Here is a 110790-nt window from a genome sequence, read left to right as displayed (position 1 = left end):
GCCGTGCGGGTCGCGCGCCGCGTACAGCGTGGACTCGTCGGAGAAGGTCAGGCAGAACGCGCCGCGCAGGGTGGGCAGCAGCTCCAGCGCGGCCTGCTCGATGCCCACGTCGGCGGCGGCGGCCGCGAGCAGGCCGCAGACCAGGTCGGAGTCCGTGGTGGCGCCCTGACCGGTGTCCACGCCCGCCTCGCGGGCCCTGGCCAGCAGCTCGGCGGTGTTGACCAGGTTGCCGTTGTGGCCCAGCGACAGGCCGGAGCCGGTGGCCGTGGTGCGGAACGTCGGCTGCGCGTTCTCCCAGGTCGTTGACCCGGTGGTGGAGTAGCGGCAGTGGCCGACGGCGACGTGGCCGCGCAGGGAGGACAGCACCTGCTCGTCGAAGACCTGCGAGACCAGGCCGAGGTCCTTGAAGACCACCACCTGGCTGCCGTCCCCGACGGAGATGCCCGCCGCCTCCTGACCGCGGTGCTGCAGCGCGTACAGCCCGTAGTAGGTCAGCTTGGCGACTTCCTCACCCGGCGCCCACACACCAAAAACCCCGCACTCTTCGCGGGGTTCGGGTTCGGGCTTTTCGGATTCGGTGCGGCCGGCGTCAGATTGGTCGGTGACCACCGAGTGCTCCCTAGCGACGAAGGCGGGCTGCCTCCCGAGTGTACGGTCCCCGCCGGGTGAACCACCCCCCTCAAGACCCCCCGGACGTGACCAAACGCACTGTTCAGTCCAGTCGGACCGCCCGCAGCAGGCCCTGGTCGCCCTCCGCGCGCAGCGGCAGCCGCCCCCACAGCCCGTAGTGGACGAGCTGGGCCTCGCCCCGGATGGTGAGGTCCACCTCCTCGCCCGGCCAGGCCGCCCGGACCTCGGGCACCTCGCCGGGGGTGAACCGGACCAGCCACGCCTCGGGCACGTCGGTGAGCTGGACCAGCGCGGTGCCCTTGGCGGTCGGCGGCACGTCGGTGGCGTACTTGGCGGCCAGCAGCGTGCCCAGCGCCTCGTCGACGCCGTCCACGGCGAAGTCGGTGTCACCGGCGACCAGCTCGCGCAGCGCCGCCTGCGCGTCCCACCGCCGCAGGTCCAGTTCGTGCGCGATACGCCGGTGCCACACCCACGCCAGGTCCGGCGCGGCGGGCGAGAACGTCCACGCGGCGCGGTTGCCGGGCACCTCGGGCAGCACCTCGGCCGCCGCCGCGAGCTGGGCGTCCAGGTACTCCAGCGGGACCGCGCCGACCGGCGCGGGCGGCAGCTTGAGCCGCACCGGGCTGCCGCTGCGCAGGTACTCCAGCGAGGTCTCCAGGAACCGCGCCACGTGCAGCGCCAGCTCGGTGAACGTCCAGCCGGGGCAGCTGGGCACCGGGGCCGCCGGGTCGGCCCGGCCGACCGCCGCGCGGAACATCCGCGCCTGCTCGGTGAACACCGCGGTCCACCGCTGGGTCGTCCATCCTCGTGACACGGCGTCCTCCTGTTTCCTCGTGGTCATCGTGCCCCACCGCATGTCCCCCGCAGCGGTTCCCCGCGACACCGGGAACCGCCGCTCCGCCGCGCGCGTCGCAGTCCTGCCCGGTCAGCGCGCGAAGGGTGGGAATCGTGTTCGGTGTTCAGCCAGAGACGTTGCGGACGGCCTCGCGGCAGTTCCACGACGGCGCGGACGCGGCAGGCGACGGGGCCGACCTGGTCTCCATGCTCAGCCTTGACGCGGAGGCGCTCGGCCGGGTTCCCGCCGCCGCCGAGTTCGCCGACGCGCTGGCCCGGTTCGCCGGTGAGCAGTCCGACGACCTGCGCCGGGGCTCGGCCTGGTACCGGGACGCGGGCGACGGCCTGGCCGAGAACGCCGACTCCTACGCACGGGCCGACGACGACTCCACGCGGGGCTTCACCGCCATCCACCGCGCGTTCGACGGGGGTGCCGCGTGATCGACCCCGAGGTCCTCTACGGGCAGCTCGCCGCCGGTGACGCGGGGCGGGTCGCCGCCGCGGCCGACCCCATCAGCGGCGCGATGAGCGCGATGAGCCGCGCGGGACAGGCGGTCTCGTCCGGCGGCTCCACCGCGACGGCGTCGTGGACCGGCGCCTCGGCGGAGCGGTTCGGCAAGCGCGCCGAGCTGTCGGCGCGCTCGGCGACCGTCGCGCAGGAGCGGCTGGGCGTCGGCGCGGAGGTGGTGCGGGCCGCCGCGCAGGCGTACGCGCGGATGCGCGGCAGCGCCGACCAGGTCATCGCGGTCTGGCGCAGCCGCTCGCCGATGCTGGACCAGGCGCAGACCGCCGAGCTCGCGGCGCGCGTCAACGAGTCGCTGACCAACGTCAAGGACGGCTACGAGCGGGTGCTGCGCTCCTACGCCGCCGCGCTGGGCAAGGTGAAACCCGGCTTCGCCGAGGTCGCCGCAGGCGACGCGGGCTGGGGCAGCGTGAACGCGCAGCTGCGCGCCACCCCCGCCGTGCCGGGGCCGGGCACGGACCCCCAGCGGGTCGCGGCGTGGTGGAAGTCGCTGAGCAAGGAGCAGCAGGACGAGCTGCTGCGCACCCGGTTCCAGGAGCTGGGGCAGCTGCGCGGGCTGCCGTCGGCGGTGCTGGACCAGGCCAACCGGGCCCGCATCGCGGACGACGCGCAGCGCTTCTCCGCCGAGCGCGACCGCCTGGACGCCCAGCTGGCCGCGCGGGCGCGCGAGCTGGGCCTGGACCCGAACTCGTCGGCGGGGCAGACCGCCCTGCTCAACGACCCCGAGTACGCCTCGCTGATGGAGCGGCGGCAGGAGGCCGCAACCAAGGCCGACAACGCCGCCGCCGTGCGCGAGAGCATCGAGGAGGCCGAGACCATCGCCCGCCGCGAGGGGTGGTTCAACGAGCGCGGCGAACCGGACGTGCGGATCATGGCGTGGGACCCGTACGGCCCTCGCGGCGACGGCGCGACCGCCATCGCCTACGGCAACCCGGACACCGCGCGGAACCTGGCCGTCTGCGTGCCCGGCACCGGGTCCACGCTGGACGGCTTCTCGGTCTCCCAGGCGGGCAACCTGCGCGCGCAGATGGGAGCTGAAGGCAGCGCCACCATCCAGTGGCTCGGCTACGACGCGCCCGGCTGGGCCGTCGGCGAGGTCGACGACCCCGCGCAGGCCAAGGAGGGCGGCGCGAACCTCGTCGCCGACGTGGACGGCTACCGCGCGGCGGGCGCGCCCGGCCAGCACCTGACCGTGATCGGGCACTCCTACGGCTCCACCACCGTCGGCTACGCCGGCATGAACGGCCTGGCCGCCGACGACATCGCGTTCGTCGGCTCGCCCGGCGTGGGCGCGTCCAGCGTCGACCAGCTCTCCGCCGGGCGCGGCCACGTCTACGTCGGTGCGACCGAGCACGACCCGGTCGTGCAGGGCACCAGCTCGGACTGGTTCACCGAGGACGGCTCCTCCACCGGCCCGTACGACCCGGCGTTCGGCGCGAAGACCTTCGGCACCGCCGACCGGTCCTCGATCGAGCACGCCCACTCGGCCTACTACGACCGGGGCACCGAGTCGCTGGAGAACCTGGCCAGGATCGCCAACGGCGACGGCGGCTCGGTCACCGGGCAGGAGTGGCACGACAGCCCGCTCGGCCCGGCGCTGCCCGGCTCGGGCGTCCCGGTGGTCGGCCCGGTGCTCGACGTGGTCAGCGGCACCGCGGCGGGCGCCGCCGACCTGGTCGGCGACCTCGGCGGCGGCCTGTGGGAGGCGGGCCGGGACGCCGTCGCGGGCCGGTGGTCGGAAGCGGGCGGAGGGCTGCTCAGCACCGGCAAGGAGGCGCTGAGCGACGTGGGCGACGTGGCCGTGGGCGCGGTCGGCGACGTGGTGGAGTTCGGCCGCGACGTGGTCGAGGGCGCGGGCGGCCTCTGGGACAGCACGGTCGGTTCTTGGTTCTAGGCCTCGCGGCAGGGGCCGACGGTCGTCGTGGGGTCCACGCCGTCCAGGCCGTTGTCGTCGCTCTGCCGCACCCGGCAGAGCACCCGGTCACCGACCGCGACGCCCTCCGGGAACTGGTCGATGTCGGCCCCGGTGGTCTGCAGGCCGCGCACCGAGTCGGGCACTTCCTGGTCCAGCGCCAGCACGACGTGCTCGGGCTTCCGCTCGCCCATGGACTCGTAGGGCGGGGCGATCCGGGTGACCTCGAACCGCACCTCGCCCTCCCACTCGCTGCCGCACCCGGCGAGCGCAAAGCCGAGCGCGAGCACCACGACGCACACCCTCTTCACCCGGTCGAGGGTAGCGCCCCACCTGCAAGTACTACCCGACGAACTCGCGAGGGCCGGTAACCACTACCCGGAGGTGCGATTCGCGCGGATCAGAAGCGCAGGACGGGGAGGAGGGGGGACAGGTCGGCCCGGCTGCCGGAGGCGGTGACGCGGGCGTCGTCCAGCGCGGCGGCCCAGTCCAGGCGGCCGGTGGCCAGCTCCAGCCACGTCCGGGGATCGGTCTCCACCACGTTCGGCGGGGTGCCACGGGTGTGCCGGGGGCCCGCGACGCACTGCACCGCGGCGAACGGCGGCACCCGGACCTCCACGCTGCGGCCCGGCGCCACCTGCTCCAGGGTGCGCAGGCTCAACCGCACCGCGGCGGCCAGCACCGGGCGCTCCGGCTGGTCGGCCTCACCCGCCAACCAGGGCAGCACGGCTTCGACGGCGGCGCGGGCCTCGCGGGGGTCGACGGGCTTGGACGGCACCCGACCACCCTAACCCCGGCCGCTTCAGCGCTCGGCTTCAGCGCTTGGCGTCGCGGACGGCCTCGGCCAGCAGCTCGTCGAGCTGGTGGCCGAGCCTGCGGGCGTCGGTGGGCGTGAAGGTGCTCCACGGCTCCGTGCCGCCGGAAGCCCGCCGCTGCTGGAGGTAGCGGCCCTCCTCGGTGTCGAAGAAGGCGACCACCCGGTCCGGGCGGCAGCGCTTGCCGTACCGGTCGCGGACCGCCGCGCCGAAGTTCCCGGTGTGCACCAGGCCGGTGAACATCTTCGCCAGCGTGGCCGCGTCCTCCTGCCGCACACCGCGCTCGCGCAGCGCCGACTCCAGGCCCTTGGGCGTGCCGTCGGAGCCCTTCACGGCGGCTTCCAGGTCGGCGCTGGGCATGGTCACCGAGTGGCCGGTGCCCGCCGGGTGGGCGGGCAGCGCGGACAGCACCGCCGTGGGCAGGCCGCTGCCCGCCGCCCGGCGGAACGTGATCTGCCCGTCGGTCAGCGTGGCCAGCGCGCCGTCGTCACCGTTGGCCACGGCCAGCACCCGGACGCTCTTGCCGACCCACAACCGGCCGTCGACCTCGCGCTCGGGCCGCACGAACAACCGCAGCAGGTGGTCCAGCTCCGGGTGCAGCCCGGTCGGGCCACCCAGGCCCCGGCTGCCCACCGCGTGCCACACCCGGCGCTCCAGCTCGGCCCGCTCCTGGTGCGTCTTGCCCGGTGAGGGCACCTTGATGACCAGCGGCATGGGCCCAGCGCCGAGGCGCTCCCAGAGCACGTCGAACTCCTCGGCGGAGAGAGTGATCGGCTCCCGCTCCACCGGTCCCCCGAAGTAGTTCACCTCTGCGGTCTTCCTCCGCTCCAACGAACTCGCGTCCGCGAGCACCGGGTGGTGCTCGCGGACGCGGTCAACTCGACAGGACTCAGACCTCGCCGATCACGGGCGGGGCCACCAGGCGGTCGTCACCGAAGACGTCCTCGGTCTCGACCAGGTAGTCGGCCGCCTTGTGCTCCAGGTCCTCCTCGCCGTTGCCGTGGGCGCCGGGGGCCGCGCCGCCCGCCATGCCCGCGCCGCCACGACCACCGGCCGCGCCACCGGGACCGCCCACGCCCGGCGCGCCGGGGCCGAAGGCGCCCACGCCGGTGGAGCCGCCGCGACCGGGCATCCCCGGCACGCCGGGACCGCCCGGAGCACCGGGCACGCCGCCCGGCATCCCCGGCATCGCGGGCATCCCCGGCCGGTTCATGCCACCGGGGCCGCCAGGACCGCCGGGCACACCGGGCATCCCCGGCATGCCGGGACGGCCCATGCCGGGGCCGCCGGGCACACCGGGACGAGGACCACCGGGGCCGCCGGGCACGCGGGTGTTCGGCGGCAGACCCGGCCGGGGACCGGTCGCCGGGGGCTTCGCGCCGCCGTTGGGCGGCGGGGCCCACGACGGCGGGAACACCGGCGGGTTCATCGGCGGCTTGACCGGGCCGGGCTGCGGGTTGGGCAGCACCGGCTGGTTGACCGGCGGGGCGGGCGTGGGCTGGGCCCACGTCGGCGTGGTGGTGCCGCCACCGCCGCCGGGCGGCGGGGTGTAGCCGGACGGGTTGACCGCCGGGCCGGTCGGCGTGGGCGTGGCCCACGAGGTGCTCGTGGTGCCGCTGCTGTCCGACGGCGCGGTCCAGGTGGGCTTGCTGGTGTAGCCCGCGCTGGTGTCGTTGAAGCTGCCGGGGCCGCCGGGGGCGGGCGTGTCGATCACGACCTGCGGCGGCGGCACGAACTGGCCCAGCGTGTTGCTGTTCCACTCGCTGTTGGACTGGTAGGTGTTCATGACCGCGATGGCCTTCTGCTCAGCGTTGTCCTGAGCGGCTTCCTGGGCCTCGTGGTCCTTCTGCTGCTGGATGACGTGCATCATGCCGAACGGTCCGGTGAGCGCGCCGAGCACCTTCTCGCCGGTGGACGGCGCCTCGGTGGTGACCGGGACGGGCTCGGGCATCTCCTTGCGCGCGTCGGCGATGTACTCCGCCTGCAGCTGCGCGGACGCCTTCATGGTGTCCGAGCCCTGCTGCGCGTCGGAAGCCCACTGGGCCAGCGGCGACAGCGCGGCCTGCGTGGTGTCGGCGGTGCTGCCCTGCCAGTTGGCGCCGATCTTCTCCAGACCTTCGTGGATGGAGGTGTCGATCTCGCCCAGGGCCTCGGACAGCGCCTTCCACTTGTCCTCGACAGGACGGGAGGCGGCCACGCCCGGACCGCTGTTGATCATCTTGTACAGCTCCGGGTGGGCGTACCCGCGCCAGCGGTGGTCCCCCATGGTCTACGGCCCCCTCTCAGTTGTTGTTGATGCGGCCCCAGACCGCGGAGTTGTCGCCTTCGACCCGGCGGTAGGTGTTCTCGATCTGGGTGAGCTGCTCCACCACGCCCTGCAACTGGTCGCGGTAGGCGAAGATCGCGGTCAGCGCGGCGCTGTCACCGGCCTCGAAGGTGTCCTGGTTGAACTTCTGGGCGGTCTCCTTGCTGACCGGGTCGCCCGCCCACTCGCGCGCCCGCAGCGCCGACCTGGCGTCGTACAGCTGCGCGTCCAACCGGTCCAGCGCGTCGGTGAACACCTTCCGGGCGGCGGGGATCGCCGAGGGGTCGACGCTCAGCTTCTGCTGCGACCCGCTGTACTCGGGGAGCGGAGCCCTCGTGGACCCCCCACCACCATCCGCGATGAACACGGCACACCCTCCTCGATACTGCACTTGCCCCAGCGTGTGCTTGTGGGATGACTGTAACTCCGATGCATGACGCGAACGGGTGGTTCCCGTCAGGAGAAATTCGGACTACCTGCTCATCAGGGTCTCGACCGCCGCGCCCGCGGACTGCTGCGCGACCTGGCAGAGCTGCGTCCGATCGGCCTCGCCTGCGCTGCCCGCCTGCACGTCGACCATCTGGCCGTCGGAGACGTCGACGGCGATGAAGCAGACGTACGGGTCGTCCTTAGCGGTGCCGACCACTGCGGGGAAGCCGCCGACCTGGAGGTTCTGCACGTCACCGAGGAAGTTGCCATCGGTGTACCACTCGGTGCCCGCGGTGGTCACCGTGCTGAGGCCGACGTAGTACCGCCGGTCCTCGCGGCTGATGTTGCACGCGGGCGAGGAGTGGGCGCTGTTGGTGTTCTTCAGCGGAGGGCGGTCCAAGCCGAGCTGCGCCCGCTGCTGCTCGGTGAGCAGGGTGCACGGGTCCACGTCGCGCAGGTTGATCGTCTTGGGTCGGTCGGCGGGGGCCTTGGACGTGCTCGACGGCGCGTCCGACTCCGGCGTGCTCGTCTCCGTCCGCCCGGTGCTCGACCCGGCGGAGGCGTTGCCACCGGTGGTCTCGGAGCAGCCCGCGAGCACGGCGGCGGGGACGGTCACGGCGGCCAGCACGGCCGCGGCACGGTGCCAGGAACTCCGCATGGGGGTAAACGTATCGGATCAGCGCCCGCCGGACGCCCCATTCCGCCCAGCGCCTGCAAGTACCACCGGCCCCTCCGCACAGGGCCGGTATCTACTACCCGGCCCACGGGGTCGGGTAGTAGATACCGGCCCCGATGAGGACGCCGGGTGGTACTTGCCGACGCGGGTCAGCAGGAAGTGGGGGTGTAGCGGCAGGCGACGACGGCGGGGCGTTCCACCGGGGCACCCGCCTCGATCGACCAGGCCAGGCGGACGTACTGGGCGTGGGTCCACGCCAGCGGGGTCGCCGAGCCGGTGCCCGTGCCGTAGCGCCGGTGCGGCGCGCGGTCGTCCCAGACCTGCTCGGGCAGCATCCGCCCGCTGTTGGCGGTGGAGGCGATGTCGGCCAACCGCTGCCGGGCCGCCCGCCGGTCGCCCAGCAGCAGCTCGTACTCCCCGCGCTCACCGGAGAAGATCGGCCACAACCGGCCGTAGGTGCGTCCCTGGCCGAGGTTCCACGGGCCGCCGTCGGCGCGCTCGCCGAAGCCGTCACCGGTGAACCGGTGCCAGAACGGGCCGTTGCGCAGCTGCCGGTCGACCACGGCCACGGTGTTGCGCACCACCGGGTCGTCCGGGGCGCGCAGGCCCAGCCGCACCAGTTCCAGGAAGCTGGGGTCCACCACGGCCCGCTGGTCGATCTCGCCGGGGTTGTTGTCGCCGAGGTTGTAGGCGGTGCCCGCGTCCGGCTGCCCGTCCTTGGTCAGCCGCAGGTAGTACGGCTTCGGTCCGTACGGGCCGGTGTTCGTCGCGGTCCACGACTCGATCCGGGCCTCCCACTGGTCGGCGACGGCGAGGTACCGGTCGGCGGCGGTGGTGTCGCCCGCCGCGCGCAGCAGGTCGGCCAGGCACACCAGGCCCGCGACCTCGGCGGCGATGGTCGCGGGCGAGTAGCCGCTCTGGTTCTCCCAGCGCTCCTGCTCGGTGAAGGGGGCGTTCGGGTAGTTCACCATGAACTCCGCCGCCCGCCGCAGACCGTCCAGTGTGGACGGATCGGTGCGACCGAGCAGCCAGGCCAGCAGCATGGGCGCGGCCTGCTCGTCCTGCTGGACGTTGGTCCAGTACGGGGTTCCGTCGACCCTGGTGTTCTGCGGCAGGTGGCCGTCCGGCTGCTGCTGCACGCGCAGCATGTAGTCCAGCGCGCGGTCGGCGGCGGCGCGGTCACCGGCGGCGATCAGCGCGGTCGCGACCTGGTACTGGTCGCGCGGCCAGACCAGGGCGTAGGAGCCGAACTCCGGGGCGATGGTCCGGTCGAAGCCGAACGCCCACGGGAAGCTCGGCGAGGCCACGAACGCGCCGGGGTGGCGCTTGTCCTCCGTCGCCGCCAGAACCATCAGCGACGTGTCGTACAACGCCCGGTCGGCGACCTCCGGGCGCTTGAGGGTCCTGAGGTAGTCGGTCCAGCCCCGGTCGTAGGCGCGGGCGGCGCGGGAGAAGCCCGACTCCAGCGAGACGCGGGCGGTGCGCGCGGCTTCGGCGCCGGTGGCGCCGAATCCCAGTGCCAGCGTGGTGTCGCGGTGTCGCACGCCGTCCACGCGGAGTTCGCCGGTCTGCACCACGTTGCCCGGTCCCGCCTCCGGGTAGGTCCAGTCCAGCCGCTTGTCGGCCAGGTCGGTCCAGCCGTCGCTGGTGTCGCGGAAACCGTTGGAGGTGGCGGCGAAACCACCTCGGGCGACCAGCGCGCTCGCGCCTGCGGCGTCGGTGGCGACGAGCGCGCCGCCCTCGGTGCGCGCCGAGTCGTCCGCGCCCTCCCGCGACAGCGCCGGGTCGTGCACCGCGTACACCTTCACCGGCCGCTCCGCCTCGACCGCCACGTCCGCCAGCACGGCGGCCCCGGCCGGGTCGGTGGTGTACTCCACCCGCGCCCGCCACCCGGTGCCGCGGAAGTCCTGGCGGTACCTCAGGTTCCCGACGGGCGTGGTGCGCGCGTCACCCGTGCGCTCGACGAACGTGCGCCCGTCGGTGACGACTAACTGGAGCTCCCGCGTGGCCGGGGTGCTCAGGTCGGGGTAGAAGACCTCGTTCAGGCCCGTGCGCCCGATGGTGAACCACACCGGGCTGTCCGCGCTCCTCGCGGTGCCGAAGCCCTGCTTGTCGGCGGGTGTGTAGACCGCGGGGGCGCCGGGTGCTCCGGGGGCCGCCGCCAGGGTGCTCGCCAGCATCACCGCGACCAACGACAGTGGGGTCATGCCCACTGGGTGCTCAGCGGCGGGGGCGGCCAAACCGTAGGCTCGACCGGGTGACCGTGGAGTCCGATGTGGACGGGGGTGGCCGGGTGAAGGCGGCGCGGGTGGTGCCCGGCGAGCCCGACGAGTCGGCCGTGGTGGAGCTTGCCGTCCCGGAGCGCCCGGACGAGGTGCTGGTGGAGGGTCTGCTGGTCGGGGTCTGCGGCACCGACGTGGAGATCGTCGAGGACGGCTTCGGCTCCCCGCCGCCCGGCAGGGACGGGCTGGTGCTGTTCCACGAGTCGCTGGGCCGGGTGCTGTCCGCCCCGGAGGGCTCCGGGTTCGCGCCGGGCGACCTGGTGGCCGGGGTGGTGCGGCGGCCCGACCCGGAGCCGTGCCCCGCGTGCGCGGCCGACGCCTGGGACTTCTGCCGCAACGGCCGGTACCGGGAGCGCGGCATCAAGGAGTTGGACGGGTACGGGATGCAGCGGTGGAGCGTGCCGCCGGAGTTCGCGGTGCCGCTGGACGCCTCGCTGGGTGACGCGGGCGTGCTGCTGGAGCCCGCTTCCGTGGTGGCCAAGGCGTGGGCGCAGGTGGAGCTGCTGTGCTCCCGCGCGTTCGTGCCCGCCCGCTCGGCGCTGGTGGTCGGGGCGGGGCCGATCGGCCTGCTGGCGGCCATGCTGGGCGTGCAGCGCGGGCTGGACGTGCACGTGGTCGACCGGGTCACCGACGGGGTGAAGCCGGACCTGGTGCGGGCGCTGGGCGCTTCCTACCACCCGTCGCTGGACCGGGTCGCCGCCGAGGTGGACGTGGCGATCGAGTGCACCGGGGTGGCCGAACTGGCCTGGGAGTGCGTGTCCCGCGCGTCGGTGGCGGTGCTGGCGGGCATCTCCGGCGACGAGGACGCGGCGGCGCTGTCGCGGCGGGTGTTCGACGGCATCGTCATGGGCAACAAGGCCGTCGTGGGCACGGTCAACGCCGGGCCGCGCGACTACCGCACCGCCGCCGCCGCGCTGGCCCGCGCGGACCACTCCTGGCTGTCCGGGCTGATCACCCGGCGGGTGCCGCTGGACCGCTTCACCGAGGCGTTCGAGAAGCACGAGGACGACGTGAAGGTGGTCGTGGACCTGCGGTGATCCACGGGCGGTGATCTCCGCCACGCTGCCTGGCGACCTCCTTGCCGAACGCCTGATCATCTTGTTAGCACTCTCCTTGCAAGAGTGCCAAACGTTCGAGGTGCAGAGCTGCTGGAGGTTCCGGTGGGTCGCGACTCGTCCCACTCCCCGCGCACCGCCGATCCGCTGCGGATCGCGCTGGTCGCTCCCCCCTACTTCGACGTCCCGCCCAGCGCCTACGGCGGCGTCGAGGCCGTGGTGGCCGACCTGGCCGACGCGCTGGTGGCGCGCGGTCACCGGGTCACCCTCGTCGGCGCGGGCCGTGACGGCACCGCCGCCCGGTTCGTCCCCGTGTGGGACCGCACCGTCCCCGAACGGCTGGGTGAGCCGTTCCCCGAGGTGATGCACGCGCTGGCCACCCGCCGCGCGGTCGAGGACCTGATCCGCACCGAGGGTCTGGACGTGGTGCACGACCACACCCTGTCCGGCCCGCTCAACGCCGCCGGCTACGCCGCGGCGGGCGTGCCCACCGTGGTCACCGTGCACGGCCCGGTCGACGACGACCTGGGCAGGCTCTACCGGGGCCTCGGCCAGGACGTGCACCTGGTCGCGATCAGCGACCGGCAGCGCGAGCTGGCCCCGGACCTGAACTGGACCGCCACCGTGCACAACGCGCTGCGCCTGGCCGACTGGCCCTTCCAGCGGCAGAAGGAGGACTACGCGCTGTTCCTGGGCCGGTTCCACCCGCAGAAGGCGCCGCACCTGGCGCTGGAGGCCGCGCACGCCGCCGGCCTGCCGCTGGTGCTGGCGGGCAAGTGCGCCGAGCCGATCGAGAAGGAGTACTTCGAGCGCGAGGTGCGCCCCCGGCTCACCGAGCGCGACCACGTCTTCGGCGTCGCCGACGCCACCGCCAAGCGCGAGCTGCTGCGCAAGGCGCGCTGCCTGCTGTTCCCGATCCGCTGGGAGGAGCCGTTCGGCATGGTCATGATCGAGGCCATGGCGTGCGGCACCCCGGTGGTGGCGCTGCGGGCGGGCGCGGTGCCCGAGGTCGTCGCGCACGGGGTCACCGGCCTGGTCTGCGACGACCCCGGCGAGCTGCCCCGGGCGCTGGCGGACGTGCGCGACCTGGACCCGGACGCCTGCCGGGCGCACGTGGCCGCGCACTTCGACGTGGACAACCTGGCGGCGGGCTACGAGGCCGCGTTCCGCAAGGCCGTGCAGGCGCACCGGATGTCCCCGGCGGGCAGCCTGGACCTGCTGCGCCGCGACTACGCCGCGCTGGACTCGGCGCTGGACGACACGGCACTGGACCACACCGGGCTGGACCACACCGGGCTGGAGGCCGCGTCTGGAGACCGGGCATGAGCGCGCCGGAGCCGTTCAACGCGGGCGAGCCCGCGCTGGCCGCGGACGCGGGCGGCACGGTCACCCTGGTCGAGGGCAGCACGTTCTGCCTGTCCGCGAGCACCGGCGACATCCAGCCGGGCAGCACCCACGGGTTCTACTTCCGCGACGCCCGGCTGCTCTCGCGCTGGGAGCTGCGGGTGGACGGGCACGCCCCGCACCCGCTGTCGGTGACCGGGCCGGAGGCGTTCGCCGCCCGGTTCGTGCTGCGCAGGCCGCCCAAGGGCGGCCTGGCCGACAGCACCCTGCTGGTGGTGCGGGAGCGCCTGGTCGGCGACGGCCTGCGGGAGACCATCACGCTGGACAACCTCGGCCGCGAGGCCACCGCGGTGACCCTGGTGCTGCACGTGGACGGCGATTTCGCCGACCTGTTCGCGGTCAAGGAGGGCCGGGTGGGCGGCTCGTCGGCGGAGGCCACCGCGGCGGGCTCGGACCTGCTGCTGCGCGACCGGGGCGACGCCGCGCGCGGCCTGGTGGTCTCCGCCACCGGCGACCCGCTGGTGGCGCCGGGCGCGCTGAGCTGGCGGGTGGTGGTGCCCGCGCGCGGGCGCTGGTCGACCGAGATCATCGCCTCGCCGAGGGTGGCCGACCGCCGGGTGGAGCCGCAGTTCCGCCGGGGCGAGCGGGTGGAGAGCAGCGGCCCGGCGCGCAAGATCAAGGCGTGGCGGCGGGCCAGCACCACCGTCGCGGCCGACGACCCGGCGCTGACCGCGGTGCTCCGGCGCACCGAGAGCGACCTGGGGGCGTTGCAGATCCACGACCCCAGCCGGGGCGGGCGCCCGTTCGTCGCGGCGGGCGCGCCGTGGTTCATGACCCTGTTCGGCCGGGACAGCCTGCTCACCGCGTGGATGACGCTGCCGCTGGACGTGGGCCTGGCGCTGGGCACGCTGCAGACGCTGGCCGAGGCGCAGGGCCGCACCACCGACCCGCTGACCGAGGAGGAGCCCGGCCGCATCCTGCACGAGCTGCGGCTGGGCCCGGACAGCGGCCGGGTGCTGGGCGGCAACCACTACTACGGCACCGCCGACGCCACCCCGCTGTTCGTCGCGCTGCTGGCCGAGTGCCTGCGGTGGGGCGCGGACGCCGACGCCGTGCGGGCGCTGCTGCCCGCCGCCGACGCCGCGCTGGCCTGGGTGGACCGGCACGGCGACCGGGACGGCGACGGGTTCGTGGAGTACCAGCGCGCCACCGACCGGGGCCTGCTCAACCAGGGCTGGAAGGACAGCTTCGACGGCATCAACCATGCCGACGGGCGGCTGGCCACCGGACCCATCGCGCTGTGCGAGGTGCAGGGCTACGTCTACGCCGCGCGGCTGGCCCGCGCCGAGCTGGCCGAGACCTTCGACGACCCGGCGACCGCGGCCCGCCAGCGCGAGCTGGCCGCGCGGCTGCGCGAGCGGTTCGCCGAGGCGTTCTGGCTGCCCGAGCGCGGCTGGTACGCCGTGGCCCTGGACGGCGGCAAGGCCAAGGTGGACGCGCTGACCAGCAACGCCGCCCACGCGCTGTGGTCGGGCATCGCGCTGGACGAGCACGCCGCGGTGCTGGTGGAGCGGCTGGCCGACGCGAGCATGGACAGCGGCTACGGGCTGCGCACGCTGAGCGCGGAGATGGGCGCGTACAACCCGATGAGCTACCACAACGGCTCGATCTGGCCGCACGACACGGCCATCGCCGTGGCGGGCCTGCTGCGCTACGCCCACCTGCCCGGCGCGGTGGAGCTGGCCGAGCGGCTGGCGGGCGGTCTGCTCGACGCGGCGGGCGCGTTCGGCGGGCGGCTGCCGGAGCTGTTCTGCGGGTTCGCCCGCGACCGGTTCTCCCCGCCGGTGCCCTACCCCACCTCGTGCTCGCCGCAGGCGTGGGCCAGCGCCGCGCCGCTGCTGCTGGTGCGCGCGTTCCTGGGGCTGGAGCCGGACGTGCCCCGGCGGGAGGTGGCGCTGCGCCCGCACGTGCCCGCGCGCTGGGGTTCGCTGCGGCTGTCCGAGCTGCGGCTGGGGCAGGTGGTGGTGGACGTCTCGGCGCGGGGGACCGACGCGGAGCTGCGCGGCCTGCCCGACTCGTGGCGGGCGCGGGTGGGCTGAGCCGCGCCCGGCGGCGTCGGGTGGTAGTTACCGGCCCGCGCGAGCGGGCCGGGTGGTACTCGCCCGCGTCAGGAGCGGAGGAGCTCGTCGATCTCGTGGGGCTTCATGGGCTTGGCGAAGAACCAGCCCTGACCGGTGTCGCAGCCGATCCGGTGCAGGCGCTTGGCCTGCGCCGGGGTCTCCACGCCCTCGGCGGTGACGCCCAGCCGCAGCGCGTGGGCGAGCTGGACCAGGGTGGACACGATCTGCGCGTCCACCGGGTCCTCCTCGTCCGCCGCGCGCAGGCCCTCCATGAACGAGCCCGCGATCTTCAGCTCGTGCACCGGCAGGTGCTTGAGGTAGGCCAGGTTCGAGTAGCCGGTGCCGAAGTCGTCGATGGCGATGCGCACGCCCATCTCCGACAGCGCCCGCAGCGCCTCCAGCGGCTCGTCGGCGGTGCCCATGATGGCGCTCTCGGTCAGCTCCAGCTGCAGGTGGTGCGGGGGCAGGCCGGACTCGTCGAGGATGCGCTTGACGTCGCGCACCAGCTCCGGGTCGCGGGACTGCCGCACGGCCAGGTTCACGCTGACGAACGGCGCGGCGTCGCCGAACTCGTCCAGCCAGCGCCGCCCCTGCTCGCAGGCCCGGCGCAGCACCCACCGGCCCAGCGGCACGATCAGCCCGGTCTCCTCGGCCAGCTCGATGAACCGGTCCGGGGCGAGCCTGCCGAACTCCGGGTGCTGCCAGCGCACCAGCGCCTCGACGCCGACCACGGTGGCGTCCTCCAGCCGCACCAGCGGCTGGTAGTCCACGTAGAACTCGTCGCGCTCCAGCGCCGCGGGCATGGTCGCGGACAGCGTGAAGCGGGCGACCTCCTTGGCGTTGCGCTCCGGGTTGTACAGCGCCCAGCGGGACTTGCCGTCCGCCTTGGCCCAGTACAGCGTGATGTCCGCGTCGCGCATCAGGTCCGCCGCCGTGGTGCCGGACAGCTCCCGCTCCACGATGCCGATCGACGCCGACACGGTCAGCTCGTGCCCGCCGATGCGGATCGGCGACTCCAGCTCGCGCAGCACCCGGTCGGCGACCTCCACGATGTCGCGGGTGCCCGACGAGCCCTCCACCAGGATCACGAACTCGTCGCCGCCCATGCGCGCGACCAGCTTGCCCTCGCCGGAGACCGAGTGGTCCAGCCTGCGGCCCACCTCCACCAGCAGCTGGTCGCCGGTGTCGTGGCCGAGGCTGTCGTTGATCACCTTGAACCCGTCCAGGTCCAGGTAGCACAGGCCCGCCCGGCGGCGCTGCTTGTTGTTGAACACCCGGCCGAGCCGCTCCAGGAACAGCGCCCGGTTGGGCAGGCCGGTCAGCGGGTCGTGCAGCGCCTGGTAGCGCAGCCGGTTCTGCAGCAGGTGCCGGTCGGTGACGTCCTCGATCATCGCCACCTGGTACTGCGGCTCGCCGTGGTCGTCGCGCACCAGCGACAGCGTCAGGTGCGTCCACACCTGCTCGCCGTCGGCCCGGCGGAACCGCTTCTCCGCCCGGTAGTGGTCGCACTCGCCTGCGGTGAGCTGGTCGTAGAGCCGCCAGGCCGCGCCGCCGTCCTCCGGGTGCATCAGGTCGCGGATGTTGTACTGGCGCATCTCCTCGACGCTGAACCCGAGCATGTCCTGCAACGCCTGGTTCACGTCCAGGATGCGGCCCTCGATGTCGGCGATGCCGATGCCGATCGCGGCCTCGGTGAACATCGCCCGGAACCGCGCCTCGCTGGCCCGCAGCGCCGCCTCGGCCTGGTCGCGGGCGTCCAGCACGGCCGCCCGGATGGCCTCCTGCTCGGCCAGCGTGCGCTCGCGCAGCGCCCGCGCGTAGCCGGCGGACAGCGCGCCCTGCAACGCGGCCAGCCGGGAGCGCATCAGCTCGTCGGCGGGGATGCCCAGCGCGGCCAGCAGGTCGTCGCCCAGCAGCTGCACGGTGCGGCCCAGCGTGTCGGTGCCGGTGAAGTGCGCCTCCACCAGGCGGGCGCCGATCTCGTAGCCGGGGGCGGTGCGGAACGGGTTGGCGTGCAGCGCCCGCACCAGCACCTCGGTCAGCGCCCGCAGGTGCTCGGCGACTTCCGCCCTGGTCATCGGGACGTAGCTGCTGCCGATGACGGCCGTGGCCCACGTGCGCGCGAAGGACTCCGCCCCGGCCAGCAGGGTCGGGTCGAAGTTCGATCGTCCTGCCGCCACCCGGTGGTCAACCTGTTCCGTCATGTCCGCCGGCCTACCGCCACGAACCGAGAGGATACGACCGGTCGCCGCGCGCAGTCGACCATCAGGACTTCCGCCCCACGCCGCCGAAGCCCAGGAAGTGGGCGGCGTTGTCGTCGAGGTCGTCGGGCGAGTCCGGCCGCCACAGCGGCAGCCGGGCCACCCCCGGCTCGACCAGCTCGAAGCCGTCGAACAGCGCCTCCACCTCGTGCCGCGTGCGGTAGGCCAGCCGGGTGACGCCGCGGTCGTACTCGCCGCGGGCCTCGTCCCAGGCCGGGTCCCACTCGCCCTCCTCGTAGCCCGCGTGCGACATGGCCAGGTAGCTGCCCGGTGGCACGGCGTCGCGGTAGGCGGCGACCATGCCGTGCGGGTCCTGATCGTCGGGCATGAAGTGCAGCAGGGCGACCATCAGCACGCCCACCGGCCGGTCGAAGTCGAGCAGCTCGGCCACCTCGGGCGACTTGAGCACCGACGGCACGTCGCGCACGTCCGTCTGCAGCACGTTGACCAGCGGGTTCCCGGCGAGGATGGCGCGGCTGTGGGCGACCGCCACGGCGTCGACGTCGACGTAGACCACGCGCGCGGCCGGGTCCACCGACTGGGCGATCTCGTGCACGTTGCCCACGGTCGGGATGCCCGAGCCCAGGTCGAGGAACTGCCGCACGCCCTGGCCGAGCAGGTAGCGCACCGCGCGGCGCAGGAAAGCGCGGTGGTTGAGCACCACGTCGCGCACGATCGGCGCGTCCGCGAGGACCTTGTTGGCTACCGCGCGGTCGGCCGCGAAGTTGTGCGCCCCGCCGAGCCAGTAGTCGTAGACCCGCGCGATGCTCGGACGCTCCAGGTCGATGTCGCCCGGTGCCCAGTTCGGCCGCTCGTCCACTTGGCTCTCCCGACTCGCGCGGTCGCGTGACCCACACATCATGGGCCAACCCGGTGAGTTAGCACACCGCTGTGTTGCTACCAGGTGCGTTTCGGTGACCGCCGCGTCGTGCACCCGGAAGAATGCCGCCCTTGTGGACTACCTGTGGATCGTGGGCGCGGTGGTGGTAGCGGCGGCGTTCGCGCTGCTGGTGGTGCAACAGCGGCGCGGGCAGAGCCTACTGCTGCCCGCCCTGGTGGGGTCGGTGGGGGCGTTCGTGCTGGTGGCGGGCTGGTTGTTCGTCCTGGACCCCGGCACCACGAAGAACGAGGCCATCAAGACCGGCGGTCTGGCGGGCGGCTCGGTGGTGGCGCTGTACGCGCTGTGGCTCAACGACCGGCGGCGGCGCACCGACGAGGCGCGGCAGGACATCGAGGTCAAGCGGCAGCAGTTGGAGGACGCGCGGGCGGAGCACGACCGGTCGCGGGTGGCCCACGAGAGATTCGCCCGTTCGGTGGAACTGCTGGGGCACGAGGCGGAACAGGTCCGGGTGGGCGCGATGCACGCGCTGGCGGGCCTGGCGCGGTCGCGCGAGGAGTACGCGCAGACCGTGCTCGACGTGCTGTGCGCCTACCTGCGGCGGCCGTTCGGGCCGTCCGGCGAGGACGGCCCGGCCCCGGTGGACGAGCGGGTGGACGAGCGGGAGCTGGAGGTCCGGCTGACCGCCCAGCGGCTGGTCGCCGACCTGCTGCCGCGCGCCGACCAGGCCGACGCCCCCGTCTACAACCTGGACCTGACCAGGGCTTACCTGAGCTTCTTCGACCTGTCCCACCGGCAGGTCGGCAACCTGGTGCTGCGCGCGGCGCGGCTGCACGAGTCGAACTCGTTCCACCACGTCGTGGTGCGCGGCGGCGCGTGGTTCACCGACGCCTACAGCCACGGCAAGATCCACCTGCACGACGCGGTGTTCCACGGCAAGGCGTGGTTCAGCCGGTTCCGCTGCCGCAGGCGCGCGGACTTCTCCCGGACCCGCTTCCTCGGCCCGCACAAGTTCGCGGGCGTGGAGTTCCGGGAGGCCACCACGTTCGAGAACTGCGTTTTCACCCAGCCGATCGATTTCAGCGAGGCCCGCTTCCTCGGGGGTGTCGACCTGCGGCCCGCCACGCCCACCATCGCCCGCACCCACGCCATGTACGTGGCGACCGACGAGGAGAACCTGCTGCCCGAGGGCTGGGTGGTCGACCGGCGCGACGACGGCACCGGCCTGGTGAGGAGCTGACGTGCGGGGACGGTGGCTGCTGGCGGTCAGCGTGCTCGCCGCGGTGCTGGTGACCGCGGCGACCACGGCGGTGCTGCTGCTGGTGGAGCCGAAGCTGTCCAAGGCCGAGGCGGTCAAGACCGGCGGGCTGGCCGGGGGCTCGGTGGTGGCGCTGTACGCGCTGTGGCTCAACGACCGCCGCCGCCGCACCGAGGAGGCCCGGCACGAGCTGGAGAGCGACAAGGTCGCCGACGAGCGGTTCGCGCGCGCCGTGGAGCTGCTGGGCGACGAGGCCGACCAGGTTCGGGTCGGCGCGCTGCACGCGCTGGCCAGCCTGGCCCGCACCACCCCGCGCTACAAGCAGACCGTGCTCGACGTGCTGTGCGCCTACCTGCGCCGACCGTTCTCGCACCCGAGCTACGCGAAGGAGGCCGCCGACCCCGCGCGGTCGGACGGGGAGCACGTCGGGGAGGAGGACCGCGAGCGCCAGGTGCGGCTGACCGCGCAGCGGCTGATCTCCGACCTGCTGCCGTGGGGCCGCGACCCCGACCCCAACCGCTACCACCTGGACCTGACCGGCGCGAGCGTGGAGTACCTGCGCCTGGAGGGCCGCCGGGTGGGCAGGCTGGTCGCCCGGCGCACCCGGTTCTACGGCATCACCGCGTTCGCCGAGGTCGACCTGTCCAAGCCCGCGCTGTTCACCGGCGCGCGGTTCCACGGCCGGGTGGCCCTGCGCGAGGGGAGGTTCACCGGCGGGATCTCCTTCGAGAGCGCGGAGTTCCACCACGAGGTCGACTTCAGCGGGGCCGAGGTGGGCGCGTTCCTCGACCTCAACACCACCCCGCCGGAGCGCCGGGTCGGGGAGCTGGCGGTGCTGCCGGAGACGAACGTGAAGGGGCCGAGGACGGGGTGGGCGCTGATCACACGCTGAGCGTTGGACAGCGCGGTGGGGCGAGCGGAGGCTGGAGCCCACGGCACTACCAACGGAGGTAACCACACATGCGGACTCGCCGAATCGGAGGAGTCGAGGTCAGCGCCATCGGCCTGGGCGCGATGCCGATGTCGCTGGACGGACGCCCCGACCGCGAGCAGTCGATCGGCACCATCCGGGCGGCGGTGGAGGCGGGCGTCACCCTGATCGACACCGCCGACGCCTACTCGGCCGACGACCGGGACTTCGGGCACAACGAGGAGCTGGTCGCCGAGGCGCTGCGCGGGCTGGACGCGCGGGTCATGGTCGCCACCAAGGGCGGCCACACCCGCACCCCCGGCGGCGGCTGGGGCCTCAACGGCCGCCCCGACTACCTGAAGTCGGCGTGCGAGGCGTCGCTGCGCAGGCTGGGGGTGGAGGCCATCGACCTCTACCAGTTCCACCGGCCCGACCCGGACGTGCCGATCGCCGAGTCCGTCGGCGCGCTGGCCGAGCTGCTGGACGAGGGCAAGATCAAGCTGGCGGGCGTGTCCAACTTCGACCCCGCGCAGATCAGGGAGGCCAACGAGGTGCTCGGCGGGCGCCTGGCCTCGGTGCAGAACCAGTTCTCCCCGGCCTTCCGCTCCAGCGAGCCGGAGCTGGAGCTGTGCGCCGAGCTGGACATCGCGTTCCTGCCGTGGAGCCCGCTGGGCGGCATGGGCGCGGCGGGCGAGCTGGGCTCGCGGTTCACCGCGTTCGCCGAGGTGGGCCGGGAGCGCGGGATCAGCCCGCAGCGGGTCTGCCTGGCGTGGATGCTCGCCAAGGCCCCGCAGGTCGTGCCGATCCCCGGCGCTTCGCGGGCCGCGAGCATCACCGACTCCGCCTCGGCGGCCGAGGTGGAGTTGACCAAGGAAGAGCTGGACCGCCTGGACGGGTGACGCCCCCCGGATGCGGCGGCGGCGGAAAGACCGGACGCTCTAGACCGGGAGTACCAGCGCCGCCGACCGAACGGGGAGTCGATGACCTCGCACACCCGTCCGCGTTCGCGGTCCGCCCGCACGGGCGGGCCGCTGCGCGAGGTCCGGCACTCCCGACCACGAGGGGGTGGGCCGTGTCGCGGCCCACCCCCTCGTCGCGTGCGCGGCCACCAAGGGGGACTTCACCTGCTCGATGGCCACCCGTGCCCGGTCGCCATTGCTCCGTCCTCGTGACCAATTAACACGAACCCTGGCCATCTCGTTAGGAATGCAGCACACTGCTGCCTCGAGTCACCCCCCTGCACTGGCTCGACCCGAGGAGTCGCACGATGAGAACGCTCTTTCGCTGCGCCGCCCTGGTGGTCGCGACCACCACCACCGCCCTGCTCACCGCGGTCGTCCCGGCCCACGCGGGCCTCGAAGAGGACCACCCGATGGGCTCGCAGATCGCCAAGCACGAGGGGCACGGCGACCAGCGCATCGCCATCGACACCGACCCCGACGCCCAGGCCGCGGTCTACGGCATCGACGTCAGCGGCCACCAGGGCAACGTCGACTGGGCCGCCCAGTGGCACGCGGGCAAGCGGTTCGCCTACGTCAAGGCCACCGAGGGCACCGGCTACACCAACCCGTACTTCGCCCAGCAGTACAACGGGTCCTACAACATCGGCATGATCCGCGGCGCCTACCACTTCGCGCTGCCCGACCGCTCCGGGGGCGCGGCCCAGGCCAACTACTTCGTCGACAACGGCGGCGGCTGGTCCGGCGACGGCAAGACGCTGCCCGGCGCGCTGGACGTGGAGTACAACCCGTACGGCAGCACCTGCTACGGCCTGTCCGCGTCGGCGATGACCGGATGGATACTCGCGTTCAGCGACACCTACCACGCGCGCACCGGGCGCTGGCCGGTCATCTACACCTCCACCACCTGGTGGAACCAGTGCGTCAACGGCGACTTCAGCAGCACCAACCCGCTGTGGGTCGCCCGCTACGCCTCCACCGTCGGCACGCTGCCCCGAGGGTGGAGCGTCTACACGATCTGGCAGTACTCGTCCACGCCCATCGACCAGAACGAGTTCAACGGGGCCTACGACCGGCTCCAGGCACTGGCCAACGGCTGATCCGACGGCGAAGGGGCTCCCCGGCGCATCCGCGCCGAGGAGCCCCTTTGCCGTCAGTCGGACGGCGTCAGTCGAACAGCGTCAGTCGAACAGGGCCGGGAGGGTGCCCTCCCAGGCGGCGCGCAGCTCGTCCAGGCCCAGCTCGCCCAGCCCCTGGATCTCCAGGGCCTTCGACTCCGGGTCCACCACGCCCACCTTGCGCCACGGCAGGCCGCGCGCGGTGCACATGTCGGTGAACCGCAGCTCCTCGGTGCGCGGCACGGCCACCAGCACCCGGCCCGCGGACTCGCTGAACAGCTCGGTGAACAGGTCGCCCTCCAGGAAGACCCGCGCCCCGGTCTCGCCGATCAGGCAGGCCTCCACCAGCGCCTGCGCCAGACCGCCCTCGGACAGGTCGTGCGCGGCGGACAGCATCCCGTCCCGCGAACCCGCCACCAGGATCTCGCCCAGCAGCTTCTCCCGCGCCAGGTCCACCTTCGGCGGCAGCCCGCCCAGGTGGCCGTGCACGTGGTGGGCCCACTCCGAGCCGCCGAACTCCTCGCGCGTCTCGCCCAGCAGCAGCAGCGTCTCGCCCGCCTCGGCGCCGATCCCGGTCGGGATGCGCCGCCGCACGTCGTCGATCACGCCCAGCACGCCCACCACCGGCGTCGGCAGGATCGCCGTCGAGCCGGTCTGGTTGTAGAAGCTGACGTTGCCGCCGGTGACCGGGATGCCCAGCTCCGCGCAGCCGTCCGCGAGGCCCTTCACGGCCTGCTCGAACTGCCACATCACCGCCGGGTCCTCGGGCGAGCCGAAGTTCAGGCAGTTGGTCACCGCGACCGGCGTCGCGCCCGAGGTGGCCACGTTCCGGTACGCCTCGGCCAGCGCCAGCTGCGCGCCCGCGTACGGGTCCAGCCTGGTGTAGCGGCCGTTGCAGTCGGTGGCCAGCGCCACGCCGCGCTGGGTCGACTCGTCGATCCGGATCATGCCCGAGTCCGACGGCTGCGCCAGCACCGTGCCGCCGCGCACGTACCGGTCGTACTGCTGGGTGACCCAGCGGCGCGAGGCCAGGTTCGGCGACGCGGCCATGGTCTTGACCAGCTCCAGCAGCTCTTCCCTGGCGGGCCGGGGCAGCGCGTCCGGGGTGTTGGCCTGCAGCTGGTCCTGGTCGGCGGGCCGCTGGACGGGCCGCTGGTAGACCGGACCCTCGTGCGCCACGGTGCGCGGCGGCACGTCCACCACGACCTCGTCGTGCCAGGTGATGACCAGCCGGTCGCCCTCGGTCACCTCGCCGATCTCGGTGGCGATGACGTCCCACTTGGCGCAGACCGCCATGAAGGCGTCCACGTCCTCCGGCCGCACCACCGCGCACATGCGCTCCTGCGACTCGCTGGAGAGCACCTCGGCGGGCGTCATGCCGGTGGCGCGCAGCGGCACCCGGTCCAGCCACACCCGCATGCCGCCGTCACCGGCGCTGGCCAGCTCGCTGGTCGCGCAGGACAGGCCCGCGCCGCCCAGGTCCTGGATGCCCACCACGAGGCCGGACCCGAACAGCTCCAGCGAGCACTCGATCAGCACCTTCTCGGTGAACGGGTCGCCCACCTGCACGCTGGGCAGCTTCTTGCGCTTGCCCGCGCTGTCGTCGAAGGTCTCGCTGGCCAGCACCGACACGCCGCCGATGCCGTCCAAGCCGGTGCGCGCGCCGTAGAGGATGACCTTGTTGCCCGCGCCCGAGGCGTGCGCCAGGTGCAGGTCCTCCACCCGCATCGCGCCCACGCACAGGGCGTTGACCAGCGGGTTGCCCGCGTAGGACGGGTCGAAGACGACCTCGCCGCCGATGTTGGGCAGGCCGAGGCAGTTGCCGTAGCCGCCGACGCCGGCCACGATGCCCGGCAGCACCCGGCGGGTGTCCGGCGCGTCGGCCGGGCCGAACCGCAGCGGGTCCATCACGGCCAGCGGACGCGCGCCCATCGCCAGGATGTCGCGCACGATGCCGCCGACACCGGTCGCCGCGCCCTGGTAGGGCTCGACGTAGGACGGGTGGTTGTGGCTCTCCACCTTGAAGGTGACCGCCCAGCCGTCGCCGATGTCCACCACGCCCGCGTTCTCACCGATGCCCGCGAGCATCTTCTCGCGCATCTCGTCGGTGGTGGTCTCGCCGAAGTACTTCAGGTGCACCTTGGACGACTTGTAGGAGCAGTGCTCGCTCCACATCACCGAGTACATGGCCAGCTCGGCGTCCGTGGGCCTGCGGCCCAGGATCTCCCGGATGCGGGCGTACTCGTCGTCCTTCAGGCCCAGCTCGCGGTAGGGCTGCTCGACCTCGGGCGTGGCCTCGGCGTTCTTGACGGTGTCGACCTGGTTCACGCGCTCACCACCGCGTCCAGCAGGGACAGGAAGATGCCGAGGCCGTCGTCGCTGGGCCCGGTCAGGGCGTCGATGGCGTGCTCGGGGTGCGGCATGAGCCCGACCACCCGGCCGTTGGCGCTGGTGATGCCCGCGATGTCGTTGCGCGAGCCGTTGGGGTTGCCGCCCGCGTAGCGGAACACCACCCGGCCCTCGCCCTCCAGCTCGTCCAGGGTGGCCTGGTCGGCCTGGTAGCCGCCCTCACCGGACTTGAGCGGCACCAGGATCTCCGCGCCCTCGTCGTAGCGCGTGGTCCACGCGGTCTCGTTGTTCTCGACCTTGAGCCACTGGTCGCGGCACACGAAGTGCAGCTTGTCGTTGCGGGTCAGCGCGCCGGGCAGCAGGTGCGCCTCGCACAGGATCTGGAAGCCGTTGCAGATGCCCAGCACCGGCATCCCCCGCTTGGCCGCCTCCACGACCTCGCCCATGACCGGCGCGAACCGGGCGATGGCGCCCGCGCGCAGGTAGTCGCCGTAGGAGAAGCCGCCGGGCACGACGACCGCGTCCACGCCCTTGAGGTCGGCGTCGGCGTGCCAGAGGGCGACCGCCTCACCGCCCGCGTAGGCCACCGCGCGCGACGCGTCGACGTCGTCGAGCGTGCCGGGGAAGGTGATGACCCCGACCCTCATGCCTCCACCCGCCGAACCACCCAGTCCTCGATGACCGGGTTGGCGAGGAAGTTCTCCGCGATCTTGGCGAGCGTGGCGTCGTCGACGTCGTCGGCGACCTCCAGCTCGAAGTGCTTGCCCTGGCGGACGCTGGTGACACCGGCAAAGCCGAGGCGGGGCAGCGCGTTGGCCACCGCCTGTCCTTGCGGGTCGAGGATCTCGGGCTTCGGCATGACGTCGACGACGACTCGGGCCACGACAGGCTGCTCCAAGGTAGGAGGGCTGGCGGTACTGCCGAAGCCTACCTGAGCTGGGTGTTCATCAACTTCACAGGTGTGGGGCGGCCCACGTTCACCGGAAATCACCCGATCGTGAGGAGGTGGTCCGGGGAGGGGTTTTGTTAGAGTAAGTCTTGCCAAGGCCCCGTAGGCCGAGGAAGTGGACCCAGCCAACGTCCGGACGGTCGACGGCTGGGTTTCGCGCTTTCTAGGACCAGTCGTCCAGGTCGACCACATCGGCGATCACCCGCTGAGCACGCCGCAGCCAGTCCCCTCCGGCTCCGTAGGACCACGCGACCGCGTCGGCGATCCACAGCAGTCGCTCCTGCGTGCTGACCATGTGCTCGTAGGTCATCTGCGATTCCTTCGGCAGCTTGCCCAGCGCCGTGCGAATGGTGTGCACGTCGTTGATGTCACGGTCCTCCCTGGTGTCGAGCACCAATCGCACGGCACCCGAGTCGAGCAGGTCACGGGTCAACGCCGCCAGGCACTCCTGCCGAGCGACTTCGCTGTGCTTGCCGCAGGTTCGCCGGTAGATGCGCACGCGCGCACCCTCGGCGCACAACCTCGCCATGATCAACCGCCTGCGGGCGGGCGTTTCCTTCTTGAAGTGCAGTTCGGCTTGTCCCGGCAGCAGCAGCGTGCGCAGTGCGCCGCGAAGGAGTGCCAGATCCTTCGGGTCGACGATCGCCGCGGCCAGCAAGTAGGTGCCGTTGCGGATCGACTCGTCGACAAACGCGTGGGTACTCACACGTGGTCAATCGGCACCACGCCGTTCCCCCCGAACTTGATACCCACGATCGGGCGGTGTTCACCATCGGCTGACGTGGTGGCGGGACCTCGCGACGGCCCGCAGGGCGGGGTCATGCGGACCCCGGTGCTGGGCGGGACGGTCTTCCTCGGCAAGGCGGTGGCGGTCGAGGTGCTGGCGCGCCACGGCGTCAGCCCGTGGTCGGGGCCGTAGTCGCTGCCGCTGTGGCTGCCGCTGTGGCTGCCGCGCGGCCACGCCGCGATGGGCTGAGCCCGTGTTGCGGCTCGCCCGCACGGGCGTAGAACTCCGACCATGCGGATAACGCACTTCGGGCACTCGTGCCTCCTGGTGGACACCGGCTCGGCACGCCTGCTGTTCGACCCCGGCGGGTACTCCTCCGGCTTCGAGGTGGTGGAGGAGCTGGACGCGGTGCTGGTCACCCACCAGCACCCGGACCACCTCGACCCCGAGCGCCTGCCCGCGCTGCTGGCGGCCAACCCCGGCGCGCGGCTGGTGCTCGACCACGGCTCGGCGGAGCCGCACGAGGACCTGGGCCCGCTGGTGGCGCGGCCGGGCGACGTGCTGGAGCTGGCGGGCGCGACCGTGCACGTGCTCGCCGCCGACCACGCGCCCATCCACCCGGCCGTTCCGGTGCCGCCCAACGTCGGCTACCTGGTCGACCACGGCGCGTTCTACCACCCCGGCGACTCGCTGGCCGTGCCCGAGCAGCGAATCAACGTGCTGGGCCTGCCCGCCGCCGGGCCGTGGATGAAGGTGTCGGAGGGCGCGGACTTCCTCGCGGCGGTCGGCCCGCGCGTGGCCATCCCCATCCACGAGGCCGTGCTGGCGGTGCCGGAGCTGCACTACCGCGTGCTGGCGGGCACCGCGCCGGAGGGCGTGGAGTTCAGGGTGCTGCCGCGCGGTGAGTCGATCGAGCTGTGACCGCAAGCAGCAGGCGGTAGGTGGTGGGCTCGGCGGCGTGCGCCAGCGCCAGGTCGACCGCGTCCAGGACCGCCTGCCGGGGGCCGAGGCGGTCCAGGTCGGCGGCGTCGACCGCGACCCGGACCAGCGCGCCCCGGCGCAGCGCCCGCCGCACGCCCAGCAGGTACCGCCAGTGGTCGCCGCCGACCCGGCGCACCCGCCCCGGCAGCACCCCGCCGGTGCGCAGGTCGCGCACGCCCGCCGCGTCCGCGCACAGCGCGAACCGGTGCCGGGCCAGCGCCACCAGCGCGCCCGCCGAGACCGCCCAGCCGGGCGGCGCGAACAGGTCGGTCGCCAGGCCGAGCCGGGCGAACGCCGCCCGCGCCGCGATCAGCCGCAACCCGGCCTCGTGCGCGGGCAGCGCGGCGAACTCGGCCCGCCTGCGCGGTGAGAACGGGTCGGCCCGCAGGTCGCTGCCGTGCTGGACCAGCGCGTCGCCTGCGCGCAGCCGCAGCCGCACCCAGTCCAGCGCCTCCCCCTCCACCGCCCGGCGCGGCGCCAGCAGCAGCGACAGCGGCACCGACCGGCGGTCCAGGTCGGCGGCCAGCTCGACGCACCGGGCGAGCGTGCTCGGCCCGATGCCGGACAGCGAGACCACGAGGCGCGCAGCCATGCCACCAGTGCGCCGCACCGCGGTGTCGTCGAGCTGACGGCCAGGTGGCTCCCCGGTGCGGACCTGGCGAATTCCCTAGGCGATCCAGTCCGCGAACGACAGGCCGGTGATCCGCTCGTACGCCTCGACGTAGCGCGCCCTGGTCGCGGCCACCACGTCGTCGGGCAGCGGCGGGGGCGGGGTGTCGCCCGCGCGGTCCCAGCCGGAGGCGGGCGAGGTCAGCCAGTCGCGCACGAACTGCTTGTCGAACGACGGCTGCACGTGCCCGGCCCGGTAGCCCTCGGCGGGCCAGTAGCGGGACGAGTCCGGCGTGAGCACCTCGTCGCCCAGCACCAGCTCGCCGTCCGGGCCAAGGCCGAACTCGAACTTGGTGTCGGCCAGGATCACCCCGCGCGACCGGGCGAACTCGCGCCCCGCCGAGTACACCCGCAGCGTGGCCTCGCGCAGCGCGGCGGCCAGCTCCTCGCCGACCTGCGCCTGGACGTGCTCGAAGCTGACGTTCTCGTCGTGCGCGCCGATCTCCGCCTTGGTGGCGGGGGTGAAGATCGGGGACTCCAGCTCGGACGCCTCCACCAGGCCCTCGGGCAGCCGGACCCCGCACACCGCCCCGGTCTCCCGGTACTCGGCCATGCCCGACCCGGTCAGGTAGCCGCGCGCGACGCACTCCACCGGCAGCATCTCCAGCCGCCGCACCAGCAGCGCCCGCCCCCGCACCGACGCCGGGATGCGCGGGTCGTCCCAGGCCACCAGGTGGTTGGGCACCAGGTCGGCGAACCGCTCGAACCAGAACACGCTCATCGCGGTGAGCACCCGCCCCTTGTCCGGGATGGGCGTGCTCAGCACGTGGTCGTAGGCGGAGATCCGGTCCGACGCCACGAACAGCAGCAGGTCGTCGTCGACCGCGTGGACCGAGCGGACCTTGCCGGTGGCGACCACGGGGTAATCAGCGAGCTCAGGCACGCGCGCAGCCTACTTGTCCCAGCTCATGGGCACGGCTCGCCGCCCGGGGCAAGATTGCGCCATGCGTTCCGCCGCTCTGATCCTCACCGCCACCGCGTTCGCCGCCAGCGCCTGCGCGCCCGCGGACCAGCCCCAGCAGCCCGCGCCGAACCAGGTCGACGGCGCCGCGTGCACCAAGGCGGAGCTGAAGACCCTGCAGCCGGGCAAGCTCACCTTCGGCACCGACCAGCCCGTGTACGAGCCGTGGTTCGTGGACGACGACCCGTCCAACGGCAAGGGCTTCGAGTCCGCCGTGGCCTACGCGGTGGCCGGGGAACTGGGCTACGCCAAGGAAGACGTGACGTGGACGCGCGTGCCGTTCAACGCCGCCATCCAGCCCGGCCGGAAGTCCTACGACCTCGACCTCAACGAGTTCTCCATCACCGAGGAGCGCAAGCAGGCGGTCGACTTCTCCGCGCCCTACTACGACGTGGGCCAGGCGGTGGTCACCCTGGCCTCGTCCAAGGCGGCGACCGCGACCACGCTGGCCGACCTGCGCAAGGTCAAGGTCGGCGCCCAGGTGGGCACCACCAGCTACAACGCCGCGCAGCGGCTGCAGCCCGAGCAGCCCGTGGCGGTCTACAACACCAACGACGACGCCAAGGCCGCGCTGCGGGCGGGCCAGGTCGACGCGCTGGTGGTGGACCTGCCGACGGCGTTCTTCATCACCTCCGCCGAGCTGGAGGGCGGCAAGATCGTCGGCCAGATCCCGCCCGGCGACGGCAAGCCCGAGCAGTTCGGCATCGTGCTGGACAAGGGCAGCCCGCTCACCGGCTGCGTGTCGCTGGCGGTCACCCGGCTCAAGGAGAACGGCAAGCTCGCCGAGCTGGAGCGGGAGTGGCTGGCGGGCGCGGGCACCGCGCCCGAGCTGAAGTGACCGGGGTGGTCCGCGCCGGAGTGGTCAGCGAGCTGCACCGGGAACGGCTGGCCTACCGGCGTTCCCGATCCCGGCGGTCCACCGCGATCGCCCTGGTCTCCACGGTCGTCTTCGCCGCGCTGGTGTGGGTGGCGGTCACCGGCTCACCCGGCTGGCCGCGCGTGCGCCAGTCGTTCTTCGACCCCGCGACGGCGTGGCGCGCGCTGCCCGCCGTGCTGGACGGGCTGTGGCTCAACCTGCGCGTGCTGGTGGTGTGCGAAGTCCTGATCCTGGTGCTCGCGGTGGGCGTGGCGGCGCTGCGCACGCTGCGCGGACCGGTGTGGTTCCCGGTGCGGGCGCTGGCCACCGGCTACGTCGACCTGTTCCGCGGCCTGCCGCTGATCATCCTGCTGTACCTGGTCGGCTTCGGCCTGCCCGGCCTGCGGCTGACCGGCGTGCCCAACGACCCGGTGGTGCTCGGCGGCATCGCGCTGGTGCTGACCTACACCGCGTACGTGGCCGAGGTGTTCCGCGCGGGCATCGAGTCGGTGCACCCCTCCCAGGTGGCCGCGGCGCGGTCGCTGGGCCTGGGCTACCGCAAGACCATGCGGCTGGTGGTGCTGCCGCAGGCGGTGCGGCGCGTGCTGCCCGCGCTGCTCAACGACTTCGTGGCGCTGCAGAAGGACTGCGGGCTGATCTCGGTGCTGGGCGCGGTGGACGCGGTGCGGGCGGCGCAGATCCAGCAGGCGCAGTCGTTCAACTTCACCCCGTACGTGGTCGCCGCGCTGCTGTTCGTGCTGCTGGCGATCCCGTCGGGCAGGCTCGCCGACGCGCTGTCGCGGCGGGTCGCCGACCGGCAGGGGGCGCGATGAGCGAGCCGGTGCTCAGCGTGCGCGGACTGGTCAAGCGCTACGGCGAGCGGACCGTGCTGGACGGCGTGGACCTGGACGTGCGCGAGCACGAGGTGGTCGTGCTGATCGGGTCGTCGGGCTCGGGCAAGTCGACCCTGCTGCGCTGCGTGGACCTGCTGGAGGAGCTGGACGACGGGCAGGTGCTGCTCGACGGCCGGGACGTGTCCGACCCGCGCGTGGACGCCGACGTGGCGCGGCGCGCGATGGGCGTGGTGTTCCAGGCGTTCAACCTGTTCCCGCACATGAGCGTGCTGGACAACGTGACGCTCGCCTCGCGCGTGGTGCACGGCGTGCCGCGCGAGCAGGCCGAGCGGCGGGCGCGCGAACTGCTGACCAGGGTGGGGCTGGCCGAGCACGCGACGGCCTACCCGGACCGGCTCTCCGGCGGGCAGCAGCAGCGGGTGGCCATCGCGCGGGCGCTGGCGCACGAACCGAGGCTGCTGCTGCTCGACGAGATCACCAGCGCGCTCGACCCCGAACTGGTCGGCGAGGTGCTGGCGCTGGTCAGGGAGCTGGCCGGGCAGGGGCGGACCATCCTGATGGCCACCCACGAGATGGGCTTCGCCCGGCAGGTGGCCGACCGGGTGTGCTTCCTGGACGGCGGCAAGCTGGTGGAGTCCGGGCCGCCGGAGCAGGTGCTGGGCGACCCGGTGCACGAGCGGACGCGGCAGTTCCTGCGGCGGGTCATCGACGCCGGGAGGCTGTAGGGGCGGGAGCTGCGGGTGGCGGTCGGGCGCTTGGGTATCCGGGGTGCGGCGCTTACTCTGCACCCCGTGGTCGAACGGAAGGCGCTCTGGACCCCCGCCGCCAGCGGCGGGCTGCTCGTGCTGCTCCTGGCCACCGCGTGCGGCGGCCCCGAGGCGTCGCCCGCACCGCCCCCCGCGCCCAGCACCACGACCGTCACGACGACGGTCAGCGCGCCCGTTCCCCCGGTGGAGAACATCTCGGTGCGGCCCGCTCCGACCACGCCGCCACCCACCGTCGCGGGCACCACCGCGCCCCCGCCCCCGGCGGCGACCAACCAACCGCCGCCCGTCCAGCCCGCGCCCGCGCAGCCGACCGCCGTCGAGCCGCCGCCCCCGTCGACCCAGCCCACGCGGGGGCAGGTCGCCATCGAGGGCTTCCCGTGCAAGCAGCAGGGGGACACCGCGACCGACCCGGCCGGTCGGCCGCTGGTGTGCCAGGAGTCCCGCCTCGGCCGCCTCCGCTGGGCCCGCGCCTGACCCCACCCCCGCGAGTCGAACGCTCAGGACCCCTGAGTTCGTCACTCAGGACCTCTGACTTCGTCGTCGAGAGCTGAAAAGCGCGCTCGCCGCGCGGCAGGTCGCCAAGGATGGCGACTCACGGCGGCTCCCGGCGGCTCCCGGCGGGTCCGCTCCGCGCCCCTGGTGCGTCGGCAAGTACTACCCGAGGGGCGCGCGGGGGCCGGTAACTACTACCCGAGGGGCGGCGGAAGCGCGGCGCGGGACGCGGAAGTGCGACTTGGGTGCGCGAATGTTGAGTTCGTGGTGTCTGGAGGTTCGACTCGCGGGGGCGACACGCCCAACACGCCCGCAACCAGGTGACACCGGAGGCGGGCGTGGTGGGGGTCAGAGGATGGGGGCGGGGGTGTAGGTGGCGGCGGTGGGGTGGTGGGTGAGGAGGTCCTCGACCTCGGCGATGACGGCGGCGACCTGGTCGGCGGCGACGCCGGTGAAGGACAGGCGGTCGGCGAGGAGGGCGTCCAGGGCGGCGCGGTCCAGCGGGATGCGCGGGTCGGCGGCCAGGCGGTCCAGCAGGTCGTTCTCGGCCAGGCCCTGCTCGCGCATGGCCAGCGCCACGGCCACCGCGTGCTCCTTGATCGCCTCGTGCGCGGTCTCCCGCCCCACCCCGGCCCGCACGGCCGCCATCAGCACCTTCGTGGTGGCCAGGAACGGCAGGTACCGGTCCAGCTCGCGGGCCACCACGGCCGGGTAGGCGCCGAACTCGTCCAGCACCGTCAGGAACGTCTCCAGCAGCCCGTCCAGCGCGAAGAACGCGTCCGGCAGCGCGACCCGGCGCACCACCGAGCAGGACACGTCGCCCTCGTTCCACTGGTCGCCCGCCAGCTCGCCGACCATCGACAGGTAGCCGCGCAGGATCACCGCGAAGCCGTTGACCCGCTCGCAGGACCGGGTGTTCATCTTGTGCGGCATGGCGCTGGACCCCACCTGGCCGGGCTGGAAGCCCTCGGTGACCAGCTCGTGCCCGGCCATCAGCCGGATGGTCCTGGCCAGCGACGACGGCGCGGCGGCCAGCTGCACCAGGGCGGAGAGCACGTCGAAGTCCAGCGACCTGGGGTAGACCTGCCCGACGCTGGTGAGCACCTTCTCGAAGCCGAGGTGCCCGGCCACGCGGTGCTCCAGCTCGACCAGCTTGGCCCGGTCGCCGCCCAGCAGGTCCAGCATGTCCTGGGCGGTGCCCACCGGCCCCTTGACGCCGCGCAGCGGGTAGCGCGCGATCAGCTCGTCGACCCGGCGGAACGCCACCAGCAGCTCGTCGGCCGCGGTGGCGAAGCGCTTGCCCAGGGTGGTGGCCTGCGCGGCCACGTTGTGCGAGCGGCCCGCCATCACCAGGTCGGTGTGCTCGGCGGCCAGCCTGGCCAGCCGCGCCAGCACCGCCGCCGCCTTGCCGCGCACGTGCTCCAGCGAGCGCAGCACCTGCAGCTGCTCCACGTTCTCGGTCAGGTCGCGCGAGGTCATGCCCTTGTGCACGTGCTCGTGCCCGGCCAGCGCGTTGAACTCCTCGATGCGCGCCTTCACGTCGTGCCGGGTCACCCGCTCGCGCTCGGCGATCGAGGCCAGGTCGACCCGCTCCAGCACCCGCTCGTAGTCGGCGACGGCCCCCTCGGGCACGTCCACGCCCAGCTCGGCCTGCGCGCGCAGCACCGCCAGCCACAGCTGGCGCTCCAGCACGATCTTGTGCTCGGCCGACCACAGCGTGACCAGCTCGGTGGAGGCGTAGCGACCTGCGAGGACGTTGGCGATGCGGGGCTTGCTCACCGGGTCAGGATAGTCACCAGGTGGTCAGCGCCCGGTCGGTGGCCAGCAGCAGCAGCTGGTCGTAGTCCGCCGCGGGACCGGGGCGGGTCGCCTTGGCGGTGCCCTGGGCCGGGTCGAAGTTGTGGGCGTTGACCTGGACGAGCACGCCGTCCCGGCGGAAGTGCGCGGCCGTGACCGTGATGCGCCCGCTGGCTTCGTCGATGATCGTGCCGAAGGTCACCGTGCTGCCGTCCTGCTGGGGCAGCCTCTTCTCGCAGGCCGTGTCCGCGCAGAACTGGACCGGGTCGCGCATCGGGGTCTGCTCGCTGATGGCGATGTTCAGCTCGGCGCGACCGTAGTCGTCGATGAACACCACCGTGCCGAACGTCATGGGCATGGCCGCCCGCTGCCCGGCGGCGGGCTCCTCGACCTCCTTGACGTCGATCTCCACCACCTTCGTCCGTGGGAAGAACTTGGCGAACGTCACCCGCAGGCGGGAGGACAGCACCTCGGCGCGCGCGGTCTTGGCCGCGTCACCGGGGACGCCAGTCGGCGTGACCCCGGGCACCTCCACCGCGCTGGACGGGGCCGACTCGGCCGTGGTGATCAGCGGCGGCCCCGCCACCTGCGCCGAGCGCTGCCCGCCGAGGACGCCGGGCAGCGTCAGCACGGTGGCGGTCAGCGCGAGGGTGGCCACGCCGACCGCGACCAGCGCCCGCCTGCGCTTGCGCAGGTGCTCGCCCCGCTCGATCAGCGCGTCCGGGTCGAAGTCCAGCGGCGGCTCGTCGGCGACCGCGTCCCGCAGGCACTCCCGCAACTCCGCTTCGCTCACGACGCCACCACCGTCCCCGCCTCCAACCGCTCCACCGCGGCGCGCAGCGCGACCAGGCCGCGCGCCGTCTGACTCTTGACCGTGCCCTCCGTGCACCCCATCGCCAACGCCACCTCGTTGACCGGCAGGTCCTCGAAGTAGCGCAGCACCAGCACCGCCCGCTGCCTCGGCGGCACCTCCAGCAGCGCCGCGCGCACCAGCTCGCGCGCCCACAGCTGCCTGCTCGCCAGCTCCGGGTCGGCGGAGGCGTCCGCGACGTCGGGCAGCTCGCCGTCGCGCTGCTCCGCGCGCCGCCACGGTCTGCGCTTCTCGTCCAGCCACGTGCGCAGCAGGACCTTGCGGGCGTACGCGTTCGCGTTCTCCCGCCAGTGGACCCGGTGCCACGCCTGGTACAGCTTGAGCAGGCTGGCCTGCATCAGGTCCTCGGCCGTGTGCCAGTCACCGCAGAACAGGTAGGCGGTGCGCCGAAGCACTCCGGCCTGCCGCACGGCGAAGTCGCGGAACCCCTGTTCGTCCGCCTCGCGCATCCATGCCCCTTCCGGCCCCTCCCACTCCTCTCACGCGGTGGGGGTCACCGGGGTTGCATGGCCTTGCCGAGCATCTTCCGCGCCGCCCCGCGCGGGTCCGGGCTGACCTCGATCAGCGCGTTCACCACCGCCCCGTCGACCAGGGCGATCAGCTCCCGCACCCGCTCCAGGTCGACCGGCTGGCCCGCCTTGGCGAAGATCTCCAGCAGCAGGGCGTGCAGCTCACCCGCCATCCGGCGCATCAGCGGCCGCAGGTAGGGGCGCCTGCCGGTGGCCACCAGGCGCTCGTAGCGCAGCAGCACCGCCTCGGCGTCGCGCTCACCCGCGGGCGGCCCCAGCAGCAGGTCCAGCACCAGGTCGATGAACGCCTCGCCGCCGCACTCGTCCTGGTCCAGCTCGGCCAGCCGGGCCTTGCCGTAGGCCAGCTCCGCGTTGCCGTGGTGCTCCAGCGCGGCGGTGACCAGCTCGTCCAGCGAGGCGAAGTAGTAGGTGGTGGAGGCCAGCGGCAGGCCCGCGCGCTCGGCCACCGCGCGGTGCCGCAGCGCGTCGAAACCGCCGTCGGCCAGCAGGTCCGCGGCGGCTTCCACCAGCGCCTGCCGTCGGCGCTCGCCCTTCGGGGTAGCGGCTGTCACCGAGAAGAAATTACTAGGTGCGGCTAGAGCTCCCCGGCCAGCGCGGTGGCGGCGTCGTCCACCCGGTCGGCGAAGGGCGGGGTGGTGGCGCCGGTGGCGGGTTCGCTGATCACGTGCACGGTGCCGCCGCCGCGCGCGGGCTTGCGCGACTCGCGGGCCTGCGGCGATCCCAGCGTCGCCGCGGCCAGCACGTCCGGCGGGACCACGATCACCGAGACGGTGCCCACGGCGTTGCCGTCGCGCACCAGGTAGCTCGCGCCGCGCGCCCCGTCCGGGCAGGTCGCGGCGGCCGGGGACGGCTGCGTCCCCTGGGCGACCGGGAACTCGTCGGCGAGGGCGACGGCGAGTTCCCGGTCCACCTCTGCGCACCCGCCAGGGGTGCCGCCAGCCCGAGGGCTGGCACTCCCCGTCGGCTCGTCCCCCTGCGTAGACGAGTCCTCGGGGATGCTCTTGGGCGGCATTCCGCCGCTCAGCTCGGGCACCCGCCCGCCGTCGTCGATCCGGGGCTCGACAGGCGCTCCGAACGGGCTGAGGGTAGGGGACGGCGGGCGGTCAGCGGAACCCGCCACGGCGGGCCGCGCGCCCTCCTCCCGCGCCACGCCGCCCAGGCCCGCCACCACACCGCCCAGGCCCACCACCACGGCCAGGCCGGAGCCCAGCGCGACGGCCGCCCTCCGGCGGGCGGTCGCCCGGTGCGACGCCCCCCGCACGCCCGCCACGTCGAAGGACGCGGGCGGCGCGTCGGAGGCCGCCTCGCGGAACAGCTCAGCGAGCTTCTGCTCGTCCACCTACCTCCTCCTCCCGGTCACGAAGCGGGTCGCAGGTCGTCGATCGCATCGCCCAGCGCGGCGCGCAGCGCCTCCAGACCCCGTGAGGTCTGGCTCTTCACGGTCCCCTCCGAGCAGCCGAGCACCCGCGCCGCGGCCGCCACGTCGAGGCCCTCCAGGAACCTCAGCACGAGCACCGCCCGCTGCCGGGGCGGCACCCGCCGCAAGCCCGCGACCAGCGCCTGCCGCGTGGCCACCGCGTCGCCGACCTCGCCGTCGGGGACCGGGGTGTCGGGCACCTGGTCCACGAAGCGCTCCCGCCGCCACGGCCGCCGCGACTCGTCGATCACCGCGCGCACCACGCTGCGGCGCACGTAGGCGTCCAGGGCGCCCTTGTCCCGGATCTTGCGCCACTTGCGGTGCAGCGCGACGAACGCGGTCTGCGCGAGGTCGTCCGCCCGGTGCCAGTCACCGCACATCAGGAACGCCGTTCGGCGCACGGCCTCCCGGCGAGCTGCGAAGTACTCCGCGAACTCCTGCTCGTCGTGCTGGTCCACGCGGACTCTCTCCGCTCGTCGTGCTTGCACCTACCGGACGGGACTGCGGTGCCCCACGGTTGCACGGCGGGACACCGAGACTTGCGTCACCCCCATCGTGGTACCGCACCGCGGAGTAGGCCAGGGGCCGCTCGGTGTGGTGTCATCCGTTCGTGACCCAGCTGGCACCCATTGACTTCCGCTCGGACACCGTGACCCAGCCGGACGAGAAGATGCGTCTGGCCATGTCGGCCGCCGAGGTCGGCGACGACGTGCTGGACCACGACCCGACCATGAGACTGCTGGAGGAGCGGGTCGCCGAGCTGCTCGGCGTGGACGCCGCGCTGTGGGTGCCGTCGGGCTCCATGGGCAACCTGATCGCCCTGGTGCTGCACCTGCGCCGGGGCGACCAGTTCCTGGCCCCGCGCGGCGCGCACGTGCTCGACGCCGAGCTGGGCACCGCCGCGTGGCTGGCGGGCGGGATGCCCCGGCCGCTGGAGTGGGACGCCGGTCCCGGCCGCGTCTCGGCGGACGCGGTGCGCGCCATCGCGGGCACCGCCGGCCCGTACTACACGCTGACCTCGCGGCTGCTGTGCCTGGAGAACACGCACAACGCGGCGGGCGGCACGGTGACCCCGCCGGACGAGCACGCGCTGCTGGTCTCCGCCGCGCGCGAGACCGGGCTGCGGGTGCACCTGGACGGGGCGCGGCTGTGGAACGCGGCAGTGGCGCTGGGCCTGCCGCCCGCCGCGCTGACCGTGGGCGTGGACACCGTGCAGGTGTGCCTGAGCAAGGGCCTCGGCGCGCCGGTCGGGTCCGTGGTGGCGGGCACGCAGACCTTCGTCGAGGAGGCCCGGCGGGTGCGCAAGATGCTCGGCGGCGGCGTCCGGCAGGGCGGCGTGCTGGCCGCGGCGGGCCTGGTCGGCCTGGAGCGGATCGACGACCTGGCCGCCGACCACGCCAACGCCCGCGCGCTCGCCGCCGGGCTGGTCGAGCTGGGCTGGGAGGTGGTGGAGCCGCAGACCAACATCGTGCTGGCCGAGGTGCCCGACCTGGAGGTCACCCTGGCCGGCCTGCGCCACCTGGGCGTCCACGCCTCGTCGATGGCGGGCAAGGTGCGGTTCGTGACGCACCGGGACGTGGGCGCGGACGACGTCGCCGAGGCGTTGCGCAGGATCTCGTCGGCCAGCTGAAGGGGCTGCTCAGTGCGCTGGATCGTGTTCGACTACGGCGAGGTGATCAGCAAGCCCACCGAGGCGCTGCCCACCCTGGCCGGTCTGCTCGGCGTCACCGCCGAAGCCCTCTCGCCCGCCTACTGGGCGCACCGGCACTCCTACGACCTGGGCCTGCCCGACGCGGAGTACTGGCGGGTCGTCGCCGCCGACGCGGGCTCGGCGGTGCCCGTCGACGAAGAGCTGGCGGCCCGGCTCACCGAGGTGGACGTGGCCGGGTGGATGCACCCCGAGCCCGCGACGCTGGCGCTGCTGGCCGAGCTGGACGAGGCGGGCGTGCCGCTGGCGCTGCTGTCCAACGCGCCCTCGTCGTTCGGCCGGGTCGCCGAGCGGCAGGCGTGGACCAGGCACTTCCGGCACCTGGTGTTCTCCGGCGACCTGGGCGTGGGCAAGCCGGACGAGCGGATCTGGCGGGAGCTGGCGCGGCGGCTGGACGCGCGACCGGAGGACTGCGTGTTCCTCGACGACCGGCAGGTCAACGTCGACGGCGCGGTGGCGGCGGGCATGGCGGGCGTGCTGTGGCGCGGCAGCGCCCCGGCGCGGGACGAGCTGGTGCGGCTGAGCGTGCTCGGCGGCTAGGTCTTCGACCGCGACTTGAGCGCGCCGTAGGCGGCGGTGCCCAGGAACAGCGCGCCGCCCACGACCACCAGCCAGAACACGCCCTTGACCAGGGCGCCCAGCACGGTCAGCGCCAACCAGACGACCAGCAGCGCCGCGATGATCCGGAACATGCCCGGTCAACGACCGGCGCGGGCCGCCGGTTCCCCCGGCAGCCACTCGCCCAGCCGTCGCAGCGCCTCCTCCACCTCCGCCAGCGAGCCCGCGAACGACAGCCGCACGAACTCGTGCCCGCGCACCGGGTCGAAGTCGACGCCCGGCACGATCGCCACGCCCTTGGCGTCCAGCAGCGCGCGGCAGAACGCCATCGAGTCGCCGGTGAGGTGCGAGACGTCGGCGTAGGCGTAGAACGCGCCGTCCGCCGGGGCCACCCGGTCGATCCCCAGCTCGGCCAAGCCCTTGAGCAGCACCTCCCGGTTCACCCGGTAGCCGTCGACCAGCGCGGCCATCTCCGCGTAGGACTCCGGCTCGAACGCGGCCACCGCGGCGTGCTGCGGCAGCGCGGGCGGGCACAGGGTGAAGTTGCCGGTCAGCCGGTCGGCGGCGCGGCGAAGGTCCGGCGGCAGCAGCATCCAGCCCAGCCGCCACCCGGTCATCGCGAACGCCTTGGAGAAGGAGTTGACCACGATCGCCTCGCGCGAGGTCTCCCAGGCGCACGCCAGCGGCCTGCCGTAGCTGATGCCGTGGTAGATCTCGTCGCTGACCAGACGGGTTCCCCCGGCCGCGCACCACTCGGCGAGCGCGGCCAGCTCGCCGGGGTCGAGCACGGTGCCGGTCGGGTTGGCCGGGCTGGCCACCACCAGGCCGTCCAGCGGCCCCGCCTCCTCCAGCATCTCCACCGTGGGCTGGAACCGGGTGTCCGGGCCGCAGGGCAGCTCGACCACCTCGCAGCCCAGCGCCCGCAGGATGTTGCGGTAGGCGGGGTAGCCCGGCCGGGCCAGCGCCACCCGGTCGCCCGCGTCGAAGCTCGCCAGGAACGCCAGCAGGAACGCGCCGGACGACCCCGTGGTCACCACCACGTCCTCGGGCGAGACGTCCAGCCCGTACTGCCGCTCGTAGTGCCCGGCCAGCGCGGCCCGCAGCTCCGGGATGCCCAGCTGCTCGGTGTAGCCCAGCGGCTGCTCCCGCAACGCGCGCTCGGCCGCCTCCAGCACCAGCCGGGGCGCGCGGCTCGACGGCTGACCGGCGGCCAGCGACACCACGTCCCCGTGCGAGCGCTGCCGCGCCGCCGCCGCGGAGAGCACGTCCATCACGTGGAACGGCGGGACGTCCGCCCGAGCAGAAACCATGACACCAGGCTAAACACCCGAACGGGTCAGCCGGACAGCCCGTCCAGCAGAGCCGCCAGGCGGGCCCGCAGCACGTCCGCGCCGACCAGCCCGTGGAAGTCCACCACGTCCTGCGCCCGACGCCTGCGCCCGCTCGCGTCCAGCACCGCCGCGCCGAACCGGCCGCGCAGCTCGGCCGCCCCCACCCGGTCGCCCTCTCGCGGCAACAGCCCCACCAGTGCGGAGGGCACGTCCGCGCGGGGCAGCTCGCGGACCGTGACCGCGTCACCCCGCAACACCGCCAGCACCACCCCCGACCCCGCCGACGCGGCCAGCGCGCGCACCGCCGAACTGCCGATGCCCAGCCGCAGGTCCGCCGAGCGCGGCGGGGTGGCCAGCAGCTTGCACGCCCCCACCAGCCACGGGTCCACCTCACCGCCCCGCGCCAGACCGCCCCGCACCAGCTCGTCCCACGGCGCCGGAGCGTCCTCGACGTGCAGGACTAGCGGCATGGCCCCCAAGTCGAGGTGCTGCCACACGGCGCGGAAAGCGGCGGCGCGGAAAGTCGCGGTGGTCACCGGATGTCACTCCACGGGGACGGCGGGTGTTGCTCGGGCACCCAGTTGACGCCCGACCGCACCCGCCGGTTCCCCTCAGACTTCCTCCAGCAGCTCCCACACGCACCCCGCGAGGCGGGCGTTGTCGATCGGCGTGATGGTGCTCCAACTCCGCCCGTCCGAACTCGGGCGAACCTGGTGCAGGTAGCGCCCCGAAGGCGTGTCGTGCCAGGCGACCACCCGCCCCGCACGGGCAGGCGGCCCACCCGCGCGAGCCCGTTCGGCCCCGAACTGGCCGCGCGTGCCCATCCCGTCGCACATCGCCGCCAGCTCCTGCGCCTCGTGCAGCGGCAACCCACGCCGCTCCAGCGCCAGGACCAGCTTGTCCGCGTTGCGCCCCGCCTCGTCGGCGGCGGCCCGCAGCAAGTCGTTGGGCAGGCTGATGGACCGCCCGTAGCCAGCGGGCACCTCCCCCGCCACCGACACCGCCGCCTCGGCCAACGCGCTCGCACGGGCCTCGATCAGCCACACCTCGTCGCCGTCGACCACCCCGAGCACCGCGTCGTCCCCGGACGCCGCCGCCAGCCCCTTGATCTTGCGGCGGTCCACCCAGATCCAGATGTCCACCGAGACCTGCGGGTTGGCCAGCAGCGCGAACGCGTCGGCCAACTCCGGGTCGAGCCGCCGCCTCGCGGCCAGCCCGCGCGCCTGCAACGACTCCCAGGCCTGGTCCACCAGCCGGGCGCGCTCGGTGTGCGTGACACCGGGGCTGGGAACGTCGAGCGCGACGTTGCGCCTGGTCAGCCGCTCAGCCTCCCAGGCGACGTCGAACTCCAGCGTGGAAAGGACGACGGTCACTTGCGCTCGGACTCGTCACCGATGACCGACTGCACGACCATCCGCTCATCCCCGAAGACGTCGTCGGAGTCGACGCCGTACTTGCGGATGTGCTCCGCGTCCTCCTCGTCCTGACCGCCCCTGGCGGTAGCGGCGGGCTGCAACATCGAAGACGCCCCGATCTTGCCCGCGGCGCTCTTCACCGGCGCGGCGCGGTTCGCCGCCCGCTCCTCACCCTCCAGCGCGCCGATCGTGGCCGACACACCGGGCTTGCCCACCACGTTGCCCGGCTTGGCACCGGCCCCCTTGCCCTCCGCGGAACCGCCCGCCGGACCGCCGCCCGCCGGACCGCCGCCGCCCGGAAGACCACCGCCGCCGCGCACCACCCGCGCGCCACGCGCCGTCGTGGCCGCCAAGCCCAGCCCAGTGCCCGCCGCCAGGCCCAACCCCAGACCCAGCCCGAAGTTCGACCCCGGCGGCTTGGCCAGCCCCGGCCCGGTGAACGGGTTGGACTGCACCCCACCACCCAGCGGCGCGAGCCCCGTCGTCGAGCCACCCGGCAACTGCGGCCCGCCAACCGTGCCCCCACCGGGGAAACCACCCGGCAGACCGGGGAAACCCCCGACCGTGCCACCCGCCGTGCCGCCCGCCAGCGACCCCGGCACACCGCCCCCGACCCCACCGGGCACACCGCCGACCCCGATACCCGGCTGCTGCACCGACGGCACCGGCGTCTGCACGCTCGACACCGTGGTGACCTCGAAGTTCGGCGGCTTCTCCATGCCCTGGAACTGGTTGAGCGCGTCCCGACTGGCCTCGGTGTACTGGTTGAGGTTGCGGATCGTCTGCTCGCGCGCCGCCTGGGTCTCCTTCACCTCCTTGGCGTGGTCGGTCTCGTACCCGAAGAACCCGCCCACGTCGTCGATGAAGTTGGTGTCGGTGTCACCGCGCAACTTCTGCGGCTCCGGCATCGCGTTGCGCGACTGGCTGTAGTTGGCGCTCTGCTCGGACGTGGCCTTGGCGTTCTGCCGCGCCGCCTCGTCCGCCTCACCCGCGTAGTCGGCCTGGGCGGTGATCGTCTTCCCGGCGTTCTCACCCGCCGCGCCCTGCCACTCGATGCCGAGCTTGCCCAACTCCTGTCGCAGCACCTCGTCGGCTTCGGCGAGGCTGGCGGCCAGCTCACGCAGGGCGAACGAAGCCTCGGAGAACCTCTGCGCGGCGTCCCCCTGCTGGAACTTCTGGACGAGCGCCGCTAGAGCCTGGTTGTCGTAACCCTCGAAGCGGTGATCGCTGATCTGCTGGTACCCGGTCATCACTTCTTCCTCACGCCAAAGTCGGCAAGGTGACGAGCGCGAACTCAGCCGCCTTCTTCGCGTTCTGGCACATCTGCTCTTGCGAGGGCTTCTGCCCGATGGGCCGGTAATCGACGTAGAGCTGCTGTCCCTCGGCCACGTCGACCGACACGGCGCAACTGTTCTCGGTTCCGGACAGCGTCAGTTCGACGGCGTTGTAATCGCCCACGTCAGTCCGGCGCACGTCGACGTTACCGCTGCCGCGCCAATATTCGATACCCTTGGCGGTCACCAAACCCACGCCGTACGAAAAGCGGGGAGAGCCGTTCGTGGAGTAGTCGCACACCGGGACGTCACCGGTGTCGACCAGGTCACTGTCGTTGCGGTCGGCCTGGACGACCGACAACTGCTTCATCTGATCCGTGGTCAGAACCTTGCACGGATCGATTCCGTCAAGCTTGATCTCTTTCGGTCGCGTCGACTCGACTGGCGCTGTCGAGGACGTCTTCGAAGGTGCTGCCCCCGTATCGGCAGGACCGGGGTTACCCGGTTCTTGACTGGTGCACGCCAGGGACAAGGCTCCCACCAGCGCCACCAAGCCCAGAGAACGACTGATCGTCTTACGCACCCTTGGCTCCGAGCGACGCGGTGATCTCTTCTTCGGTGAACCCATATTGCTTGGCCACTTCACGCAGCTGGTTGCAGAGGTTGTCCAGACTGGTGATGTACTGCTCGATGCGCCCGGTGTAGGTGTGTTCGCCACCGATCAACCGGGAATTCCAAGCAGCGGCGATTTCCTGGTTGACGTCGTCGACACCAGGGGACAGCTCCACGTGGAGGTGCCGGCCAGCCCTGTTCAACTTCTTGCTGAGAATGCCCGCCTGATCTTGGATGATCTTGGCCGCCTGCAGAACGGTGTCCCTGGAGACCTCGAACTTCTGCCCGCCTCCGGGACCTGCGGACGTCGCCTCAGCGAGGCGCTTCTCCGCCGCGAACACCTCGCCGACCGCTCGTCCGATGGCTCCACCGGCGGCGGCGACGGCTCCTAGCAGGCCGTTCTCCTCTGCCACGACGTCCTACCCCCGTACGGTCGGTAACAGCTCGATCCCGGTTCGCAGGCTACCAACGACCACGTGAACCAGGTCTGTGGTTGGACGAAGATCGCCCCTCTGCGGTTCCGTCAAGCCCAGACGTCGTAGTCGGCGGCCATCGGGACCACCTGCTCCTCGTACGCCGACACGGTCGCGTCCACGTCCACACCCGAACAGTGGACACGGCCATCACCCATCCCGGTTCCAGGCCGTCGCACCCTGCCGCTCGACGCCAAGCATCCTCAGCCCGGCGCGCAACGCCTCACCCACACCGGCGGACAGTCGGTCAACCAGTGCCGCGTGTGCCGTCGAACCGGCAACCTTCATTACCGATCTCTCACTTCAAGGCCCGCAATGTCGCGAGTGACAACTCCGCTCCCCTGGCGGCGTTCCGACACAACTGGCCCCGGGTGAAATTCCTGCTGATCGGAAGGAATTGAACGAACAACTGCCGGGAATCCGCCACATCGACCGCCATCGAGCACTCCGCAGTGGACACCCCGGCCAACCTGACCTCAAGGGCGGGAAAACCGGAGACCTCCTTCGGCGAGACATCCAGGTTTCCCGGCGCTTTCCAGTAGTCGACTCCTTCACCGGAAATCAGCGTGACGCGGTACGAGTAGGAGGGCTCGACGCCGGACGCCGTCCGGTATGAGCAGGACGGCGAGGTAATGCCCTTGACGACTTCCGAGGGGTTGTTCTGAACCTTGACGGTCTTCAACTCCGCTTGCTGCTCTGCGGTCAGCAGCGCACAAGGATCGACGTCATCGATCTCGACGTCGCCCGGACGCACAGGGGCATCCGAACCAACCCCGGTCGTCGGCACATCACTCTGCGATCCACTCGCGGACCGCTCCGGAGTCGGCCGCCCCGACTCCTGGGACGAACAGCCCATCAAGACGACGGCCATTATGCAGACTGCGGACGAGGCTTTAGCGACCCGCACCAACCACTCCTATCAATTGCGCCATGATCCTCACTTCAAGGTCTGCAATGTCGCGAGCGCCAACTCCGCACCCCTGGCCGAGTTCTGGCACATCTGATCTTGACTGAAACCCTCACCGATCGGCAGGAACTGGACGACCAGTTGTTGATCATCTGCCACGTCGACAGCGTATGAGCAGTACGCCTGGAAGGTCCCGCTCAACTTGTACCGATAAGCGCTGAAACCACTGACGGACTCGGATTTGACTTCGAGGTTGCTGGAACCTTCCCAGTAGTCGACGCCTTCGCCCGACACGAGCGAGAGGTTGTAGTTGAAAAGCGTCTTACCGTTGGACCGGTACCGACAGGTCGGCGCGGGCTTGTCGTTGTTCAGCACATCGAGAGGCTGGTTCAGCGCTTCGTCGATCTTGAGTTCGAACTGCTGCGCGGAAGTCAGCGTGGCACACGGGTCCACACCGTCGACCTTGAGTTCCTCCGGGCGGGGAGCTCTTGTCGCCGACCCGGTGGAACCACTCGTGCTCGCGTTCGACGTGACAGGCCGAGGTGTGCCGTCCTCACCGATCGCGCAACTACCCAGTACGGTCATCAGGACCGTCGCATTAATCAAACGCACTCACAGCTCCTAAAGCAGTGGTTACTCTCACCCTCCGAAGATGCCGGTCACCCCTCCGGAGCATCGAGACGCCCGCGCTTCACCGCGTCGACCATCCGTGCGAACGCGCCGGATGTCACGATCACCACCGGACCACCGGGCACCTTGCTGTCCCGAACTCCCCAGATCCCCGGCGCGGCCGAGCACTCGACGCACTGGTTGCTCCCGCCGCTACGGCTGCTTTTTCGCCACTCCCCGAACATCACCGCTCCTTGAACTCTCTTCGTGTGTTGCGCAACAGGTCAGCGGTGCCTTCCGGGCTCAGCGCCAACTCGGCCAACGACGCGAAAACGACCCGGAACTTCTCGACATCCCCCGGATCGTCCATGATCGCTTCACCACCGGCGTATTCCAATCCGATGAACGGCGAATCCAGCGGGTCTTTGAACCGTAGAATGTTCACCGCACCACCCATGGTCGGGTACTCGCCCGCGCCGAACGGCAGCACCTGGATCGTGATGTTGTCACGTTCCATCAGCGCGAGCAGGTGGTCGATCTGCTCGACCATCACCCCCGCCCCACCGACCACCCGACGCACGACCGCCTCGTCCAGCACGGCGTGCACCACCAGTGGGTCCGGCGCGGTGACCCGCTTCTGCCGCTCCAGCCGGGACGCGACGAACTTGGCGGGTTCGACGACGCCGCCGATTGCGGCACCGTTCTCGGTGATCGCGAGCGCGTATTCGGGCGTTTGGAGCAGGCCGGGGACCAGCGTCGTGGTGATCAGGTCGATCGCGGCGGCCTCCGTCTCCATCCTCAGGTACGCCTGAAACTTTTTCGGCACAGCACCCGCCATCGGCAGCCGGGTGCTGTCCTGCTTGGCGTCCTCCCACTTCTGCAACGCCTGCTCGCGTTCCGCGTCGGAGGCGTTGTAGTAGGCCAGCAGAACTTCCATCTCAGCCATGCTCGGCAAGGTCTGTCCAGCCTCCACGCGGCTGACCGTCGACTGCGCCTTGCGGATACGGCGGGCGGCGTCCTCGGCCGAGAGTCCGGCTCGCTCGCGGAACTGTCGCAACAAGGACCCCACGCGCCGCTTGCGCGTCGTCTGATACGGCACGGTGATCCTCCTTGGCGGTCTGTGGGACACAGTAACCACGTCGATCATGACCACTCGATCGTGGCATAGCGCTCCTGGATATCCACTTAGTAGCTTCCAAATCAACCCAAAGGAGGCAAAGCATGGACGTGGTCCACGGCGGCATGTGGGCAGTACTGGGCGACGAAAGTCGAATCAAGATCAAGCCCGAGCCCGACGGCAACGGAGCGGAGGTCACGTTCTTCGGCTCGTTCGAGATCAGCCTCAGCATGAGCGAGAGCACGCTAACCCGATTCCGCGATCTTTGCGCCAAAGCCCTGCGGGACGCGCCCGCTTTCGAAGAGGATGCGGAGCCGTCGTGGACGCACCCGGCGGCACCGAGCGCCTGACCGCAGTAGGGATTCGATGAACACGCAGTACCAGCAGCCACGCCCGTCCGGCAGGAAGAAGACGGGGAAGGTCGTCATCGTCCTGGCGACCGTGCTGGTCGCGGCAGTCGCGGTCACCGCTGCCGCGCTCACCCGGTCCGACATCAGCGGTCGGGCCGTGAAGGCCACGACGCCGGAGGACACCGCTCCCCCTGCGAAGAACGTGCTGGTCCAGAAGATCGAGAGCGGACCGCTCAACTACGGGTCGACACCGGCCTTCGACGCCTGCGCGGTGCTCCCCCGCACCGGCCTCGCCCGGGTGGGGTTCCCGGAGGACACCATCAACTACCGCGAGCTGACCTACCTGCCGACGACCGTTCCCGCCACCGTCAGCAAGGTCAGCGAGCTCAACCCGATGACCACCTGCGGTTATTGGATCAACGCCAAAGACGCGGACGACGCCTACGTGGTGCTCGACATCGCGCAGCGGCCGTTCAACGAGCTGCGCGTTCGTCACCGGGGTGACGAGGAGCGGGTGAGTTCCGGTCTGAAGGTGTCGACTCGGAGAGAGGGGGACCAGTTCTTCTCCGAGATCGGCAACGAGGACTCGACCTTCTTCGCCAGGCTGGACATGGGCCGGATCACCAGCGACGTCAACGGCGTGCCCGCGCACCAGGTGTTCGCCAACCTGGTCGACCTGGCCGCCGCGAAGCTGGCCAAGGGGCCGGACTCCCACAGCTCCTACGCGTTCACCGGCCGCTACGAGGGCATCCCGTTCGCCTGCGACGTGCTCACCGCGGAGTTGTTCACCGAGCTGACCGGCAAGCAGGACTCGGGATTGGTCGTGACCACTGAGACGCGGGCGCACGAGGCCAGCCGGGACTACCCCGGCCTGGGCACGCTCCAGGCCGTGGAGCAGGAGTGCGGTCGCGGTTCCACCGACCGGTACGGGAACAGCGACCAGTCACGGACCCTGCGGGTGAAGTTCGAGACCTTCCGCACCGAACAGCAGGCCCGCGACGCCCACGCCTGGGGCTGCGATCCGCAGAACCCGGCGGGCGCGATCCTCGGGGAGCCGGTTCCGGTCGACAAGCCGATCGGCGACGGCAAGCCGTGCGTGCGGCCGGTCGGCTACCTCAACTACGTGTTCCTGGTGGGCCGCACTGAGGTCAGCATGATGCCCAACGAGGCTTGGGCGGGCGCGGACCCGGACAGCTTCGCCCGCGAGTTCGCCCCCACCGCCACAACCCTCGCCGACCACGTCCGCCGCGCCTTCTAACCCCCACCCGCGCGAGTCGAACGCTCAGGACCCCCGAATTCAACGCTCAGAACCACCACGCCCGCCCCCGGCGTCACCCACCTATGGGCGTGTCGGGCATGTCGCCCCCGGCATCACCCACCTGTGGGCCTGTCGCCCCGCGAGTCGCGCGCCCGGACACCACGAACCGAACGTTCGGACACCCCACCCGCCCTTTTGCGCTCCGGACCGCGCTTCCCACGCGCCGGGTAGTAGTTACCGGCCCCCACACACCCGTCCGGTAGTACTTGCCGACGCACCAGGGGGGCGCGCGGAGCGCGCGCAGCGGGGTGCCCGCGAGCGCCGTCCTTGGCGACCTGCCGCGCGGCGAGCGCACGCCCTTGACCCACCCTCAACGACGGGCGCAGAGGTCCTGAGTGACGAACTCAGGGGTCCTGAGCGTTCGACTCGCGGTACCTGAGCGTTCGACTCGCGGGGTCAGGGGAGGAGGATGCCGTGGTTGACGGCGCGGAGGGCGATGTCGGTGCGGTGGTGGGAGCCGGTCAGGTGGACCCGCGCCACCCGCTCGTAGGCGTCGTCGCGCGCGGCGGCCAGGGTTTCCCCGGTGCCGACCACGGACAGGACGCGCCCGCCGGTGGAGACCACCGCGCCGTCCTCGCGCCGCCGGGTGCCCGCGTGCAGCACGCCCTCCGCCTCGGAGCCCGCCACGACGTCGCCGGTGCGGGGGCGGCCGGGGTAGCCCTCGGCGGCGACGACCACGGTCACCGCGTAGCCGTCGGCCCACTCCAGCGGCCCGAACGAGGCCAGGGAGCCGGTGGCGGCGGCGTGGAACAGCTTGCCCAGCGGGCTGCGCAGCAGCGCCAGCACGGCCTGGGTCTCCGGGTCGCCGAACCGGCAGTTGAACTCGATCACCTGCGGGCCGGACGAGGTCAGCGCGAGTCCCGCGTAGAGCAGGCCGGTGAACGGGGTGCCGCGGCGCGCCAGCTCGTCGACCACGGGCTGCACGCAGCGGGTGACGATGTCGTCCACGAGCCCCTCGGGGGCCCAGGGCAGCGGGGAGTAGGCGCCCATGCCGCCGGTGTTGGGGCCCGCGTCGCCGTCGCCGACGCGCTTGAAGTCCTGGGCGGGCAGCAGCGGCACCACGGTCGCCCCGTCGACCAGGCAGAACAGGGACACCTCGGGGCCGTCGAGGAAGCTCTCCAGCAGCACCGGGTGGCCGCCGTCGAGCAGGGTCATGGCGTGGGCGCGGGCCACCGCGCGGTCGGCGGTGACCACGACGCCCTTGCCCGCGGCGAGGCCGTCGTCCTTGACCACCCAGGTGGGGCCGAAGCGGCCCAGCGCCGAGTCCAGGCGGGCCGGGTTGTCCACGACCTCGGAGGTGGCGGTGGGCACCTGCGCGGCGGCCATGACGTCCTTGGCGAACGCCTTGGAGCCCTCGATGCGGGCGGCCGCCGCCGAGGGGCCGAAGCAGGGGATGCCGAGGGCGCGGACGGCGTCCGCCGCGCCCACCACCAGCGGCTGCTCCGGCCCGATCACGACCAGGTCGGCGTTCCACTCCTTGGCCAGCGCGGCGACGGCGCCCGCGTCGTCGACGTTGACACCGTAGGTCTCCGCGACGCCGGCGATGCCCGCGTTGCCGGGGGCGCACGCCAGCGCGACCACGGAGGGGTCGCGGGACAACGCGAGGACGAGGGCATGTTCACGGGCTCCGGACCCGATGACCAGGACGCGCACGGTGGGCCAGCCTAGATGACCGGGGCGCTCATCCGCCCAGGGCGTCCTCCGATCCGGGGTGCACGGGCACCGGATCGGTCCTGTCGGCCTGCTCGCGCAGGATGTCGCGGGCGGCCGGGTGCACGCGCTCCAGGTCGGCCTTCTTGTCGTGGATCAGCTTGGTCACCGCGCAGGCGTCGCCTTCGGGGAAGTCGTCGCGCACCAGCAGCACGTTGGGCACCACGACGGTGGGGGTGTCGGCGGGCTGGCCGTAGGTGGCGGCGAGGATGGTGCCCTGGTCGTAGACGGGGTTGACCTCCTTCAGCGCGCCGAGCTGCGGGGTGATGTCGATGAACTTCACCTCGCCCTTGAGCGAGGTGGTGATGTCGGTGATCTGCGCGGTGGGCAGGCCGCCGGACCAGACCAGGCCGTCGAGGCTGCCGTCCTTCATGCCGTCGGCGGTCTTGGCCAGGTCGAGCCGCTGCGCCTGCACGTCCTTCTCCGGGTCGAGGCCGGCCGCTTGGAGCAGCCGGTGGGCGATGACCTCGGTGCCGGACTTGGGGGAGCCGGTGGAGATCCGCTTGCCCTTCATGTCCCGGATGGACTCGATGCCGCTGCCCGTCCGCACCAGCACCTGCGTGTAGTTGGGGTAGAGCCGGGTCAGCGCCTTGACCTTCTGCGGCTTGCCGTCGAAGGCGCCCTTGCCCGCGACGGCGTCGGCGGCGGTGTCGGCCAGCGAGAACGCCATGTCGTAGTCGCCCGCGACGAGCTGCTGGATGTTCTGCACCGACGCGCCGGTCTCCGCCGCGGTGGCCTTGAGCTTGGTGTTGTCGCTGATCAGCTTGGCCAGGCCGCCGCCCATGACGTAGTAGACGCCGCCGGAGTTGCCGGTGGCTATGGTGATCCGCCCGTCGCTCGCCTCGCACGCCGCGCTGCCGCCCCCGCCCGCTTCGGACGTGGTGCGCTTGCCGCCGCACCCGGTGGCGACCAGTCCGACCGCGAGCGCCGCCGCGGCGACCTTCTGCCAGTTACGCATGGTGATCCCTCCTCCTCAAGACCAGGTGCGCGGCCACCGCGAGGAGCAGGAAGCCCGCTCCCACGGCCACGGCGACCGGTTGCAGGTAGAGCAGCGCGAGCGCGGCGGGCACGCACAGGGCGCGCTCCACCCAGCCCGCGCGGCGGACGATCCAGCCGCCGGTGACCACGGCCAGCGCGGCCACGCCCAGCGCGGAGGCGGCGAACACCCACAGCACGTCCGTCAGGGGTGCCCGCAGCAGCAGTGCCGCGCCGTTGTCGGTGAGCACGAACGCCAGCGGCACGAGGAACGCGGGCAGCGTGTACTTCCACGTGCGCCACATCGTCTTGACCACGTCGCCGCCGGTGATGGCCGCCGCGGCGACGGCGGCCAGCGCGGTCGGCGGGGTCACCTCGGACAGCACCGCGTAGTAGAAGATGAACATGGCCGCTTCGGCGGGGGCCACGCCCAGCTCGACCAGCGCGGGTCCGATCACGACCCACGAGATGATGAACGACGCGGTGACCGGCACGGCCAGGCCCAGGACGCTCACCGCGAGCGCGGCCAGCACGGCGGTCACGCCCAGCACCACCACGGGGTTGGACGACACCGCCGAGGCCAGGTCGACCAGCGCCGAGGCCAGTTCCTGCCCCAGCCCGGTCTTGGTGATGGTGGAGGTGATCACGCCCGCCGCCGCGCACACCGCGATCACCGGCAGCGCCCCGCGCACGCCCGAGGACAGCGAGTCGGCGACCAGCTTGAGCCAGCCGCGCGGGTCGTCGCGGTGGGCGAGCAGGGCGAACAGGGCGGCGATGCCGGTGGCGTAGACGACGGCGGACTGCACCGGGATGTCCATCGCCAGGAAGGCGACGATCACCGCCAGGGACAGGAAGTGGTAGCCGCCGCGCTTGAGCACGGTCCACGCGCCGGGCGCGTCGACCTCCACCGGCTTGGCGCCGAACTTGCGCGCGTCGACCTCCACGGCCAGCGCGATGCCCAGGTAGTAGAGCAGGGTCGGCAGCAGCGCCCACAGCAGCACCTGGAAGTAGGAGGTCTCCAGGTACTCGGCGATGATGAACGCCGCCGCGCCCAGCGTGGGCGGGGACAGGATGGCGCCGATGCCGGACGCGGCGAGCAGGCCGCCCGCGCTCTCCCTGGGGTAGCCCGCCTTGCGCAGCACCGGCCAGGCCACCGCGCCGAGGCTGACCGCAGTGGCGGTGCCGGAGCCGGAGACCGTGCCGAGCAGGAACCCGGCGGTGGCGGCGGTGCGGCCGGGCGCGGTGCGTGAGCGGCGGAACGCGGCGAAGCTGAAGTCCACGAAGAACGCGCCCGCGCCGGAGGCGTTGAGCACCGCGCCGTAGATGGTGAACAGCACGATGTAGGTGGCGGCGACGTCCAGCGGGGTGCCGTAGAAGCCGGTGGCGTCGTTGAAGAAGCCGTTGATGATCTGGCTGAAGTCCACCCCCGCGTGCGCGATGGCCCAGCTCGGCGGCAGGTAGCCGCCGTAGTAGGCGAACGCCACGAACGCCAGGCACACGACGGGCAGCACCAGGCCGGTGGTGCGCCGGGCCGCTTCCAGCACCAGGACCAGCAGCACCGCCCCGGCGGTCACGTCGAGCGGGGTGAGCTGGCCCTGCCGGTCGAGGAAGGCGTCGAAGCCGCCGAGCAGCGGGTAGCAGGCGACCGCCAGGGCCAGCGCGGCCAGCGCCCAGTCCAGCGGGCCGGGGTCGTCGGCGGCGCCGCGGCGCGGCCGGTAGCACAGGAACACCAGCGGCAGCGTCGTGGCGAGGAAGACCACCAGGTAGAACTGGTTGCCCTGGGCGAACGGGAAGAACACCTGCTTGAGCACGAGGGCGGCGACCGCCAGGCAGGCCGCCCACACGCCCAGCTCCCAGCGGCGCGACAGCCGCCGCGACGGGCGTTCCTCGTCGTACTCGGCGATCAGCTCGGCGACGTCGGCCTCACGGCCCAGGACCGGCTCCGGTGGTCTGGTGGGACTGCTCACCCGCGCACCTCCTCGTGCGGCGTTGATCAGGTGAGCAGGACGCTAGTTGTGCCGCCGGTCACAGGGGTAGCCCGATTTTCTAAAGGGACTGTAAAGACCTCACACGATGCGGTCGTCCAGGTAGCACCAGCGCCACTGCTCGCCCGGCTCCACCGAGCGCATCACCGGGTGCTCGGTGGCCTGGAAGTGCGCGGTGGCGTGCCTGCGCGGGCTGGAGTCGCAGCAGGCCACGTGCCCGCAGGTCAGGCACTTGCGCAGGTGGGACCAGTTGTGCTCGCCGAGCGCCAGGCAGTCCGCGCACCCCTCGGCGCTGTCCGGGGCGACCTCGGTGGCGGGCAGGTCGGCGGTGTGGGGGCAGGTCATGGCGACCATCGTGGCGCAAGATTGCCCCATGCACGGACCGGAACTGCTGCTGTTGCTGCTCGGCGCCCTCCTGGTCACCGCCGTGGCCCGGCGGGTGAACTGGTCGGCCCCGCTGGTGCTGGTCGGCGTGGGCCTGGCGGTCTCCTTCCTGCCCGGCCTGCCCGAGTTCGCCCTGGAACCGGAGCTGATCCTGGTCCTGGTGCTGCCGCCGCTGCTGTACTCGGCCGCGCTGGACAGCTCCTACCACAACTTCAGGGCCAACCTGCGGCCCATCGGGCTGCTCGCGGTGGGGCTGGTGCTGGCCACCACGGTCGCCGTCGGCCTGGTCGCGCACGCGGTGCTGCCGGGTCTGTCGGTGCCCGCCGCGCTGGTGCTGGGCGCGGTGGTCGCGCCGCCGGACGCGGTGGCCGCGGTGGCCATCGGCCGCAGGCTGAACCTGCCGCGCCGCACCATGACGCTGCTGACCGGCGAGAGCCTGATCAACGACGCCACCGCGCTGACCGCCTACAAGGTCGCGGTGGCCGCCACGCTGGGCGCGACCGCGTCGTGGGGCGGCAGCGCCTGGACGTTCGCGGTGGCGGCGGGCGGCGGCGCGCTGGTCGGGCTGGTCGTGGGCGTGGCCGTGCAGGCGATCCGGCTGCGGCTGGGCGACGGCGTGCTGGAGAGCGCGCTGGGCCTGCTGGTGCCGTTCGGCGCGTACCTGCTGGCCGAGGAGTTCGGCGCGTCCGGCGTGCTGGCCGTGGTGGTCGCCGGCCTCTACATCGGGCACAACTCGCCGCGCACCTCGTACTACACGCGGTTGCAGGACACCGCCGTGTGGCGGGCGGTGGACGTGCTGCTGGAGTCGTTCGTGTTCGCGCTGATCGGCTTGCAGCTCAAGACCACCGCGCACGCCGTGCAGATCACCTCCGGGCTGGTGTGGGCGGCGCTGGCGGTGCTCGCGGCGACCATCGCGGTGCGGTTCCTGTGGATGTACCCGGCGGCCTACCTGCCCAGGCTGCTGTTCAAGCGCATCCGGGAGCGGGAGCCGTCGCCGGGGTGGCGCGCCACCACGGTGATCTCCTGGGCCGGGATGCGCGGGGTGGTGTCGCTGGCCGCGGCCTCCGCGCTGCCGCTGGACCTGCCCGGCCGGGACGTGATCGTGTTCTGCGCCTTCGTGGTCACCGTCGGCACGCTGCTGCTGCAAGGCCTGACGCTGCCGTGGGTGATCCGCAAGCTGGGCTTCCGCGGCGACGAGGAGCGCACCGACGCGCTGGCCGAGGCGCAGGTGCAGCACGCCGCCGCGCAGGCCGCCGTGCAGCGGCTGGACTCGCTGGTCGAGGAGGGGGACGGGACTCCCGAGCACATCGTGGAGCGGCTGCGGATCATCGCCGAGCACCGGGGCAACGCGGCGTGGGAGCGGTTGGGGCGGCAGGAGCGGGAGAGCCCGGCCGCCGCCTACCGGCGGTTGCGGCGCACCATGCTCGAAGCCGAGCGCGCGGTGTTCGTCGAGGCTCGGGACGAGGGCCGCATCGACGACGAGGTGCTGGTCCGCGTGCTGCGCGAGCTGGACCTGGAGGAGGCCGCGCTGTCCCGCGAGTAGCTCTCCAGCGCACCGTTCACTTCTCCGCAGTCCCCGGTTCGCCCTACGGTGGCCGGGACGTCGCGGTGCGCGACGAGGCTGCCGCGCGTCTGTTCGCTACTGAGGAGGCGACGATGGTGCGGACGAGGATCGTCGGGGCGGCGCTCGCGGCGCTGGCGGTGGCCGGGGCGGTGCTGCTGCCCTCGGCTTCGGCGGCCGGTGACGCCGGGGCCAAGGCCCACAAGCCGAAGGGGCCGCTGGTCATCGGGCACCGGGGCGCGTCGGGCTACCGGCCCGAGCACACGCTCGCGGCGTACGAGCTGGCCGCGCGGATGGGCGCGGACTACATCGAGCCCGACCTGGTGCCCACCAAGGACGGCGCGCTGGTCGCCCGGCACGAGAACGAGATCGGCGGCACCACCGACGTGGCCGCGCGCCCGGAGTTCGCCTCCCGCAGGACCACCAAGGTCGTGGACGGCGCCCCCATCACCGGCTGGTTCACCGAGGACTTCACCCTCGCCGAGCTGAAGACGTTGCGCGCCAAGGAGCGCATCCCGGAGATCCGGCCCCGCAACAGCCTCTACGACGGCCGCTACGAGGTGCCGACGCTGCAGGAGGTCATCGACCTCAGCCGCAGGCTGTCGCGCGAGCTGGGCCGCGACATCGGCGTCTACCCGGAGACCAAGCACCCCACCTACTTCCAGGACATCGGCCTGGCGCTGGAGCCCAAGCTGGTCGAGGTGCTCAACCGCAACGGCCTCAACCGGCGCGACGCCAACGTGTTCGTGCAGTCCTTCGAGGTCGCCAACCTGAAGTCGTTGAAGGACCGGCTGCGCGTGCCGCTGGTGCAGCTCGTCGACGCCTCCGGCGCGCCCTACGACTTCGTCAAGGCCGGTGACAAGCGCACCTACCGCGACCTGGTCACCCCGGCCGGGCTCAAGGAGATCGCGGGGTACGCGGCGGGCGTCGGGCTGGCCAAGAACGTGATCATCCCGCGCGACGAGGCGGGTCGCCTGCGGCAGCCGACCTCGGTGGTGCGCGACGCCCACGCGCGCGGCCTGGTCGTGCACGCGTGGACGTTCCGCAACGAGAACACCTTCCTGCCCGCGGACTTCCGCAGCTCGACCGACCCGGCCGCGTACGGCCGGGCCTTCGCCGAGTACGAGGTGTTCTTCGCGACCGGGCTGGACGGCGTGTTCGCCGACAACCCGGACACCGCGGTGGAGGCGCGCTCAGCGCGCTGAGACCAGCTCTTCCGGCGCGGCCTGCGGCTCCGCCAGCAGGCCGCGCCGGGCCAGCTCCGGCCGCACGCCCTCGCCGAACCAGTACGCCTCCTCCAGGTGCGGGTAGCCGGAGAGCACGAACTCCTCCACGCCCAGCGCGTGGTACTCCTCGACCAGGTCGGCGACCTCGGCGTGGCTGCCCACCAGCGCGGTGCCCGCGCCGCCGCGCACCAGACCGATCCCGGCCCACAGGCCGGGGTGCACCTCCAGCCCGCGCACGCCCCGGCTGAGGTCGCCGCCGTGCAGGGCCAGCATCCGCTGCTGGCCGGTGGACTGGCTCTGCCGCAGCTGCTCCTGCGCCTTGCGCACCTGCTCCGGGTGCAGCGCGTCGAGCAGCTTGGCCGCCTCCGCCCACGCCTCGGCCGAGGTGTCCCGGCTGATGGTGTGCAGCCGGATGCCGAACCGGATCGGGCGGTCGCCCGCCAGCTCGCGCACCCGCGCGATCTTCTCCGCCACCTGCGCCGGGGGTTCGCCCCAGGTCAGGTAGACGTCCGCGCGGCGGGCCGCGACCGGCAGGGCGGCCGGGGACGAGCCGCCGAAGTAGATCGGCGGCACCGGGTCGGGGGCGGCCAGCGCGGTCGCGCCCTCAACCCGGTAGTGCTCGCCCGTGAAGTCCACCGGCGTGCCGGACCAGACCGCGCGCACGACGTGCAGGAACTCGTCGGTGCGGGCGTAGCGCTGGTCGTGGTCGAGCCAGTCGCCGAACCGGCGCTGCTCGACCTCGTCGCCGCCGGTGACCACGTTGAGCAGCAGCCTGCCCCGCGAGATCCGCTGGTAGGTGGAGGCCATCTGGGCGGCCAGGGTCGGCGAGATGACGCCGGGCCGGAACGCCACCAGGAACTTCAGCCGCCGGGTGCGGGCGATCAGCGCGGCGGTGGTCAGCCAGGCGTCCTCGCACCACGTGCCGGTGGGGGTGAGCACGCCGTGGAAGCCGTTGCGCTCGGCGGCCTGGGCGATCTCGGCCAGGTAGTCGATGTCCGGGTCGCGCTGCGCGGGCGCGCCCTGGGACTTGTTGGCGTGGAACCGCTCCACGACGGTCCGGCCGTCGCCGGAGGTGGGCAGGAACCAGTGCGTCACGACGCTCATGAGAGGTCTCCCTGGAAGCGGGTGTCCACGAACTCGGCGAAGTCGACCCTGCCCGGCAGCGCCCCGTCCCGCGTGAACGCGTCGGCCAGCTCCTGCTCCGACGCGACCACCGCGTCGTCGAGCGCGGTGGGCAGGTCGGGGCCGCGCGCCACGGACGCGCGGGCCACGTCGAGCTTCAACCCGGTCTCGGCGGCCCAGGTCTGGGCCCACTCCTCGCGGTGGGTGTCGGCCCAGCGCTGCGCTTTGCTCACGCGGATCAGGAACTCCTTGATCGCCGCGCTCTTGCCCGCGTCGTCCAGGGCTGCCCGGCCCGCCACCTGGAAGGTGTAGCCGTTGGACTTGCCCCGGCCGTCGGTGAGCACGCGGGCGCCCGCCTCCTGCTCGGCCTGCGAGGTGTAGGGGTCCCACACCGCCCACGCGTCCACCCGCTTCTGGGTGAACGCCGAGTAGGCGTCGGCGGGCTGGAGGAAGTTCAGCGTGACGTCCTTCGTGGACAGACCGGCCGCGTGCAGCGTCAGCAGCACCTGGCCGTGCGCGGAGCTGCCCTTGGCCACGGCGATGCTCCTGCCCCTGAGGTCGGCCACCTCCTTCAGCGGCGAGTCGGGCGGCACCAGGATCGTGTCGCTCTCCACGTTGCCCTTGGCCACGTAGACCGCGGCGATCCGGGCGTTGGCGGCGGCGGCGAAGATCGGCGGCGTGTTGCCGACGCCGCCGACGTCGATCGCGCCCGCCGACGCCGCCTCCAGCAGCGGCGGCCCCGAGGTGAACGTCGACCACTCGATCTCGTAGGGGAAGTCCTCCAGCAGGCCGGCGGCGGTCAGCAGCGACTTGGAGCCGCCCTTCTGGTCGCCGACCTTCAGCACGACCGCGCCACCGGACTCCTGCGCCGCCGCGCCGCACCCGGTCAGCACCAGGGTCGCCGCGACCAGTGCGCTAAGCAGCTTCGGCATCGTCCACTCCCAGGTCCGACAGCACCCTGCCCCGCAGGTCCACCAAGGACTTCCGCCGCCGCGGGCGCGGCTGGTCCACGACGTGCTCGGCGACGATCCGCCCGGCGTCGAGCACCAGGACGCGATCGGCCAGCAGCAGGGCCTCGTCCACGTCGTGGGTCACGAACAGCACCGCCGGTCGGTGCTCCCGCCACAGCTGCTCCACCAGCCGGTGCATGGCCGCGCGGGTCAGCGCGTCCAGCGCGCCGAACGGCTCGTCCAGCAGCAGCAGGTCGGGTTCGCGCACCAGCGCCCGCGCCAGCGACACGCGCTGCGCCTCGCCGCCGGACAGGGTCAGCGGCCAGGCGTCGGCGTGGTCGGCCAGCCGCACCTCGGCCAGCGCCTTCTCGGCGACCGCGCGCTGCCAGTTCTTCGGGCGGTCGACTCCCTCGAGCCCCAGGGAGACGTTGCGCCACACCTTGCGCCACGGCAGCAGCCTGGGCTGCTGGAAGGCGACCGAGACCGTGCCGGGGACGGAGAACTCGCCGCCCACCTCGGTGTCCAGGCCCGCCAGGACGCGCAGCAGCGTGGACTTGCCGCAGCCGCTGCGACCCAGCAGCGCCACGAACTCGCCCGCCTGCACCTCCAGGTCCAGCCCGTCGAGCACCCGCCGCGAGCCGAACTCCTTGACCAGCCCCTTCGTGCTCACCGCGTTCTCCGCCGCGCTCCTCACCGGGTTCGCCACCGCAGCACCCTCCTCTCCAGGGCGCGGACCAGCGCGTCGGTGGTCAGCCCGAGCAGGGCGTAGACCAGCAGGCCGACCACGACGATGTCGGTGCGCAGGAACTCGCGCGCGTTGTTGATCAGGTAGCCGATGCCCGCGTCGGCGTTGACCTGCTCGCCGACGATCAGCGACAGCCACGCCGTGCCCAGCGCGATGCGCAGCCCGACCAGGGTCTGCGGCACCGCCGAGGGCAGCACCACGTGCACCACCCGCTCGACCCGGCTGAACCCCAGCACCCGCACGGCCTCCAGCAGCGCGGGGTCGGTCTGCCGGATGCCGGAGTGCAGGTTCAGGTACAGCGGGAACGCCACGCCCGCCGCCACCAGCGCGAGCTTGGGCTCCTCGCCGATGCCGAACCACAGGATGAACAGCGGGATCAGGCCCAGGTGCGGCAGCGTGCGCAGCATCTGCACCGGCGGGTCGAGCAGCCGCTCGCCCCACCGGGACAGGCCGGACACCAGGCCCAGCGCGCCGCCGACGGCGGCGCCGATCAGGAAGCCGACCGCCACCCGGCCCAGCGACACCAGGAAGGCGTCGGTCAACTGGCCGTCGGCGATCAGGTCGTAGGCGGTGGCGAAGACGGTCAGCGGCGAGGCGAGCTTGTCCTCGGGCAGCACGCCCGTGCTGCTCGCCGCCTGCCACAGCAGCACCAGCCCGATCGGGCTGATCCAGCGGCGGAGATCGGGGGCTCTTCGTTTCTTGGCTGCGGGTGCGCGCGTCGGCGTGAGCGATTCTGGGCGCGCGACAACACCCGCGGTGGAAATCGACACGATTTCTCCCAGCGGACACCGGAAACAGGGGGTGAGAGCGGTGGATCAGCGCGTGCGACAGATCGCGCTCGCCTGCCGCCGGAGGTCGACGTGCAGGCGAGCGACGAGGGTTTCGCGCTCACTCATGAGCCTGAGTTTTGGTGCCCCGCTGGGGGAAGTCAACGGTTCCCGAATGCTGACAATCTATCGGTCAGCGATATTTCAGCCGAGCATGTCGTGGCGCACGATGGTCTGGTCGCGGCCCGGACCGACGCCGATGGCGGACATCCGCGCCCCGGAGATCTCCTCCAGGTGCCGGACGTAGGCCTGGGCGTTGGCGGGCAGCTCCTCGAAGGTGCGGCACTCGCTGATGTCCTCGAACCAGCCCGGCAGCTCCTCGTACACCGGCACGGCGTGGTGCACGTCGGTCTGCGTCATCGGCATGTCGTCCACGCGCGTGCCGTCGATCTCGTAGCCCACGCACACCGGCACCTTCTCCAGGCCGGACAGCACGTCCAGCTTGGTCAGGAAGTAGTCGGTGATGCCGTTGACCCGCGCCGCGTAGCGGGCGATCACCGCGTCGAACCAGCCGGTGCGCCGCGAGCGGCCGGTGGTCACGCCGAACTCGCCGCCGGTCTTGCGCAGGTGCTCGCCCATGTCGTCGTGCAGCTCGGTCGGGAACGGGCCCGAGCCCACGCGGGTGGTGTACGCCTTGAGGATGCCGATCACCGTGGTGATCCGGGTGGGGCCGATGCCCGAGCCCGCGCTGGCGCCGCCCGAGGTGGGGTTCGACGAGGTGACGAACGGGTAGGTGCCGTGGTCGACGTCGAGCAGGGTGCCCTGCGAGCCCTCCAGCAGCACCGTCTCGCCGCGCTCCAGCGCCTGGTTGAGCAGCAGCCGGGTGTCGGCGATGCGCGAGGCGAACTTGGCGCCGTGCTCCAGCACGGTGTCCACCACCTGGTCGGGGTCCAGCGCCTTGCGGTTGTAGACCTTGACCAGCACCTGGTTCTTGAAGTCCAGCGCGGCCTCCACCTTCTGCCGCAGGATCTTCTCGTCCAGCAGGTCCTGGGCGCGCACCCCGACGCGGGCGATCTTGTCCTGGTAGCAGGGGCCGATGCCGCGGCCGGTGGTGCCGATCTTGGCCTTGCCCAGGTACCGCTCGGTGACCTTATCGATCGCCACGTGGTAGGGCATGATCAGGTGCGCGTCGGCGGAGACGAGCAGGCCGCTGGTGTCCACGCCCTGCCGCTCCAGGCCGTCCAGCTCCTCCAGCAGCACGCCGGGGTCCACCACGACGCCGTTGCCGATGACGCTGGTGACGCCGGGGGTGAGGATGCCCGAGGGGATCAGGTGCAGGGCGAACTTCTTGCCGTCGGGCAGCACCACGGTGTGCCCGGCGTTGTTGCCGCCCTGGTAGCGCACCACCCACTGGACGCGCTCACCGAGCAGGTCTGTGGCCTTGCCCTTGCCCTCATCGCCCCACTGGGCACCGATCAGCACTACGGCCGGCATGTGAAACTCCAAGCGGTTGGACGGGTAAGAGCGAATGCCGGTGCTTGAGGGTAGACCAGGAGATGAAGGTGCGCGGAATCGTGTTGGCCTGCGGAAACTCGCAGTCGCCATTGATCACCGAGGGTGACGGTTTTGCGGTGCGGACCGTGCCCCCACGTCCCGGAAAGGCCGAGGTCGACCCGGTTCTGACCGATGTGGGTGACGGACGTCTCGTCGTCGTGGGCACCGACGCGGACCTCAACGCGGTGGTGCTGCGCCTGCTGCGCACCGACCGGCTGGCCGACGTGCCGGTGGGCTACGTGCCGGTGGAGCCGCGCTCGGAGGTGGCCCGGCTCTGGGGGCTGCCCACCGATCCCGGCCGCGCCTTCGACCTCGCCCGCTCCGGCGAGGCCGACCGGGTGCCGCTGGTGCGCGACGACGTGGGCGGCGTGCTGGTCGGGCTGGGCTCGCTGGGGCCGGTGCGCGGGGTCGGCTACTGCGACGACACCGTGGTGCTGCGCGGCCAGGCGGGCCGCCTGGAGGTGACCCCGGACCCCGACGGCGGCCTCGGCCTGGTCGTGCGGGTGATCCAGAAGCGGCTGCTGCGCCGGAAGGTCGAGGTCACCGCGGGGCGGGCGTTCCAGCTGGGCTGCCTGCCGGTCGAGGTGACCTCCGACGGCCACGCGCACCCCCGGCCGATGGGCAAGTGGACCTGGTACCGGCACACCGAGGACCTGCGGCTGGTCCGCGGCCTGGCCTGAGCCGGGTTCGGCCCGAGTCGGGTCCGGCCCGAGGCGGGTTTGGCCGCACCCCTCGCGGAGAAGACCGTCGCACGACAGGGTGAGGAGGTGCTGATGGCCGAACACTCGTCGCCCTTCACGGCCGGACCGGGCGGCGTCATGACCGACGAGGTCGGCGTGGTCACCGGGGCGCTGGAGCTGCGCACCACCGTCGACGAGGAGTGCGTGCTCACCGCCTGGGTGCGCTACGAGGGCGCGGACGAGTGGTACCGGGTGACCGGCGGCGCGTGCGCGCTCGTGGCCCCTGAGGACCACGAGCCGGTGCACGCGCTGCTGCTCGGCGTGCTCAACCGCCCGGAGGGGTGATCAGGACGCCTTGCGGTTGATCGGGGGCAGCGCCTGCGCCGCCTCCGCGCGGGTCAGCCCGGTGGCCTGGAGCAGGTCCACCGCCACCGACCGGACCTGCGCCAGCACCACCCTGGTGGAGAACCCGTCGCCGCCCAGCCGCTGCGGGGTGGCGGCGGCCGCCGCGTCCCGGATCGCCGCCCGCGCCTGCCGGGGCTCCTGCCCCCGGCCCAGCTCGGCGCGCAGCACGTCCACCGCGTCGGCGTAGCTGCGCAGCAGCTCGGGCAGGGCGTCGGGCATCCGCTCGCCGTCGTGCAGCGCGGTCAACGCCCGCCGGGTCAACACGCGGGTGTTGCGCAGGGCGAAGTCCACCGGCACGGCGGTGGTCGCGTAGCGCTTGAGCTCGTCGCGCCGCCGCCACCGGATCGGCGCGATGGCGGCGATCTCCCCGCCGGTCTGCAGCGCGGAGCGGAACTCGTCGATCGCTTCCTGGCTGTCGCGCAGCCGGGCCAGCACGCCCGCCGCCTGCACGCTGTCGTTCTCGGCGATCGCGGTGGCCACCCCGCGCAGCGCGGTGGTCAGCTCGCCCAGCACCACCTTGGCCTGCCGCTGCGCCACGGTCAGCGGGTTGGCGGGCAGCAGCGCGGTGACCACCAGCCCCACCAGCCCGCCGACCAGCGCGTCGACCATGCGGTCCAGCTCGCCGCCCCCGCCGGGCGGCAGCAGCGTGGCCACCAGCACCGCCGAGGACGCGGACTGCAGCGCGATCACCGCGCCGCTGTCCAGCAGCACCGCCGCCGACATGGCCAGCGCCACCACCAGGGCGATCTGCCACGGCCCCGAGCCGATCCGGGAGATCAGCAGGTCGCCGACGCCGATGCCGACCACCACGCCGACCACCAGCTCCACCACGCGCCGCAGCCGCTGCCCCAGCGAGACGCCGAGGCAGACGACGGCGGCGATGGGGGCGAAGAACGGACGAGCGTGGCCGACCAGGTCGGTGGCCACCAGCCACGCCAGGCCCGCCCCCAGGGCGGCCTGGACGATGGGCAGCGCGGTGCTGCGCCACCGCTTCAGCCTGCGGGCCAGCTCGTCGCGGACCGCGCCCACCCGGTCAGACCAGGCCGAGCGCGGCGGGCGCGGCCGGGTCGCTGTCGGCCAGGAACTTCCTGCAGCGCTCGTGCTCGTCGGTCTCGCCGATCTCGTCGGCGGCGCGGGCCAGCGCGGCCAGCGCGCGCAGGAAGCCCTGGTTGGGGCGGTGCGACCAGGGCACCGGGCCGAAGCCCTTCCAGCCCGCCCTGCGCAGCTGGTCCAGCCCCCGGTGGTAGCCGGTGCGCGCGTAGGCGTAGCCCGCGACCGGGTCGCCCGACTGCAGCGCGCGTTCGGCCAGCAGCGCCCACGCCTCGCTGAAGTCCGGGTAGGCGCGGACGATCTTGGCCGGGTCGGTGCCCGCGTCGGAGGCGGCCTGCGCCTCGGGGCGGTCGGGCAGCAGCGTCGGGTCGGGGCCGAGCAGGTTGTCGTTCAAGCTCATGCGATCAGCTTAGGAACATCCGCGCGACCGCTGCGACCAGCGCCAGCACCATCGCCGTCACCACGATCCCGGCCACCAGCCTGCTGCCCACCACGCGACGACCTCCAGCCGTGTTCTCAGCGAACTCTCAGCGACGCACCCTGCCTTCTTGGACCACCCGGAGCAATGAACATCACCCGTTCGCCTGGGTGAATCTCGAAATAGCAGCTCAGGGCGTTCCCCTAGGGGACTTTCCGACGCATCCCAGGGTCGGGCACCCTTCCGGTTCCCCCAAACGGGACGCATCATGAGCGGGTGAAAACGGGGGCCATGCACATCAGGCGGTTCCGCGACCAGTACTGGGAGCGCGGCGAGGCGGGGCGGGAGACGCCGCCGCCGCTGGCCGCGGCGCTGTACCGGCTGTGGCTGCTCGGCCTGCTGCTGAAGCTGATCGGCTCGTCCTGGGACGTGGCCTGGCACTTCAAGTGGCTGCGCGACGAGCTGGCGCCACCGCACATGATCAACACGGTGGGCACGGTCCTGGTCGTGGCGCTGACCCTGTTCCACACCTACACCGGCTACGGCGCCGACCGCCGCGCGCTGCGGCTGATGCAGTGGGGCACCGGGATCTTCCTGGTCGCCCTGCCGATCGACCTGATCAACCACCGGGTCAACGGCCTGGACATCACCTCGTGGAGCGGCTCGCACGCGCTGCTCTACCTGGGCACCGCGATCATGCTGGCGGGCGCGATCCTCGGCTGGCGGCAGCACTACCCGGTCGCCGACCGGTGGCGGGTGCCCGGCCTGGCCGCGCTGTGGTTCTTCTTCCTGGAGAACACCTGGTTCCCCAACCAGCACCAGGAGTACGGGGTGCTGGAGATCGCCTCGTGGGACCGCGGCGACCCGTACGCCGAGCCGATCCTGCTCCAGTTCGCCGCCGACCAGATCGGCAGGCCGGTGGACCGCGAGGCGGTGGTGCGGTTCGCGCTGCCCATCCAGGACTGGGTCTACCCGGTGTGGGGGCTGGTCACCGCGGCGCTGGTGCTCGTCGCGGCCCGGCGGATGATCGGCAGGCGGTGGGCGGCCACCGCGATCGCCGGGGGCTACGTGGCCTACCGCTGCCTGATCTGGCCGCTGCTGGCGGGCGTGGACTTCCCGCTGTCCGCGGTGCCGCTGTTCCTGCTGCTGACCGGCGTGGCGGTGGACGTGGCGCTGCTGGGCCGGGTGCCCGCGCCGGTGGCCGCCGTGCTGGGCTCGGCCGCGGTGACCGGCCTTGGCTACGGCGGGATCTGGGCGCAGCAGGAGTGGCTGTCCGCCCCGCCGATCTCCTACGCCTCGGCGGGCGCCACCTTCCTGGCGCTGGCCGTGCTGTGGACGGCCGCCGATGTGGCCCTGCGCCGCCGCGGCACGGCGCTCCTCCCCGCTCTCGCGCCGTCGCCCGTCAGTGGCACCCGGTAGTAGAAACCTGCCCGCGAAACGCCACCGGGTGGTACTTGCCGACGCCCTGGAGCGTCGGCAAGTACCACCCGGTGGTCTTTTCGGTGCCTGTTCCTACTACCCGGCGATCATGCGGCCGGAGGACTTCAGGTGCTCGCACGCCTGGGCGACGCGGGCGGCCATGCCCTGCTCGGCGGCCTTGAGGTAGCTGCGCGGGTCGTAGGCCTTCTTGTTGCCGACCTCGCCGTCCACCTTCAGCACACCGTCGTAGTTGCTGAACATGTGGCCCACGACGGGGCGGGTGAAGGCGTACTGCGTGTCGGTGTCGATGTTCATCTTGATCACGCCGTACGACACCGCCTCGTGGATCTCCTCCAGCAGCGAGCCGGAGCCGCCGTGGAAGACCAGGTCGAACGGCTTGGAGCCTGCCGGGAGGCCCAGCTTCTCGGCCACCACGTCCTGGCCCTGCTTGAGGATCTCCGGGCGCAGCTTGACGTTGCCCGGCTTGTAGACGCCGTGCACGTTGCCGAAGGTGGCGGCCACCAGGTAGCGGCCCTTCTCCCCGGCGCCCAGCGCGTCCACCGTCTTCAGGTAGTCCTCGGGCGTGGTGTAGAGCTTGTCGTTGATCTCGTTGGCGACGCCGTCCTCCTCGCCGCCGACCACGCCGACCTCGATCTCCAGGATGATCCGCGCCTTGGCGGTGAGGTCGAGCAGCTCGGAGGCGATCTTGAGGTTCTCGTCCAGCGGCACCGCGGAGCCGTCCCACATGTGGGACTGGAACAGCGGGTTCTGGCCGCGGTCCACCCGCTCCTGGCTGATCGCCACCAGCGGCCGGACGTAGCCGTCGAGCTTGTCCTTGGGGCAGTGGTCGGTGTGCAGCGCGATGTTCACCGGGTACTTCTCGGCGACCACGTGCGCGAACTCGGCCAGCGCGACCGCGCCGGTCACCATGTCCTTGACCTTGGTGCCCGAGGCGAACTCGGCACCACCGGTCGAGACCTGGATGATCCCGTCGCTCTCGGCCTCCGCGAAACCGCGCAGCGCCGCGTTGAGCGTCTCGGACGAGGTGACGTTGATCGCGGGGTAGGCGAACTCGTTCGCCTTGGCCCGGTCAAGCATCTCGGCGTAGACCTCGGGGGTTGCGATGGGCATCGGTAGGTCCTCCTCAGGTGCCCGGAACGCCGTGTCCGCTGCATCCTACGACCAACCCCGGCACCGGAACTTGATCACCGGCATAGTGGGGTCATGGCGATCGCACGATGGAACGGCGAGATCATCGCCGAGAGCGACGAGACGGAGATCGTCGAGGGGAACCACTACTTCCCACTCGAATCGGTGAGGTCCCAATACCTGCGGCCCTCCGAAACCACGTCGGTGTGCCCGTGGAAGGGCACCGCGAACTACTACTCCCTGCACGTCAACGGCGAGGAGAACACCGACGCCGCGTGGTACTACGCGGAGCCCAAGGAAGCGGCCTCGAACATCAAGGGGCGCATAGCTTTCTGGAAGGGCGTGGAGGTCAGCGCCTGACCGGGTGGGGGCGTCGCCCACGGCCGTCGTGGGCGACGCCCCGCCCCGCTCAGGCCAGCGCCGCGGCCAGCTCCCGGTAGGCGCGCTCGCGGTCCGGCCCGATCACCTGGACGGCCACGTGGTCCGCGCCCGCGTCGTGGTGCTCGCGCAGCCGAGAAGCCACCCGTTCAGGGGTCCCCCAGGCGACCAGGGCGTCCACCAGCCGGTCGCTCCCGCCATCGGCCAGGTCGTCCTCGGTGAACCCGTTGCGCAGCCAGTTGTTGGTGTAGTTGGTCAGCCCCAGGTAGAACTCCAGGGCCTGCCTGGCCAGCGCGCGGGCCTCGCCCGGCGAGCTCTCCAGCACCACGTGCTGCTCGGGGGCCAGCAGCACGCCCGCGCCCACGGTCTCCCGCGCCAGCGCGGTGTGCTCGGGGGTGACCAGGTACGGGTGCGCGACGCTGGTGCGCGCGGCGGCCAGCTGGAGCACCCTGGGCCCGAGCGCGGCCAGCGCCAGCCGGTCCCTGGGCACGTCCAGCTCGTCGAGGTAGTGCACCAGCTTCTGGTACGGGCTCTGGTAGACCTCGCCGACGATCTCGCGGTGGCCCGCGCCGATGCCGACCAGGAACCGGTCGGTCCAGGCCAGGTCGCGGTAGCGCTCGTTGACCTCCTGGGCGGGCGTGGACCAGACGTTGAGGATGCCGGTGGCCACGGTGATCCGCTCGGTCGCGCCGAGCAGGGCTTCGACGGTGCCCAGCACGCTGCCGTCGGGCGAGCCGCCCAGCCACAGCGCGCCGAACCCCAGCGACTCCAGCTCGGCGGCCTCCGCCCCGGTCGGCCAGCTCCCCGCCATGGTCCACACGCCGAACCTGCCCAGCTCCACCGTCATTTCGACTCCTTACGAATCAGCTAGTTCTCCGGGACAACTTCTCCCACGGGGGTTTTAGTCCTCGTCGGTCCATCCGGCGCGGTTCACCCGAGTGGTACTACGTTCGATTTATGACGAAGTTGGGAACCAGCGATCTCGATGTCTCGCGACTCAGCCTGGGCGGCAACGTCTTCGGCTGGAACGCCAGTGAAGAGCAGTCCTTCGCCGTGCTCGACGCCTACACCGCGGCGGGCGGCAACTTCGTGGACACCGCCGACGTCTACTCCGCCTGGGCCCCCGGCCACTCCGGCGGCGAGTCGGAGACCGTGATCGGCCGCTGGCTGGCCAAGCGCGGACGGCGCGACGACGTGGTCGTCGCGACCAAGGTCGGCATGCTGACCGGCCTGGACAACCTCAAGGCCAAGACGATCCAGACCGCCGCCGAGGCGTCGCTGCGCAGGCTCGGCGTGGACCACATCGACCTGTACTACGCCCACAAGGACGACCCGAGCACCCCGGTCGAGGAGACCATGGCGGCCTTCGACGCCCTGGTGCGCGCGGGCAAGGTGCGCCACGTGGCCGCGTCGAACTACTCGGCGGCGCGCTTGCAGGAGGCGCTGGCCGCGTCCGAGCGCGAGGGACTGGTCAAGTTCGTCGCGCTCCAGCCGGAGTACAACCTCATGGAGCGCGCGGCCTACGAGGGCGAGCTGTCCGCCGCGGTGGCCGACGCGGGCCTGTCGGCGGTGCCGTACTGGGGACTGGCCAAGGGCTTCCTGACCGGCAAGTACCGGCCGGGCGTCGAGGTGGACAGCGTGCGCGCCGCCAGCGCCTCGCAGTACCTGGACGAGCGCGGCCTGGCCGTGCTGGAGGCGCTGGACGAGGTCGCCGAGGCGCGCGGCGTCGCCCCGGCGGCGGTCGCGCTGGCGTGGCTGGCCGACCAGCCGACGGTGGCCGCGCCGATCGCCAGCGCGCGCACCCCCGAGCAGCTGGCCGACCTGCTGCCCGCGCTGGAGCTGCGCCTGGAGGCGGCCGAGCTGGAGCTGCTCGGCAAGGCCAGCGAAGTTTAACCCGCCAGTAGCTTACTGTCGGTAGGTCGAGTTACGGTGACCTCCTCGCGAACCCGTTCGAGGAGGTCACCGTGGACGTCGCGGACAAGGTCGTGCTGATCACCGGCGCGGCCAGGGGCATCGGCGCGGAAGTGGCCCGCCAGCTCTCCGCCATGGGCGCGCGGGTGGCGCTGGTCGGCCTGGAGGGCGCCCAGCTGGCCGAGGTCGCCGCCCAGTGCGGCGGCAAGGCGTGGGAAGCCGACGTCACCGACTGGGCGCAGCTGCGCGCCGCGGTGGACGGGGCGGTCGAGCACTTCGGCCGCATCGACGTGGTGGTGGCCAACGCGGGCATCGCCACCACGGGGTTCGTCCGCTCGGTGGACCCGGCCGCGTTCGAGCGGGTGGTCGAGGTGAACCTGCTGGGCGTGTGGCGGACCGTGCGCGCCTGCCTGCCGCACCTGATCGCCAGTCGCGGCTACTGCCTGGTCGTCTCGTCGCTGGCGGCGATCGTGCAGATCCCCGGCAACGCGGCCTACTCCGCGGCCAAGGCGGGCTGCGAGGCGTTCGCCCACAGTCTGCGCGCCGAGGTGCGCCACCTGGGCGTGGACGTCGGCGTCGCCTACTTCTCGTGGATCGCCACGGACATGGTCGACAGCGTCGACCGGCACCCGGTGTTCGGCCCGCTGCGGCGGGGGCTGCCCGGACCGGCGGGCCGCAAGCACCCGGTGTCCGCCGTGGGCAAGGCCGTGGTCAAGGGCATCGCCGGGCGCAAGAGGGCCGTCCACGTGCCGGGCTGGGTGGGCGCGCTCAAGCTCTTCCGCGCGCTCACCCCCGTGGTGGTCGCCCGCCAGGCGCCCAAGGCCGTCGCCGCCGCCGACCGGGAAACGGCGGGCGGAGCCTGAGGCGGACGGGCGGGGTCAGACCCAGGTGCCCAGCAGCGCCTGCCACTCGTGCACGCGGGTCTCGGCGATCACCGCGGCGGGCGTGTACGGGTCGGCGTCGATCACCTTCCGCAGCTCGGCCTCGTCGGCGACCTCGTAGACCAGCAGCGCGCCGGTGCCGTCCGCCCACGGACCCGCCGCCAGCAGCACCCCGCGCTCGGTCAGCGAGGCCAGGTACTCGCGGTGCGCGGGCCGCACCGCGAGCCGCGCCTGCTCGTCGTCCCCATACACCAACTCCACCGCGAAGCGGGCCATCTGAACCTCCATGTCGCCGTACAGCCGCCGAAGCTACCCCCTGACGGGGTAACGTCACTCCCGTGGTCGGTCCGGATCAGAACAGCGGCGGCGTCGTACGCGTGCAGGACACCCTGACGAACCTGCGCATCCGGGATGGGGTGGCTCCCGCCCACACAGGCCCGCTGACATTGGAAGACCTGTACCGGCAGCACCGGATGCGGCTGATCCGCCTGGCGCTGCTGCTGGTCGACGAGCCCGCCACGGCCGAGGACGTGGTGCAGGAGGCGTTCACCGGTCTGCACCGCAACTGGTCGAACCTGCGCGACGCCCAGGCGGCCGTGGGCTACCTGCGCACCGCCGTGGTCAACGGCTCGCGCAGCGTCCTGCGCAGGCGCAAGACCGCCCGCGACTACACCCCGCCGCACGTGGCCAACGCCCGCTCGGCGGAGAGCCTGGCCATGCTGACCGCGGAGCACCAGGCCGTGGTCGCGGCGCTGTCGCAGCTGCCGCCCAGGCAGCGCGAGGTGCTGGTGCTGCGCTACTACGGCGACCTGTCGGAGGCGGAGATCTCCGAGGCCACCGGCATCTCCAAGGGCACGGTCAAGTCCACGGCGAGCCGGGCGCTGGACGCGCTGCAGAAGATCATGGCCTCGCGCTGACCCGCGTTCCCGCCGGGTGGTGGCCTGCGAGGCCGGGTGGTGCTCGCGGGCGCGGGTGGGACGAGGTGGGCGTCCCATTCCGTGGTTTGGTATAGACCAATAGCGGTGCCATGACGCACTATCGGTCCCCGTGGCGCGTACCGAGCACGTGATCGCCGTCGACGTCGGCGGCACCGACACCAAGGCCGCCCTGGTCGCGGGCACCCCCGGCGGGGTACGCGCGGTCGAGCGGCGGCGCCGCCCCACCGCGCGCCACGAGGACGGCGACGCGACCGCCGAAGCCGTGGTCGAGCAGGTCGCCGCCCTCGCCGACGAGCTGCGCGCCGCCACCGGCCGCGAGGCCGCCGCGCTCGGCGTGGTGGTGCCCGGCATCGTCGACGAGGCGGGCGGCACCGGCGTCTACTCCGCCAACCTGGGCTGGCGGGACTACCCGTTCGCCCGGCGGCTCGCCGAGCGCACCGGCCTGCCGACCGCCTTCGGCCACGACGTGCGCGCGGGCGGCCTGGCCGAGCTGCGCGCGGGCGCGGCCCGCGGCCTGCGCAGCGCGGTGATCATGCCCATCGGCACCGGCATCGCCGCCGCGCTGGTCCACGACGGCCGCGTGCTCGACGCCCCCGGCGAGATCGGGCACGTCGACGTCGGCCACGGCGAACCCTGCGGCTGCGGCCAGCGCGGCTGCGTCGAGGCCCGCGCCTCCTCCGCCGCCATCGCCCGCCGCTACGCCGCCCGCGCCGGGCACGAGGTCCGGGGAGCCGCCGAGGTGGCCGCGCTGGTGCGGGCGGGTGATCCGGACGCGCTGACCGTGTGGCACGAGGCGGTGGACGCGCTGGCACGGGGCATCCTGCAGGTGGCGGCACTGCTGGGGCCCGAGGCGGTGGTGCTGGGCGGCGGCCTGGCCATGGCCGGACCGCTGCTGACCGACCCGCTGCGCACCCGCCTGGACGAGCTGATCACGTTCCAGCGGCGACCGGAGCTGCGGCTGGCGGCGCTGGGCGACGAGGCCGGGTGCCTCGGCGCGGCGCTGCTGGCCATCGACACGCTGGAGGAGAGATGAGCACGTGGGGCGGACCCGTGGACGTGACGCTGACCGGTGGTCGGGTGGTCACGCCCGAGGGGGTGCTCGACCGGGGCTGGGTGGCGGTGCGCGACGGCCGCATCACGGCGGTGGGGCGCGACTCCCCGCCGGAGGGGCCGACCACCGACGTCGGCGGCGGCTGGGTGGTGCCCGGCTTCGTGGACATCCACTGCCACGGGGGCGGCGGTGAGGCGTTCACCAGCGCGGACCCGGAACGGGTGCGCAAGGCCGCGGCGGCGCACCTCCAGCACGGCACCACCACGATGCTGGCCAGCCTGGTCTCCCGCCCGGTGCCGGAGCTGGCCGACCAGGTCTCCGCGCTGGCCGAGCTGGTCGAGGACGGCGTGGTCGCGGGCATCCACCTGGAGGGCCCGTTCCTGTCCGCGGCCCGCTGCGGCGCGCACGACCCGGCCATCCTCCGCCCGCCCGAGCGCTCCGCGGTGGACGCCCTGCTCAAGGCCGGTCGCGGGACCGTGCGGATGGTGACCGTCGCGCCCGAGCTGGAGCACTCCGTCGACGCGATCGCGCGGCTGGTGGACAACGGCGTGCTGGCCGCGATCGGCCACACCGACGCCACCGCGGCCCAGATCCGCCCGGCCGTCGACGCGGGCGCGAGCGTGGCCACCCACCTGTTCAACGGGATGCGCCCGCTGCACCACCGCGAGCCCGGCCCGATCGGCGCGCTGCTCGACGACGACCGGGTCACCGTGGAGCTGATCTGCGACCTGGTCCACCTGCACCCGACCACGGTGCGGCTGGCCGCCCGGCACGCGGGCGCGGACCGGACCGTGCTGGTCACCGACGCGATCGCGGCGGCGGGCGCGGGTGACGGCGTGTACGACGTGGGCGGGCTGGAGGTGCGCGTGGTCGACGGCGTGCCGACGCTGGCGGGCGGCGCGGCGCTGGCGGGCAGCACGCTGACCATGGACGCCGCGTTCCGCAACGCGGTCGTGGCGTGCGGGCTGGACGTGGTCGAGGCGGTGCGCGCCACGGCGACCCGGCCCGCGCGGCTGCTGGGGCTGGCCGACCGGACCGGCGAGCTGCGCGCGGGCCTGGCCGCCGACCTCGTGGTGCTCGACGCCGACCTGCGTCCCCAAGAGGTCATGAGCAAGGGGTCCTGGGTGAAAGACTGACCGGGTGTCAACCGACCGGCTGCCCGACGAGCAGGAGCGGCTGGTGGCCGACGCCCTCCGCGCGCAGGCCACCAGCACCAGCGTGCCCAGGCCCGACCCGGTGCCCGACTCCGCACCCGATCTCGCGCCCGACCTCGGCGCGGACGCCCCCGCCGCTCCCGGCGACCACGCTCCGAAACCGGACGAACCTCGCATAGGGGCTGTCTGGGTGCTGCTGCTGGCCCTTCTGCTGGGGCTGGCCTCGGGGACGGTCGTCGCGGTCATCACGCTGCGTTGAGCCTGTACCGTGGGCCGCGTGACGGTCGCGCTCGCCTCCACCCTCGCCCTCGGCCCTGACTGGCTGGACCCCGTCAACCTGCTGCAGGGCCTGGGGCCCTACATGCTGTTCGGGCTCTGCTTCATCGTCTTCGCGGAGTGCGGTCTGCTGGTCGGGTTCTTCCTGCCCGGTGACTCGCTGCTGTTCACCGCGGGGCTGTTCGTCGCCAGCGGGGTCATGGACTACCCGCTGTGGCTGGTCTGCCTGCTGCTGACCGCCTGCGCCCTGCTGGGCAACGTGGTCGGCTACTGGATCGGGCACCGCGCCGGACCGGCGCTGTTCGCCAAGCCGGACTCGAAGATCTTCAAGAAGGAGTACGTCGACAAGACGGAGGAGTTCTTCGACAAGTACGGCGCGCGCGCCATCGTGATGGCCCGCTTCGTGCCGATCGTGCGCACGTTCATCACCGCGATGGCGGGCGTGGGCCGGATGGACCCGCGCAAGTACTTCACGTACTCCCTGATCGGCGGCGTCGCCTGGGCCGCGGGCCTGACCGTGCTGGGCTACTTCCTCGGCCAGATCCAGTTCGTCCGGGACAACATCGAGATGATGCTGCTCCTGATCGTGCTCATCTCCGTGGTGCCGATCATCATCGAGGTCATCAAGGCCCGCCGGGAGCGCAAGACGCTGCTGCAGCAGGAGGCCGACGACATCACCCAGCAGTTCGAGCAGATCTCCGACGACTCCGAGGCCACCCAGGTCATCCGGCGCGTCACCGACTAGCCCCCGGCCGGTCCGCGCGGCGGGATCGGGCCAGCACCAGGCCGCCGAGGACCGCGGCGACCAGCCCCGCCGCCAGTGCCGCGAAGCCCCCGACGATGCCGTAGCCGGTGCCCGGACCGCCCTCGGCGGCGGCCACCACGAGCCCGCCGACGACCGCGCTGACCAGCCCCGCCGCGAGGGCCGCCCGCCCCCTGCCCGCTCGACCGGCGGGGCGGGCCAGCGCGGAGCCCCCGATCACCACGCCCACCACCGCGAGCAGCAGTGCCGCGAAGGACCAGACGCGCCCGGCGGTCAGGGTCTGGACGTCGGCGGTGAACGGTTCCGCCAGCAGGTGGTGAGCGGACATGGGGTTCCCCTTCCAGGAGTCGATGTCGCCGATCCTGTCCGCCCGCCCCACCGCCGGTCGTCGTGCGGACGCGGTCAATCCGCACTGCCGCGCACGGTGCGGAAATCCGCGGGCTACCGCGTTCGCGGTAGTCGATCAGTGCTCTTCGCGTGGGATTCGCCCGACCGACCGCCTGGCTAGGGTGCACGCATGAGCGGGGGTCGGGGCGCTGTCGCGGACTGGGGGATCGCCGTCGGCGTGGCGGCGGCCCTGCTGATCGCGGGGCTGTCCGGGCAGCACCCCACGCCCTGGCCCGCCCCGTGGGGGCACGTGCTGCTGGCGGCGGGCGGCCTGGCGCTGGTCGCGCGCCGCCGGGCCCCGGTCGCCGTGCTGGTGGTGACCGGGCTGTGCGGGTGGGGGTACCAGGCCGCCGGGTTCGACGTGCCCGTCGTCGCGTACCTGTTCGCGGTGTACGCCGCGGTGCGGGCGGGCCACCGCCTGGTCGCGGTGGTGGGTTCGGTGGTCATGGTGGCCGTCCTCCCGCTGGCGCTGCTGGCCTCGCCCCACCACTGGCCCCTGGGCGAGGCGTTCACCCAGTCCAGGGACGTCCTGCAGGTGGCGTGGCTGGTCGCCGCCGGTGCGGCGGGCGAAGCGCTGCGGCAGGCCGAGCGCCGTGCCGACGAGGCCGAGCGCACCCGCGAGGAGACCGCGCGGCGGCGTGCCCAGGAGGAGCGGCTGCGCATCGCGCGGGAGCTGCACGACTCGCTCACCCACCAGATCTCGGTGATCAAGGTGCAGGCCGAGGTCGCCGTGCACCTGGCCCGCAAGCGGGGCGAGCGGGTGCCGGAGGCGCTGCTGGCGATCCTGGCGGCGGGCCGCGAGGCGACCAGGGAGCTGCGGGCCACCCTGGGGGCGCTGCGCGAGGGCGACGAGGACCCGTCGCACGGGCTCGACCAGCTCCCGGAGCTGGTGCGCCGGGTCAGGGCCACCGGCCTGGACGCGGAGCTGACCATCGGGGGACGGCCGGACGACGTGCCCGCCGCGGTGGGCCGGACCGCCTACCGGATCGTCCAGGAGTCGTTGACCAACATCGCCCGGCACGCCGCCGCCACCAGCGCGTCGATCCGGATCGACCACCGGCCCGACGCGCTGGTCGTGCGGGTCGACGACGACGGCCGGGCCACGCCGGACAGCCCGCCGGTGCCCGGTGTCGGGCTGCTCGGGATGCGCGAGCGGGTCACCGCCCTCGGCGGGCGGCTGCGGGCGGAACCGCGCGGCGGGGGCGGCTTCACCGTCCAGGCCGAGCTCCCCGTGGGCCGGCCGTCGTGATCCGCGTCCTGCTGGTCGACGACCAGCCGCTGATCCGCAGCGGGTTCCGCGCGCTCCTCGACGCCGAGGACGACATCGAGGTGGTGGCCGAGGCCGCGAACGGCGCCGAGGGCCTGGAGCTGGCCCGGCGGCACCTGCCCGACATCGCGCTCGTCGACATCCGGATGCCGCTGGTCGACGGCATCGAGGCGACCCGGCGGATCGCGGCGGACCCGGCGCTGGCCGCGGTGCACGTGGTCGTCCTGACCAACTACGGCCTGGACGAGCACGTCTTCCACGCGCTGCGCGCGGGCGCGGCGGGTTTCCTGGTCAAGGACGTCGAGCCGGAGGACTTCCTGCACGCCGTGCGCGTCGCCGCGCGCGGTGACGCGCTGCTGGCGCCGTCGATCACCCGCAGGCTGATCGACCGGTTCGTCGCGCAGCCGCTGGACACCGGCCGCCGCGCCGAGCTGGCGGAGCTGACCCACCGCGAGCGCGAGGCCGTCGCCCTGGTCGCGCGCGGCCTGTCCAACGACGAGGTCGCCGCGCGCATGGTGATCAGCCCGCTGACCGCGAAGACCCACGTCAACCGGGCCATGACCAAGCTGCGCGCCCGCGACCGGGCCCAGCTCGTGGTGCTGGCCTACGAGTCCGGCCTGGTGACCCCGCGCGGCGCGGACCCCGCCGGGTAGTGGTTGGCGGCTCGGAATGGTGGGGCGGGTAGTACTTGCCGGTGTCAGGCGGGGGTGAACATGGAGCCGGGGTTGAACAGGTTGTCCGGGTCCAGGGCCTGCTTGATCGCGCGGTGGACCCGCAGGCCCACCGGTCCGATCTCGCGGGCCAGCCACTCGCGCTTGATCCGGCCGACGCCGTGCTCGCCGGTGATCGTGCCGCCCAGCTCCAGCCCCAGCTCCAGGATCCGGTCGAACGCCCAGCGGGCGCGGGTGAACTCGTCGGCCGAGGTGGCGTCGTAGACGACGGTGGGGTGCATGTTGCCGTCGCCCGCGTGGCCGACCACGGCCAGGCGCAGGCGGGCTTCGGCGCTGATCCGCTCGCAGCCGGTGATCAGCTCGGCGATCTTGGTGCGCGGCACGCACACGTCGTCGGTCAGCCAGGCTCCGTACAGCTCCAGCGCGGGCAGCACCGCGCGCCGGGCGGCCAGCAGGTCGCGGCCCTCGGCCAGGTCCTCGGTGGCGTAGACCAGCTCGGCCCCGGCGTCCCGGCAGACCTGCTCGATCGCGGTCAGCTCGCGCCGCCCGGCCTCGCCGCCCGCGTCGGACTGGCACAGCAGCAGCGCCGCACCCGCCGCCAGGTCGGTCTTGAGGTACCGCTCGACCGCCGCGATGGCGGTGCGGTCCATGATCTCCATCAGCGACGGCACCACGCCCTCGCGCACCACCCGGCTGACCGCCGCGCCCGCCGCGCCGGTGGTGCCGAACGCGGCCACCAGCGTGGCCGGGGCCTGCGGCAGGGGGCGCAGCGCCAGGGTGGCCCTGGTGATCACGCCCAGGGTGCCCTCGCTGCCGACGAACAGCTTGGTCAGGTCGTAGCCCGCGACGCCCTTGACCGTGCGGCGGCCGGTGCGCAGCAGTTCGCCGTCGGCCAGCACCACCTCGAGGCCGAGCACGGAGTCGGTGGTCACGCCGTACTTCACGCAGCACAGCCCGCCCGCGTTGGTGGACAGGTTGCCGCCGATGGTGCACCAGTCGTAGCTGGACGGGTCGGGCGGGTAGAACAGCCCGTGCTTCTCCACCGCGGCGCGCAGGTCGAGGTTGACCACACCGGGCTCGACCACGGCCAGCCGGTTGTCCGGGTCGACCTCCACGATGGCGTTCATCTTGGTGGTGACCAGGACCACACAGCCGTCCACGGCGTTGGCCGCGCCGGACAGCCCGCTGCCCGCGCCGCGCGGCACGATCGGCACCCGCGCCGCCGCGCACGCCCGCACCACGGCCTGGACCTGCTCGGTGCTGCCGGGCAGCACCACGGCCAGCGGCGTGCCGTGAGGGGCCAGGGGCATCATGTCCCGCCGGTAGGCGGCCGTGACGTCGGTGTCGGTCAGCACGGCGGCGGCCCCGACGGCCGTGCGGAGTTCGGCGAGCAGGGACTCCATGTCCCCACGCTAACCGGGGTGACAAGAGGTCACCGGTCGCTCGCTCTCCGCACCGACACCGCGGTTTCGGGGAGGTGTTGCCCCGGAGTCGCCCTGTCGACCTCGCTTCCCCACGTACTCTGCCTGTGTGGTGTTGTCCGCTGCGTCCGGAGCCATGGGGTTCATCTCGTTCGAAGACGCTGGGCCGGTAGCCGTCTGGTTGATCACGCTCAGCTTCGTCTTCTTCGAGTGCGCCTTCATCTTCGGACTCTTCCTCCCAGGTGATTCGCTGCTGTTCGCGGCCGGTGTGGTGCTCGCGCAGCACGACGGCGAGCTGAGCGCGTGGCTGCTGTCCGGCGCGGCGATGGTGGTCGCCGTCGTCGGCAACCAGATCGGCTACTACATCGGCCGGTCCACCGGCACGCGGCTGCTGGCCAGACGCGGCGGCAAGGTGCTCAACAAGGAGAACCTGGAACGGGCGCGCGAGTTCCTCGACCGCCGCGGCTTCTGGGCGATCGTGCTGGCGCGCTGGATCCCGTGGGTGCGCACGCTCGCGCCGATGATCGCGGGCGCGGCCGGGATGGACCCGAGGCGGTTCATGCTGGCCACGGCCATCGGCGCGCTCGCGTGGGTGCCGACGCTGGTGCTCGCGGGCTACTACGCCGCGGGCCTGCTCACGGCCGTGCCGTGGCTGCAGACCGCGGCCGTGGTCGGGAGCATCGCGTTCTTCGTGGTCGGCACCCTCTACGGGCTGTACCGGTACCGGCAGGAGATGCACAAGCCGGTCGACGAGACCGCCGACGAGGTCGCGGACGTCACGCCAGGTCGGTGATGACCAGGTCGGGGACGGCCTGGGCGGCGTTGACCAGCGCGGCGTTGGCCGCGTCGGGGCCGTGCGCGGCCCGGTGCCTGGCCTGCTCGGCGGACCGCCCGTAGCGCATGTGCCGCTCGACCAGCCGGTCCAGCCGCACCCGCTCGTCGGGCAGCAGGAACCACGCCTCGTCCAGCAGCGGGCGCACCCGCGCCCACGGGCCCTCGGGCACGAGCAGGTAGTTGCCCTCGGTCACCACCAGCGGCACGGCCGGGTCCACCGGCACCGCGCAGGCGACCGGCTCCTCGATCTCGCGGCGGAACTCCGGCGCGTAGACCACCTCCTGCCCGGTGGTCTTCAGCCTGATCAGCAGGTGCAGGTAGCCCTCGACGTCGAAGGTGTCCGGCGCGCCCTTGCGCTCGGCGCGGCCCAACCGCTCCAGCTCGCGCTGCGCGAGGTGGAAGCCGTCCATGCCGACCAGCGCGGCGTCCGCGCCCAGCGCGTCGACCAGCCGCCGCGCCAGCGTCGACTTGCCCGACCCCGGCGCGCCCGCGATGCCCAGCAGCACGCGCTCGCCCCGGCCCGCCAGCGCCCGCGCCCGGTCCACCAATTCCTCGAAGCTCATCCGTCCGCCCACCGCGCCAACTCTTCCACCCACGTCCGCGCGGTGTTGCGCACCCGCACGGCCGCGACCCTGTTCGCCCAGTCAACCGCGTCCGCCACCCCGTTTCGCACCAGGTCGCCGCGGGCCACCGCCACGGCCAGCGCGCCGTGCCACACGTCGCCCGCGCCGTTGGTGTCGCGCACCGGCACCGGGGCCACCTCGCGCGAGCCGGTCCCGGTCGGGGCGGACCAGGTGACCGGGTCCGCGCCGTGCGTGCGGACGACCAGCGGCACGCCGCGGGCGTGCACCTCCTCCTCGGACAGCTCGAAGGACGCCGAGCAGGCGGCCACGTCCACCAGCGGCAGCAGCTCGTCCAGCACGGGTTTCCAGCTGCCCGCGTCGAGCACCACGGGCACACCTCGCTCCCGCGCGGCCCGCGCGGCGGCCACCGCCGTCGGCCCGAGGTGGCCGTCGAGCAGGACCACCTCGGCCGCCGCCACCAGCGGCGCCACGTCCACCGGTGGGGGCGTGAACGCCGCGGCGTTGCGGGAGACCACCGTGCGCTCCCCGTCCCGCTCGCGCACCACGACCATGCTCAGCGCGGGCCCGTGGTCGGGCGGGGCCACGTCGTGCACCTCGACCCCGCGCTCGGCCAGCCCCCGCCCCGCCAGCACCCCGAACGGGTCACCGCCGACGGCGGTCAGCAGCGCCGCGCGGTGCCCGAGCGCGGCCACGGCGGTCGCCGCGGTGGCCGCCGGACCGCCCGGCGCCAGGTGCGCGTCCAGCGATTGCATCTTCTGCCCCGGAACGGGGAACTCGATCACCTGCTGGACGACGTCGACGGTCGTCAGGCCGACACAGAGCACGGCTGCCACGGTCGGCGCCTCCCAGCGGGTAGTGTCCGACGCAATCGCTTGCGCAGTCCGGAACGGGGACGAGCCCAATGGTCACCATGCGAGAGGTAGCCGGTCTCGCCGGGGTCTCCATCACCACCGTCTCACACGTGCTCAACGAGACCCGCCCCGTCGCCGAGAGCACCAAGGAGCGGGTGCTCAAGGCCATCGAGGAGACCGGCTACACCGGTGACGCCATCGCGCGCTCCCTGGTGACCGGGGGCACCAAGTCGCTGGGCCTGGCCGTGTCGCTGGTCTCGCACCCCTACTTCGCCGAGCTGATCGCCGCGATCGAGAACGAGGCCACCTCGGCCGGGTACACGCTGGTGCTGATCGACACGCGGGACAGCGCCGACTCCGAGCAGGCCGCGGTGCGGATGCTGCGCTCGCGGCGGGTGGACGGGGTGCTGCTGACCCCGACCTCGGGCAGCGCGGCCCTGCCGGAGCTGCGGCGGCTGGGCATCCCGACCGCGCTGGTGGACCGGTTGACCCTGGGCCAGGACATCGACCAGGTGGGCCCGGAGAACGTGCAGGCCACCTCGGCGCTGGTGACGCACCTGGCGGAGCTGGGGCACCGGCGGATCGGCCTGGTCACCGGCACACCGGGGCTGGCGACCACGGACGAGCGGGTGCTGGGCTACCGGCTCGGCCTCGGCCGGGCTGGCCTGAAGTGGGACGAGTCGCTGGTGGGCACCTCGCTGGAGCCGATGCTCGGGTCGGTCACCGGGGTCGTGGTCAGCGACCACCAGGTGCTCATCGACGTGCTGCACCAGGCCCGCGCGCGCGGCGTGCGGATCGGCGCCGACCTGGCGCTGGTGACCTACGGCGAGGTGGAGTGGGCGGACCTGGTCGACCCGCCGCTGACCACCATGTCCCAGCCGGTGGAGGAGATCGGGCGCACCGCCGTGCGCCTGCTGCTGTCCCGGATCGCCGACCCCGAGCGTCCCCCGGAGACCATCCGACTGGCCCCCGAGCTCAAGCACCGCCACTCCTGCGGCTGCCACCCCACGCCTGCAAGTACTACCAGCCACCCCCCAGAGCGCCGTTAACCACTACCCGGCTTTCCCGAACGCTCGACCCGCGGTGCGCGAACGCTCGGTTCGCGGTGTCCGGGCGCTCGGTTCGGGGAGGCGGGCGTGGGACTTGCGGTAGGCGGTGGGGGTCGTGCCCACCGCCCGGCGGAAGGTGGCGCGGAAGTTCGCCGCGGTGCCGAACCCGGTCGCGCCCGCGATCCGCTCGACCGACCAGTCGGAGCTCTCCAGCAGCCTGCGCGCGCTGAGGACCCGCTGCGAGACGACCCAGTGCATCGGCGACATGCCCGTCTCGCGCTCGAAGTGGCGGATGAAGGTGCGGCGCGGCAGCAGGCTGCGGTCCGCCATCCGCTGCACCGTGATCGGCGACGCGAGGTTGTCCACCACCCACTCGCGGGTCGCGCGCAGGCTGGTCCGGGGCGGGGTGGGCAGGTCGACGTACTGCGGCTCGGTCGCGCCGCGCGGCAGCGACACCACCTCCTTCGCCACCTCGTCGGCGGCCGTCGCGCCGAAGTCGGAGCGGATCACGTGCAGGCAGGCGTCGATCAGCCCACCCGCCCCGGCGGAGGTCAGCACCGGCCCGTCCTCGACGAACAGCCGGTTCTCCACCACGTCCACCCTCGGGTGCTCCAGCCGCAGCCGGTCGGTGTAGCGCCAGTGCGTCGTCGCCGTCCTGCCGTCCAGCACCCCGGCGGCGGCGAGCGCGAACGCGGCCGTGCAGGCGGCGACGATCCGGGCGCCCCGCTCGTCCGCGCGGCGCAGCACCTCCAGGTACTCCTCCGGGAGGGGCAGGCGCGGGTCCTCGTAGCTCGGGACCAGGACGACGTCCGCGCGGTCCGCCTCGGCGAGGGAGTGCGTCGGCCGGATGTCCACCAACGCCGCCGCGTCGGCCGAACCCCGGTCCCCGCACACCAGCACCTCGTAACCGGGGTGGGCGTTGAGCAGGTACACGAGGATGCCGAAGTCCAGCGCGATGGTCCCCGGCACCGCGAGGACGGCGGCCACTCTGCCCGACTGCACTGGCACGATCCTTTCCGTTGTTGGCACCGCACCCGCTGGTGCTCCGCACCCCGCGTCAATACCGTTTTTCCAGGTCAACGGACATGTTGTAGTGAGCGGAGCGAAATGAGCAAGGTGGAGCGGCGCAGCGAGAAGCACGGGGTTTCGTGGGAGGACGAGTACGGCTACGTCCAGGCGGTAAAGCACGGTGACACCATCTACCTCTCCGGTCAGCTGTCGCACGACGGCGAGGAGCTGGTCGCGCCCGCCCCGGTCGACAGCGACGGGACGGTCACCGACTTCGGCAACATGGGCGCGCAGCTGCGGCAGACCTACGCCAACGCGGCGAAGCTGCTGGAGCGCTTCGGCGCGTCGCTGGACGACGTCGTCGAGGAGGTCATCTACACCCTCGACTGCGACGCCCTGTTCGCCGTGGCCGGGCCGGTCCGCAAGGAGGCCTACGGCCGACCGGACCCGCTGGTGGCCAGCACGATGCTCGGCACCACCCGGCTGGCCTTCCCCGAGCAGCTGGTCGAGGTGAAGTTCACCGCACGGGTCTGACCCCCGGTCACGGGGTGGACCGCCACTGCACCGCCAGCTCGTCGCCCGCCGCCACGACGTGGTGGCCCTCGGGCGCGGGCGTGGTGGCGAAGCAGACGCCCAGCGACAGGCCGACCACGCCCCGGTCGCGGTAGCGGCGGCGCAGCTCGTCGCTGATGCCGCCGAGCTTGGTCAGGTCCTGGGTGAGGCAGGCGCGGAAGCGGCTCTGGGTCTGCCTCACCCGCTGGCAGCGCAGCGCGACGACGATGACCGGCGGCACCCCGTCGGCGGGCGCGCTGAGCGCGTTGAACACCAGGTCGGCGGTCCGCGCCGGGTTGTCGAACACGGCGGTGCCGCCCACCGCGGTGGCGGTGACGCCGGACTCGACGTCGAGGTCGGCCGGGTCGCCGAGCGACGCGCCCAGCCAGTAGGTGAACTGGGCGGCGGCCCAGCCCTGCCAGCCGCCGGTCCGCGTCGAGACGACGGAGATCACCGGGTGCTCGGCGCGGACCCAGCGCACGAGCCCGTCGACGAGGTCCTGCGGGGTGATGGTGTGGTACGGCACCGGGGAATCCTGCCGCACGGGGGTCAGCGGGCCGGACCGCGCTCCAGCAGCGCCGCGGCCTCCAGGGCCATCCACGCGCCCAGCTGGACGGACAGGTCGCCCTCCGGGGCGGTCGCGTCCGGTCGCGCGGCGGGCTCGGCCCAGTCCGGGCCGAACAGCGGCCCGGCCACCACGGCGGTCCGGTTCGCCCACGCCGCGTGCGCGGAGGAGAGCACCAGCTCCGCCGCCCGCGCCGTCTCCGGCCGGTCCAGGCGCAGCGCGGCCTGCGCGAGGTAGCGGGCCAGGATGCCGCTGAACAGCCCGCCGTCACCGCCGCCGTGGCCGCGCAGCACCCCGTCCACGGCCAGGTGCGCGTCCACCGCGGTGATGATCCGCGCGGCCCGGTCCGACCACACCGCCCCGCCACCGGCCTGGGCGATCTCCACGCACGCGCCCAGGACCACGCCCTGGCAGTAGGTGTAGAGGTTCTTCTCCACCTCGCGGATCGAACCGTCCGGCCCCACGTGCAGGCCGTCCCACAGCAACCCGGTGTCCGGGTCGAGCAGGTGCTCCTCGATCCAGTCCACGGTGGACCGGGCGCGGTCGAGGTCGGCCGCGTCGCCCCCGTGCGCCGCGAGCCGGGCGAGCAGGATGGCGGCGGGGCCGTTGGCGGGCACGTTCTTGAAGTCGTCGTGCCGCTTCCACCAGATGCCGCCGCCCGCGTCGTCGGTCCACGCGCCGCGCAGCCGGTCGGCGATGGTGGCCACCGCGGCGGGCCGCCCCACCCCCACCCCGGCGGCGCGGTGCAGCGCCAAGCCCAGCCACGCCATGTCGTCGTAGTACTCGTTGGTCCAGCCGGTCAGGTTCCGGACCCGGATGCCCCGCACCAACCGGCGCAGCAGCCGCTGCCTGCCCTCGTCGGGCGCGCGCAGCTGGGCGTCCACCAGGCAGTCGAGCAGGTGCGCCTGCCACCAGTAGCCGAACCGCAGGTGCACCCGGCCCCGCCAGTCCACCGGCCAGCGGGCCGCGCCCAGCGCGGTGCCGGGCAGGCCCCAGACGCCGCGCAGGTGGCGGGAGCGCACCGCGCGTTCGGCGGCACCGGCGCGGGCGGCGAGGATCTTGGCGCGCGTCACGGGTACAGGGTGCCTTCTTGACCGGTCAAGAATCCCGGCGGCGCAGGTCCCAGTGGTACAGGGCCATGGCCGCGCTGGTGGTCAGGTTGTAGCTGGAGACCTTGTCCCGCATGGGGATCGAGAGCACGCGGTCGGCCACGGCCCGCACCGCGTCGGACAGGCCGTGCCGCTCCGAGCCGAAGGCGAGCACCGCGTCGTCGGGGATCACCGCGTCCCGCAGGTCCTCGCCGCCCGCGTCGAACGCCAGGACCGGGCCCGCCAGCCCGTCCAGGTCCGCGAGCCTGCCCACCGGCAGGGCGAAGTGCAGGCCCGCGCTGCCGCGCAGGACGTTGGGGTGCCAGGGGTCCACGTCGCCCAGCGACACCACCCCGCTCGCGCCGAGCCCGGCGGCCACGCGGATCACGGCACCGAGATTTCCCAGGTTCTTCGGGTTGTCGAGCAGGACCAGCGGGGCCGAGCGCCCGGAGGTGGCCACCGGGGCGCGCTCGGCGGAGCGGTCGGCGAGCGCGGCCACGCCCGTCGGGTGGGTCCGCCCCACCACCGCGGTGAACTCGGCCGGGGTGACCACCTCGGCTCGGGCGGTGAACTCGTCGAGCAGGTCGGGGGCGTGGCTGGCGGCCAGGGCCAGGGTGGCCGCCAGGTCGAGCACGAGCACGCGGTGGATCGTCGCCCCGAACCGGAGCGCGTGCTTCACGACGTGGAAGCCCTCCAGGACCACATGCCCGCTCACGCGGCGAGCCTACCCAGCGGCGACCGGGCGCCGGTCCAACTTGAGGCCGATCTTGCGGTGCCCCGGCACGTCACGGGCGGTCAGCGCGGCTTCCACCCGACCATCACGGTTCAAGGACGTGGCGATCGCGTAGCTGTCCTCGCCTTCCGTGAGCCCCAGTTCCTCGTAGTTCACCTGCCACCCCTTCGGCAGCACCACCACGTGCTCGACCAGGGACGTCACATCGGTGAAGGACACCAGGAAGACGTCGGGGCCGCGGCCGCGCACGAAGGGCAGGCACATGGCGGGCCAGCACACCTCAGCCGTGAGAGTGATCTTCTCGCCGCGCCGCATGGCCCGGTCGAAGTGGACGAACGTCTTGACCAGGCGCTCGGTCCACTGGTGGGTGGTGTCCAGCCGCACACCGCCTGATCCGCCGTTCGTGGAGGTGCGCACCTCCACGCTCACCCGGTTCCGCCACTTCAGCGGCCAGTCCCAGTCCACCCGCTCGAAGAAGCTGACGAAGTCCAGGCGGTCGCTGTCCGCCACGACGGTGAAGACCATCCTCTTGCACACGTCACCGTTGCCGCCGATGTGCACCCTCTGCGACCAGCGCTCGACATGCCACCGCTGACCGTGCACCGCTACGAGGATGTCGCAGTACTGGGCGAGGAGTCGGGAGTACAGATCCGCGTGCCAAACCCGTTCGCGCCGCATGGCCAGGGACGGCGGAAGGGCGGCGCGCCACCTCCGGAGAGGACTGCGGAGCCCCGCCAGGGGGTTCGCGTGCTGCCGCAAGCGGATTCCGCTCACCCCGACCTCCTCCGACGCCCCGCGTACAGGGTGGAGGTCACTTTCTCGATCCGGTGAGTTTGTCCCCTGATCGGACGCAGTCGAACTCAGCGGCACGCCGCCGCGGAAGCCGCGTGCCCGGCCCGGCGGCGCAGGTAGTAGCCGGTCCACGAGACCAGCACCAGCAGCGCCACCACCAGCTGCACGGCGCGCGCCGCCGACTCCGGGTACAGCACCCCGTCGACGTAGGTGTCGATGAACCCGCCTGCCAGCTCCTCCTGCCCGGCCCGCACCCGGAAGAAGTCCTCGACCGCGGTCAGCGGGCAGGCCAGCGGGAACACCACCACCAGCACCGCCCACGCCGCCATCGCCGCGTGCGCCCAGATGACCTTGGGCCACCGCCACGCCAGGAACCCCCCGACCACGAGGAAGAGCAGCACCGCGAAGTGGAGCACCATCACCAGCTCGGCGAACGCGCGCGCGACCATCCCCGACCTCCCTACCCCCACAGTAGGCCGGTTTCCCCGTCGGGCACCCGATTATTCAGCCACGTGGCAGAGCCTGCCAGGGCACTCGTGACGCTACGTCGAGCACCAGGTCGGCCATGTGGCCCAGGGGCGCCTGCAGCAGCGGTCCCGGCACGGCCACGGCGAGGTTGTGCTCGTCGAAGGCCAGCGCCACGCCCACCGCGCGCGGGTCGTGCAGCAGGGCCTGGGCCAACCCGGACGACAGCAGCGCGGTGGCGAACGCCGGGTTCTTGCGGCGCACCTCGTACCGGCTGTCGAAGGCCGGGTCGCCGGTGGTGACGAACTGCTCGAACAGCCCCCACACGCTGTCGTCGCGCGGGCTGATCAGCACCCACGGCCCCGGCATCGGGCGCGGCACCACCACCACCGAGTACGTCCGGTACTCGTGCGAGACCACGTTGTCGGTGCGCAGCACCACCTCCACGGCGAGCACGGGCACGCCGCGCCACTGCCCGACCAGCTGGAACTTGACCCGGCTGCGGTCGGCTTCCAGCATCCGGCCGATCTGCGGCACGCGCTCCTGGAAGCCCTGGTCCTCGGCGACGAACCGCCAGCCCAGGGACGCCTCCAGGGCGCGCATCCGCTGTTCCCACTGGTTCACGAACCGCTGGTCGGTGAACGGGTTGCGCTTGCGCCGCGCCAACCCCACGGCGACCCCGGTCCCGAGGATCGCCACGATCACGATGAGCAGGACGAGGGCGGTCACGTCAGGCCAGGCCGAGGTCGGCGAGGTCGAGCAGGTACCGGTAGGGCAGGCCCTGCGCCTCGATGGCCTCGCGGGCGCCGGTGTCGCGGTCGACCACGGTGGCCACGCCGACCACCTCGGCGCCCGCCTCGCGCAGCGCCTCGACCGCGGTCAGCACGCTGCCGCCGGTGGTGGAGGTGTCCTCCACGGCCAGCACCCGCTGGCCCGCGACCTCGATGCCCTCGATGCGCCGCTGCATCCCGTGCTGCTTGGCGGCCTTGCGCACCACGAACGCGTCGAGCACCTCCCCGGACGCGGCGGCGGCGTGCATCATGGCGCACGCCACCGGGTCCGCGCCCAGGGTCAGCCCGCCCGCCGCGACGTAGTCCCAGTCGGCGGTGAGCTGCCGCAGCAGCTTGCCGATCAGGGGCGCGGCGGCGTGGTGCAGGGTCGCCCTGCGCAGGTCGATGTAGTAGTCGGCCTCGGCCCCGGAGGACAACGTCACCTTGCCGTGCACCACGGCCAGCTCGCTCACCAACCGGGCCAGTTCGGACTTGGCACCGGCGTCCAGAACCACTTCAGTTCGCACGGCTGCCAAGACTGTCACACCCGCGCCGCCGCACCACTCCGGCACGCGGTTCAGGTGCGGCCGCGACCGCCCGCCCGCGAGGCGGCGTACCGGAGCAGGCCGCGCGGCAGCAGCCGGGACACCACGACGATGGCCTTGTAGAGGGCGCTGGGCACCGACAGCTGCTTGCCCGCGCGCAGGTCGGCCAGGCAGTCGTGGACCACCCGGTCGGCGTCCAGCCAGGCGTAGCCCGGCGTGCCGCTCATGTCGATGCCCGCGCGCTGGTGGAACTCGGTGCGCACGTAGCCGGGGCACAGCGCCAGCACGCGCACCCCGGTGCCCGCCACGGCGGCGGCCATGCCCTCGGAGAACGCGGTGACCCACGCCTTGTCGGCGCTGTAGGTCGAGCCGCGACCGGGCAGGAAGCCCGCGACGCTGGAGACGTTGACCACCGCGCCGGAACCGCGCGCCACCATGCCGGGCAGCGCGGCGCGGGTCAGCCGCAGCACGCTGGTCACGTTCACGTCCAGCTGGGCCTGCAGCCGGTCCGGGTCGAGCTCGGCGAACTCGCCGGAGTTGGCGAAGCCCGCGTTGTTGACCAGCAGGTCCATCGGCCGCTCGGCCAGCAGCGCCTCGACCTTGGCGCGCTCGGCCGCCGAGGACAGGTCGGCGGGCAGCACCTCGACCGCCACGCCGTGCCGGGAGCCCAGGGCGGTGGCCATGGTGTTGAGCCGGGCCTCGTCGCGGGCCACCAGCACCAGGTCGTGCCCCTCGGCGGCCAGCCTGCGGGCGAACGCCGCGCCCAGGCCCGCGGTGGCGCCGGTGACCAGCGCGGTCGGCGGGGTCACGACTTGCGCCCGAACTGCGGGCGGTAGACCTCGGCGCCGCCGCCGTCGGTCCCGGACGCCTCCAGCTCCGGGTCGGCCTCGAACGGGTCGACCACGTCGGCCAGCTCGCCCAGGTCGCGCAGCAGCCGCTCCAGCCGGGCCGGGCTCGCGCCGGGCGGCGCGGCGGCCAGCACCCAGTCGTTCTCCAGCCACACCACGGTGACGTCCGCGCCGATCTCCTCGGCGGCGTCGACCAGGTCCGGGGTGATCAGCTTGCGGGCGGCGGGCAGCTCGCCGACGAAGGCGTAGCGCGAGCCGACCGGGCCGAGCAGGTCGGGCATCTGGTGGCGCTGGAACGGCACGGTGGACAGCCACAGCTCGACCACCACCGGCAGCGGGCGCCTGCACCGCACGGCCACCAGCACCGAGGTGACCTTGCCGCCGTTCTCGTGGTCGAGCACGTAGACCTGGCGGCGGCCGTCGGCGGTGAAGGTCGAGCCCGCCACCACGTCCTTGGCTACGCCGGTGCCGTAGTAGGCGATCGCGCCGCTCTCCCAGCGGGTGGGCAGCACGTGGTCGGTCTCCTCGAACTGCCACCCGCGCAGCGCCGCCCACCTGCGCCGCTCGCGGTTCCGCGCGGTTCGCTGCGCCCGGTCGGTCGCGAGCAGGGCGAAGCCCGCCACTCCCGCCACCGCCGCCACGGTGAACCAGACCCACGCCGGTATGCCCACGGGTGCGAGGGTAGCGGCCTCGGCGGCCAGAACGAAGATCACGGCACTCGCGGTTCGCGCGAACAGCCCAAGCCGTTACCTCGGAAGCTCGTGTCGAAGATGATCCTCATGACGATGAGCTACCCGTTCCGGCAGCGATGATGCGAACGCCCCCGCACCGGGTGACGGCGCGGGGGCGTCGCGGGCTCGGATCAGCCGCGGCCGACGATCAGCCCGGAGGCGTCGTCGAGCACGTCGACGCGCACCGCGTCGCCGTCGCGGACCTCGCCCGCCAGCAGCTCCTTGGCCAGCTGGTCGCCGATCGCGGACTGCACCAGGCGGCGCAGCGGGCGGGCGCCGTAGACCGGGTCGAACCCGTTGAGCGCCAGCCAGTCGCGGGCCGCCGGGGTGACCTCCAGGGTCAGCCTGCGCTGGGCCAGCCTGCGGCCGAGCTTGCCGACCTGGATGTCCACGATCGAGGTCAGCTCCTCGGTGGCCAGCGCGTGGAAGACCACCACGTCGTCGAGCCGGTTGAGGAACTCCGGCTTGAAGTGGGCGCGCACCACCGACATGACCGCGTCGTGGCGCTGCCGGTCGTCCAGGGTCGCGTCGGCGATGATCTGCGAGCCGAGGTTGGAGGTCAGCACCAGGATGGTGTTGCGGAAGTCGACCGTGCGGCCCTGGCCGTCGGTGAGCCTGCCGTCGTCGAGCACCTGCAGCAGCACGTCGAACACGTCCGGGTGGGCCTTCTCGACCTCGTCCAGCAGCACCACCGAGTACGGGCGGCGGCGCACCGACTCGGTCAGCTGGCCGCCCTGGTCGTAGCCGACGTAGCCGGGGGGAGCGCCGACCAGGCGGGCCACCGAGTGCTTCTCGGAGTACTCGCTCATGTCGATGCGGATCATCGCCCGCTCGTCGTCGAACAGGAACTCCGCCAGCGCCTTGGCCAGCTCGGTCTTGCCCACGCCGGTCGGGCCCAGGAACAGGAACGAGCCGGTGGGCCGGTCCGGGTCGGCCACGCCCGCGCGGGTGCGGCGCACCGCGTCGGAGACCACGCGCACCGCCTCGGCCTGGCCGACCACGCGCTTGGCCAGCTCGTCCTCCATGCGCAGCAGCTTGGCCGTCTCGCCCTCCAGCAGCCTGCCCGCCGGGATGCCGGTCCACGCGCTGACCACGTCCGCGACGTCGTCGGGGCCGACTTCCTCCTTGAGCATCACGGCGGCCTCCTGGGTGGTGCGGGTGGCCGCCTCCAGCTCCTTCTCCAGCGCCGGGATGCGGCCGTAGCGCAGCTCCGCGGCCCGGCCCAGGTCGCCGTCGCGCTCGGCCCGCTCCGACTCGCCGCGCAGCTGCTCCAGCTGCTCCTTGAGGTCGCGGACCTTCTCGATGGAGCCCTTCTCGTTCTGCCAGCGGGCGGCCAGCGCGGCCAGCGACTCGCGCCGCTCGGCCAGCTCGGCGCGCAGCGCGGCCAGCCGCTCGCGGGAGGCCGCGTCCTCCTCCTTGGCCAGCGCCATCTCCTCGATCTCCAGGCGGCGCACGGCGCGCTCCACCTCGTCGATCTCCACCGGCCGCGAGTCGATCTCCATGCGCAGCCGGGAGGCGGCCTCGTCGACCAGGTCGATGGCCTTGTCGGGCAGGAAGCGGGCGGTGATGTAGCGGTCGGACAGGGTGGCCGAGGCGACCAGCGCGGCGTCGGTGATCCGCACGCCGTGGTGCACCTCGTAGCGCTCCTTGAGGCCGCGCAGGATGCCGATGGTGTCCTCCACCGAGGGCTCGCCGACCAGCACCTGCTGGAAGCGGCGCTCCAGCGCCGGGTCCTTCTCCACGTGCTCGCGGTACTCGTCCAGCGTGGTGGCGCCGACCATGCGCAGCTCGCCGCGGGCCAGCATGGGCTTGATCATGTTGCCCGCGTCCATGGCGGACTCGCCGGTCGCGCCCGCGCCGACGATGGTGTGCAGCTCGTCGATGAAGGTGATGACCTGGCCCGCGGAGTCGGTGATCTCCTTGAGCACGGCCTTGAGCCGCTCCTCGAACTCGCCCCGGTACTTGGCGCCCGCGACCATCGCGCCCAGGTCCAGCGCCACGACGCGCTTGCCGCGCAGCGACTCGGGCACGTCACCCGCGACGACGCGCTGCGCCAGCCCCTCGACGATGGCGGTCTTGCCGACGCCGGGCTCGCCGATGAGCACCGGGTTGTTCTTGGTGCGGCGGGACAGCACCTGGACCACGCGGCGGATCTCCGCGTCGCGGCCGATCACCGGGTCCAGCTCGCCCTTGCGGGCGCGGGCGGTCAGGTCGACGCCGTACTTCTCCAGCGCCTTGTAGGTGCCCTCCGGGTCGGGGCTGGTGACCCGCGCGGAGCCGCGGACCTTGCCGAACGCCTCGCGCAGCGCCTCGGGCGCGGCGCCCTGGCGGCGCAGCAGGTCGGCGACCTGCCCGCCGTGCTGGGCCAGGCCGACCAGCAGGTGCTCGGTGGAGACGTACTCGTCGCCCATCTCGGTGGCCAGCTCCTGCGCGCGGGTGAGCACGCGCACGGCCTCGCGGGAGAACTGGGGGGCGGACACCGACGAGCCGGTGGCGGCGGGCAGGGCGCGGGTGATCTGGTCCAGCTCCTTGCGCACCTGGTCCGGGTCGGCGCCCACGGCCGACAGCAGGGGCGCGGTCAGGCCGTCGCCCTGGGCGAGCAGGGCGCCCAGCAGGTGCGCGGGCCCCACGTCCGGGTTGCCCGCGATGGTCGCCGCCTGCACCGCGGCGGAGACCGCCTGCTGCGTCTTCGTGGTCGGGTTGAAAGCGTCCATTCCTCACCTCGGTCGGCGTCGCCTGCGCGGACCGGCGTCCCGCACCGGCCCACACCCGGATCAACGTCAGAAAAGTTGAGTCCGTTCCACTCAACCTACTGCAAGCGGTGTGATCTGGGCCATGCGGGACCTGTCGGAACACGCTGTCCACCGCGCTCGCGGAGGACCGGGCGGGGGCGCGGGAGGCGGCCGAACGGGTCCGGACGAGTGGTGCCCGCCGACGCCGAGGACAGCGGTTTCCGGGCGGGTCGCAGCGCTGCGGAATGGGCCGTTGACCTGCGTCACCCACATGTACCAGCGGTTTGTCCACACGGTAATGTGAGTTGTCCACAATCCGCAGGTCGTTGTCCACAAGTCGGGGGAGCGGGGTCCCCCCTACCGCCAGAGGGGTGAGCCGAGGGCGAGGACGGGTCCACACGGCTGGCAGTGGTGCGCAAGCGGCGATCACGGTACAACCGATGACGCAGGTTCGCTCGTTGGCCGCAACGTAGCGTCACGCACCGAAGTCAGACTGCACTCGAAGGTGGCATCAAGGAGTCAATAACCGATCCGACGGGTTAGTGTCCCCCGCGTCGGGGAGGAAGCTTGACGAGGACGTAGCGCCTTGCTGGCGCCGCTACGAACGTGGAGACTGCGCCCGGACCATGACTGCGAACGCTGTGTTGAGCCCACTCCCGACGCCGCCGCACCGCGAGCCGCCCCCGGGGGTCACCGCCATGGTGCGGATGATCCGGGAGAGCTTCGCGGTGGTCGAGCCGCGCCAGGAGGAAGTCGCCAAGTTCTTCTACGGGATGCTCTTCAGCCTCGCCCCGGCGACCCGTGAGATGTTCCCGGTCAACATGGAGGTGCAGCGCAGCAGGCTGCTGCGCGCCCTCGTGCACGTCGTGCAGATGGTGGACCGGCCCGACGACCTGATCCCGTTCCTGCGCCAGCTCGGCCGCGACCACCGCAAGTTCGGCGTGGTCTCCGCGCACTACGAGTCGGTCGGCACGGCGCTGCTCGCCGCGGTGAAGAAGTACGCGGGCCCGGTGTGGACCCCCCAGGTCGAGATGGCCTGGGCCGAGGCGTACACGATCATGGCCCGCTCCATGCAGGAGGCCGCGCACGCCGACGAGGGCCCCGCCTACTGGCGCGCCACCGTGATCGACCACCAGCGGGTCAGCTGGGACCTGGCCGTGGTGCGGCTGCAGCCCGACCACCCGGTGGACTACCGCGCGGGCCAGTACGTCAGCGTCGAGACCCCGCAGCGCGCCCGCCTGTGGCGCTACTACTCGCCCGCGAACGCGCCGCGCGAGGACGGCATCATCGAGTTCCACATCAGATCCGTGGAGGGCGGCTGGGTCAGCCGCTCGATCGTCGGCCACACCCAGCGCGGCGACGTGTGGCGGATCGGCCCCCCGATGGGCCGCCTCGGCGTGGACCGCAGGCGCGGCAACGACATCCTGATGGTCGCGGGCGGCACCGGCGTGGCCCCCATGCACGCCATCATCGACGAACTGGCCCAGTGGGGCGAGAACCCCAGGGTGCACCTGTTCATGGGCGGGCGCACCAGGGACGATCTCTACGACCTGGAGAACCTCCAGCGGGTCGCCGCCACCAACCCGTGGCTGACCGTGGTCCCGGTGCTGGAGTCCGCCCACGGCCTGCGCGGCGTGGAGCAGGGCACCCTGGCCGACGTGGTGACCCGCTACGGCACCTGGGAGGACCGGGACGTGCTGGTCTGCGGCTCGCCGTCGATGATCCGCGCCACGGTGTCCCGGATGCTGGTGGCGGGCACGCCGCTGGACCGGATCAAGTACGACCCGTTCACCCTGGACTGAGCGCGAACGCCCGCCGCGACCCCCAAGAGGGGTCGCGGCGGGCGAAGAGCGCTCGTCAGCGCTTCTGCTGGGGCTTCCAGACCACCAGCGCGGTCTCGTGCCGCACCGGCACCAGCTCACGTCGGTAGGAGGCGTGCACCGAGGCCGCCGCGTGCTCGGCGGCGGCCATCGCCGACGCCAGCTGCTCGGTCAGCTCGGCCACCTTGGCGCGCAGCGCCCCGACCTCGTTCTCCAGCTCGATGATCCGCTTGATGCCCGCGAGGTTGACCCCGTCCTCCTGGGACAGCCGCTGCACCTCGCGCAGCAGCACGATGTCCCGCATGGAGTACCGCCTGCCGCCGCCGGGCGTGCGGCCGGGCGAGACCAGCCCGAGGCGGTCGTAGCTGCGCAGGGTCTGCGCGTGCAGACCGGACAGCTGGGCCGCCACGGAGATCACGAAGAACGGCGTGTCCTCGTCGGTGCCGGGCGGGAACGGGAAACTCATGACCTGCCCTTCTCCTCCAGCAGCGCGTTGAGGTCCGGCCGGGGGTCGTGCCCGGCCGTGGCCAGCGCGTAGTTCTCCAGCGCTTCGCGGGCCTTGGCGTCCATGTTGTTCGGCACGGCCACCTGGAGCGTGATGAGCAGGTCGCCGACCTGCCCGTCCCGCCGGGCGATGCCCTTGCCCTTGGCGCGCATCACCCGCCCGCTCGCGGTCCCGGCGGGGACCTTCACGGTCACCTTGCCCTCCAGCGTGGGCACCGTCAACGTGGTGCCCAGCGCCAGCTCGGGGAAGGTCACCGGCACGGTGACGGTCAGGTCGTTGCCCGCGCGCCCGAACACCGGGTGCGGGTTGACGTGCACCCGGACGTACAGGTCGCCGGTCGGCCCGCCGTTGCGGCCCGGCTCGCCCTGGCCCGCCAGCCGGATGCGCTGGCCGTCGTCCACCCCGGCCGGGATGCGGATGGTCAGCGTGCGCGTCCTGGTGCTCACGCCGTCGCCGCCGCACTCCGGGCACGGGTCGTCCACCACGCGGCCGGTGCCCCGGCAGTCCTGGCACGGCTCGGAGAACGCGAACGCCCCCTGGCTGCGCGTGACCAGGCCCGCGCCGCCGCAGTTGGCGCACGTCCGGGGCGTGGTGCCCGGACGCGCCCCGGACCCGCCGCAGGTGCCGCAGGCCGCCGGGCTGGACAGCCGCATGGGCACGGTGGCCCCGCGCACCGCCTCGGTGAAGTCGATGCGCACGTCGGTCTCGACGTCCTCGCCGCGCCGCGGCCGGGTGGCCGAGGCCGCCCCGCCGCCGCGCCGGTTGAACAGCCCGCCGAGCAGGTCGCCCAGCCCGCCGCCCATGCCGCCGGGCTGCGCCCCGGCGCGGCCGAACAGGTCGCCCACGTCGAAGCCGCCGCCACCGCCGAAGCCGCCGGGGAAGCCCCCGCCGCCCGCGAACAGGCGGCGGGCCTCGTCGTACTGCTTGCGCTTGGCGGCGTCGGAGAGCACGCCGTAGGCCTCGGAGACCGCCTTGAACCGCGCCTCGGCCTTGGTGTCACCGGGGTTGGCGTCGGGGTGCAGCTCCCGCGCCAGCTTCCGGTACGCCTTCTTGATCTCCTCGGCCGAGGCGTCGGAGGAGACGCCCAGCTCGCGGTAGAAGTCCTTCTCGATCCAGTCCCTCGCGCTCACGGCCGGACATCCCTCCCCTCGGTGCTGATCCGATCAGTCCTGCTGCTCATCCACGTCCTGCGGCGGCTCGGCCGCGGGCTCGTGATCGGTCACGGCCACCAGCGCGGGCCGCAGCACGCGCTCGCCGAACCGGTAGCCGCGGCGCAGCACCGCGGTCACCGTCGGGCCGCTGACGTCGGGCGAGGTGCTGTGCTGCACCGCCTCGTGGACCGCCGGGTCGAACTCCTCGCCGTCGTGGCCGAAGGGCTCAAGGCCGACCCCGTGCAGGGTGTTGACCAGCTTGTCGGCCACCGCCTTGAACGCGCCGGTCAGGTCGCCGTGCGCGCCCGCCCGCTCCAGGTCGTCGAGCACGCCCAGCAGCTCGCCTGCCACCTGGGCCTTGGCGTTGCTGACCACCAGCTCCCGGTCGCGCTCGACGCGCTTGCGGTAGTTGGCGTACTCCGCGGTCAACCGCTGCAGGTCGGCGGTGCGCTCGTCGAGCTGCGCCTTGAGCTCGGCGGCCGGGTCCGGCTCGGCGGGCGCGGCCTCGGGCTCGCCGCCCTCCGGCTCGGGGGCGGCGTGCCTGCCGCCCCCGGTCGGAGCCGCGTCCTGAGCCGTCTCCTGAGCCGTCTCCTGAGCCGTGTCCCGGGTCGTCTCCTGGGCCGCGTCCTGCTCGGCCTCGGCCGCCTCGGCGGGCTTGGCCTCGCGGACCTCGCCCGTCTCCGGGTCGATGCGCCGCCGGTCGTGCACGACCACGTGCGGCTGCTCCTCGTGCTGGGTCACTTCTTCTCGTCCTCGTCGACGATCTCGGCGTCCACCACGTCGTCGGCCTTGGCGCCCGCGGCGCCCTGGCCCGCGTCCGCGGAGCCCGCGGCGTCCGCGGTCGGCGCGCCGGTGTTGGCGTACAGCGACTGGCCGATGGCCTGCGACTCGGCGGCCAGCTTCTCCACCGCGGCGCGGACCTTGGCGATGTCGGTGCCCTTGAGCGCCTCGGTGGTCTCCTCGATGGCGGCCTTGACCTTGTCCTTGACCTCGGCCGGGATCTTGTCGTCGTTCTCCTTGACGACCTTCTCCGTCTGGTAGACCAGCGTCTCGGCCTGGTTGCGGACCTCGGCCTCCTCGCGGCGGCGCTTGTCCTCCTCGGCGTGCGCCTCGGCGTCCTTGATCATCCGCTCGATGTCGTCCTTGGGCAGCGCCGAGCCGCCGGTGATCGTCATCGACTGCTCCTTGCCGGTGCCCATGTCCTTGGCGGAGACGTGCACGATGCCGTTGGCGTCGATGTCGAAGGTGACCTCGATCTGCGGGACGCCGCGCGGGGCCGGGGGCAGGCCGGTCAGCTCGAACATGCCGAGCTTCTTGTTGTCGCGGGCGAACTCGCGCTCACCCTGGAAGACCTGGATCTGCACGGACGGCTGGTTGTCGTCGGCGGTGGTGAAGATCTCCGAGCGCTTGGTCGGGATCGTGGTGTTGCGCTCGATGAGCTTGGTCATCACCCCGCCCTTGGTCTCGATGCCCAGCGACAGCGGGGTCACGTCGAGCAGCAGGACGTCCTTGACCTCACCCTTGAGCACACCGGCCTGCAGGGCCGCGCCCACCGCGACGACCTCGTCCGGGTTCACGCCCTTGTTCGGCTCGCGGCCGCCGGTCAGCTCCTTGACCAGCTCGGCCACGGCGGGCATGCGGGTGGAGCCGCCCACCAGCACCACGTGGTCGATGTCGCCGACGCTGATGCCCGCGTCCTTGATGACGTTGTTGAACGGCGCGCGGGTGCGCTCCAGCAGGTCGTTGGTGATGCGCTGGAACTCGGCGCGGGACAGCGTCTCGTCCAGGAACAGCGGGTTCTTGTCCGCGTCCACGGTGATGTAGGGCAGGTTGATGGTGGCCTGCGAGGAGCTGGACAGCTCGATCTTGGCCTTCTCGGCGGCCTCGCGGATGCGCTGCAGCGCCATCTTGTCCTTGGTCAGGTCGATGCCGTTGCTCTGCTTGAACCGCTCGACCAGCCAGTCGACGATGCGCTGGTCCCAGTCGTCGCCGCCGAGGTGGTTGTCGCCGGAGGTCGCGCGGACCTCGACCACGCCGTCACCCAGCTCCAGCAGGGAGACGTCGAAGGTGCCGCCACCGAGGTCGAAGACCAGGATGGTCTGCTCCTTCTCGCCCTTGTCCAGGCCGTAGGCCAGGGCGGCGGAGGTGGGCTCGTTGACGATGCGCAGCACGTTGAGGCCCGCGATCTGACCGGCCTCCTTGGTGGCCTGGCGCTGCGCGTCCTCGAAGTACGCGGGGACGGTGATCACCGCGTCGGTGATCTCCTCGCCCAGGTAGGCCTCGGCGTCGCGCTTGAGCTTCATCAGCACGCGCGCGCTGATCTCCTGCGGGGTGTACTTCTTGCCGTCGATCTCGGTGGTCCAGTCGGTGCCGATGTGCCGCTTGACCGACCGGATGGTGCGGTCGACGTTGGTCACCGCCTGGTTCTTGGCGGGCTGCCCGGTGAGCACCTCGCCGTTCTTGGCGAAGGCCACGATGGAGGGGGTCGTCCGCGAGCCCTCGGAGTTGGCGATCACCGTCGGCTCGCCACCCTCCAGGACCGCGACGACGGAGTTGGTCGTCCCCAGGTCGATGCCGACCGCTCGCGCCATTGGATTCCTCCTGGTAGTGCGTTTGTGAGAGCCCCGCGTTGAGCGGCACTGGCTCAAGTTTGCCAGTCGAACCGGACTTGAGTCCACCCGGCTCAACCTTCCTGCCCCTACCAACGCGCCACCACCCGGCGGTGTTCCCGCCGGGTGGTGATCCGGGACACCCCCGCGACGCCGAACCGCCCGCCCGCGAGACGCGGACGGGCGGTTCGACTCCCCCTTGCTCAGGCCGCTTCGATCAGGCGGCCGACTGGACGGTCAGGTCCCCGCTCCTGGTGCGCAGCACCAGCTCGACGGTCGCGTTCGGGTCGCTGGTGACGCCGATGTGCTCGTCGCCGCTGCCCGCGTCGGCCTCCACCCGGTAGGTGCCCTGAGGCACCCGCACGGTCAGGTTGCCGCTGCCCCCCTCGGCGCGCACCGGGCGCGCCTCGGCCATGGCGACCTCGGTGTCGCCGGAGTCGTTCTCCAGCACCACCGCGCCGCGCATCCCGGACAGCCGGGTCCGGCCCGAGCCCATCCGCCCGGTGAAGTCGCCGCCCACGTCGGAGACCTCCACGTCACCCGAGGCGTTCTCCAGCCGCACGGCACCCGTCACGGTCCGCAGCGTGGTGTTGCCCGAGCCGGTGGTCAGCTCGACCGCCGCCACGCCCTCCACCCGCACGTCACCGGAGCCGTTGTCGCCGACCACCCTGGCCTCCCGGTCGGGCAGGACCACCTCGTAGTCGGCGGAGCAGTTGCTGCCGCACCCGTCCAGCACCAGCGTGTCGCCCTCCACGCGGTGGGTCGCGCCGGGCTTGTCACCGCCCTTGGGGTACTGCAGCAGGCGGTGCACCTCGATCGCCGAGACCCCCTCGGCGTGTCGCACGTTCACGTCGCCCGCGCCGTTCTGCACCCGCACGGTGCCGATCCGGTCCTCGACCGTGTAGTCGTCACGCGCCTCGTTCTGCACCATCCGCACGCAGGACGTGAGCGACACCGCCACGGCCACCGCGGCGACGGCTGACATCGCGATCCGCTTCACCACTGCCCCCTCGGCTCACAGGTTGTTGGAACCAAGCTAGGGCCGCGCGCGCCCCGGCACACCGGGGCGGACCCCCGAGTGCGACCGGGGGTTCTCCCTACCCCTGGCGGGGGTGCTCAGGCCAGCGACTCGACGACCGCCCGCAGCGCGGGCGCGCACCGCGCCGGGTCGTCCAGGAAGCGCCGGGAGGCGATCACGTGCGAGTCGGTCATCCGCTCCCAGACCAGCCCCTGCACCCCCACCACGGTGATCACCAGGCGGAACGGCCTGGCCTGCCTGCCCAGCCTGCTCTCCACCCCGCGCACCACCTCGCCGACCGGCAGCGCGGTGGGGTGCCCGGTCCCGGAGGTGCGGGTCCAGTACTGGCTCGCGGGGGTCATCAGCGCCTCCACCGCGCCGCGCAGCGCGGGCCGCACCGCCAGCGAGCGGGCGGCCGGGTCGGCGGGCGAGGGCACGTCGGACCGGTCGCCGCGGGCGTGGTCGAGCACGTCGGCCCACCAGCCCAGCCACTCCTCTGCGGCGCCCGCGCGGTCCACGCCGGGCGGGACGAACACCGGCACCGGCGGGTCCAGTCCGGGCAGCTCGGGGACGGTCTCCACGGACAGCGCCAGGGTGTCGCGCACGAACAGCGCGGTGTCCATCGTGAAGCTGCTCCCGTGGGACACCTGCCACGACTCCCGCCCGGCGAACCTCATCCGCCCATCATCCCGCCCGAAGGTCATCAAGGGGGCATCAGAACGGACACGACCGGCGTCAACTGCTGCTCCGTCGGGGGGACATCGGCGATCAGCCCCTGGATCAGCAGCCCGTCCACGGCGGCCAGGAACGCCCGGAAGGCCACCGGGTCCGGCGCCGACGACGCGGCGGTGAACAGGTCGATCCAGCGGCGCGCGGCGGGCCGCAGCTCGGGGCGGCGGGCGGCGAGCAGGTACAGCTCGTACTCGGCCACCGTGCGGCCCCGGCGCGGGCCCAGCGCGTCGGCGAGGAACCGGGCCACCGCCTCGGGGGTGGCCCCCGGCGCGCAGCAGGCGGCGTGGAAGTCGGCGGCCAGCTCGTCGGCCGCCCACAGCAGTGCGGCGGTCAGCAGGTCGTCGAGGGTGGCGAAGTAGTAGGTCGTGGACGTGGTGGGCACGCCCGCCTCCCGCGCGACGGAGCGGTGACCGACCCCGGCCACCCCGTCCCGCTCCACCACCCGCAGCACGGCTTCCAGGATCGCGCGCCTGCGCCGGTCCCCACGCGCCCTGCGCCCGTCAGCACGCCCGTCAGCGCGCCCCTCAGCGCGCCCCTCAGCGCGCCCCTCAGCGCGCACTGCCCAGCTCGATCGCGACCACGCCGCCGATCACCATCAGCAGCCCGACCACCATCGTCGCGTTGATCGGCTCCTTGAACAGCACCACGCCGATGGCGGCGACGGCCGCGACGCCGAAGGCGCACCAGATCGCGTACGCCACGCCGATGGGCATCCCGAGCTGGAGCACCTTGCTCAGCGCGCCGAACGCGACCAGGTAGCCGACCACCACGAACACCGACGGAACCGGCTTGCTGAAGCCCTCGGAGAGCTTGAGCGACACGGTGGCGGTGACCTCCGCGACGATCGCCACGGCCAGCGCCAGGTAGACGAGCACGGAGACCTCCCACGACAAGTGGAACACCTGTTCAACAACATTAGACCCGTCCGGTTATGCGATGGGCCACGGTCAAGTGGTTACTGGTCAGTAATCCGGCGTAGGCTCCCCGGTCAGGAGAACGGACGAGAAAGGCCGCGACCACATGGGAGCCCTCCAGCTCACCCTCGGCGCCATAGGCGTCGCCGTCAGCGTGTACGCGTGGGGTCTGTTCGTCGCCGGGGTCGTCCGGATGGTGCGCATCATCCGGCTGGGCCAGCCGGACGGCACCCGCAACGGGCCGTTCTGGCCCCGGCTGCGCACGATGATCGTGGAGTTCGCCGCGCACACCCGGATGGCCAAGTTCCGCAAGGTCGCCCCCTGGCACTGGCTGGTGATGTGGGGCTTCCTGATCGGCTCGCTGGTGCTGTTCGAGGCCTACGGCGAGGTGTTCTACCCCGGCTTCCACTGGCCGGTCATCGGCACCTGGTCGGCCTGGGCGCTGCTGGTCGAACTGCTCGGCATCGGCACCGTCGTCGGCGGCGTCGCGCTGGCCGTCATCCGCCAGCTCAACCACCCGCGCCGCGCCGACCGGATCTCCCGGTTCGCGGGCTCGGACTTCCGCGCCGCCTACTTCGTCGAGGCCGTCGTCATCATCGAGGGCCTGGGCATCCTCGGCGTGAAGGCGTTCAAGCAGGCCGCGGGCCTGGAGGACCCGCCCCTGTGGTCCTCCTTCGTCACCGCGCCGCTGAGCACCATCCTGCCGTCGAACCCCGACTGGGTCTCGATCATGGCCGTCGTCAAGCTGCTCTCGGCGATGCTGTGGCTGGTCGTGGTGGCCAAGAACCTGACCATGGGCGTGGCCTGGCACCGGTTCAGCGCGTTCTTCAACATCTACTTCAAGCGCGAGCCCGACGGCCGGGTCGCGCTGGGCGCCCTCAAGCCGATGATGAGCGGCGGCCAGGTCCTGGACCTGGAGGAGGCCGACCCGGACAAGGACGTGTTCGGCGTCGGCAAGGTCGAGGACTTCAGCTGGAAGGGCTGGCTGGACTTCAGCACCTGCACCGAGTGCGGGCGCTGCCAGTCCCAGTGCCCGGCGTGGAACACCGGCAAGCCGCTCTCGCCCAAGCTGGTCATCACCCAGCTGCGCGACCACGCCTTCGCCAAGGCCCCCTACCTGCTGGCGGGCGGCAGCCGCGACATGGCGGGCGACGAGGTCGGCCTGGTCGAGGACAAGTACGAGGACTACAAGAAGCGCCTGGAGTCCATCGACGTGCTGGCCATGGCCGAGTCCGAGCGCCCGCTGATCGGCGGCGCGGACGAGCTGGGCGTCATCGACCCCGAGGTGCTGTGGTCGTGCACCACCTGCGGCGCGTGCGTCGAGCAGTGCCCGGTGGACATCGAGCACGTCGACCACATCGTCGACATGCGCCGCTACCAGGTGCTCATCGAGTCGAACTTCCCGTCCGAGCTGGGCGGCATGTTCAAGAACCTGGAGAACAAGGGCAACCCCTGGGGCCAGAACGCCAAGGACCGCCTGGCCTGGACCGAGGGCCTGGACTTCGAGGTGCCGGTGTTCGACGGCGAGCTGGGCGACGCCGAGTACCTGTTCTGGGTCGGCTGCGCGGGCGCGTTCGAGGACCGCGCCAAGAAGACCACCCGCGCCGTGGCCGAGCTGCTGCACACCGCGGGCGTCAAGTACACCGTGCTCGGCCCGGAGGAGAGCTGCTCCGGCGACCCGGCGCGGCGCGCGGGCAACGAGTTCCTGTTCCAGATGCTGGCCCAGCAGAACGTCGAGGTGCTCAACGCGGTCTTCGAGGGCCGCGAGCCGGGCAAGCGCAAGATCGTGGTGACCTGCGCGCACTGCTTCAACACCCTGGCCAACGAGTACCCGCAGGTGGGCGGCCAGTACGAGGTCGTGCACCACACGCAGCTGCTCAACCGCCTGGTGCGCGAGCGGCGGCTGGTCCCGGTCGCCGAGGTCACCGAGGACGTCACCTACCACGATCCGTGCTACCTGGGCAGGCACAACAAGGTCTACGAGGCCCCGCGCGAGCTGGTCGGCGCGTCCGGCGCGACGCTGCGCGAGATGCCGCGCAACTCCGAGCGCTCCATGTGCTGCGGCGCGGGCGGCGCGCGCATGTGGATGGAGGAGCGCATCGGCAAGCGGATCAACATCGACCGCGTGGACGAGGCGCTGGGCACCGCACCGTCGAAGATCGCCACCGGCTGCCCGTTCTGCCGGGTGATGCTCACCGACGGCGTGACCGCGCGGCAGAACGAGGGTCAGGCCGGATCGCACGTCGAGGTGGTGGACGTGGCGCAGCTGCTGCTCACCGCCGTCAAGCGCGGCAAGGAGCGGCAGGACGTGCCCACCGACGAGGTGCCCTCCGGCACCCCGCTGCCCGACCAGGACAAGGCCACGACCTGAGCCGACGCACCTGAGAACGCCCCCGGTCCACTCGGACCGGGGGCGTTCTCGCGTCGTCGGGCGTCGTCAGGCGTCCTCGGTGACCCGGTCCCAGACCAGGTTCAGCAGCCAGCTGACCAGCGCGACGACGATCGCGCCGAAGAAGGCGGGCCAGAAGCCGTCCACCGTGAACGGCAGGCCCAGCTCACCCGCCAGCCAGCCGGTCAGCCAGAACAGCAGCCCGTTGACCACCAGGCCGATCAACCCGAGCGTGACCAGGTAGAACAGGCAGCCGAAGAACTTCACCACCGGCTTGACCAGCGCGTTGACCAGGCCGAACAGCAGCGCCACACCGACCAGCGTGCCCGCCGTGGCCGCCGCCGAGCCCTGGCCCAGGTCGATGCCGGGGATCAGCGTCGACACCCACAGCGCCACCGCCGTCAGCAGCACGTGCACCACAATGCCCATGCCGCAGACTAGCGGCGGCGATCGGCCGAACGGGTCAGGCGCGACGCCTGCGCGCCGCCAGGTAGGTCAGCACCCCGCCGCCGAGCAGCAGGCCGCCGATGACCAGGAACGGCAGCGGGGCCGCGCCGGTCCGCGCCAGCCCCGTGCTGTTCCGCCCGCCACCCGCCACGGCCGCCGGGGTCGTGCTGGTCGTGGGCGCGGCCGTGGTGCTCGGGCCAGTGGTGCTCGGGCCAGTGGTGCTCGTCGGGGCCGCCGTCGTGGTGGTGCTCGGAGCGGTGCTCGACGGGACCCGGACCGAGATCGGCCGGACCGAGACGTTGTCCGCGAAGTTCACATCGCCGAACGCCCCCAGTCTGACGATGACGTGGAAGGACTCGATGTCCGCCTGGTCGAGCGCGTACCGCAGGCGGACGTCGACGCTCGCGCCCGGCGCCAGCCGCTGCTTCAACTCGAACTCGCCACCCAACTCGGGGTAGGTGATCGTCACCTGGTCACTGGCGGACACCAACCGCGCGGCCAGCGAGGCCATCACGAAGGACGTGCTGTCCGGAGCATCGCCCTTGTTCGTCAGCGTGACGACGACCTCCACCTCGTCGTTCAGGGCGTAGACGTCCTTGGCGGGCGTCACCACCAGCGGACCCACCGCGAAGTCGCCCCTCGGCTCGAAGTAGCGGGTGTCCAGCCGCACCTCCGCGCCCTTGCCCACGAAGACCTTCTTGGCGCCGGTGCTCCAGTCCAGCTCGGGCGAATCCACCAGCGACAGCCGACGCAGGTCGGCGGCCTGGAAGGCGTGCTCACCCTCCGGCACGTCCTCCACGCGGTAGCCGCCGTCGGTGGTCGTCGCGGTCCGGCCGCCCAGCCGGTGCGGGGCCTGGAGCGGGCGCTCGCCGTCCTGCTTCACGCCGTCGCGGTTGGCGTCCACGTAGGCCAACCCGGTGACCGTACCGCCCCTGACGCCGAAGTCGTACGTGCCCGCGCCCTTGTCGTAGAGCGCGGACTCCGTGGTGGCGGCGTAGACGTCGGTGTTGTGGCTGAAGATGGTCAGCCCGCTGGCCGGCAGCCCCGTGGCGCGGTACCGGCCGTTGGCGTCGGTGCCGTACTCGCCGATGAACTGCTTGCCCTGGAAGACGCGCACGCCGCGCCCGTTGGCCAGCGGCGGCTCGCCCTCGTCGACCCGCCCGTTGCCGTTGCGGTCGAACCAGACCAGCCCCTCGATCGTGGCACCGTCCTGCGCGACCGCGGTGCCGGAGCCCACGACCACCAGCACGGCGGTCAGCCCGGCGACGCGGCGGAGCACGTTCTTCACTTGTAGTCCCCCCGAAAAAATGATCGTGCGACATTTCGTAGTCGCACGATCACCCTTCAGCGTTTCATGATCCCCGTCACTTGCCGAGGCGCACCCGCCACACCGCCGCGGCGGCACCGGCGAGCACGACCCCGACCAGCGCCAACAGGCCCACCAGCGCCCCGGTCCCGAAAGACGACTGGTCCTGCTGCGCCACCGGCGCGGCGGTCGTGGTCGCCGTGGTCGTCGTGGGCGCGCTGGTCGACGCGGACGCCGCGGCGGGCGCGGACGTGCTCGTCCCGGTGGCGGCGGGCGTGCTCACCGAGGCGACCTGGCTGGTCGGCGCTTTGGCGGCCGCGGCGAGGAAGCCGCTGTCGAAGCTCAGCCCGCTCGGGTCGGCCTGGTCGCTCAGCTCGATGGGCGAGGTCAGCTCACCCGAGGGCATGTAGGAGGTGCTCGGCGCCCTGTCCTGCCCGAAGGCCGAGCGGTCGGTGGAGCGCAGGTGGTAGATGCCGTCCGGCAGGTTGTCGAAGGAGTAGCGGCCATCGGCGCCGCTCAGCCGGGTCTGCCTGCCGCTCGGCCCGACCAGAATCATTTCGTGCCCCGCGATTCCGGGCTCACCCGCGTCGATCCGGCCATTCGCGTTCTGGTCCTGCCAGACCATTCCAGAAATCTTCTTCAACGCCTTCGGCTGGTCTTCCTGGGCGACTGCGGCACTGGTCATGACCAGCGGCGCGAGCACTGCGGCGGTGACGGCGACGAACCCGGAAAAACGGCGCGAGCAACGCATGGCAAATCCCCCAGGAAAAGCTGCGGTGAAGTCGTTCAGACACCGGTAAAGACGCCCGCACGGCTCGGGGGTTGCGCCGGTTCCCACCGGTTCGTGCAACGTTTCGGCAACGAGCGGGACGGCCCGTGACCGCCTACCGTTCTTCCATGACGTCTCCGAAGGCCAAGGGCGGGGAGAGCACCCTCACCGTCCTGCTCGCCCTCGCGGTGAACCTGGCCATCGCGATCATGAAGGCCATCGCCGGGGTCATCACCGGATCGGCGGCCATGATGTCCGAAGCCGCGCACTCGGTGGCCGACACGTTCACCGAGGGCCTGCTGCTGACCGCGCTGCGCCGCTCCGAGCGCCCAGCCGACCGCAAACACCCGTTCGGGCACGGCAAGGAGCGCTACTTCTGGTCCCTGCTGGCCGCCATGTCCATCTTCGTCTCCGGCGCGGTGTTCGCCCTCTACGAAGGCTTCCGCACGGTCTTCGGCGAACCCGAGGAGCAGAGCAGCCCCGTCGTCGGCTACGTCGTGCTGGCCATCGCCTTCGCCCTGGAATCGGTCTCCTGGGCCCAGGCCGTGCGCCAGGTCCGCCGCCAGTCCGCCGCGGAGAAGCGCTCCGCACGGGAGTTCCTGCGGATCTCCGACGACCCGACCGTGAAAACGGTGTTCCTGGAGGACTCAGCCGCCCTGCTGGGCCTGCTCCTGGCGTTCGCGGGCATCAGCCTGCACCACCTCACCGGCTCGTCGCTGTGGGACGGCCTGGCGTCCATCGCCATCGGCGTGCTGCTCGCGTTCGTCGCCTACGTGCTGGCCACCACCAACCGCAACCTGCTCATCGGCAGGCAAGCCGACCCCGTCCTGGTGCGGGCGGTGTGGGCCTACCTGCGCGAGGTGCCCGAAGTCGACCAGGTGGTGGACCTGCTGACCATGGCCGTGGGCACCGACCGCGTCCTGCTGTGCGCCAGGCTGGACTTCGACGACGCCCTGGGAGCCGCCGACCTGGAGCTGGCGTGCGTGCGGATCGACGAAGAGCTGCGGCAGCGCTTCCCCGACCTGGACGAGGTGTTCCTCGAACCCGTGCCGCGCACCGACCCCGCGCTGCGCCAGCGCGTCCTGGCCCGCTACGGCAGGCTGCTCAGCGACGGGTATCAGTCCGGTGGAAGTTGAGGTGCGCCCGCGACGGCGTCGGCCCCCGCTGCCCCTGGTACCGGCTGCCCGCCTCGCGCGAGCCGTAGGGGAACTCCGCCGAGCTGCTGAGCCGGAACAGGCACAGCTGCCCGATCTTCATCCCCGGCCACAGCATGATCGGCAGGTTCGCCACGTTGGACAGCTCCAACGTGATGTGCCCGGTGAAACCGGGGTCGATGAACCCCGCCGTCGAGTGCGTCAGCAATCCCAGCCGCCCCAGCGACGACTTGCCCTCCAACCGCCCCGCCAGGTCGTCGGGCAAGCTCACCGACTCGAACGTCGACCCCAGCACGAACTCACCGGGGTGCAGCACGAACGGCTCGTCGTCCACCGGCTCGACCAGCGAGGTCAGGTCGTCCTGCTGGATCGACGGGTCGATGTGGGTGTAGCGGGTGTTGTTGAACACCCGGAAGAACCGGTCGAGGCGCACGTCGATGCTCGACGGCTGCACCATGGCGTCGTCGAACGGCTCCAGCACCAGGCGCTGGGAGTCGACTTCCTTGCGCAGGTCGCGGTCACTGAGAAGCACGGAGGACAGGGTAGGCGGGTCTCCCGGTCCCACGGTTGACAGGGTGTGTGTATGATCGGTGCCGCAGTACCACGCGGGTGTAGTTCATTGGTAGAACGACAGCTTCCCAAGCTGTAGAGGCGGGTTCGATTCCCGTCACCCGCTCGTAGCGCGAAGGCCCTGGTCACCTCGACCAGGGCCTTCGTCGTGCTCGGGCGTCCCCTGCGCCTAGCCGTGCTCCGCGTCCGACTCGCGCAGCGCCGCCAAGGTCGTGCCGAGCTGGGCGTGGACCCGCTCCGCCGCCTTCCGGGTGAGGACCAGATCCGCCCGGCCGAACCCGAGCTCCACCCCGCCGTCGTCGGTGGGGACGCACTTGAACGGCACGTCGCCGTAGACCTTGACGTAGGTCGAGACATCGACCTCACTGGTGCTGATCACGCTTCATTCCTCCCATGTCCCTTGCCCCTGCGTCCCCTGTCGGGTTACTCAGTCGGCCACTGCTCACTGAGCGCGTGACGACCCGTGGCCTCGGCGACCTCTTCGGGCGAGGTGCCGAGCGCGGCGGTGAGGGCGTCGAAGTCCAGCGGCGCCAACCGGGTCAGCTCCTGACACCGATCGGCGAACGCCGCCGCAGCCTCCGCCAACTCCCGCGCGAACCTGATGGCCATCTCCGCGCCACCCTCGCGACCGGCCATCTGCACCGTCAATCGCGCGTCACCGGAGGAAATCACCAGCGACGGATGCCACTGCGCGCGCTCGACCACCGACGCCTCCGCGTCCTCCTCCGGTTGGAGAAGCACGTGCAACCCCATCGACCCACCTCCGCGTTCACCCGGACTTGCCCGCCCAGATTCACGCGCGCGGAAGATCGATCCCATACCAATACCCATTAGTGGCATCGACACGACCACTAATCCCCGGTCTCTGCGGTAACCGCGTGGCTACACTCCGCAGCACTCAGCAGAGGGGGTGAGCACTCAAGTGACCACACCCAAACGGCGGTGCCGCACGTGCGACACCTGGCTGGCCAGCGACAACCGAAGCACTCAGTGCACCAAGTGCACCGCGGCCTCAACCCTGCACGCCCCGAAGCTGCCATCGCAGTTCTGGGCGCAACCCGCCCTGCGCGAGGCGTTCCAGTCCCGCAACATCGGCCAGGTCTTCCGCGCCTACCGCCAAGCCCAGCGCCCCACGCTGCCGCAAACCACCCTCGCGGCCTGGCTCGACCTCACCCAAGGCCGCATCAGCGAAATCGAACGCTCCCGCCGCCCCGTCACCGACCTCGAACGCCTCGAACGCTGGTGCAACGCCCTCAACGTCCCCCACCACCTCCGGTGGTTCAACGGCGGCATACAAGAAGTCCACGACGCGGAAACCCAAGCGGCGCAACCACAGTCACTCGACGATCTCGGACTCCCATACGCCACGTCGCTGCCCTCTACGGTGGAGGCAGTGGCCGAACTCGGGAGGCACGACATGGAGCGCAGGACCTTCCTGGCGAACGCGCTGTTCAGCGTCGCCGCATCCGTCGCACCGAGCCGTGACTGGCTGGTGGCGACGCTCGACGAGGCAGGGACCGCCAGGGGAAAGATCAGCGGCCAGCAGGTCGAGGCGATCCGCCGGACCTTCGGCGTCTTCCAGGAGTTGGACGTCATGCGCGGCGGCGGACACGCCCGCCATCAGCTCTCCGCCTACCTGACGTCCCAGGTCGTCCCACTGCTGAAGTCCAACGACCCGACCAACGACACCGGCCGCGCCCTCTACGAGGCAGCCGCCGAACAGCTCTACCTGTTGGGTTGGATGGCTTTCGACAACGGCGAACACGCCTTGGCCCAGCGCTACCTCATCCAGGCCCTGCGCTTGGCCCAGGCCGCAGGCAGCACCGAACTCGGTGCCCACGTCCTGGCGGGCCTGTCCGACCAGGCCACCCTCACCGGCCACCCCGACCACGCCGTCCAGCTCGCCAAGGCCGGTCGGGCCGGACTCGCCCGAGGTCACTCCGACGCCTGCCTGGCCGACCTCTGGGCGCTCCAGGCCCGCGCCGAGGCAGCCACAGGTGACGCCAAGGCCGCAATCCGCAGTGTGCACCTCTCCGAAACCGCCTTCGCCGGCGTCGACCACAGCAACGAACCCGAGTGGGCTCGCTTCATCGACGCGGCCTACCTCAACGGCGAGTACGCCCACGTCTTCCGCGACCTGCAACGCCCTGAGGAAGCCGCGCACTTCGCCCGCGTGTCCATCACGGAGTCCGAACGCCAGAACCGCGCCCGCCGCGGCTCCATGGCGCAGGCCGCGCTCTCCCGTGCCGCTCTGGACAGCCACGACCTGGAGGCTGCGGCATCGGCGGGCATGGCCGCCGCCAAGCTCGCGGCCACGGTCAAGTCCTCACGTTCGACAGAGGCGGTCGGAGACCTCCGCACCCGTTTGCGGGACCACCACGACTCGCCCGCCGTCCGCGACTTCCTGGACCTCTCAGGCGCACTGCTTCCGGTGACGAGCACACGCGTTTGAGAGTGGTAGCAGCGCCACCGAGCAGCACGGACGGCAGGTTCCAGCCGAGGACATTACCTGCGGTCCGCTCACCGCGTGGTCAGCAGTTCGGGCAGGTCGTGCAGCGAGTCGATCACCCAATCGGCATCACGACGCACCAGCGGATCGTCAGCCCACAGGTAGCCCCACGGTCCCCGCCGGATCAACGCCGTCCGCAACCCGAACGCCTTGGCCGCCACCACATCGTTGTCCCGATGATCACCGACGTAGAGCACGTCACCAGCGACAGTCGCGGGCGTCATCTTCACGACTCGCTCGAAGAACTCCGGCGCAGGCTTGGCCACACCCCACTCACCCGAGGTGACAACTCCGTCTACCGGAAGCTCCAACCCTCGCAGCAACTCCGCCGCACGGGAGGTCTGGTTACCTGCGATACCGACCCACAACCCCAGCTCGCGCAGCCGCGCCAGGCCAGTCCGCACATCCGGGTACAAGTCGCCGTCCTCAATGCGCTCGCCCAGCCCGGCCTCTTCACGCAACCGCCGCTCACGGGCCATATCGAACCCAGGCCGGAAGTACTGGAACGTCTCAGCGTTGTCCCGCCCCGCCGCCGTCACCGCACCGAGCACCGTCGAGAAGGTATGACGGGGCACGCCAATCCAGTCGGCCCACGCACCCCATTCACGCGAGTCGTCCAGCAACGTCTCGCCTACGTCGAACACCACCGCAGTCACCATGCCCTACTCCTACGGCATCCACCTTCACTTAGCGCAACGGGCACCGGCTTGGCATGCACCAGACGACCTGCTGGCGTGTTCAGAGTTTCTTTTCTTCATTTTCAAGGCAACCCCCTCCGGGGGCCGCTGGCCGTTGGTGCCGGGCCGACGTCGAAGGACCGACGTCCCTGTAGTGCGGCACGCCCAAGCGGACCTGGCGTCCTGCGGGCGCGCCACGCGAGGAAGGGAGTCGGTCCCGACGTCGGTGAGGAACGGCCATCGCCCCCGAAGGCGTCCTCGAAGAGCAGAGGACGCGCTTCGCCCGGCGGGCCAGCCGCAGACGGTCGAACTGCGCGGACAGTCGTTAACTGTTCTTATCCGGGAAGCTATCACCCCTCGGCCACCGCGCGAAGCGCGTCGTGAAAACCGGGCAACTTCAGTTTCACAGCGAGATCGTTCATCTGGGTAACATGTTCGGCGTGCTCTTTACCTTCGGTCACACAGGCAAGCCAGGCATGTGAAATGGCCTCCGAATACCGATCTCGAATGCGTTGGTATAACGGCAGGGCCTGGTCGAACAGCTTGCGGGCTTGGTCGTTGTCGGACTCGCGGAACGCGACCTGGCCGAGACTGCTCAGGCAGTTGGCCTGCCCCAATACCGCACCGACTTGCTTGCACAGAGGCAAGGCCTGGTCGAACAGCTCCCGAGCCCGATCGTTGTCGGACTCGCGGAACGCGACCTCGCCGAGGTTG

At 72.4% G+C, this 110790-nt stretch carries 122 protein-coding genes and 1 tRNA gene (1 of these 123 only partly in view); 43 read left to right on the top strand and 80 right to left on the bottom strand.

Going from position 1 to position 110790, the window contains the following annotated elements; genetic code table 11:
• Positions 1-609, bottom strand: partial view of an amidophosphoribosyltransferase gene (purF, locus tag IEZ00_RS31600; protein WP_189227026.1) — the 5' end (the start) only. Its footprint begins 921 nt before the window's first position; only the first 609 of its 1530 coding nucleotides appear in the window; the start codon lies at positions 607-609; its stop codon lies off the left edge, out of view.
• A gap of 103 nt (positions 610-712) precedes the next feature.
• Positions 713-1471 (bottom strand): maleylpyruvate isomerase N-terminal domain-containing protein, encoded by a 759-nt coding sequence (locus IEZ00_RS31595; RefSeq protein WP_229796286.1) that lies wholly within the window; start codon positions 1469-1471, stop codon positions 713-715.
• A gap of 107 nt (positions 1472-1578) precedes the next feature.
• Between IEZ00_RS31595 and IEZ00_RS31590 the strand changes: the two genes are divergently transcribed.
• Together IEZ00_RS31590 and IEZ00_RS31585 are read left to right on the top strand one after the other, a co-directional pair.
• Positions 1579-1905: a DUF2563 family protein gene (locus IEZ00_RS31590; RefSeq protein WP_189227025.1), complete on the top strand. Its 327-nt coding sequence runs from the start codon at positions 1579-1581 to the stop codon at positions 1903-1905.
• Positions 1902-3881 carry an alpha/beta hydrolase gene (locus tag IEZ00_RS31585; protein ID WP_229796285.1) on the top strand — a complete coding sequence of 660 codons (1980 nt, stop codon included), beginning with the start codon at positions 1902-1904 and terminating at the stop codon, positions 3879-3881. Before IEZ00_RS31590 ends, IEZ00_RS31585 begins: the two co-directional genes overlap by 4 nt.
• On the opposite strand, the gene IEZ00_RS31580 is transcribed toward IEZ00_RS31585, so the two are convergent.
• From IEZ00_RS31580 to IEZ00_RS31550, 7 genes are all read right to left on the bottom strand, one after another.
• Positions 3878-4210: a hypothetical protein gene (locus tag IEZ00_RS31580; RefSeq protein WP_189227024.1), complete on the bottom strand. Its 333-nt coding sequence runs from the start codon at positions 4208-4210 to the stop codon at positions 3878-3880. The two genes, IEZ00_RS31585 and IEZ00_RS31580, sit on opposite strands and share 4 nt — an antisense overlap.
• An 89-nt stretch (positions 4211-4299) precedes the next feature.
• Entirely contained in the window at positions 4300-4677 is a 378-nt protein-coding gene (locus IEZ00_RS31575) for a sterol carrier family protein (RefSeq protein ID WP_189227023.1), read from the bottom strand.
• A 37-nt stretch (positions 4678-4714) separates the two neighbouring features.
• Positions 4715-5521, bottom strand: a complete 807-nt coding sequence (locus tag IEZ00_RS31570) for an ESX secretion-associated protein EspG (RefSeq protein ID WP_189227022.1) — start codon at positions 5519-5521, stop codon at positions 4715-4717.
• A gap of 82 nt (positions 5522-5603) precedes the next feature.
• Positions 5604-6980, bottom strand: a complete 1377-nt coding sequence (locus IEZ00_RS37890) for a PPE domain-containing protein (protein WP_189227021.1) — start codon at positions 6978-6980, stop codon at positions 5604-5606.
• A 16-nt stretch (positions 6981-6996) separates the two neighbouring features.
• The gene (locus IEZ00_RS31560) at positions 6997-7386 is read right to left on the bottom strand and encodes a transcriptional regulator (protein WP_189227020.1); all 390 of its coding nucleotides are present in this window, start codon (positions 7384-7386) and stop codon (positions 6997-6999) included.
• 105 nt (positions 7387-7491) lie between these two features.
• Positions 7492-8106: a DUF3558 domain-containing protein gene (locus tag IEZ00_RS31555; RefSeq protein WP_189227019.1), complete on the bottom strand. Its 615-nt coding sequence runs from the start codon at positions 8104-8106 to the stop codon at positions 7492-7494.
• A gap of 167 nt (positions 8107-8273) precedes the next feature.
• Complete coding sequence (locus tag IEZ00_RS31550; RefSeq protein ID WP_189227018.1) at positions 8274-10331, bottom strand: glycoside hydrolase family 15 protein; 2058 nt, start codon at positions 10329-10331, stop codon at positions 8274-8276.
• Between the two features lie 50 nt (positions 10332-10381).
• On the opposite strand from IEZ00_RS31550, the gene IEZ00_RS31545 reads away from it, so the two are divergent.
• The 3 genes from IEZ00_RS31545 to IEZ00_RS31535 all read left to right on the top strand — a co-directional run bounded on the left by IEZ00_RS31545 (position 10382) and on the right by IEZ00_RS31535 (position 14904).
• Positions 10382-11443 carry a glucose 1-dehydrogenase gene (locus IEZ00_RS31545; protein WP_229796284.1) on the top strand — a complete coding sequence of 354 codons (1062 nt, stop codon included), beginning with the start codon at positions 10382-10384 and terminating at the stop codon, positions 11441-11443.
• A gap of 123 nt (positions 11444-11566) precedes the next feature.
• Positions 11567-12787 carry a glycosyltransferase family 4 protein gene (locus tag IEZ00_RS31540; protein ID WP_229796283.1) on the top strand — a complete coding sequence of 407 codons (1221 nt, stop codon included), beginning with the start codon at positions 11567-11569 and terminating at the stop codon, positions 12785-12787.
• On the top strand, positions 12784-14904 hold the full coding sequence (locus IEZ00_RS31535; protein ID WP_189227017.1) for an amylo-alpha-1,6-glucosidase: 2121 nt from the start codon (positions 12784-12786) through the stop codon (positions 14902-14904). Before IEZ00_RS31540 ends, IEZ00_RS31535 begins: the two co-directional genes overlap by 4 nt.
• 68 nt (positions 14905-14972) lie before the next feature.
• On the opposite strand, the gene IEZ00_RS31530 is transcribed toward IEZ00_RS31535, so the two are convergent.
• Together IEZ00_RS31530 and IEZ00_RS31525 are read right to left on the bottom strand one after the other, a co-directional pair.
• On the bottom strand, positions 14973-17129 hold the full coding sequence (locus tag IEZ00_RS31530) for a putative bifunctional diguanylate cyclase/phosphodiesterase (RefSeq protein WP_189227016.1): 2157 nt from the start codon (positions 17127-17129) through the stop codon (positions 14973-14975).
• A gap of 61 nt (positions 17130-17190) precedes the next feature.
• The gene (locus tag IEZ00_RS31525; RefSeq protein ID WP_229796282.1) at positions 17191-18006 is read right to left on the bottom strand and encodes an SAM-dependent methyltransferase; all 816 of its coding nucleotides are present in this window, start codon (positions 18004-18006) and stop codon (positions 17191-17193) included.
• Between the two features lie 94 nt (positions 18007-18100).
• Between IEZ00_RS31525 and IEZ00_RS31520 the strand changes: the two genes are divergently transcribed.
• The 4 genes from IEZ00_RS31520 (at position 18101) to IEZ00_RS31505 (ending at position 22251) form a co-directional block, all read left to right on the top strand.
• Positions 18101-19264 carry a pentapeptide repeat-containing protein gene (locus tag IEZ00_RS31520; RefSeq protein WP_229796281.1) on the top strand — a complete coding sequence of 388 codons (1164 nt, stop codon included), beginning with the start codon at positions 18101-18103 and terminating at the stop codon, positions 19262-19264.
• A gap of 1 nt (position 19265) precedes the next feature.
• Entirely contained in the window at positions 19266-20174 is a 909-nt protein-coding gene (locus tag IEZ00_RS31515) for a pentapeptide repeat-containing protein (protein WP_189227013.1), read from the top strand.
• A gap of 68 nt (positions 20175-20242) precedes the next feature.
• Positions 20243-21091, top strand: a complete 849-nt coding sequence (locus IEZ00_RS31510) for an aldo/keto reductase (RefSeq protein WP_189227012.1) — start codon at positions 20243-20245, stop codon at positions 21089-21091.
• Between the two features lie 368 nt (positions 21092-21459).
• A complete protein-coding gene (locus tag IEZ00_RS31505; RefSeq protein ID WP_189227011.1) occupies positions 21460-22251 on the top strand; it encodes a lysozyme in 792 nt (263 codons plus the stop codon).
• A gap of 81 nt (positions 22252-22332) precedes the next feature.
• Here the strand turns inward: IEZ00_RS31505 and purL are convergent, their stop codons facing one another.
• The 4 genes from purL to IEZ00_RS31485 form a co-directional block, all read right to left on the bottom strand.
• The gene (purL, locus tag IEZ00_RS31500) at positions 22333-24597 is read right to left on the bottom strand and encodes a phosphoribosylformylglycinamidine synthase subunit PurL (RefSeq protein ID WP_189227010.1); all 2265 of its coding nucleotides are present in this window, start codon (positions 24595-24597) and stop codon (positions 22333-22335) included.
• Positions 24594-25265, bottom strand: coding sequence for a phosphoribosylformylglycinamidine synthase subunit PurQ (gene purQ / locus IEZ00_RS31495; protein WP_189227009.1), 672 nt, complete (start codon positions 25263-25265; stop codon positions 24594-24596). Before purQ ends, purL begins: the two co-directional genes overlap by 4 nt.
• Entirely contained in the window at positions 25262-25501 is a 240-nt protein-coding gene (gene purS / locus IEZ00_RS31490) for a phosphoribosylformylglycinamidine synthase subunit PurS (protein ID WP_189227008.1), read from the bottom strand. Before purS ends, purQ begins: the two co-directional genes overlap by 4 nt.
• A 229-nt stretch (positions 25502-25730) precedes the next feature.
• Positions 25731-26225: a hypothetical protein gene (locus tag IEZ00_RS31485; RefSeq protein ID WP_229796280.1), complete on the bottom strand. Its 495-nt coding sequence runs from the start codon at positions 26223-26225 to the stop codon at positions 25731-25733.
• Positions 26226-26348: 123 nt separating this feature from the next.
• On the opposite strand from IEZ00_RS31485, the gene IEZ00_RS31480 reads away from it, so the two are divergent.
• Complete coding sequence (locus IEZ00_RS31480) at positions 26349-26486, top strand: hypothetical protein (RefSeq protein ID WP_189227006.1); 138 nt, start codon at positions 26349-26351, stop codon at positions 26484-26486.
• Positions 26487-26585: 99 nt separating this feature from the next.
• Positions 26586-27215, top strand: coding sequence for an MBL fold metallo-hydrolase (locus IEZ00_RS31475; RefSeq protein ID WP_189227005.1), 630 nt, complete (start codon positions 26586-26588; stop codon positions 27213-27215).
• On the opposite strand, the gene IEZ00_RS31470 is transcribed toward IEZ00_RS31475, so the two are convergent.
• Complete coding sequence (locus tag IEZ00_RS31470; RefSeq protein ID WP_189227004.1) at positions 27178-27867, bottom strand: DUF2334 domain-containing protein; 690 nt, start codon at positions 27865-27867, stop codon at positions 27178-27180. The genes IEZ00_RS31475 and IEZ00_RS31470 overlap by 38 nt on opposite strands.
• Before the next feature lie 75 nt (positions 27868-27942).
• The gene (locus tag IEZ00_RS31465; protein ID WP_189227003.1) at positions 27943-28827 is read right to left on the bottom strand and encodes a phosphoribosylaminoimidazolesuccinocarboxamide synthase; all 885 of its coding nucleotides are present in this window, start codon (positions 28825-28827) and stop codon (positions 27943-27945) included.
• A 61-nt stretch (positions 28828-28888) separates the two neighbouring features.
• On the opposite strand from IEZ00_RS31465, the gene IEZ00_RS31460 reads away from it, so the two are divergent.
• The 4 genes from IEZ00_RS31460 (at position 28889) to IEZ00_RS31445 (ending at position 31856) form a co-directional block, all read left to right on the top strand.
• Positions 28889-29743, top strand: a complete 855-nt coding sequence (locus IEZ00_RS31460) for an ABC transporter substrate-binding protein (RefSeq protein ID WP_189227002.1) — start codon at positions 28889-28891, stop codon at positions 29741-29743.
• Positions 29740-30594, top strand: coding sequence for an amino acid ABC transporter permease (locus IEZ00_RS31455; RefSeq protein WP_189227001.1), 855 nt, complete (start codon positions 29740-29742; stop codon positions 30592-30594). The genes IEZ00_RS31460 and IEZ00_RS31455 overlap by 4 nt, the downstream gene beginning before the upstream one ends.
• Positions 30591-31340 (top strand): amino acid ABC transporter ATP-binding protein, encoded by a 750-nt coding sequence (locus tag IEZ00_RS31450; RefSeq protein ID WP_189227000.1) that lies wholly within the window; start codon positions 30591-30593, stop codon positions 31338-31340. Before IEZ00_RS31455 ends, IEZ00_RS31450 begins: the two co-directional genes overlap by 4 nt.
• 66 nt (positions 31341-31406) lie before the next feature.
• Positions 31407-31856, top strand: coding sequence for a hypothetical protein (locus IEZ00_RS31445; RefSeq protein WP_189226999.1), 450 nt, complete (start codon positions 31407-31409; stop codon positions 31854-31856).
• A gap of 366 nt (positions 31857-32222) precedes the next feature.
• On the opposite strand, the gene purB is transcribed toward IEZ00_RS31445, so the two are convergent.
• Genes purB through IEZ00_RS31415 form a run of 6 tightly spaced genes read right to left on the bottom strand, consistent with a single transcriptional unit; the run spans position 32223 to position 36947 of the window.
• The gene (gene purB, locus IEZ00_RS31440) at positions 32223-33653 is read right to left on the bottom strand and encodes an adenylosuccinate lyase (RefSeq protein ID WP_189226998.1); all 1431 of its coding nucleotides are present in this window, start codon (positions 33651-33653) and stop codon (positions 32223-32225) included.
• Positions 33654-33666: 13 nt separating this feature from the next.
• On the bottom strand, positions 33667-34464 hold the full coding sequence (locus tag IEZ00_RS31435) for a hypothetical protein (protein ID WP_189226997.1): 798 nt from the start codon (positions 34462-34464) through the stop codon (positions 33667-33669).
• Positions 34461-34991: an RNA polymerase sigma factor gene (locus IEZ00_RS31430; protein ID WP_189226996.1), complete on the bottom strand. Its 531-nt coding sequence runs from the start codon at positions 34989-34991 to the stop codon at positions 34461-34463. The genes IEZ00_RS31435 and IEZ00_RS31430 overlap by 4 nt, the downstream gene beginning before the upstream one ends.
• A 44-nt stretch (positions 34992-35035) precedes the next feature.
• Positions 35036-35623 carry a TetR/AcrR family transcriptional regulator gene (locus IEZ00_RS31425; protein ID WP_189226995.1) on the bottom strand — a complete coding sequence of 196 codons (588 nt, stop codon included), beginning with the start codon at positions 35621-35623 and terminating at the stop codon, positions 35036-35038.
• Between the two features lie 23 nt (positions 35624-35646).
• Positions 35647-36411, bottom strand: coding sequence for a hypothetical protein (locus tag IEZ00_RS31420; protein ID WP_189226994.1), 765 nt, complete (start codon positions 36409-36411; stop codon positions 35647-35649).
• Between the two features lie 17 nt (positions 36412-36428).
• On the bottom strand, positions 36429-36947 hold the full coding sequence (locus tag IEZ00_RS31415) for a SigE family RNA polymerase sigma factor (protein WP_189226993.1): 519 nt from the start codon (positions 36945-36947) through the stop codon (positions 36429-36431).
• 152 nt (positions 36948-37099) lie between these two features.
• Between IEZ00_RS31415 and IEZ00_RS31410 the strand changes: the two genes are divergently transcribed.
• A complete protein-coding gene (locus tag IEZ00_RS31410) occupies positions 37100-38119 on the top strand; it encodes a threonine aldolase family protein (protein ID WP_189226992.1) in 1020 nt (339 codons plus the stop codon).
• A 12-nt stretch (positions 38120-38131) separates the two neighbouring features.
• Complete coding sequence (locus tag IEZ00_RS31405) at positions 38132-38737, top strand: HAD family hydrolase (RefSeq protein WP_189226991.1); 606 nt, start codon at positions 38132-38134, stop codon at positions 38735-38737.
• On the opposite strand, the gene IEZ00_RS31400 is transcribed toward IEZ00_RS31405, so the two are convergent.
• The 11 genes from IEZ00_RS31400 to IEZ00_RS31350 all read right to left on the bottom strand — a co-directional run bounded on the left by IEZ00_RS31400 (position 38734) and on the right by IEZ00_RS31350 (position 46475).
• Positions 38734-38889 carry a hypothetical protein gene (locus IEZ00_RS31400; RefSeq protein WP_189226990.1) on the bottom strand — a complete coding sequence of 52 codons (156 nt, stop codon included), beginning with the start codon at positions 38887-38889 and terminating at the stop codon, positions 38734-38736. The two genes, IEZ00_RS31405 and IEZ00_RS31400, sit on opposite strands and share 4 nt — an antisense overlap.
• A 6-nt stretch (positions 38890-38895) precedes the next feature.
• On the bottom strand, positions 38896-40065 hold the full coding sequence (locus tag IEZ00_RS31395; RefSeq protein WP_189226989.1) for a pyridoxal phosphate-dependent aminotransferase: 1170 nt from the start codon (positions 40063-40065) through the stop codon (positions 38896-38898).
• A gap of 26 nt (positions 40066-40091) precedes the next feature.
• Positions 40092-40622: an ESX secretion-associated protein EspG gene (locus IEZ00_RS31390; protein WP_189226988.1), complete on the bottom strand. Its 531-nt coding sequence runs from the start codon at positions 40620-40622 to the stop codon at positions 40092-40094.
• Between the two features lie 75 nt (positions 40623-40697).
• Positions 40698-41459, bottom strand: coding sequence for an ESX secretion-associated protein EspG (locus IEZ00_RS31385; RefSeq protein WP_189226987.1), 762 nt, complete (start codon positions 41457-41459; stop codon positions 40698-40700).
• Positions 41456-42751, bottom strand: coding sequence for a PPE domain-containing protein (locus tag IEZ00_RS31380; protein ID WP_189226986.1), 1296 nt, complete (start codon positions 42749-42751; stop codon positions 41456-41458). Before IEZ00_RS31380 ends, IEZ00_RS31385 begins: the two co-directional genes overlap by 4 nt.
• Positions 42752-42761: 10 nt before the next feature.
• Positions 42762-43358 carry a DUF3558 domain-containing protein gene (locus IEZ00_RS31375; protein WP_189226985.1) on the bottom strand — a complete coding sequence of 199 codons (597 nt, stop codon included), beginning with the start codon at positions 43356-43358 and terminating at the stop codon, positions 42762-42764.
• Positions 43351-43800, bottom strand: coding sequence for a hypothetical protein (locus IEZ00_RS31370; protein ID WP_189226984.1), 450 nt, complete (start codon positions 43798-43800; stop codon positions 43351-43353). Before IEZ00_RS31370 ends, IEZ00_RS31375 begins: the two co-directional genes overlap by 8 nt.
• A 358-nt stretch (positions 43801-44158) precedes the next feature.
• Positions 44159-44716 (bottom strand): DUF3558 domain-containing protein, encoded by a 558-nt coding sequence (locus IEZ00_RS31365; protein WP_229796292.1) that lies wholly within the window; start codon positions 44714-44716, stop codon positions 44159-44161.
• A gap of 81 nt (positions 44717-44797) precedes the next feature.
• The gene (locus IEZ00_RS31360; protein ID WP_189226982.1) at positions 44798-45379 is read right to left on the bottom strand and encodes a DUF3558 domain-containing protein; all 582 of its coding nucleotides are present in this window, start codon (positions 45377-45379) and stop codon (positions 44798-44800) included.
• A 47-nt stretch (positions 45380-45426) separates the two neighbouring features.
• Complete coding sequence (locus IEZ00_RS31355) at positions 45427-45621, bottom strand: DUF397 domain-containing protein (RefSeq protein WP_189226981.1); 195 nt, start codon at positions 45619-45621, stop codon at positions 45427-45429.
• On the bottom strand, positions 45621-46475 hold the full coding sequence (locus tag IEZ00_RS31350; protein WP_189226980.1) for a helix-turn-helix domain-containing protein: 855 nt from the start codon (positions 46473-46475) through the stop codon (positions 45621-45623). The genes IEZ00_RS31355 and IEZ00_RS31350 overlap by 1 nt, the downstream gene beginning before the upstream one ends.
• A 122-nt stretch (positions 46476-46597) precedes the next feature.
• Here IEZ00_RS31350 and IEZ00_RS31345 point away from each other — a divergent pair, with 122 nt between their 5' ends.
• On the top strand, positions 46598-46843 hold the full coding sequence (locus IEZ00_RS31345; protein ID WP_189226979.1) for a hypothetical protein: 246 nt from the start codon (positions 46598-46600) through the stop codon (positions 46841-46843).
• Positions 46844-46859: 16 nt separating this feature from the next.
• Complete coding sequence (locus IEZ00_RS31340; RefSeq protein WP_189226978.1) at positions 46860-48101, top strand: hypothetical protein; 1242 nt, start codon at positions 46860-46862, stop codon at positions 48099-48101.
• 456 nt (positions 48102-48557) lie between these two features.
• Here IEZ00_RS31340 and purD read toward each other — a convergent pair whose 3' ends face one another.
• The 4 genes from purD to IEZ00_RS31320 all read right to left on the bottom strand — a co-directional run bounded on the left by purD (position 48558) and on the right by IEZ00_RS31320 (position 53176).
• Entirely contained in the window at positions 48558-49814 is a 1257-nt protein-coding gene (gene purD, locus IEZ00_RS31335; protein WP_189226977.1) for a phosphoribosylamine--glycine ligase, read from the bottom strand.
• 28 nt (positions 49815-49842) lie between these two features.
• On the bottom strand, positions 49843-50829 hold the full coding sequence (locus tag IEZ00_RS31330) for a TAXI family TRAP transporter solute-binding subunit (RefSeq protein WP_189226976.1): 987 nt from the start codon (positions 50827-50829) through the stop codon (positions 49843-49845).
• Positions 50822-52813 (bottom strand): TRAP transporter permease, encoded by a 1992-nt coding sequence (locus IEZ00_RS31325; RefSeq protein ID WP_189226975.1) that lies wholly within the window; start codon positions 52811-52813, stop codon positions 50822-50824. Before IEZ00_RS31325 ends, IEZ00_RS31330 begins: the two co-directional genes overlap by 8 nt.
• Before the next feature lie 99 nt (positions 52814-52912).
• Positions 52913-53176 (bottom strand): UBP-type zinc finger domain-containing protein, encoded by a 264-nt coding sequence (locus tag IEZ00_RS31320; RefSeq protein ID WP_189226974.1) that lies wholly within the window; start codon positions 53174-53176, stop codon positions 52913-52915.
• A 28-nt stretch (positions 53177-53204) separates the two neighbouring features.
• Between IEZ00_RS31320 and IEZ00_RS31315 the strand changes: the two genes are divergently transcribed.
• Both IEZ00_RS31315 and IEZ00_RS31310 read left to right on the top strand, forming a co-directional pair.
• Positions 53205-54758 carry a Na+/H+ antiporter gene (locus IEZ00_RS31315; RefSeq protein WP_189226973.1) on the top strand — a complete coding sequence of 518 codons (1554 nt, stop codon included), beginning with the start codon at positions 53205-53207 and terminating at the stop codon, positions 54756-54758.
• A gap of 113 nt (positions 54759-54871) precedes the next feature.
• The gene (locus IEZ00_RS31310) at positions 54872-55981 is read left to right on the top strand and encodes a glycerophosphodiester phosphodiesterase (protein ID WP_189226972.1); all 1110 of its coding nucleotides are present in this window, start codon (positions 54872-54874) and stop codon (positions 55979-55981) included.
• Here the strand turns inward: IEZ00_RS31310 and IEZ00_RS31305 are convergent.
• The 6 genes from IEZ00_RS31305 to IEZ00_RS31285 all read right to left on the bottom strand — a co-directional run bounded on the left by IEZ00_RS31305 (position 55970) and on the right by IEZ00_RS31285 (position 61080).
• Positions 55970-57106 carry an LLM class flavin-dependent oxidoreductase gene (locus IEZ00_RS31305; RefSeq protein ID WP_189226971.1) on the bottom strand — a complete coding sequence of 379 codons (1137 nt, stop codon included), beginning with the start codon at positions 57104-57106 and terminating at the stop codon, positions 55970-55972. The two genes, IEZ00_RS31310 and IEZ00_RS31305, sit on opposite strands and share 12 nt — an antisense overlap.
• A complete protein-coding gene (locus tag IEZ00_RS31300; protein WP_189226970.1) occupies positions 57103-58056 on the bottom strand; it encodes an ABC transporter substrate-binding protein in 954 nt (317 codons plus the stop codon). The genes IEZ00_RS31305 and IEZ00_RS31300 overlap by 4 nt, the downstream gene beginning before the upstream one ends.
• The gene (locus tag IEZ00_RS31295; RefSeq protein ID WP_229796279.1) at positions 58040-58780 is read right to left on the bottom strand and encodes an ABC transporter ATP-binding protein; all 741 of its coding nucleotides are present in this window, start codon (positions 58778-58780) and stop codon (positions 58040-58042) included. Before IEZ00_RS31295 ends, IEZ00_RS31300 begins: the two co-directional genes overlap by 17 nt.
• Complete coding sequence (locus IEZ00_RS31290) at positions 58765-59589, bottom strand: ABC transporter permease (protein WP_189226969.1); 825 nt, start codon at positions 59587-59589, stop codon at positions 58765-58767. Before IEZ00_RS31290 ends, IEZ00_RS31295 begins: the two co-directional genes overlap by 16 nt.
• A 45-nt stretch (positions 59590-59634) precedes the next feature.
• On the bottom strand, positions 59635-59715 hold the full coding sequence (locus IEZ00_RS38235) for a putative leader peptide (RefSeq protein ID WP_372448534.1): 81 nt from the start codon (positions 59713-59715) through the stop codon (positions 59635-59637).
• A gap of 75 nt (positions 59716-59790) precedes the next feature.
• The gene (locus IEZ00_RS31285) at positions 59791-61080 is read right to left on the bottom strand and encodes an adenylosuccinate synthase (protein ID WP_189226968.1); all 1290 of its coding nucleotides are present in this window, start codon (positions 61078-61080) and stop codon (positions 59791-59793) included.
• 68 nt (positions 61081-61148) lie between these two features.
• Between IEZ00_RS31285 and IEZ00_RS31280 the strand changes: the two genes are divergently transcribed.
• Positions 61149-61820, top strand: coding sequence for a hypothetical protein (locus IEZ00_RS31280; protein ID WP_189226967.1), 672 nt, complete (start codon positions 61149-61151; stop codon positions 61818-61820).
• Between the two features lie 93 nt (positions 61821-61913).
• Positions 61914-62165 carry a hypothetical protein gene (locus IEZ00_RS31275; RefSeq protein ID WP_189226966.1) on the top strand — a complete coding sequence of 84 codons (252 nt, stop codon included), beginning with the start codon at positions 61914-61916 and terminating at the stop codon, positions 62163-62165.
• On the opposite strand, the gene IEZ00_RS31270 is transcribed toward IEZ00_RS31275, so the two are convergent.
• Both IEZ00_RS31270 and IEZ00_RS31265 read right to left on the bottom strand, forming a co-directional pair.
• The gene (locus IEZ00_RS31270) at positions 62166-63254 is read right to left on the bottom strand and encodes an FUSC family protein (RefSeq protein WP_189226965.1); all 1089 of its coding nucleotides are present in this window, start codon (positions 63252-63254) and stop codon (positions 62166-62168) included. It lies immediately after the preceding gene.
• A gap of 4 nt (positions 63255-63258) precedes the next feature.
• Complete coding sequence (locus tag IEZ00_RS31265; RefSeq protein WP_189226964.1) at positions 63259-63675, bottom strand: DUF3151 domain-containing protein; 417 nt, start codon at positions 63673-63675, stop codon at positions 63259-63261.
• A gap of 294 nt (positions 63676-63969) precedes the next feature.
• Here IEZ00_RS31265 and IEZ00_RS31260 point away from each other — a divergent pair, with 294 nt between their 5' ends.
• A complete protein-coding gene (locus tag IEZ00_RS31260; RefSeq protein WP_189226963.1) occupies positions 63970-65112 on the top strand; it encodes a hypothetical protein in 1143 nt (380 codons plus the stop codon).
• Positions 65113-65208: 96 nt separating this feature from the next.
• Here IEZ00_RS31260 and fbaA read toward each other — a convergent pair whose 3' ends face one another.
• Complete coding sequence (gene fbaA, locus IEZ00_RS31255) at positions 65209-66243, bottom strand: class II fructose-bisphosphate aldolase (RefSeq protein ID WP_189226962.1); 1035 nt, start codon at positions 66241-66243, stop codon at positions 65209-65211.
• A 93-nt stretch (positions 66244-66336) separates the two neighbouring features.
• Here fbaA and IEZ00_RS31250 point away from each other — a divergent pair, with 93 nt between their 5' ends.
• Complete coding sequence (locus IEZ00_RS31250; RefSeq protein ID WP_189226961.1) at positions 66337-66621, top strand: DUF427 domain-containing protein; 285 nt, start codon at positions 66337-66339, stop codon at positions 66619-66621.
• Between the two features lie 49 nt (positions 66622-66670).
• On the opposite strand, the gene IEZ00_RS31245 is transcribed toward IEZ00_RS31250, so the two are convergent.
• The gene (locus IEZ00_RS31245) at positions 66671-67486 is read right to left on the bottom strand and encodes an LLM class F420-dependent oxidoreductase (protein WP_189226960.1); all 816 of its coding nucleotides are present in this window, start codon (positions 67484-67486) and stop codon (positions 66671-66673) included.
• A 110-nt stretch (positions 67487-67596) separates the two neighbouring features.
• On the opposite strand from IEZ00_RS31245, the gene IEZ00_RS31240 reads away from it, so the two are divergent.
• Together IEZ00_RS31240 and IEZ00_RS31235 are read left to right on the top strand one after the other, a co-directional pair.
• Positions 67597-68532, top strand: a complete 936-nt coding sequence (locus IEZ00_RS31240; RefSeq protein WP_189226959.1) for an aldo/keto reductase — start codon at positions 67597-67599, stop codon at positions 68530-68532.
• Between the two features lie 71 nt (positions 68533-68603).
• Positions 68604-69413, top strand: a complete 810-nt coding sequence (locus IEZ00_RS31235) for an SDR family oxidoreductase (protein WP_189226958.1) — start codon at positions 68604-68606, stop codon at positions 69411-69413.
• Between the two features lie 15 nt (positions 69414-69428).
• Here IEZ00_RS31235 and IEZ00_RS31230 read toward each other — a convergent pair whose 3' ends face one another.
• Positions 69429-69707: a YciI family protein gene (locus tag IEZ00_RS31230; RefSeq protein ID WP_189226957.1), complete on the bottom strand. Its 279-nt coding sequence runs from the start codon at positions 69705-69707 to the stop codon at positions 69429-69431.
• Positions 69708-69769: 62 nt separating this feature from the next.
• Between IEZ00_RS31230 and IEZ00_RS31225 the strand changes: the two genes are divergently transcribed.
• The 5 genes from IEZ00_RS31225 (at position 69770) to IEZ00_RS31205 (ending at position 73595) form a co-directional block, all read left to right on the top strand.
• Positions 69770-70348: a SigE family RNA polymerase sigma factor gene (locus IEZ00_RS31225; protein WP_189226956.1), complete on the top strand. Its 579-nt coding sequence runs from the start codon at positions 69770-69772 to the stop codon at positions 70346-70348.
• Positions 70349-70478: 130 nt separating this feature from the next.
• Positions 70479-71402 carry an ROK family protein gene (locus tag IEZ00_RS31220; RefSeq protein ID WP_229796278.1) on the top strand — a complete coding sequence of 308 codons (924 nt, stop codon included), beginning with the start codon at positions 70479-70481 and terminating at the stop codon, positions 71400-71402.
• Positions 71399-72556, top strand: a complete 1158-nt coding sequence (gene nagA, locus IEZ00_RS31215; protein WP_189226955.1) for an N-acetylglucosamine-6-phosphate deacetylase — start codon at positions 71399-71401, stop codon at positions 72554-72556. Before IEZ00_RS31220 ends, nagA begins: the two co-directional genes overlap by 4 nt.
• A 4-nt stretch (positions 72557-72560) precedes the next feature.
• Positions 72561-72833, top strand: a complete 273-nt coding sequence (locus tag IEZ00_RS31210) for a hypothetical protein (RefSeq protein ID WP_229796277.1) — start codon at positions 72561-72563, stop codon at positions 72831-72833.
• Between the two features lie 9 nt (positions 72834-72842).
• The gene (locus IEZ00_RS31205) at positions 72843-73595 is read left to right on the top strand and encodes a DedA family protein (protein WP_189226954.1); all 753 of its coding nucleotides are present in this window, start codon (positions 72843-72845) and stop codon (positions 73593-73595) included.
• Here the strand turns inward: IEZ00_RS31205 and IEZ00_RS31200 are convergent.
• Positions 73585-73941: a DUF6223 family protein gene (locus tag IEZ00_RS31200; protein WP_189226953.1), complete on the bottom strand. Its 357-nt coding sequence runs from the start codon at positions 73939-73941 to the stop codon at positions 73585-73587. The genes IEZ00_RS31205 and IEZ00_RS31200 overlap by 11 nt on opposite strands.
• Positions 73942-74130: 189 nt before the next feature.
• Here IEZ00_RS31200 and IEZ00_RS31195 point away from each other — a divergent pair, with 189 nt between their 5' ends.
• Together IEZ00_RS31195 and IEZ00_RS31190 are read left to right on the top strand one after the other, a co-directional pair.
• On the top strand, positions 74131-75249 hold the full coding sequence (locus tag IEZ00_RS31195; protein ID WP_189226952.1) for a sensor histidine kinase: 1119 nt from the start codon (positions 74131-74133) through the stop codon (positions 75247-75249).
• Positions 75246-75920 carry a response regulator gene (locus tag IEZ00_RS31190; RefSeq protein ID WP_189226951.1) on the top strand — a complete coding sequence of 225 codons (675 nt, stop codon included), beginning with the start codon at positions 75246-75248 and terminating at the stop codon, positions 75918-75920. The genes IEZ00_RS31195 and IEZ00_RS31190 overlap by 4 nt, the downstream gene beginning before the upstream one ends.
• Positions 75921-75964: 44 nt before the next feature.
• Here IEZ00_RS31190 and IEZ00_RS31185 read toward each other — a convergent pair whose 3' ends face one another.
• Complete coding sequence (locus IEZ00_RS31185; RefSeq protein ID WP_189226950.1) at positions 75965-77341, bottom strand: FAD-binding oxidoreductase; 1377 nt, start codon at positions 77339-77341, stop codon at positions 75965-75967.
• Positions 77342-77495: 154 nt separating this feature from the next.
• Here IEZ00_RS31185 and IEZ00_RS31180 point away from each other — a divergent pair, with 154 nt between their 5' ends.
• On the top strand, positions 77496-78152 hold the full coding sequence (locus IEZ00_RS31180) for a DedA family protein (RefSeq protein WP_189227066.1): 657 nt from the start codon (positions 77496-77498) through the stop codon (positions 78150-78152).
• Here IEZ00_RS31180 and IEZ00_RS31175 read toward each other — a convergent pair.
• Entirely contained in the window at positions 78136-78756 is a 621-nt protein-coding gene (locus IEZ00_RS31175) for a nucleoside/nucleotide kinase family protein (protein WP_189226949.1), read from the bottom strand. The two genes, IEZ00_RS31180 and IEZ00_RS31175, sit on opposite strands and share 17 nt — an antisense overlap.
• Positions 78753-79610 (bottom strand): carbohydrate kinase family protein, encoded by an 858-nt coding sequence (locus IEZ00_RS31170; RefSeq protein ID WP_229796276.1) that lies wholly within the window; start codon positions 79608-79610, stop codon positions 78753-78755. The genes IEZ00_RS31175 and IEZ00_RS31170 overlap by 4 nt, the downstream gene beginning before the upstream one ends.
• A gap of 68 nt (positions 79611-79678) precedes the next feature.
• Here IEZ00_RS31170 and IEZ00_RS31165 point away from each other — a divergent pair, with 68 nt between their 5' ends.
• Positions 79679-80677 (top strand): LacI family DNA-binding transcriptional regulator, encoded by a 999-nt coding sequence (locus tag IEZ00_RS31165; protein ID WP_189226948.1) that lies wholly within the window; start codon positions 79679-79681, stop codon positions 80675-80677.
• Positions 80678-80680: 3 nt separating this feature from the next.
• Here the strand turns inward: IEZ00_RS31165 and IEZ00_RS31160 are convergent, their stop codons facing one another.
• The gene (locus IEZ00_RS31160) at positions 80681-81679 is read right to left on the bottom strand and encodes a GlxA family transcriptional regulator (protein ID WP_189226947.1); all 999 of its coding nucleotides are present in this window, start codon (positions 81677-81679) and stop codon (positions 80681-80683) included.
• Positions 81680-81784: 105 nt separating this feature from the next.
• Between IEZ00_RS31160 and IEZ00_RS31155 the strand changes: the two genes are divergently transcribed.
• A complete protein-coding gene (locus IEZ00_RS31155; RefSeq protein ID WP_189226946.1) occupies positions 81785-82219 on the top strand; it encodes a RidA family protein in 435 nt (144 codons plus the stop codon).
• 7 nt (positions 82220-82226) lie between these two features.
• Here IEZ00_RS31155 and IEZ00_RS31150 read toward each other — a convergent pair whose 3' ends face one another.
• The 10 genes from IEZ00_RS31150 to clpB form a co-directional block, all read right to left on the bottom strand.
• Positions 82227-82763 (bottom strand): hypothetical protein, encoded by a 537-nt coding sequence (locus IEZ00_RS31150; RefSeq protein WP_189226945.1) that lies wholly within the window; start codon positions 82761-82763, stop codon positions 82227-82229.
• A 23-nt stretch (positions 82764-82786) separates the two neighbouring features.
• Positions 82787-83875, bottom strand: a complete 1089-nt coding sequence (locus tag IEZ00_RS31145; RefSeq protein ID WP_189226944.1) for a glycoside hydrolase family 76 protein — start codon at positions 83873-83875, stop codon at positions 82787-82789.
• Between the two features lie 25 nt (positions 83876-83900).
• The gene (locus IEZ00_RS31140; protein WP_189226943.1) at positions 83901-84605 is read right to left on the bottom strand and encodes a TrmH family RNA methyltransferase; all 705 of its coding nucleotides are present in this window, start codon (positions 84603-84605) and stop codon (positions 83901-83903) included.
• 9 nt (positions 84606-84614) lie between these two features.
• Positions 84615-85226: a hypothetical protein gene (locus tag IEZ00_RS31135; RefSeq protein WP_189226942.1), complete on the bottom strand. Its 612-nt coding sequence runs from the start codon at positions 85224-85226 to the stop codon at positions 84615-84617.
• Between the two features lie 257 nt (positions 85227-85483).
• Entirely contained in the window at positions 85484-85864 is a 381-nt protein-coding gene (locus IEZ00_RS31130; RefSeq protein WP_189226941.1) for a DUF2784 domain-containing protein, read from the bottom strand.
• A gap of 55 nt (positions 85865-85919) precedes the next feature.
• Positions 85920-86609 carry a hypothetical protein gene (locus IEZ00_RS31125; protein WP_189226940.1) on the bottom strand — a complete coding sequence of 230 codons (690 nt, stop codon included), beginning with the start codon at positions 86607-86609 and terminating at the stop codon, positions 85920-85922.
• A 1-nt stretch (position 86610) separates the two neighbouring features.
• Positions 86611-87165: an orotate phosphoribosyltransferase gene (gene pyrE / locus IEZ00_RS31120; RefSeq protein ID WP_189227064.1), complete on the bottom strand. Its 555-nt coding sequence runs from the start codon at positions 87163-87165 to the stop codon at positions 86611-86613.
• A gap of 62 nt (positions 87166-87227) precedes the next feature.
• Entirely contained in the window at positions 87228-88004 is a 777-nt protein-coding gene (locus tag IEZ00_RS31115) for an SDR family NAD(P)-dependent oxidoreductase (RefSeq protein ID WP_189226939.1), read from the bottom strand.
• Positions 88001-88714, bottom strand: a complete 714-nt coding sequence (locus IEZ00_RS31110; RefSeq protein ID WP_209623358.1) for a TtfA family protein — start codon at positions 88712-88714, stop codon at positions 88001-88003. Before IEZ00_RS31110 ends, IEZ00_RS31115 begins: the two co-directional genes overlap by 4 nt.
• Positions 88715-88905: 191 nt before the next feature.
• Complete coding sequence (gene clpB / locus IEZ00_RS31105) at positions 88906-91488, bottom strand: ATP-dependent chaperone ClpB (RefSeq protein ID WP_189226938.1); 2583 nt, start codon at positions 91486-91488, stop codon at positions 88906-88908.
• Between the two features lie 716 nt (positions 91489-92204).
• Here clpB and IEZ00_RS31100 point away from each other — a divergent pair.
• Positions 92205-93308, top strand: a complete 1104-nt coding sequence (locus IEZ00_RS31100) for an FAD-binding oxidoreductase (RefSeq protein WP_229796275.1) — start codon at positions 92205-92207, stop codon at positions 93306-93308.
• A gap of 55 nt (positions 93309-93363) precedes the next feature.
• On the opposite strand, the gene IEZ00_RS31095 is transcribed toward IEZ00_RS31100, so the two are convergent.
• From IEZ00_RS31095 to IEZ00_RS31060, 8 genes are all read right to left on the bottom strand, one after another.
• Positions 93364-93792 carry a heat shock protein transcriptional repressor HspR gene (locus IEZ00_RS31095; protein ID WP_189226936.1) on the bottom strand — a complete coding sequence of 143 codons (429 nt, stop codon included), beginning with the start codon at positions 93790-93792 and terminating at the stop codon, positions 93364-93366.
• Complete coding sequence (gene dnaJ / locus IEZ00_RS31090; protein ID WP_189226935.1) at positions 93789-94961, bottom strand: molecular chaperone DnaJ; 1173 nt, start codon at positions 94959-94961, stop codon at positions 93789-93791. The genes IEZ00_RS31095 and dnaJ overlap by 4 nt, the downstream gene beginning before the upstream one ends.
• Positions 94962-94994: 33 nt before the next feature.
• Positions 94995-95723, bottom strand: coding sequence for a nucleotide exchange factor GrpE (grpE, locus tag IEZ00_RS31085; protein ID WP_189226934.1), 729 nt, complete (start codon positions 95721-95723; stop codon positions 94995-94997).
• A complete protein-coding gene (gene dnaK / locus IEZ00_RS31080) occupies positions 95720-97573 on the bottom strand; it encodes a molecular chaperone DnaK (protein ID WP_189226933.1) in 1854 nt (617 codons plus the stop codon). Before dnaK ends, grpE begins: the two co-directional genes overlap by 4 nt.
• A 235-nt stretch (positions 97574-97808) precedes the next feature.
• Complete coding sequence (locus IEZ00_RS31075) at positions 97809-98591, bottom strand: DUF4097 family beta strand repeat-containing protein (protein WP_189226932.1); 783 nt, start codon at positions 98589-98591, stop codon at positions 97809-97811.
• Between the two features lie 116 nt (positions 98592-98707).
• Positions 98708-99286 carry a hypothetical protein gene (locus IEZ00_RS31070; protein WP_189226931.1) on the bottom strand — a complete coding sequence of 193 codons (579 nt, stop codon included), beginning with the start codon at positions 99284-99286 and terminating at the stop codon, positions 98708-98710.
• A gap of 26 nt (positions 99287-99312) precedes the next feature.
• A complete protein-coding gene (locus IEZ00_RS31065; RefSeq protein WP_229796274.1) occupies positions 99313-99792 on the bottom strand; it encodes a TetR/AcrR family transcriptional regulator in 480 nt (159 codons plus the stop codon).
• A gap of 97 nt (positions 99793-99889) precedes the next feature.
• Entirely contained in the window at positions 99890-100216 is a 327-nt protein-coding gene (locus IEZ00_RS31060) for a DMT family transporter (RefSeq protein ID WP_189227063.1), read from the bottom strand.
• 145 nt (positions 100217-100361) lie between these two features.
• Between IEZ00_RS31060 and IEZ00_RS31055 the strand changes: the two genes are divergently transcribed.
• Positions 100362-102626, top strand: a complete 2265-nt coding sequence (locus IEZ00_RS31055; protein WP_189226929.1) for a (Fe-S)-binding protein — start codon at positions 100362-100364, stop codon at positions 102624-102626.
• Between the two features lie 66 nt (positions 102627-102692).
• Here IEZ00_RS31055 and IEZ00_RS31050 read toward each other — a convergent pair whose 3' ends face one another.
• The 3 genes from IEZ00_RS31050 to IEZ00_RS31040 all read right to left on the bottom strand — a co-directional run bounded on the left by IEZ00_RS31050 (position 102693) and on the right by IEZ00_RS31040 (position 105022).
• Positions 102693-103073, bottom strand: a complete 381-nt coding sequence (locus IEZ00_RS31050; RefSeq protein ID WP_189226928.1) for a phage holin family protein — start codon at positions 103071-103073, stop codon at positions 102693-102695.
• A 34-nt stretch (positions 103074-103107) separates the two neighbouring features.
• Positions 103108-104379: a hypothetical protein gene (locus tag IEZ00_RS31045; RefSeq protein ID WP_189226927.1), complete on the bottom strand. Its 1272-nt coding sequence runs from the start codon at positions 104377-104379 to the stop codon at positions 103108-103110.
• Between the two features lie 76 nt (positions 104380-104455).
• Positions 104456-105022 (bottom strand): SdrD B-like domain-containing protein, encoded by a 567-nt coding sequence (locus IEZ00_RS31040; RefSeq protein WP_229796291.1) that lies wholly within the window; start codon positions 105020-105022, stop codon positions 104456-104458.
• Here IEZ00_RS31040 and IEZ00_RS37405 point away from each other — a divergent pair.
• Both IEZ00_RS37405 and IEZ00_RS31035 read left to right on the top strand, forming a co-directional pair.
• Complete coding sequence (locus IEZ00_RS37405; RefSeq protein WP_229796293.1) at positions 104957-105277, top strand: hypothetical protein; 321 nt, start codon at positions 104957-104959, stop codon at positions 105275-105277. The genes IEZ00_RS31040 and IEZ00_RS37405 overlap by 66 nt on opposite strands.
• Positions 105278-105294: 17 nt before the next feature.
• Positions 105295-106302 (top strand): cation diffusion facilitator family transporter, encoded by a 1008-nt coding sequence (locus IEZ00_RS31035; RefSeq protein ID WP_189226925.1) that lies wholly within the window; start codon positions 105295-105297, stop codon positions 106300-106302.
• Here IEZ00_RS31035 and dcd read toward each other — a convergent pair.
• Complete coding sequence (gene dcd, locus IEZ00_RS31030) at positions 106271-106852, bottom strand: dCTP deaminase (protein ID WP_189226924.1); 582 nt, start codon at positions 106850-106852, stop codon at positions 106271-106273. The two genes, IEZ00_RS31035 and dcd, sit on opposite strands and share 32 nt — an antisense overlap.
• 73 nt (positions 106853-106925) lie before the next feature.
• Here dcd and IEZ00_RS31025 point away from each other — a divergent pair.
• Positions 106926-106996 (top strand) — tRNA-Gly (locus tag IEZ00_RS31025).
• A 63-nt stretch (positions 106997-107059) separates the two neighbouring features.
• Here the strand turns inward: IEZ00_RS31025 and IEZ00_RS31020 are convergent.
• Together IEZ00_RS31020 and IEZ00_RS31015 are read right to left on the bottom strand one after the other, a co-directional pair.
• Positions 107060-107269, bottom strand: coding sequence for a hypothetical protein (locus IEZ00_RS31020; RefSeq protein ID WP_189226923.1), 210 nt, complete (start codon positions 107267-107269; stop codon positions 107060-107062).
• 44 nt (positions 107270-107313) lie between these two features.
• A complete protein-coding gene (locus IEZ00_RS31015) occupies positions 107314-107643 on the bottom strand; it encodes a hypothetical protein (protein WP_189226922.1) in 330 nt (109 codons plus the stop codon).
• A 169-nt stretch (positions 107644-107812) separates the two neighbouring features.
• On the opposite strand from IEZ00_RS31015, the gene IEZ00_RS31010 reads away from it, so the two are divergent.
• Entirely contained in the window at positions 107813-109342 is a 1530-nt protein-coding gene (locus IEZ00_RS31010) for a helix-turn-helix domain-containing protein (RefSeq protein WP_189226921.1), read from the top strand.
• Positions 109343-109410: 68 nt separating this feature from the next.
• On the opposite strand, the gene IEZ00_RS31005 is transcribed toward IEZ00_RS31010, so the two are convergent.
• Entirely contained in the window at positions 109411-110058 is a 648-nt protein-coding gene (locus IEZ00_RS31005) for an HAD family hydrolase (protein WP_189226920.1), read from the bottom strand.
• 368 nt (positions 110059-110426) lie between these two features.
• Positions 110427-110790: tetratricopeptide repeat protein (locus tag IEZ00_RS31000; protein ID WP_189226919.1), on the bottom strand; the 364-nt coding region annotated here is incomplete at its 5' end.

The sequence above is a fragment of the Saccharothrix coeruleofusca genome, from assembly GCF_014648515.1.
Lineage (GTDB): Bacteria > Actinomycetota > Actinomycetes > Mycobacteriales > Pseudonocardiaceae > Actinosynnema > Actinosynnema coeruleofuscum.
The sequence above is the reverse complement of the archived record's forward strand: the minus strand, read 5'-3'. Positions and strand labels throughout refer to the sequence as shown.

Bases quoted from the DNA above. Each gene is read 5' to 3' on its own strand.
- IEZ00_RS31595 (WP_229796286.1), bottom strand. From the start codon at position 1,471: ATGACCACGAGGAAACAGGAGGACGCCGTGTCACGAGGATGGACGACC.
- IEZ00_RS37890 (WP_189227021.1), bottom strand. From the start codon at position 6,980: ATGGGGGACCACCGCTGGCGCGGGTACGCCCACCCGGAGCTGTACAAG.
- IEZ00_RS31555 (WP_189227019.1), bottom strand. From the start codon at position 8,106: ATGCGGAGTTCCTGGCACCGTGCCGCGGCCGTGCTGGCCGCCGTGACC.
- IEZ00_RS31550 (WP_189227018.1), bottom strand. From the start codon at position 10,331: ATGACCCCACTGTCGTTGGTCGCGGTGATGCTGGCGAGCACCCTGGCG.
- IEZ00_RS31535 (WP_189227017.1), top strand. From the start codon at position 12,784: ATGAGCGCGCCGGAGCCGTTCAACGCGGGCGAGCCCGCGCTGGCCGCG.
- IEZ00_RS31530 (WP_189227016.1), bottom strand. From the start codon at position 17,129: ATGACGGAACAGGTTGACCACCGGGTGGCGGCAGGACGATCGAACTTC.
- IEZ00_RS31510 (WP_189227012.1), top strand. From the start codon at position 20,243: ATGCGGACTCGCCGAATCGGAGGAGTCGAGGTCAGCGCCATCGGCCTG.
- IEZ00_RS31505 (WP_189227011.1), top strand. From the start codon at position 21,460: ATGAGAACGCTCTTTCGCTGCGCCGCCCTGGTGGTCGCGACCACCACC.
- purQ (WP_189227009.1), bottom strand. From the start codon at position 25,265: ATGAGGGTCGGGGTCATCACCTTCCCCGGCACGCTCGACGACGTCGAC.
- IEZ00_RS31475 (WP_189227005.1), top strand. From the start codon at position 26,586: ATGCGGATAACGCACTTCGGGCACTCGTGCCTCCTGGTGGACACCGGC.
- IEZ00_RS31470 (WP_189227004.1), bottom strand. From the start codon at position 27,867: ATGGCTGCGCGCCTCGTGGTCTCGCTGTCCGGCATCGGGCCGAGCACG.
- IEZ00_RS31460 (WP_189227002.1), top strand. From the start codon at position 28,889: ATGCGTTCCGCCGCTCTGATCCTCACCGCCACCGCGTTCGCCGCCAGC.
- IEZ00_RS31450 (WP_189227000.1), top strand. From the start codon at position 30,591: ATGAGCGAGCCGGTGCTCAGCGTGCGCGGACTGGTCAAGCGCTACGGC.
- IEZ00_RS31430 (WP_189226996.1), bottom strand. From the start codon at position 34,991: ATGCGCGAGGCGGACGAACAGGGGTTCCGCGACTTCGCCGTGCGGCAG.
- IEZ00_RS31400 (WP_189226990.1), bottom strand. From the start codon at position 38,889: ATGTTCCGGATCATCGCGGCGCTGCTGGTCGTCTGGTTGGCGCTGACC.
- IEZ00_RS31395 (WP_189226989.1), bottom strand. From the start codon at position 40,065: ATGGTTTCTGCTCGGGCGGACGTCCCGCCGTTCCACGTGATGGACGTG.
- IEZ00_RS31380 (WP_189226986.1), bottom strand. From the start codon at position 42,751: ATGACCGGGTACCAGCAGATCAGCGATCACCGCTTCGAGGGTTACGAC.
- IEZ00_RS31365 (WP_229796292.1), bottom strand. From the start codon at position 44,716: ATGGGCTGTTCGTCCCAGGAGTCGGGGCGGCCGACTCCGGAGCGGTCC.
- IEZ00_RS31355 (WP_189226981.1), bottom strand. From the start codon at position 45,621: ATGTTCGGGGAGTGGCGAAAAAGCAGCCGTAGCGGCGGGAGCAACCAG.
- IEZ00_RS31345 (WP_189226979.1), top strand. From the start codon at position 46,598: ATGGACGTGGTCCACGGCGGCATGTGGGCAGTACTGGGCGACGAAAGT.
- IEZ00_RS31340 (WP_189226978.1), top strand. From the start codon at position 46,860: ATGAACACGCAGTACCAGCAGCCACGCCCGTCCGGCAGGAAGAAGACG.
- IEZ00_RS31330 (WP_189226976.1), bottom strand. From the start codon at position 50,829: ATGCGTAACTGGCAGAAGGTCGCCGCGGCGGCGCTCGCGGTCGGACTG.
- IEZ00_RS31320 (WP_189226974.1), bottom strand. From the start codon at position 53,176: ATGACCTGCCCCCACACCGCCGACCTGCCCGCCACCGAGGTCGCCCCG.
- IEZ00_RS31315 (WP_189226973.1), top strand. From the start codon at position 53,205: ATGCACGGACCGGAACTGCTGCTGTTGCTGCTCGGCGCCCTCCTGGTC.
- IEZ00_RS31310 (WP_189226972.1), top strand. From the start codon at position 54,872: ATGGTGCGGACGAGGATCGTCGGGGCGGCGCTCGCGGCGCTGGCGGTG.
- IEZ00_RS31305 (WP_189226971.1), bottom strand. From the start codon at position 57,106: ATGAGCGTCGTGACGCACTGGTTCCTGCCCACCTCCGGCGACGGCCGG.
- IEZ00_RS31300 (WP_189226970.1), bottom strand. From the start codon at position 58,056: ATGCCGAAGCTGCTTAGCGCACTGGTCGCGGCGACCCTGGTGCTGACC.
- IEZ00_RS38235 (WP_372448534.1), bottom strand. From the start codon at position 59,715: ATGAGTGAGCGCGAAACCCTCGTCGCTCGCCTGCACGTCGACCTCCGG.
- IEZ00_RS31285 (WP_189226968.1), bottom strand. From the start codon at position 61,080: ATGCCGGCCGTAGTGCTGATCGGTGCCCAGTGGGGCGATGAGGGCAAG.
- IEZ00_RS31275 (WP_189226966.1), top strand. From the start codon at position 61,914: ATGGCCGAACACTCGTCGCCCTTCACGGCCGGACCGGGCGGCGTCATG.
- IEZ00_RS31265 (WP_189226964.1), bottom strand. From the start codon at position 63,675: ATGAGCTTGAACGACAACCTGCTCGGCCCCGACCCGACGCTGCTGCCC.
- fbaA (WP_189226962.1), bottom strand. From the start codon at position 66,243: ATGCCCATCGCAACCCCCGAGGTCTACGCCGAGATGCTTGACCGGGCC.
- IEZ00_RS31250 (WP_189226961.1), top strand. From the start codon at position 66,337: ATGGCGATCGCACGATGGAACGGCGAGATCATCGCCGAGAGCGACGAG.
- IEZ00_RS31245 (WP_189226960.1), bottom strand. From the start codon at position 67,486: ATGACGGTGGAGCTGGGCAGGTTCGGCGTGTGGACCATGGCGGGGAGC.
- IEZ00_RS31240 (WP_189226959.1), top strand. From the start codon at position 67,597: ATGACGAAGTTGGGAACCAGCGATCTCGATGTCTCGCGACTCAGCCTG.
- IEZ00_RS31230 (WP_189226957.1), bottom strand. From the start codon at position 69,707: ATGGCCCGCTTCGCGGTGGAGTTGGTGTATGGGGACGACGAGCAGGCG.
- nagA (WP_189226955.1), top strand. From the start codon at position 71,399: ATGAGCACGTGGGGCGGACCCGTGGACGTGACGCTGACCGGTGGTCGG.
- IEZ00_RS31200 (WP_189226953.1), bottom strand. From the start codon at position 73,941: ATGTCCGCTCACCACCTGCTGGCGGAACCGTTCACCGCCGACGTCCAG.
- IEZ00_RS31195 (WP_189226952.1), top strand. From the start codon at position 74,131: ATGAGCGGGGGTCGGGGCGCTGTCGCGGACTGGGGGATCGCCGTCGGC.
- IEZ00_RS31185 (WP_189226950.1), bottom strand. From the start codon at position 77,341: ATGGAGTCCCTGCTCGCCGAACTCCGCACGGCCGTCGGGGCCGCCGCC.
- IEZ00_RS31180 (WP_189227066.1), top strand. From the start codon at position 77,496: ATGGGGTTCATCTCGTTCGAAGACGCTGGGCCGGTAGCCGTCTGGTTG.
- IEZ00_RS31175 (WP_189226949.1), bottom strand. From the start codon at position 78,756: ATGAGCTTCGAGGAATTGGTGGACCGGGCGCGGGCGCTGGCGGGCCGG.
- IEZ00_RS31165 (WP_189226948.1), top strand. From the start codon at position 79,679: ATGGTCACCATGCGAGAGGTAGCCGGTCTCGCCGGGGTCTCCATCACC.
- IEZ00_RS31155 (WP_189226946.1), top strand. From the start codon at position 81,785: ATGAGCAAGGTGGAGCGGCGCAGCGAGAAGCACGGGGTTTCGTGGGAG.
- IEZ00_RS31130 (WP_189226941.1), bottom strand. From the start codon at position 85,864: ATGGTCGCGCGCGCGTTCGCCGAGCTGGTGATGGTGCTCCACTTCGCG.
- clpB (WP_189226938.1), bottom strand. From the start codon at position 91,488: ATGGACGCTTTCAACCCGACCACGAAGACGCAGCAGGCGGTCTCCGCC.
- IEZ00_RS31100 (WP_229796275.1), top strand. From the start codon at position 92,205: ATGGTGCGGATGATCCGGGAGAGCTTCGCGGTGGTCGAGCCGCGCCAG.
- IEZ00_RS31095 (WP_189226936.1), bottom strand. From the start codon at position 93,792: ATGAGTTTCCCGTTCCCGCCCGGCACCGACGAGGACACGCCGTTCTTC.
- dnaK (WP_189226933.1), bottom strand. From the start codon at position 97,573: ATGGCGCGAGCGGTCGGCATCGACCTGGGGACGACCAACTCCGTCGTC.
- IEZ00_RS31070 (WP_189226931.1), bottom strand. From the start codon at position 99,286: ATGAGGTTCGCCGGGCGGGAGTCGTGGCAGGTGTCCCACGGGAGCAGC.
- IEZ00_RS31055 (WP_189226929.1), top strand. From the start codon at position 100,362: ATGGGAGCCCTCCAGCTCACCCTCGGCGCCATAGGCGTCGCCGTCAGC.
- IEZ00_RS31050 (WP_189226928.1), bottom strand. From the start codon at position 103,073: ATGGGCATTGTGGTGCACGTGCTGCTGACGGCGGTGGCGCTGTGGGTG.
- IEZ00_RS31040 (WP_229796291.1), bottom strand. From the start codon at position 105,022: ATGGTCTGGCAGGACCAGAACGCGAATGGCCGGATCGACGCGGGTGAG.
- IEZ00_RS31035 (WP_189226925.1), top strand. From the start codon at position 105,295: ATGACGTCTCCGAAGGCCAAGGGCGGGGAGAGCACCCTCACCGTCCTG.
- IEZ00_RS31015 (WP_189226922.1), bottom strand. From the start codon at position 107,643: ATGGGGTTGCACGTGCTTCTCCAACCGGAGGAGGACGCGGAGGCGTCG.
- IEZ00_RS31005 (WP_189226920.1), bottom strand. From the start codon at position 110,058: ATGGTGACTGCGGTGGTGTTCGACGTAGGCGAGACGTTGCTGGACGAC.